This is a genomic window from Nocardioides panzhihuensis (assembly GCF_013408335.1).
Taxonomy (GTDB): Bacteria; Actinomycetota; Actinomycetes; order Propionibacteriales; family Nocardioidaceae; genus Nocardioides; species Nocardioides panzhihuensis.
Genome location: NZ_JACBZR010000001.1, coordinates 4,407,483 through 4,520,824, shown reverse-complemented (window position 1 = coordinate 4,520,824; position 113,342 = coordinate 4,407,483). Strand labels below are relative to the sequence as shown.

The window sequence follows — 113,342 nt, the reverse complement described above, 5'->3', positions numbered from 1 at the left end:
AGCTGGTGAAGCTGACCGGCACGCCGCCGCAGTGGGTGACCCGACGGGCGGAGGAGCCGCGGCCGAGGTCCACATAGTTGGAGTCGATCTCGATGGTGACGCCGCCGTGGGTCTCCTTGTGCGGGCCGCGGTACTGCTTGACCCGGCGGTGCGGATTCCAGGGGCTGTTGGGGATGTACTTGGTGGAGGTGTTGGCACGGCCGTCCCAGTCGGCGATCCACAGGTCCGCGGGGTAGACGAAGCCGCGGGGCTGGGCCTTCCAGACGGCGTACATCGCCTTGACCCCGGACGCCGCGCTCGAGTACATCGCGGGGCGGTAGCCGAGCTTCTTGATCCGGTGGCTCCAGGCCGAGACGAACCACATCGCCGACTCGCGGCAGCGCTTGTTGCCGGTGTCGAAGCCCTCGAGGTCGTAGAACATCGTGCTTCCGGCGGCGATGCCGTAGCGCTTGGCGGCGTCCACGGTCGCGTTGGCCTGGCTGATGCCCTGGCGCTTGGCCGCGGCGTACTGCTTGGTCGAGCTGGCGCTGATCCGCGGGTCGTCGCGGTAGCGCGGGAACTGCGGGTTGCAGGACGCCTGCGGCCCGAGCGTGATCGGCAGCAACCGCCAGCCGCGCGCCTGCTGCTTGCGCACCCAGGTCGCGCTGAGGTTCGTCTGCTTGCGACAGCCGCGCGAGTTGCCGGCGATGTAGATGCCGACCGCGCCGAAGTTGGAGTGCTTCCACCAGCGGTCCATCGCCATCTGCGACGGCGCCTCGCACTGGTCGAAGCCGAAGCCGGTGAAGCTGCCCGGTGTGACCGGGTTGGCCGCGGCCGCCGGGCTGGGCACGGCGAGCCCGGCGACCCCGATGACGCCGGCGATCAAGCTGGCGCCGAGTGCCCGTCTGACGTACCTGATCCTGATGAAATCCCCCATAGTTTCGTCACGTTAGTCACAACAGCCACATCGACACCGGAGGACTCGCGCAGACGACGCTGTTTGGTTGACCTGACATCAGATCGCCGGGCGTACATCAGGGGTACGCCAGCAGGGTGTCGTCGATCTTCTCCCAGGCCGCACGGAGCTTCGCCAGATCCTCGGGGCGCCTCCGGGCCAGGTCAGCCTGCTCGCGTACGTCCTGCCAGGCGGCCGGGGTAGCGCCCGGTGTAGAGGCCGAAGCGGGTGGGAGAGCAGACCGCGGAGGCGGAGTACGCATCGGTGAACCGCACGCCCGAGGCTGCCAGCCGGTCCAGGTTGGGCGTCTCGATGTCGGGGGCGCCGTAGGCGGACAGATCGGCCCAGCCGAGGTCGTCGCCCAGGATGACCAGGAGGTTGGGCCTGCGCCTCGGGCGATCGACCTTGCGGGCCTTGAACGGTTCTTCGGTGGCGGCGTTGGCGGGGGTGGCGAGACCGGTCGCGGCGACCGTACCGGCCCCAGTGGCCAGGAGGTGGCGCCGGCTGAGCTTGGTGGGAGAGGACACTATATAGCCTTTCTTTAGCGAATAACTATAGATAGAAGACTAGATGCCTGCCTGCTGGGTGGTCAGGGATCTCGGCTGGCGGACGTGGAGGGACCTTGGTCCCTGGTTTATTGGCCCTAACCAAAGCCGCGCTGCGGCGTTACCTTGGTAAAGGACGAACTGCTAGGGGGTGGGGCCTGTGCAGAAGCGACGTGACCGGGTCACGCCCGTCCTCTTCGCGATCACCGTCCTGCTCGCGCTCGCGGTCGCCGGGATCATCCATGTCGCCCACGGCGGCGAGGTGGTCGGTCCGTTCGCGGTCGCCGACCAGGTCAGCTCGACCACCGAACGGACCAACACGCCCTACGTCTGCTGGGACGGGAACGGGTCCGGTTCGCTGACCCGCTGTCCGGACCCACGCGGTGTGGAAGGGTTGAGGTGGGTCTTTCCCGGCCACGACGACGCTGTCCGGCGCGGTGAGTGCTCCCGCCGTGAGGCCGGCGCGCGTGATCTCTTCGTCGAGTGCTCGATGTCCTGGCGCGGCGAGCAGGTCCACCTCCACTACGCCCACTGGGGCGAGTGGCAGACCGGTCGGAAGAAGCACGACGCCACCGGCTCGACCCCGAGGGTCGAGCAGCGCACCGACGGGGCGATGTCGCTCTCCTGGCGTCCGCGCCGGCTGCCGACCCCGCACGGCGAAGCCACCTGGATCACCGCCGAGATGGTCGAGGGCCACGGCTGGAGCGTCTCGGCGTACGCCGGGGACGCCGAGGTCGCCCGGGCAGCCCTCGAGGAGTTCGGCGAGATCCGCGACCTGCGGGAGTGGCGCGGACGGCCCAGATGATCGGATCCGGGGTGACGACTCGGGGGATCAGGCACTTCTGACGTAGATTTCTGCCCGTGACCGAGACTTCGTCCGCTGCCGTTGCGTCCGATCTTCCGCTCCTGGACACCGTGCACCACGCTGCCGGTGACCCAGACCGAGAGCAGCCCTGGGCCGAGCTCGGTCTGAAGGAGGACGAGTACGCCGAGATCAAGCGCATCCTCGGCCGCCGGCCGACCGGTGCGGAGCTGGCGATGTACTCGGTGATGTGGTCCGAGCACTGCTCCTACAAGTCCTCCAAGGTCCACCTGAAGCAGTTCGGCGAGATCCCGCAGGAGACCCCGGCCGGCAAGATGCTCGCCGGCATCGGCGAGAACGCGGGCGTGCTCGACGTCGGCCAGGGCTACGCGGTGACCTTCAAGGTCGAGTCGCACAACCACCCTTCCTACGTCGAGCCGCACCAGGGCGCCGCGACCGGCATCGGTGGGATCGTCCGCGACATCCTCGCGATGGGTGCCCGTCCGGTCGCCGTCATGGACCCGCTCCGGTTCGGCCCGCTGGCCGAGGAGGACACCCACCGTGTCCTGCCCGGGATCGTGTCCGGCATCGGCCACTACGGCAACTGCCTGGGCCTGCCCAACATCGGTGGTGAAGCCGTCTTCGACGCCTCCTACCTCGGAAACCCGCTGGTCAACGCCCTCTGCGTCGGCGTGCTGCGCCACGAGGACCTGCACCTCGCCAAGGCGAGCGGTGCCGGCAACCTGGTGATCATGTACGGCGCGCGCACCGGCGGCGACGGCATCGGCGGCGCCTCGATCCTCGCGAGCGTCGAGTTCGACGAGGACGGCCCCGCGAAGCGGCCGAGCGTGCAGGTCGGCGACCCGTTCATGGAGAAGCTGCTGATCGAGTGCACCCTCGAGCTCTTCTCCGCCGGCATCGTGCGCGGCATCCAGGACTTCGGTGCGGCCGGCATCTCGTGCGCCACCTCCGAGCTCGCCGCTGCCGGTGACGGCGGCATGCACGTCCACCTCGAGCGGGTGCCGCTGCGCGACTCGACGCTCGCTCCGGAGGAGATCCTGATGAGCGAGTCCCAGGAGCGGATGATGGCTGTCATCGCGCCCGAGGACGAGGCGACCTTCATGGACATCTGCACCAAGTGGGACGTCGAGGCGGCCGTGATCGGCACCGTGACCGGCGAGGGCCGGCTGCGCGTCGACTGGCACGGCGAGACCATCGTCGACGTCGACCCGACCACCGTGGCCCACGACGGCCCGGTCTACGAGCGCCCCTACGCCCGCCCGTCGTGGCAGGACGCGCTGCAGGCCGACGTCGCCGAGAAGCTCCCGCGCGCGGCCTCGGCCGACGAGCTCCGCTCGACGATCCTCGAGCTGGTCGCCTCGGAGAACCTTTGCGACAAGTCCTGGATCACCGAGCAGTACGACCGCTACGTCCGCGGCAACACCGTTCTCTCCCAGCCGGCCGACGGCGGCATGATCCGCGTCGACGAGTCGACCAACCTCGGTGTCGCGCTGGCGACCGACGCCAACGGGCGCTTCGCCAAGCTGGACCCGTACGCCGGCGCCCAGCTGGCGCTGTCCGAGTCCTACCGCAACGTGGCCTCCGTCGGCGCCAAGCCGCTGGCCATCTCCGACTGCCTCAACTTCGGGTCCCCGGAGGATCCCGACGTGATGTGGCAGTTCGCCGAGGCGACCCGCGGCCTGAAGGACGCCTGCCTCGAGCTCGGCATCCCGGTCACCGGCGGCAACGTCTCCCTCTACAACCAGACCGGCGAGACCGCGATCCACCCCACGCCGGTGGTCGCGACGCTCGGTGTGATCGAGGACGTCACCACGCGTACGCCTTCGGACTTCCAGGCCGCCGACGAGGTCGTCGTCCTGCTCGGTGAGACCCACGAGGAGCTCTCCGGCTCGGAGTGGGCCCACGTCGTGCACCGCCACCTCGGTGGCCTGCCGCCCAAGGTGAACCTGGCTGCCGAGAAGGCACTCGCCGAGCTGCTGCTGGAGGCGAGGTTCGTCACCTCCGCCCACGACCTCTCCGACGGTGGCCTGATGCAGGCGCTCGCCGAGCCGGCGATGTCCTCGGGGATCGGTGTCTCGGTCACGCTCGCCGGCGACCCGTTCGTCGCGCTCTTCTCGGAGTCGGTGGCCCGCGCGGTCGTCACCGTGAAGACCGCCGACGTCGAGCGGCTGACCTCGCTGGCCGAGCGCCACGGGGTCGCTGCGACGCAGCTCGGTGTGACGGGCGGTGCGGCGTACTCGATCTCCTACGACGGCGGCACCGTCGAGATCCCGCTCGAGGAGCTCACCGGCGTCTGGCGCTCGACCCTGCGGGACGCGCTGGCCTGATCGAGAAGGCCCACATCGCGCGCAGCGGGCCCGAGTAAAGGTCGATACCCTGGCGGGGATGTTCCCCCACATGCATCGCCTCGTGTCCTGTGTCCTCGCCCTGCTGCTCGCGACAGCTGCGCTGCTGCTCAGCGCTGGCCCGGCGTCCGCGGGGGAGGGCGGCACGATCAAGCGGCTGGCGAACGCCGCGCGTGCCGACGCCGGTCGAGAACCGCTCGCGCGCGACTCCGCCCTCGACGCGCTGGCGAGGAAGTGGGCTCGCAAGATCGCCGCCGACGGTTCGCTCTCGCACAATCCTGATCTCGCCGAGCAGGTGCCGGAAGGGTGGCAGGGGGTCGGGGAGAACGTCGCCCAGGGCTACCGGACCGGTGCCGCGATGCACCGGGGCTGGATGAGCTCCGATGGGCACCGGGCCAACATCCTGGGCGACTACACCCACATCGGGATCGCCTTCGTCGTGGTCGACGGCACCAGTTGGGGCGTGCAGGTCTTCGCCAAGTACCCACCGGGCGTGCGGCCGACCGCGCAGCCCAAGCCCTCCCCGCGGGCGCCGGCATCGACCAAGGCGCCGACCAAGTCACCTACTCCTCGTCAGACCCCGCGGACCGAGCGGTCGGCGACCGCGGCGCCGGCTCCGTCGCGTACGCCCTCTGCTTCCGCCTCCGCCTCCGCGTCGCAGTCGTCATCGGCGTCGCCCTCCGGGTCGCCTTCGGCGTCGCCGTCCGAGTCGGCCGACGCCCTGGCGTACGGCGACTCCGAGACGGCGGGCCCGGTGACGTTCACCGACGTCTCGAAGGGCCCGGCGCCGGCCGCGAGCGGGCTGTTCGGGATCGGCTATGTCGAGATGGCCGTCGGAGTGCTCGCGCTCTCCGGGCTGGGGCTGCTCGCGGCCCTGTTCCTGGCTCGGCGCCGACGCCGGCGCCGGCGCGAGCAGGATGCCCTCCCCGCCCGACCTGTCCGGCGGGCCGGGCCCTACCCCGGCGGCCCGGCCCAACGAGGCCAGGCCTATCCCGCCGCCCGCCCCGTCCCCGGCAGACCCGACCCCCGCAGGCCCAACCCCGGCCGTCCCCTTCAGGGTCGTCCCGTCCAGCGTCGGCCAGGTCGCCCGGACTTCGGCCAGCCGTATCCGGGCAACCGCTACTAATCGGCGACCGCCGCAGCCACGGGCTGACGGCTGTCGACAGGCATGGAGCCGGCGGACGGCGAACGACGGAAGACGACGAACGCGATCACGGCCGAGACCGCCATCATCGTGACCGGGAGCCAGAACGCGACCTGCAGGGCCTCGGCGGCCAGCGGCGCGACGGCCTCGAGCTCGCCAGGCGACACGGAGCTGAGCGCACCGATGCCGTCGCTGCCCAGTCCGGGCAGGCGCGCGGAGAGCGCGGCTGCCAGGAGCACCGAGACGCCGGCTGTGCACAGTGCGGTGGCGACCTGGTTCAACACGTTGATCATCGTCGAGCCGGCGGGGATGGCACTGTCCTCGAGGTAGCGGGTGGCGATGGTCATGGTCGGCAGCATCACGAACCCGGCGCCCGCGGTCGCGATGGCGTGGGTCGTGGCGAGTGCCAGCATGGGCGCATCCGCGCTCAGCTGGAGCGCCAGGGCCGCGAAGCCGAGGGTGGAGACCACGATGCCCGAGCCGATCACCGGCAGCGGCGGGAAGCGGTCGATGAGACGGCCGGCGACCTGGATCATGATCCCGGCCGCGATGCCGGCGGGAGCCATCAGCAGACCGGCGGTGGTGGCGGACTCGCCTCGGACGACCTGCCAGTAGAGCGGCACCAGGATCATCGAGCCGAAGTAGCCACCGGCGAAGCAGAACAGCAGCACGGCGCTGCCGCCGGTCAGGCGACGCTTGAGGAGTCTGATGTCCAGGAGCGGTGCGGTGGTGCGGAGGGCGTGCCGGACGAAGAGCGCCACGAGGATGATCCCGGCTCCGATCGGGACCAGCACCTCTGCGGAGAGAAGCGTCCCTTCGGCGAACGAGGTGCCCAGCACGAGGAGCGCCATCGCGGGAGGAAGCAGGAGCAGGCCGCGCACGTCCAGGCGGGCGCTCGGTCCGCTGTCCAGGCGCGGGAGGTTGCGCAGCCCGAGGATGATGCCGAGCAGCCCGAGCGGCAGGTTGATGAGGAACATCCAGCGCCACGACATCGTGTCGAGCAGCCAGCCGCCCAGCACCGGCCCGAAGACCGGGCCGATCAGCACCGGCAGGCCCATCAGGGCCATCAGCCGACCCCGCTCCGCCGGGGGCGCCGAGCGTAGCGTCAGGGTCATCGCCGCCGGCATCACGAAGCCGCCGCCGAGCCCCTGCAGGACCCGGAACGCGATCAGCGACTCCACGTTCCAGGACGTCGCGACGAGGCCGGAGCCGATCGTGAAGACGACGATCGCGGTCAAGAACACCCGGCGGGCGCCGAACCGGCTGATCGCCCAGGCCGCGGCCGGGATGACCGTCGCCAGCGCGAGCGTGTAGCCGGTGGCCACCCATTGGATCACCGGCAGCGAAGCGCCCGTCTCCTGGGAGAGACGGGCGATCGCGACCGCGACGATCGTGATGTCGATCGGGATCATCACCGTGCCGGCGATGACGGTGAGCACGATCGTTGTCGGGCTCGGAGCCGTGCGGGGTCTGGGAGTCATGCGCCCAGTCTGGAAGCTAAAGTGAACTTGAGGTCAAGTGTCTCGACCGGTTCAGCTCGACCGCTCCATGGTCCGTACGCCGACGAGCACGCCGACCACGGCGACGGCCGTCGCCGCGACGAAGCCGCTGATGACGACATCGGCCGGGAACTGGCCGGCGAAGAGCGCTCGGGCTGCCTCCACGACGTACGTCATCGGATTGATGTCGCTGAGGAACCGCAGCCAGCCGGGGGCGCCGTCGAGGGGGAGGAGCACGCCGGAGAGGAGCAGCAGCGGGAAGATCAGCATCTGCTGGACCGTCCAGAAGACCCAGTCCTGCTCCTTCGCCGCGGTGGCGAGGGCGAAGCTGAGCGCGCCGAGGCCGATGGCGAAGAGCGAGACGATGACCGATCCGACCAGAGCCCCACCGAGGTGGAGGTCGAAGCTGAACGGGGTCACCACGACGAGGATGACCGCCGTCTGGACCAGCACCGGGACGACCTCCTTCAAGGCCCGCCCGACCAGCAGCGACGGCCTGGAGAGAGGTGAGACCAGCAGTCGTTCGTGCGAGCCGGATCGGATCTCCGCGCTCAGGTCGGCGCCGGTCATCGAGGCGCCCATCAGTGCGGTCATGACGACGATGCCCGGTACGAACCACTGCAGCGCGCTGCCGTTCTCGACATCGGGCAGGAGCGGTGCGAAGAGAGCGAGGAAGACCAGCGGCTGCATCATCGCGAAGAGCATCGAGGCCGGCTGACGCAGCTTCGGTGTGAGCTCGCGGACGAGCACGGTCCAGGTGTCGGTGAGGAACCCGGTCGGCCTGCTGAGCGATCGGGTGGTGCGCTGGACCTGGGCGGTCTGGACGGTGAGGGTGGTCATGCTGCTGCTCCTTCGGTCTGGGTGTTGCTGGCGGACTCGGCCGACTCGCGCAGGCTGCGCCCGGTCAGGTCGAGGAAGACGTCGTCGAGGGTGGGGGTGCGGACTTCCATCCGGATCGCGGGTGTGCCGTGGGCCGCCAGGTCGATGGCCAGCGCCGGGGCGGTGTCGGCGCCGCGCGGGCTCCGGATCGAGACCTGCGTGCCCGTGCGCTCGACGACGGTCGGGCCGGTCAGCCCCGACTCCGCGCGAGCGGCTGCGGCTGTCGCATCCCCCTCGGTGCCGAAGGTGAGGAGCAGCAGGTCGCCGAGCCTCTCCTTGAGCCTGGAGGCGGTGTCGTCTGCGATCACCAGGCCGTGGTCGATGACGATCACCCGGCCGGCGAGCGCGTCCGCCTCCTCGAGATAGTGCGTGGTGAGCACGATCGTGGTGCCGTCGTCGTGGAGCCGTTGGATCTGGTCCTGCAGGTTGGCGCGGTTCTGCGGGTCGAGGCCGGTCGACGGCTCGTCGAGGAACAGCACCTCGGGATGGTTGAGCAGGCCGATCGCGATGTCGAGACGCCGCCGCTGGCCTCCGCTCAGCGTCTGGACCGTGCGGTCCGCGTACTCCTGCAGATCGAAGGCCGAGAGCAGCTCGTCGATGCGGGCCTTCGCGGCAGCGCGCGGGATGCCGTGGGCGCGAGCCTGGGACATCAGCTCGTCGCGTCCGCGCTGGATGTACGCGGCGGCGTTGCCCTGGCCGACGTAGCCGATCGAGCGCCGGACGGCCCCCTGGGCGCGGACGACGTCGTGGCCGGCGACCTCTGCGGTGCCGGAGGTGGGCGGGATGAGAGTGGTCAGCATCCGCAGCGTGGTCGACTTGCCGGCTCCGTTGGGACCGAGGAAGGCGACGAGCTCGCCCCGGTGGATCTCGAGGTCGAGGCCGCGCACCGCTTCGACGGTCTTCTTGCCTCTAGAGAAGTGCTTCGTCAGCCCTCGAGCGCTGATCACCGGCTGCTGGTTGGTGTGGTTCGTCATGGCTCAAGCATCTGAAAGAATCCGGTCAGTTTCTGACCGCTTTCGAAAGTTTCTTCTGCTAACCGGTTTAGAAGCCCGACGAGTGGGTAAGAGACAAAGCGCGGCGGCGGGCGGCTCGAGGAGGGGGCGAGCCGGCCGTCGTGCAGGCTCACCGTCGGGGTCCTGGGCAATCAGGTCATGAATTGACCGCAATGACGCCTAGGGTCGTTCTCATGAGCACGAGCGCCCGGATGCTGCAGCTTCTCTCGCTGCTGCAGACCCACCGTTTCTGGCCCGGCACGGACCTGTCCGTACGCCTCGAGGTCAGCGAACGCACGCTGCGCCGCGACATCGAGCGGCTGCGAGACCTCGGCTATGACGTGGACGCCACCCGCGGGGTTGCTGGGGGCTACCAGCTCCGTGCCGGCAACGCGCTTCCGCCGCTGCTGCTCGACGACGAGGAGGCGGTCGCGATCGCGGTGGGGCTGCGCACGGCCGCCGCCGGCCCGGTGGCCGGGATGGGGGAGACCTCGGCCCAGGCGCTGGGAAAGGTCGTCGCGCTGATGCCGCCGCGGCTACGGCGGCGGATGGACGCGGTCACCTCGCAGACGGACTCGATCCCGTGGGGCGGCCGGGTGTCGCTGGACGCCGGAGTTCTCGGTGTCCTGGCGCAGGCCTGCCGCGACGACGAGGCGCTGACCTTCACCTACCAGGCGCCCGAGGCCGAGCCGACCCGGCGTCGCGTCGAGCCGCACCGGTTGGTGACGCTCGGCAACCGCTGGTATCTCCTCGCCTATGACCGGGTCCGTCTGGACTGGCGCTCGTTCCGGGTCGATCGGGTCAGCGACCCGACGACCACCGGCCAGATCTTCCGCCCGCGGGAGATCCCCGGCGGGGACGCGGCGGCATACGTTCAGGCCGGGATCCGCTCCCGGTCTGCCGCCCACGACATCTGCGTCCACGTCCAGGCCGAGGCCGACGTGGTCGCACGGCACGTGGGGCGCTGGGGCCAGGTCGAGGCCGCCGAAGGCGGCTGCCGGATGCGGATGCAGGCCGACGACCTGGGCTGGCCGATGATGATCCTCGCCGGCGTCGATGCCGAGTTCACGGTCGAGCAGCCCGCCGAGCTGGCCGAGATGGTCAAGCGGGCGGGGGAGCGATTCGTCCGCTCAGGCGCCGTCACGTCCTGAGCGGGCCAGCCACTCCTCGCGCAGCAGCCCGTAGACCACCAGGTCGCGGCGACCACCCGGGTAGGCCTGGGCACCGCGCATGGTGCCCTCGTGGGTGAACCCGAGGCGCTCGGCGACCGCCCGGCTGCGCTTGTTCATGACCGAGGTGTCGATGATCGCCCGGGCGATCTCGTACTCGTCGAAGAGCATGTCCAGCAGCGCCGTGACGGCCCGGGTGATCAGGCCGCGGCCCTCGTATGCCTCGCCCAGCCAGTAGCCGATCGTGGCCGACTTCTCGTAGAGGTTGATCCGCGCGGTGGTGGCGCCGGCGACCTGGCCGTCCTGGCGGATGACGCACGGGATCGCCTCGCCCTTGACCCACTGGTCGAGCAGGTAGGTGCCGAACCCGGCGACGCTGAGCATGGTCTGCTGGCCGTGCGCCCACGGCTCCCACTCGCGTAGGTGGTCGAGGTTCGCGTTGATGAGCTTGTGGACGGCGAAGTCGGTCGATCGGTCACGCAGGACGATCTCCGCGCCGTTCCCGAGGTCGATGCTGAACAACTGGTCTCCTACCCTGCCGGACCGGGAGTTGGATCGTACGCTCTCAGCCGTCACGCAGTGCGTCGAGGATGAGCGTGCCGTGCGCCCGCATCCGGGTCAGCACCGGGACGACCTCGCCGTCGAAGCGACAGATGACCGCGTACGCCGCCTGCCGGCCACCGACGTCCAGCAGCCCGACCTCGGCGCGGACGCCGTCGTCGGTGCCGGTCTTGCTCCACACCTGGGGCTGGCCGGCCGGATCGGTGGGGGAGGGCTGGGAGTGAGCCAGCGGGTCCAGGCCGAAGGCGGAGGAGACCATCGACAGGTCCGCGGACGGCGCCAGCCAGGACAGGACGGTCGGGTGCGGCGTACGGAAGTAGGCCGCCCAGTCGGCGGCACAGCCGACGGAGAGCACCGGCGGGTCATCCGGCATCCGCACGTCCCGGACCGAGTCGTTCAGCATCGACCGGCCCGGGGCCAACCGTCTCGCGACGGCCTGGACCGGGTCGAGACCGACGTGGTGGAGGAGCACGTTGGTGGCCAGGTTGTCCGAGACCGCACCGACCAGGCGGGCACAGTCGGCCAGGCTCAGCGCGGAGGCGTCGAGGTGTTGCCACAGCCCGCTGTCGGCCACGGGAGCGACACCGTCCTTGCGCAGCATCAGCCGTCCCAGCGACGGGTCGTCGTCGAGCAGCTCGGCGAGGTGGTGGAGCAGGAAGAGCTTCCCGACGCTGGCCGTCGGCAGCAGCAGGTCCGGGGAGGACTCGACGATCACCTCACCGGAGCCGGTGTCGACGGCGAGGATCGACCATTCGATGCGGGAGACCATGCGGTGACCTACGCGGAAGCGGAGGGCTGGTCCTCGCGCAGCTCCCCGACGACCTGGATCTTCTGCCAGATCTTGCTGGAGAGGTCGACGGTGAGGCCCTCGACCGTGCTGACCGTGTTGAGCACGACGTTGTCCTGAGAGTCCTCGGCGCACAGTGCTGCGGTCTTGCCGACGAGGCTGAGCAGCTCGGAGCAGTAGTCCAGGTAGTGGGTCAGCTCGTCGGCATCGAGGGTGAACCGGACGCTGGCCGACGTCGGTGTGAATCCGGTGCGCAGCCTCTCGGGGTCCTTGGTGAGCTGGTGCATGTCGATGATGTGGGCCAGTGAACGCAGCCGGTGCAGGAGCTTCAGCGCCCGCGACCGGAGCAGCCGCTCTGGGATCGTATAGAGGAAGAAGATCGCGACCGCGGCGAAGATGAGGTCGTTGACGGTGCTCTCGATCAGGGGCAGCCACTGGACGCCGGTGAGCGTCTTGTCGCCGAGCGCCGTCGCGAGCGCCCAGACGATCGCGCCGAGCGCGAGCGCCAGAACGAGCAGGATCAGCAGGCGGGAGACCGCGCGCGTCCAGAGCAACCGCCGCCGGAGTCGCTCTCCAGCGCCGGCGGAATCCCTGATCAGACCGCCCAGCTCCTCGGCGACCTTCACCAGGCCACGGTCGGGGAAGCGTGCTGCGATTCGTCCGTGCAGGGTCTCCACGGTCGTCAGCACCATCGCCGACTCGAGCCTCTCCAGTCCCACGTCACGGAGCGTAGTGGTCGCGCGCCCGCGCGGTGGGCAACTGCCGCAGATAAGGTGGCGACGTGCCAGCTCGACTCAAGCCCGCCGCCGCCGCTGACGTGGCCGACGCTCTGGATCGCGTACGCACCGAGGAGCCTTCCAAGGCCGATCTGCGACTCCTCACCAAGCACTTTCTCGCCGTGCTCGAGCAGCGCGCCCCGGGCAGGAGCGTCGAGGTCCGGGTCCCGCCGTACGCCGCGGTGCAGTGCATCGAAGGCGTCAGGCACACCCGGGGCACCCCGCCGGCGGTGATCGAGACCGACGCGGACACCTGGATCGCCCTAGTTACCGGCGCGCTGACCTGGCCCGAGGCCGTCGACCAGGCCCGCGTCCGCGCCTCAGGAGAACGCACCGACCTGTCGGCGTACCTGCCGCTGTTGGCGGGGTAGTCCGGTAGCGAACTGCCCATATACCCGTCAGTAATAGGCAGGTCGCTACCGGACTACCCCGCCTTCTATGCGATGGGTTATCCACAGGCTTGTGGGTAAGCGGGTGTCATCGACAGGCGTGTCGCACATGCTTGGGCCATGATGAAGCGTGCGCGGCACTTCGAGCCGCGGAGATGGTCGGATGAACGGCCTCATGTGGTGATGCCTGTGGGCCTTGATCCCGCTGGGAGGACAGGGCCGACGACCCGGCAAAGTCGTGGCCGCAACTGGAGGCGGGTCTGGCGCGGGCTGTATGTCCCGGCGAGTGCTGACCCGGGCGATGCGCAGCAGAGAGTGCTGGAAGCTGCCGTCCTGTTGCCAAATCTCGGCGCGGTCACCGGGTGGGCGGCATATGCGTGGGTCGGTGCGAAGTGGTTCGCGGGGATGGGGGAGGGCCGACCGGTGACGTTGGCGACGTACGGTCACAAGATCCTCGCCCGGTCAGGCCTGGCCATCTCGGCCGAGCGGATGCCGCCTCGAGAACGCTGCTGGGTCGACGGACTTCCGATCACGAACCCCGCCAGGTCGATCGCCTTCGAGATGCGGTACGCCGCGGACGTACGCGAGGCGGTGCGGTGGCTCGATCTGGCGCTGGCAAGCGATCAGGTCAGTACGGTCGAGGCTGCGGCATACGTAGCGACCCTGAACGGCTGGACCGGTGTCGGGTTGGCTCGCGAGGCGATCGAGCTGGCGGACGAGAACGTCTGGTCGCCGACAGAGGTCGACCTGCGGCTCCTCTGGCGGATCGATCTCGGGCTCACCGCTCTGGTGTGCAATCGGCCGGTCTTCGATCTCGAAGGTCGCCATATCGGAACTCCGGATGTGCTCGATCTCGAGGCCGGCCTCGTCGGGGAGTACGACGGCAAGCTGCACCTGGAAGGCAAGCGACGTGCCATCGACATCCAACGCGAAGGCCTGTTCCGTGCAGCGGGCCTCGAGTACGTCACCATGGTCTCCCGCGATCTCCTTGACCCGAGCGGCTTCCTCCGCCGAACCGTTGAGGCACGCTCCCGGGCGCGCCGCACCCCGGTGGCCGATCGCCGCTGGACGATCAACCCACCTAGATGGTGGACCCCCACCCACACCGTCGAACAGCGGCGAGCCCTGAGCGCCGTAGAACGAGACCGGTTTCTGAGGAATCGGGTGATGTAATGGGTGTGCGTCGGGGTAGTCCGGTAGCGAACTGCCCATATACCCGTTGGTAATAGGCAGTTCGCTACCGGACTACGCCGCCGGTCCCCTCCCAGATAACCTCGCCTCATGACCCACTCCACCGAAGACATCAAGGCCCGGGTAGACGACCTGTTCCCCGGCATCCGCAAGGACCTCGAGGATCTGGTGCGGATCGAGTCCGTGAGCGCGGACCCGGCGCGCCTGAGCGAGGTCGAGAAGAGCGCGGAGAAGACCCGCGACCTCTTCGCTGCCGAGGGGTTCAAGGTGGAGATCGTGCGCGCCTTCGACGGTGCTCCGCCGGCCGTCGTCGGTGAGAAGAAGGGCCCCGAAGGAGCCCCGACGGTGCTGCTCTACGCCCACCACGACGTCCAGCCGGAGAACGACCACGCCGACTGGAACACCCCGCCCTACGAGCCCACCGAGGTCGGTGACCGCCTCTACGGCCGCGGTGCGGCCGACGACAAGGCCGGCATCGCCGCTCACATCGGTGCGGTCCGGGCTCTGGCCAGCCTCGACGAGAACGGTGACCTGCCGGTCACCGTTCGTCTCTTCATCGAGGGTGAGGAGGAGGTCGCCTCCGCGACCCTGCCCGAGCTGCTCGGGAAGTACCAGGACAAGCTGAGGGCCGACGTCATCGTCATCGCCGACTCCGGCAACTGGGACATCGGCGTCCCGGCGCTGACCACGTCGCTGCGCGGCCTCATCCGGGTCGACGTCGAGCTCCGCACCCTGGGCCACGCGGTCCACTCCGGCATGTGGGGCGGTCTGGCCCCCGACGCGATCATGGCGCTCGTCCGCCTCCTCAACACCCTCTGGGACGAGGACGGCGCGCCGGCGGTCGAGGGGCTCGTCTCCGGCAAGGCGGCGGACGTCGACTACCCCGAGGAGCGGCTCCGTGCCGAGTCCGGCGCCATCGCCGGCCTGCAGTGGGTCGGCAAGGGCAGCGCCGTCGAGCGGATGTGGACGCAGCCGGCGATCACCATCACCGGTCTGGACGCGCCCAAGGTCGACGGCGCCTCGAACACGCTGGCCCCCAGCGCCCGCGCCAAGGTCACCATCCGGATCGCGCCCGGCGACTCCGGCGAGAACGCCGTCGCTGCCCTGCAGAAGCACCTCGAGAAGCACATCCCGTGGGGCGCCGAGCTGACCACCAAGGTCGTCGACACCGGTGAGCCGATCGCCCTGGACGCGACCGGGCCGGCCTACGACGCGGCTCGTTCCGCCTTCACCGAGGCTTGGGACGGCACCGCTCCGATCGACATGGGCGTGGGCGGCTCGATCCCGTTCATCGCGGAGTTCCTCGAGGCGTTCCCGCACGCCAGCGTGCTGGTGACGGGCGTCGAGGACCCCGACACCCGTGCCCACGGCGCCAACGAGGGTCTCCACCTCGCCGAGTTCCGACGCGTCGTCGTCGCCGAGGCGCTGCTGCTCCAGAAGCTGGGAAGCTGATCGTTCACCGAGTCACCTCGGTGGAGTGACGCTGCCTTCGCGGAGTTCCGCGAAGGCAGCGTGTGCTCACCGAGGTGACTCGGTGAACATCCGTACGCGCTGCTAGTGGTGTGTCCTGGAAGTTCCTGGATGCTTGGCGTCGTCAGGGTGCGTGCATCGCAAGGCGGCGTCGCGAAGTCATACCGGGCGTCTTCCGAGCGGCGCCAACGCCGCGAGGCGCGTGCCATGGCGGCGCGAAGCGCCTAGGAACTTCCGGGACGCGCCACTAGACGCCAGGCAGCGTCAGCGCCACCCGGGTGCCCTCACCGGGCCGGGAGTCGAGCTCGACCAGCCCGTGGTGACGCCTGGTGATCAGCTCGACCAACGTCAGCCCGAGCCCAGCTCCGCGCGAACCGCCCAGCGCAGAGTTGGTGCCTCGGTAGAACGGCTCGAAGACCTTCGCCTGCTCCTCGTCGGAGATGCCGACACCGGCATCGGCGACGATGATCGTGACCTCGTTGCCGGCGCTGTAGAGCATCACCTGCACCCGCGAGCCCCGATGGCTGTAGGTCAGCGCGTTCTTCACCAGATGCATGAAGGCCGCGCGCAGCTCCCGCGGGTCACCGACGACGTACGCAGGTCCGGTCGGTGTGGTCAGCACGCACTCGATGTCCTTCTGCGCGCTGTCGGGATCGAGCTCGTCGAGCACGTCGTCGAGCATCTCGGAGATCTCGATCGTGGTCTCGCCGGGGGCGTTGGCTGGGTCACGTATTCGGGAGAGGAGCAGCAGGTCGCTGACGATGCCCTCGATCTGGGCGCTGCGTACGGTGAGCGTCTCCACCTGGACGATCCAGGGCAAGGTGTTCACCTTCTCGGCGCACAGCGCGTTCAGCGAAGTGCCGAGGGCGTTCACCGGGATCCTGAGCTCGCGAGCGACGGCCTCGATCAGCAGGTTGCGTTCGCGGTCGGCCTCGGCGAGCCGCCGGGCGAGGTCGCGCTCCTGAGTGTAGGCGTCGGCGGTGAGCACGATACGTCCGAAGTCGCGGCCCAGCTCCAGCGCCAGCCGGCCCTCGGCATCGCTCCAGACGGGTCGCCCGGGCGAGCGGAGCAGGACGATGTGGCCCAGCCACTCGTGGTCGGCCCCGACCGGCACCACCAGGGCGCTGTCCGCTCCCAGGGTCCTGAAGAACCTGTCGACGACAGCGGCCTTCTCGTACCAGTCCGAGGGACCGTTGATCTGCTGGCGGGACAGGATCGAGTAGGTGCCCTCCGCCCAGTATCGGGACGTGTTCCTCGCGGTGAGCGCAGCCAGGTCCGGCTCCGGCTCCCAGTCGAGGCCGGGGGTCGCATGCACGACCATCTGGTGACCTGGACCCTTGGTCGCCATCCAGATCCCGTCGGCCCCCAGGCCGCGGACCAGCGCGTCATGGCTGGCGTCGAGCACGTCGGCGAGGCTGAGCTTGGAGCTGGCGTCGCGCAGGAACTCCTTGGCGGTCTCGAGGTTCGCGGCGCGCTCGTAGAGTCGTTCGCGTTCGAGGTAGCCGAGCACGACCCGCTGGGCTCGCTTCGCAAACCGGTTGAGCACCCGGCGCTGGGTGAAGTCCGGCCGTCGTCCGCTGACCGGCATGTCCACCGAGAGACAGCCCTGGATGGAGCCGTCGTCGCCGATGATCGGCGCGATCAGCATGTCGTGGGGGTGCCACGCGTCGGGGGCGTCGATCATGTTGTTGGTGGAGATCCAGCTGCCCTCATGAAGGTTCACCCGCTCCTGGGGAACGAACCGCCACGCGCCCCAGTTCTCACCGCGGGACAGGTTGCCGCGCAGATCGGCGAGGGCCCATCGGGTGCCGAGGATCTCCTCGGCCGACTCCCGTTGGCCGTGCGCGTTCAGGCCGCTGGTGAAACCGTGGACCGCGACCACCTCGAGCTCGTCACCTCGGGTCACGTTGATCGCCGCGATGCCGAAGCCGAGCAGCTCGCAGATGCCCTCCGCGATCATCTGCAGAGCAGGGTCGACGGCGGAGAGCGACACAGACGACGACTGCCTGCTCGACGTACGCTGGGGCACGTCGAGGGCTTCGACTGACTGTGGTGGGGGCATCCTTGCTCTCGGGTAGGTCGGTCAGGGCAGGTGTTGCAACTGCGTGGCAGTCCTGAGGACCTTGGCACCACGGAGTGTTGCATGAATCGCCCATCCTGTGCAGGGGTAGAGCGACGTCTCGACCAGATTGTGACGTTCGGTTAACAATAGATGGCGCAGGTATGGCTGCGCGCCGCGCGATCTCTAGATCGAGGCGTCGGTGGCCAACGGAATGACCAGCGAGACGCGGGTGCCGGTGCCGGGCTCCGAGCGCAGCGTGACGCGGCCGTCGTGGCGGCGTGCGACCCGGTCGACGATGCTGAGCCCGAGGCCGACACCCTTCCGGCCGCCGATCGCCTGGCTCGTGCCGCGGTAGAACTCGGTGAAGACCTGGAGCTGCTCGGCGGCCGGGATGCCGACGCCGTTGTCGGTCACCGAGATCGCCGCCTCGCTCGCACTCTCCACGATGTAGAGCCGCACGTGCCCGCCGCGATGGGTGTAGACGAGCGCGTTGTCGACCAGCCGGAGGACCGCCGCCTTGATCTCGCTGCGATCGCCCAGCACCTGGATGCTGTGAGCGGGCACGTCGATGCTCACCTCGATGCCGCGCTTCTCGGACTCGTACGTCCTCTGCTCGAAGATCTCTTGCAGGAGAGACACCAGATCGACGTAGGTCCGGGTCGGCCGGGACGAGGGGTCGGAGAAGCGGGAGAACAGGAGCAGATCGTCGACCATGGCGACCAGCTGGTCGGACCGGCTGATCAGGTTGCCGACCTGCTGGAACCAGGTCGACGATCCGCGGTCCTCGTGACGCAGGGCGTCGATGCCGGTGGTGAGGGCGGTGAGCGGGCTGTGCAGCTCCAGCGCGACGGACTCGATGAGCCGGCTGTGGACTCTGTCGGCGGTTGCGAGTCGCTGGGCGAGGTCGCGCTCCTGGGTGTAGGCGTTGGAGGTGAGCACGATGCGCCCGAAATCGCGACCGAACTCCATCGCGAGCCGTCCCTCGGTGTCGGTCCACTGGGGGCGTCCCGCCCCGCGCAGCAGGACGAGGTGACCGAGCGCCGTCGTCTCCACCCCGATCGGTACGACGAGGAGCGAGTCGGCCCCGACCGAGTCCAGGAACTCGAGACCGATCTTGGCGTACTTCCGCCGCTCCGGCTCGCCGCCGCGGATCAGCTGCTGGAGCAGGTTGCGGTCGACGATGGCGTGCTCGCCCTTGTCCCACAGCCGGGTGCTCTGGTAAGACTGCGCGCCGGCGAGCGCGTGCTCCTTGCGGTTCCATCGGACGCCGGGGGAGGCGTACGCGACGGTGCCGCCATCGCCGTCCTTGGCCTGCACGTAGAGACCGTCGGCGTCGAGACCTCGGCTCATCGCCTCCTGGGTGGCCTCGAGCACCTCGGTGAGACCGAGCTGGGAGTTGGCCTCGCGCAGGAAGCTCTGCGCCTCGATCAGGTTGTTGGCCCGCTCCTCGAGGTATTCGCGCTGCAGGGTCAGCAGCACCGCTCGCCTGGCCTGGCGGGCGAACCGGTTGAGGATCCGCTGCTGCCTGCGACCGGGGCGGCGACCGTTGGTCGGGCGATCGATCGAGAGTACGCCGACGAGCTCGCCGTTCTCGTCGTAGAAAGGTGCCAGGAGCTCGTCGAGACGGTGCCAGTCCTGAGGGTTCTTCAGGACGTTCTCGTCGGTGTCGGGGATCCAGTAGCCCTCCGCCTGCCCGATGGTGTTCTGCTCGTGCGGGATGAACTTGATGTCGCCCCAGTCGACGGACATGTCCAGCAGGTCCGTGACCACCGAGACCGGGAACCGGGTGCCCAGCATCTCGGCCACGGTCATCTCGCCGTCTACGGTGTGGCCGGTCTCGTCCCCGTACGCCGCGACGATCTCGAACTCGTCACCTCGACGGATGTTGATGACGGCGGCGCCGAAGCCGACCAGCTCCGTGACGCCCTCCGCGATCAGCTGCAGACCCGGGTCCGGGGTCGGGTACGCCTCGGAGGCGCCGTCTGGCACGTCCGAACCCTCTGAGGGCGTACTGGTCATGAGTTCTCCGCCGAGATGGAATCCGCATCCCGTCACCTGTTCGTAAGGTTAAACAATGGGCAGCGTCACACGGAATGTGCTTCCTGCGCCAGGGGTCGAGTCGACCGAGATGAGTCCGCCGCGGCGGCTGACGATCCGCGACACGATGGTCAGCCCGAGTCCGGTGCCCGGCTGTTTGAGGGCGGTGGGGTTGGTCGAACGGAAGAACTCGGTGAAGAGCCGATCCTGGTCCTCCGGCGAGATCCCGAGGCCGTGGTCGGTCACCCGGAGCTCGAACCAGCCAGGGCTGGTCCGCGTGCTCACGATCACCTGACCACCCTCGGGGCTGTACTTGATCGCGTTGGTGACCAGGTTGATCACCACTCGGTCCAGATCGCCCGGAGCCAAGGTCACGTAGACGTCGTCGGACGGCACCTCGAAGACGAGCTCGTGGACGTCGCTGGTGGGCATCTCGGCGCTGAGCTGGCTGTGGACCTCCTCGAGCACCTGGGCGACCTGGATCGGCACCGTGGGTGGCAGGTGGTCGGGGTCGGAGACCTTCGACAGCATCGCCAGGTCCGCCACGATCTTCTCGGTGCGGTCACGGTTGCGCGTGAGCGCGGTCAGCACCTCGGCGTACTCCTCCTCGGACTCCGCGTAGGGCAGCGACTCGATGTTCCACCGGAACGCGGAGAGCGGGTTCTTCAGCTCGTGGGCGACCGTCGCGATCAGCCGGCTCTTGTGGGCCTCGAGCTCACGCAGGGAGTCGACCGCGGCCCGCTGGCGCAGGTAGGCCCTGGAGTTGTGGACCACGCGGCCGAAGTCGCGGCCGAGGTCGGCGGCGGTGATCAGCTCGAGCTCGCTCCAGTGGGGCTTGTCGGGACCGCGGGCGAGGAGCATCGCGCCGTACCAGGTCTGGCCGGAGCCGATCGGGACCCCGACGATCGAGCCGACCTTGTAGTGGCGGATCCACTCGGTGATCAGCTGCTGCATCTCCGGGTCGGGGTGGGGCAGCCGCTCGGCGCCCTCGGGGGTCTGGACGGTGACGCTGCGCTGGTCCCAGAGGTATTGCCCGTACTCGACCATGAACGGGCTGGTCAGGTCCTCGATCGGGAGCTTGAAGTCCTCCCGGTAGACCTTGGTGCGGATGCCGCGGCCACCCGGCTTGGACATGTGGAGCCAGAAGTCGGTCAGGTCGAGCACGTCGACAAGCCCGGTGCTCAGCGAGTTGAGGATCTCGTCGGGGTCCAGCTCGCGTCCGGCTCGGCGGATGACGTCGCGGGCGGCCTCCGCGAGGCGTACCTGCTCGGAGAGCTCCTCACGTTCCAGGGCGAGCAGGATCGCGCGCTGCGCCTGCACCGCGTGCCGGTTGAGCACGGCGCGCTTCTCCGGGCTGGGGCGGAGGCCGTCGGTCGGGATGTCGACGATCAGGGTGCCGCGGAGCTTGCCGTCGTCGTCGCGCAGCGGCGCGACCAGCAGGTCCAGCGGGTTCCAGGCGCCGGCGGCGTCGATCGTCGTCATCGTCGGGATCCAGCCGTACACATCGGCGGAGGGATCCAGCCGCTCGGCCGGCACGAACTTGAAGATGCCCCAGTCGTCGGCGCGGGCGAGCTCGGCCTCGAGGCGCTCGATCGGTGTGACGATGCCGAGCAGGTCGGCGCGAGCGGACTCCTGGCCCGAGACCACCACCATGTGGAGGTGGTCGTCAGGTCGCGCGACGCTGATCGTGGCCATCTCGAAGCCGGCCAGCGCGGTCAGGCTGTCGGCGATCAGCTGGAGGTCGGAGAGATCCTCACCAGGGGTGAGCAGACCGCCGATCTCGGCCAGATCGGTGGTGATCGTCGTCATCGTCGTGGTGAGGTCGCTTCTGGCGCGGTTCCCGCCCAACGGGGGTGGCGCGAATCCCGGCGGCACCGTCAGACGGTGACCGCCGGCGGGCTTGGGCGCTGGAGAAGTCATCGGATCGATTATCCGGGAAGTCGGTCCCGGGCGGTAGGGCAGACGTGGATGGTTCTTTGCATTCATGAATCCGAGGCGTTCATGTGACCACCCTTACAGGACTGTCAAGGGTTCGCTGATCCTCGGAGTACGGCCTTACACTCGATGGCGTGGTCAACCTCACCAGCTCAGGTAGGCACGTGTCCCGACGCAAGGGTGGCGACGGCCGGCTCACCGCCGCCCTCGACCCCCACGACCAGGGTCCTCAGGACCACTGCGGAGTCTTCGGTGTGTGGGCGCCAGGGGAGGACGTCGCCAAGCTGACGTACTTCGGCCTGTACGCCCTGCAGCACCGTGGCCAGGAGTCGGCGGGTATCGCGGTCAGCAACGGTCGTCAGATCCTGGTCTACAAGGACATGGGTCTGGTCAGCCAGGTCTTCGACGAGCCGACCCTCGAGTCCCTCAAGGGACACATCGCCATCGGCCACGCCCGCTACTCCACCACCGGAGCCTCGGTGTGGGAGAACGCGCAGCCGATCTTCAAGCCGACCCCGGACGGCTCGGTCGCCCTGGGTCACAACGGCAACCTGATCAACGTCGCCGAGATTCGTTCGTCCGTCGAGGCGCTGCCCGAGCACTCCGAGGGCCGGCACGCGCCGGTGTCGACCAACGACACCTCGCTGCTCACCGAGCTGCTCGCCTACCACCCCGACTCCTCGCTGGAGGCGCGCGCGCTGGAGGTGCTGCCGACGATCCGCGGCGCCTTCTCGCTGGTGTGGATGAACGAGGACACCCTGTTCGCGGCGCGTGACCCGCAGGGGATCCGCCCGCTGGTCCTCGGTCGCCTCGACCGCGGCTGGGTGATCGCGTCGGAGGACTCGGCGCTGGCCACCGTCGGCGCGAGCGTGGTCCGGGAGGTCGAGCCGGGCGAGATGCTCATCATCGACGAGTCCGGTCTCCGCTCGGTGCGGTTCGCCGAGGTCGACCGCAAGGGCTGTGTCTTCGAATACGTCTACCTGGCCCGCCCCGACGCCACCATCGCCGGGCGCAACGTCCACGAGTCGCGTGTGGAGATGGGCCGCGAGCTGGCCCGTGAGTTCCCGGTCGACGCCGACCTGGTCATCCCGGTGCCCGAGTCCGGCATCCCCGCCGCCACCGGCTACGCGCTGGAGAGCGGCCTGCCCTTCGGTCAGGCGTTCGTGAAGAACTCCTACGTCGGCCGCACCTTCATCCAGCCCTCCCAGACGCTGCGCCAGCTCGGCATCCGGCTCAAGCTCAACGTGCTCGAGCACATGGTGCGCGGCAAGAAGGTCGTCGTCGTCGACGACTCGATCGTGCGCGGCAACACCCAGCGCGCCCAGGTGCGGATGCTGCGCGAGGCAGGTGCGCTGGAGGTCCACGTCCGGATCTCGAGCCCGCCGGTGAAGTGGCCGTGCTTCTACGGCATCGACTTCGCGACCCGCGCCGAGCTGATCGCCAACGGGCTCGACGTCGACGAGATCGCCTCCTCGGTCGGCGCCGACTCGCTGGGTTACATCTCGCTCGACGGGATGGTCTCGGCAACCGACCAGGACGCCTCCACGCTGTGCACCGCCTGCTTCACCGGCGAATACCCCGTGGAGCTGCCCGACGAGAGCATGCTCGGCAAGCACCTCCTCGAGGTCTCGCTGCAGTCCCCGACCGCGGGCAAGGCCCTGCCGGTCCTGAACAACCCGTGATCGGAGATCCACCAGTGAGCCAGACCCCGACCAACGCCTACGCCGCAGCCGGCGTCGACATCTACGCCGGCGACCGCGCCGTGGACCTGATGAAGGTCTGGATCGAGAAGTCCCGGCGTCCCGAGGTCCTCGGCGGGGTCGGTGGCTTCGCCGGGCTCTTCGACGCGAGCGCCCTGAAGGCGTACGAGCGGCCGCTGCTGGCCACCTCCACCGACGGTGTCGGCACCAAGGTCGCTATCGCGCAGGCGCTCGACAAGCACGACACGATCGGCTTCGACCTGGTCGGCATGGTCGTCGACGACCTGGTCGTCTGCGGCGCCGAGCCGCTGTTCATGACCGACTACATCGCCACCGGCAAGGTCGTCCCGGAGCGGGTCGCGGCGATCGTCAAGGGCATCGCGGAGGCTTGTGTCGAGGCCGGCTGCGCGCTGGTCGGCGGCGAGACCGCTGAGCACCCGGGCCTGCTGGCCGCCGACGAGTACGACGTGGCCGGCGCGGCCACCGGCGTCGTCGAGGCCGACAACCTCCTCGGTGCGAACCTGGTGAAGGCGGGCGACGTCGTCCTGGCCATGGAGGCCTCCGGCCTGCACTCCAACGGCTACTCCCTGGTCCGCCACGTGCTGCTCAACTCCGGCGCCTACACGCTCGACCAGCACGTCGACGAGCTCGGCAGCACGCTCGGCGAAGCGCTGCTCACCCCGACCCGCGTCTACGCCAAGGCCTGCCTCGACCTGGCTCGTGGGACGAAGACCCACGCCATGTCCCACGTCACCGGCGGCGGCCTCGCCGCGAACCTGGAGCGGGTCATGCCGCCGGAGCTCTCCGCGCGCATCGACCGCACCACCTGGACGCCCGCACCGGTCTTCGACCTCGTCCGCCGCACCGGCTCCGTCGCCCTGCAGGACCTGGAGATGACCCTCAACTGCGGCGTCGGGATGGTCGCCCTGATCGACCCCGAGGACGTCGACGAGGCTGTACGCATCCTCGCCGGCTACGACATCCGCGCCTGGGCTGCCGGCGAGGTCACCGCAACCCCGGGTGGCAAGGTCGAGCTCAGCGGGGCGTACGCGGGCTGGTGAACCGCCCCGCTGGTCGAGCCCGGCGAGCGCCAGCGAGCCGGTGTCGAGACCAACACAGTTCGTATGCGACCGTGTTGGTCTCGACACGCCTTCGCCTAGCGGCTCCGGCGGCTCGACCAGCGGGTATTGCTATTTCTTGAGCACCTGCACGACCGAAGGCCGCGGACCGGCGAACTCGCCCTTGCCGGGGGTGCCGTCGACGTAGTCGGGGAAGAGGGAGTTCTGGGACTCCCAGGTCCCGTCCTCGCCCGGGTGCTGGACGGCGACGAAGACCGAGCCGTCGCGGTCGTGGATGACCGGACCGCAGGTCTCGGCATCACGGGGTACGGCGAGGAACTGCTGGACGTGGCCGCGCTCGCGACCCTCCAGCGGAACCTTGAACAGCCCGTCGGCCTTCTGGATCGAGCTGGGCTGGCCGTCGGTGGAGATCCACAGGTTGCCCTCGGAGTCGAAGGCCAGGTTGTCCGGGCAGGAGATCGGCGAGACCTTGTCCTGCGGGTAGCCCGCGAAGTAGGTCGACTCGTTCACCGACGGGTCGCCGGCGACGATGACGATGTTCCACCGGAAGATGCGCGAGGTGTGGTCGCCGTCGTCCTCGGTGATCTCGATGACGTGGCCGTCGCGGTTGGTGCTGCGGGGGTTGGCCTCGTCCACCCCGGCCTTGCCCGTGGTGCCGCGCTGGGAGTTGTTGGTGCAGGCGACGTAGACCTTGCCGGTCTTCGGCGAAGGCTCGACATCCTCGCAGCGGTCCATCTTGGTGGCGCCGGCCTTGTCTGCGGCCAGACGCGTGAAGACGAGCACCTCCTCGACGCTCATCCCGGCGACCTTGCTGCGGCCGTCGACCACGAGCGGGACCCACTGGCCGTAGCCGTCGAACCTGCCGTCGCTGGGCAGGGTTCCGGTGCCGTCGATCTCGGTGGCCGGGGAGTCGCCGTGGAAGCGGGCGACGTAGAGGTTGCCCTCGGTCAGCAGGTCGAGGTTCTTCTTCCGGTTGTTGGGGTTGTACTTCCCCTTGGAGACGAACTTGTAGAGGTAGTCGAACCGCTCGTCGTCACCGGTGTAGGCCACGACCTTGCGGTTCTTGGCGATGACGACGTTCGCGCCCTCGTGCTTGAGGCGGCCGAGCATGGTGTGCTTGCGCGGGGTCGAGGTCGGGTCGGTCGGGTCGATCTCGACGATGTAGCCGAACCGGTTCGGCTCGTTGGCGTAGTCGGCCGAGCGCGCGTCGAAGCGCGGCTCGATGGCCTCCCAGCCGTACGTCGAGGCGGCGTCGGTCAGGCCGTAGCGCTTCTCCTCCGCCGAGGTGCCGTTGGCCCGGAAGTAGCCGTTGAAGTTCTCCTCGCCCGACAGGATCGTGCCCCAGGGAGTGGTGCCGCCGGCGCAGTTGCCGATCGTGCCCAGCGCCACGGTGCCGGTCGGGTCGGCGGCGGTCTTGACCAGGTCGCTGCCGGCAGCGGGGCCGGTGATCTCGAACGGGGTCGAAGCCGTGATGCGACGGTTCTTCGGAGCCGACGGGACGTAGCTCCACTTCTCACCCGGTGCGGAGCGCTCGAGCTCCACGATCCCGAAGCCGTGAGCGGCCATGGAGATCCTGAGCTGCTCGGTGGCGTCGAGGTCGGGCGGGAACATGATGTCGGGGTTGACGTACTCGTTGTTGCAGCAGAGCAGGGCCTTGGTGCCGGCCTTGTTGGTCACGATGACGTCGGTGTAGTCGTTGTTGTAGCCCCAGGCGAGCGCCTGCATCTCGGCAGACTGGTTGTTGACGTCGAAGGGGACGCCGCCGGGAAGGATCGGGTCGCCCCAACGGATGATCGGCTCCCAGGTGTAGCCCTGCGGCACCACGAAGCTGTCCTCGGTCGCCGCGACCGCGCTGATCGGCTTGAACGGCAGCTTCGTACGCCCGCCGTGGCCGTGGCCGTGGCCCGCGGCCAGGCCGGCCTCGAGGGGGCTGGCGGCGGCTGCCAGGCCGCTGCTGCCGACCGCGAGGGCGACGGCACCGGCGCCGGCGAGACCCAGCGCATGGCGGCGGCTGAGGGCCTTGCCGGCGATGTCGCGGAAGTAGCCGTTGTCGGAGGTGTTGGGGGCGGGTTTGGCGCACGCGCTGTCGCACTTGAGAGCGCAGGTCACGGCGCTGCGCTTGCCGCGCGTGTGGCCCGCCATGGGGAGCAAGGACAGCATGGTGCGGCGGCCGTCCGTGGCAGGGGCGCTCGAGTCGCTGCACGAGGGGCAGGCGGTGTCGGTCTGGATGTCGCTCAGTTCGGTCACTGCATTTCCGTTCAAGACGCGTTGTCAGTATCCCAAGAATCGGAAGGGAGGCTATGCGCGGTGAGACAACCGGCCGGCCCCTCAGTCTGTCGGCGAGGTGAACGGGGAATGACGAGTCGTCAGGCCGGTCATCAGGCGGGGAATCATGTGACCTCAGTAACATTCGCTCCTAGCGAACGCATTTTCGACACCCCGGCGTGCGGATTCTTGGCATTAACCGGTAGCGTTGCTCTTACGAGAAACCTGTGAACAGCCCGGGACTATCCCGGCCAAGTGCGACGAGGGGGCTGGACCCTATGGGGCGCGGCCGAGCGAAAGCCAAGCAGACGAAGGTCGCACGCGACCTGAAGTACCGGACCTATGAGACGGACTTCGGGGCCCTTGCGCGCGAACTTCATGGTGATGAAGACACCAGTCAGAAGGCCGATCCGATACCGGACGACTACGACGACTGGTCGGACTACGACGCGGGGCCCTCGCGCCCTTAGGCCGTGTCTCTCAGAGACGCGCTTAAGGGGCGGTCGGTCACAGCGGCAACGCTGCGGTCGGCATCCCCTCAGACCGATCGGCTGATCAGGACCTCCCCGTGAGTGCCGTAGCCGGGTAGCAGCCCGCCGTAAGGCGTGCCGTCGAAGGCGACGTGCAACCACTCGTCCCCGACCGGGATCAGAGTGGGCCACGGCAGGTTCGAGACGTACGCCGAACGGAGCTCTGCGACCTCGTTGAGGTCCAGGTCGAAGATCGGGTAGCGAGCACGGACGCGACGCGGGTTGTCGCGTCCGTCGCTGGCGCCGACCACGACTGTGCCGCCCAGCGGGACAAGCGTGGTGCCCTCGGTGGCTGTCCGGTCGGTTCGCGCTGCCCGCAGGCTGAGCGCGTCCAGGCTCGGCCCGCTCGCGAGGACCGGATGGAAGGCGAAGTACTTCTCGGCGCTGACGTAGCCGACCAGCCATTCGCCGTCGCGGCGCACCAGGTGCGGGTCCCAGACGCCGACCGACGTCAGGCCGTCCGTCGGCAGAGCGAGCGGGGTCGCGTCGAGGACGTGCTCGCCTCGAGTCACGTCCTCCCGTGAGCGGGCGATCGTGACTCCGACCGGACTCCACGGCTTGCCTGGGTCTTTCTCGTCGGGCGCCTTGAAACCGGCCCACGTGCTCGTCGTGACGACCCACTCGTCGCCGTCGCGCATGAGGTGGGTGGCGTGGTCGCCGTAGACCAACCCGTCCCGGCGGAAGTAGAGCGCGCCCCGATGGACGAGCTCGTACGTCGTCGGGTCCAGCGCCCACACCGAGGTGTGCGCGGTGGGGAAGAAGCCCGGTCCGGCGCTGGTGGCGGTGAGCAGCACGGTGCCGTCGTCGTCACGGAACGGTGAGCCGTCGGCGTACGTCACCGCCCGGATGTCGCGCAGGCCGAGCTGTCCGAAGGCGCCGACGCGCACGTCCCGCGCCGCGCCCTCGTGGTCCGCGGTCAGGTCGGCGAGCCAGGCCTCGTCACGCGGCTCGATCCCGAGCTCGGAGAGGTCGACCCGTGCTCGCGCGACCCATGCGCTGTCCGTCTCCTGGGTCAGCGCGGTCAGCATGGTCCCGGTCAACGTCAGCGCGAATCGGCTGACGCCGCGGCGGACCCTGGCGTGGCGCCGGCTCGCGTGAGTCGTACGCCGCGACCCCGTGGTCACCGCCAGCCACACCCGCCGCCCGTCGTACCTCCCGGTGAGCACGTCCCCGCCCGAGGTGAAGCTCAGCGAGACCGGGCCGTCACAAGCGACCTCGATCGCGGCGTTGGCCGCGGGCCGGGACGAGCTGGTGGACTCGACCGCGATCGTGACGGGGCGCTGGCGACGTACGACTTCGAACTCTGGGAACATCGGCTCCAGTCTTCCGTGCGTTCCGCTCCGGAGCTAACGCAGCCCCCGGACGTAGGCGGTGGCCCGTCGCAGGTCATGGAGGCGCGCCTCCCAGGTGATGCCAAGGAAGAGCAGCAGGAGGCCGGCCGCGCCGAGCGCCCACCACTGCTGCAGCATCGCCGCCGACGGCATCTGCGCGAGAGCCAGGACCGAGGCGACTAGGGCGCCACCGACCAGCGGCGCGGCCCAGCGCAGCCAGGCGCCGCCGATGATGAAGGCGAGACAGGCGATGCCGAGCACGACGCTCCGCATCGAGATCGGGTCCTGGAGCGCTGCGGGGATGGACGGGACGAGGGCGAGGAAGACGCCGGGGCCGAGCATCGGCAGCGAGGCAACCTCCCTGTCGAGGCGGAGCTTGATCACGCCGTAGGCGACCAGCGCGATCGCCGGCGGCAGGGTGTAGTGCTCCCAGGTCGTGACCGAGGTGTCGCCCAACCGGATCCACAGGGCGATGGTCATCAGCGTGGCGCCGGCCCAACCCAGCCGGCGACGCTCGTGGTGAGCGATCGCGTGCGTGGAGACGGCGGCGCCGGCCAGCGTCAGCAGGATGCTCAGCCAGGGAAGGTCGACCCCGCTCGATCCGACCGCGGTCGGGCCGTCCGGAGTCAGGACGATCGTGGGACCGAGGCTGACCGTGCCGAAGAAGATCGTGACCGCGGCAGCCACCGCGGCGGTGATCTCGGCGGAGGGCAGCAGCCGGAAGACGGTGACGACGGTCAGGACGACGATGATCCCGGCCGCGGCGTGCGGCGCCGCGATGTCGCTGACGTTGGCGAACATCCAGCAGAACGCCGTCAGCGTGATGATCCAGTAGGGAGCAGTGACGGCCTTGGTCTGCTGCTCCCGGGTGAGCCGGTCGACGGCGATCGCGGCGGCGGTGAGCACCCCAGCCACCACCAGCGCCAGCAGGTCGTTGCCGAACGCGGCGCCCAGAGATCCCAGGCCGAGCAGGCCGGCGATCACGAGCCGCGCTCCGGACTGCTCCGGCTCGTGGCGCAGGATCGTCGCGATGCACATGACGCCGGCGATGAGCAGCAGGATCGCCAGCCAGTCGGTGTCCAGCGACCCGCCTTCGGCGAAGGCGCCCAGGACGATCGACACGGCCGCGCCGGTGGCGGCCGCCGCCTCGGTGGAGGGACTGCGGCGCACCAGCACGATGGCGCCCATCGTGACGACGACCACCACCGCGGTGTAGGGACGGTCGACGTCGGCCATCCGGGCCGCCTGCCAGACGGCGGCGGTCAGGGCGAGGATCCAGTAGGCGGTTGCGACCTCCTTGGTCTGGCCGGACTGGACGCGGTCGACGGTGACGGCGAGCGCGGTGAGGATGATGGTCACGGCCAGGGCGAGCACGTCGCTCGAGAGGACCGCGGCCGTGGCCGCGCCGATCCCGACGGTGCCCGCCACCGCCAGCGCGGGAGGCTGGCGATGGTGCAGGCCGATGGCCGCAGCGAGGATGGTGGCGATGGTCAGCAGGACCGCCGCCCAGGTGACGTCGACCGAGCCGATCCCGATCGAGATCGCGGCGCTGGCCGCGGCTGCCCACCAGCCGGAGGCTCGGAAACGGAAGAGCGTGATCAGCCCGAGGACGGTGACGATCGCACACGCGGCCCACTGCCGCTCCACGTCGACCAGCGGCGCGAGCGACCACAGGCCGAGGCTGAGCGTCACCACCGAGTAGCTGGCGGTGACCTCGCGGTCGGCTCCGGCCAGACCCCGAACGGCGTACGCAGCCACCCCCGCGAGCGCGAGCGCGACGACCACGGTGAGCAGGTCGCTGGGCAGCGCTGCGGCGAGGGCGACCAGGCCGAAGATGCCGGCGGCGATGAGCCGCGGGCGCCGCTGCGCCCACCAGGCCAGCGCGACGGCGACGCCGAGCAGCAGCAGCGCCGGGACCAGCAGCGGGGCGGCGTAGCAGGCGGCCGTGACGGCGAACCCGGAGAGACCGCCGGAGAAGATGATCCAGCGGACCGTGGGTCGGTAGGTGCGGAAAGCCGGCCGGTTGGACTGGTAGAACCAGGCGGTGCCGAGGGCGAGGATCGCGAGCAGCGCCGGCAGTGTCAGCCAGCCCGGCAGCAACGGATCCGGGCCGGTGACCGCGGAGAACGCCGACTCGGTCCACGGCACGGCCGCGAGCCGGATGGCGGCCGAGACGGTCAGGACGAGGACCGTGATGCCAAGGGCGACGGCGTACGGCGTCAACGCGGTAGCGGCCCACCGCCAGGGTCGGGGGAGTGCCAACAGCGCGCCGGCGGCGACCAAGGTGACCACCACGGCCACGACGGTCAAGGTGACCGGACCGTCATCGAGAGCCGGCTGGGTGAAGGTGTAGGCCGCGATCAGCAGCGAGACCCCGACCATGGCGACCTTGGCGTCCTTGGGCAGCGGGAACAGCAGCGCCACGATTGCCAGCACCGCGGCCGCGCCGAGCAGCAGGGGCAGGGTGCCGCCGGTCAGGAGCTCGGAGCCGGTCAGCGCGGGGTCGGCCAGGCCGCGGACGAGCAGCATCAGCCAGAAGCCCGCGAGCACGACCATCGAGCCGAGGGTCAGTGCCTGCAGCTCGGCCTTGCTCGCCGCGATCACCACGACGAGAGCGATCACCGCGGCGATCAGCGGGAACCAGATGAGGTCGGAGATGAGCTCGAGACCGATCAGCGCGGTGAGTACGCCGGCGGCGGCCGCCACCTGTGGCCCGATCACTGCGGTGAGCTTCTCGCTGCGCTCGCCGATCAGGGACATCGCGGTGCCGGCTATGAAGACGGCGACGCCGACGATCACCAGGAAGCCACGGTCCCAGTCGGCTCCACTGAGCCAACCGGCGTACTTCATCCCGGCTATGTCCAGGGCGAGCAGTCCCAGCGCGAGAGTCCAGACGCCTTCGGTGCCGGCACGCAGCTCGAGATGCATCAGCACCGCGCCACCGATCGTGAAGAGGGCGGTGAAGACGAGCAGCATCGTCGTGCGGCCACCGACACCCATCGCGGCCCAGGCGACCGCGAGGAAGATGACCCCCGCGACCAGCAGGAAGAGAACGCCGACGCCGACCAGGATCAGCGGCACGGTGATCGGAGCGCGCCGGGCGGCCGCGACCGGGGAGCCGGGGAAGGGCGCCGGTCCGGCGACGGCTGTCGCTGCTGCCGGTGTGGCCGCCGTCGCGGCGACAGGCTCGGCGACCGGTTCGGGCTGGATCAGCGGGGGCGCCGCGGGCGGAGCGGCAGGTGGCGCGGCAGCCGGCGGCGGGGTCGGCCGCGCGGCTCGGCTGGCCTCGTCCCGGATCGAGCGCAACCGGGTCATGAGTACGTCGGCTCGCAGCAGGGTCCCGTAGAGCTCTTGGGCTACTGCGTTCTCCAAGGGCAGCCCACAGTTCAGGCAGGGGCTGGTGCCGGGCTCGAGAGCCTCCCGGCAGTCGGGGCAGCGACCAGGATCGGCGTACTTCACAGCCCACCATCCTTGCGTAGTTCCGCCGATGCGTGTGCGGGAAACGCAGAGGGTCCGAGCCGAGTCCCGAAATGACAACCGGCTCCGACCCATCGCTGTGGGTCGAAGCCGGTCGTTGCTTGTGGGCAGGGGCGGGGTCGAACCGCCGACCTATCACTTTTCAGGCGATCGCTCGTACCAACTGAGCTACCTGCCCAAGCGAGGTGAAACATTACCGGAAATGCCCGCGGCGTTCCGAATCGGGGTCCGTGCACACACGTACGCCCTCGCTTTGGCGGCCCAGGACGCAGACCTCTAGGATGTCCCGGCAGGCCCCCTTCGTCTAGCGGCCCAGGACCCCGCCCTTTCACGGCGGTAGCGCCGGTTCGAATCCGGTAGGGGGTACAACAGCTTGCCTGTGGCATCAGCTCGCCTCGATCCATGACCCGATTCTGGATCTCGCGCGGCACCGCCGGCATCCGCACGGATACTCATATCCAAGACGTACGCCGCATCGTGTAGTGCGACACTTCCGACTGTGAGTGCGTGGACGTCGCCGGCGGCGATCGAGGTCGAGAACCGGCTCTTCCGGGCTCTCGCGGTGCTGCGCGTGGTCGTTCTCGTCAATGCCATCGGCCTGACCGCCTACCGTGCAGGCAACTTCGATCCGCCGTCGGCGGCGCTGGTCTGCGCGCTCGTCATGGTGAGCTGGACGGCCTTCGCCGTCTGGGCGTACGCGGCACCCACCCGGCGCACCGCGGCGCTCGTCGGCGCCGACCTGGTGATCTCGCTCGGGCTCCTGCTCGTGACGCCGCTGGTGAAGGGCTCGGGGTTCCAGGCGAGCGTGCCGGGCTTCTGGGTGAGCGGCGCGCTGCTCGCGTGTGCGATCCACTATCGCTGGATCGGCGGTCTGCTGGCCGGTGTGGCGCTGGCCGCGGTCGACCTCGGACTGCGTCAGGAGATCGACCAGTCGATCTACGGCAACGCGTTCCTGCTGGTCATCGGCGGCCCGGTGGTCGGCTACATGTGCGAGTCGGTGCAGCGGATGGCGCTCGAGCGGGACGAGGCCGAACGTGCGGCGGCACGGGCCGAGGAGCGAGCGCGGCTCGCCCGGGCGGTCCACGACGGCGTGCTCCAGGTGCTTGCTCTCGTCCAGCGCCGCGGCGGCGACCTCGGTGGCGACGGTGCCGAGCTGGGCAGGCTGGCGGGGGAGCAGGAGCGTGAGCTGAGAGCGTTGATCCGTGGCGAGCAGCCCGGCCGTGGCCCGGCCGCCGGGATGGTCGACCTGGCTGCGGCGCTGGCCCAGGTGGAGACCGGCACCGTGACCGTCTCCGGACCCGCGACCGCCGTCGAGATGCCCGCACACCCCGCCGAGGAGATCGTCGCGGCGACCCGCGCAGCGCTGGACAACGTACGCCGCCATGTCGGTGAGGACGCTCGCGCCTGGGTGCTCCTGCAGGCGTTCCCCGACCATGTCGAGATCTCGGTGCGCGACGAGGGCCCGGGTATCCCCGATGGTCGCGTCGCCACGGCCGAGAAGGACGGCAGGCTGGGCATCGCCGGCTCGATCCGGGGCCGGATCCTCGATCTCGGGGGCACGGCCGAACTCATCACAGGAAGGACTGGGACGGAATGGGAAATGGTCGTTCCTCGCATGGGTCTCGACAGGCTCGACCACCGGTGACCGCGGTCAGGTTGATGGTCGTCGACGACCATCCGATGTGGCGCGACGCGGTCGAGCGCGACCTCGCTGCCGCGGGCTTCGAAGTCGTCGCCACCGCCAGCACCGGCCGGGAAGCGATCACCAGGTTCGCCGCGACGCGGCCCGAGGTCGTGGTGCTCGACCTGCACATCCCCGAGCCCGACGGTGTCCAGGTCACCACCGAGATCATCTCTCTGCACCCGACGACCAAGGTCCTCATCCTCTCCGCCTCCGGCGAGCAGAACGACGTCCTCGCAGCAGTCAAGGCCGGAGCCACCGGCTACCTGATCAAGTCGGCCTCCCGCGACGAGCTCCTGGAAGCCGTACGCCGCGTCGCCGCCGGCGACCCGGTCTTCACCCCCGGCCTGGCCGGCCTGGTCCTGGGCGAGTTCCAGCACAGCGCCGCCACCGAGGTACGCGGAGACAAGCCCACGCTCACCGACCGCGAGACCGAGATCCTCAAGCTAGTCGCCAAGGGCCTGAGCTACCGCCAGATCGCCGACCGCCTGGTTCTGTCCCACCGCACGGTCCAGAACCACGTACAGAACATCCTGCGCAAGCTCCAGATGCACAATCGCGTCGAGCTCACGCGCTACGCAATCGAGCAGGGGCTGGACGGCGACTAGGTTCGGCGCTCGGGGCTGGTCGTCTTCGTTGGGTTGGGGCCGCCGACCCGTATTGGATGGTGTTCTCGCCGTATCCCGGAGTCAAGGCGATGTATCGAGCTTGTCGAGATGACGGCCTTCGGCCGCCGGCTTCGCCGGCCGCTATCGCGGTCCTTGACACCGTGATCCGGCGAGAAATTTGGCTGGCTATCGGGTCGGCGGCGGGGTGTGGCGCAGCGGATTTCGGGTTGGGTACGGGATTGGGGACCAGGGGTAGCCGGTTCTGCCAGGGGAGGTTTGCGGGGCGCTGTACTAGACGATGACACCTCGTGAATCGTTCACAAGGTCGAGCTCGGCGGGCCGGAACAGGCCGGGACAGCCGCCGGGGACAGGGCAGCCAGGGATACGTGATCAGACGCGGCGGGCGAACCGGATCCGACCATCCGGGAGTCGCTCATAGTCGTAGTTCGGGTCGTGGATCCGGCGATGATCGCTGGAACACAACAAGACCATGTTGGCCAGATTCGTAAGCCCGCCTTGGGACCAAGGTTTCAGATGATGGGCCTCGGTCCAGGCCGCGGGGGCGTCACAGTCTTCGGCTTGGCAACACTTGTCTCGTAACCGGAGTGCTCGGTGTTGGACCGGGGGCGCGAGGCGGGTGGTGCGACCGAAGTCGAGGATGTCGGAACCTGTGCCGAGCACGACGGGGATGAGGTCGGCGTTGCAGGCCATCCGGCGGGCCTCGGCGGCGGTGATCTTGTCACCGTCGAACCCCAACGCGGCGGTGCCGAGGTCGTTGCGGAGGTCCTCGACGTCCATGGTGATGAACACCGTGGTCGCGTGGCCACCATGTCGGGGGAGCTGGTCGACGTCGTAGGTCTCAACGATCCGAGCGAAGGCCTGGCCCAGCAGCCGGTCATACGGTGCTTTGCGGCCGCGGTCCTCAGCCGACAACTTCCGGGGCTGGGCCAGGGAGTCCAGGAGGGTGCGCAGCCTCATGCCGACCGCGTAGGAGACCCGGGCGTGGATGTCTACGGTCCCGTCGCCGTTGGCGCGGGAGGTGAAGAACGTGCGCCGTTGGGCGTGTTCTTCCTCCCGCTGCAACGCTTTGGCCTCGGCGGCCTCGAACCGTTCGGGGTCGACCTCGACCAGGATCCGTTTCCCGATGTTCTTGAGGTCGTCGGCGGTCAGCCGGGTGGCGTAGTCGACCAACAGTTTCTCCGCGTAGGCCAGGTCTTCGCGACTGGCGGTCGGGTCTGCTTCGACCGCCTCGAGGGCCTTGGTGATCACCCGGGCCTTCTCCTGGGACACGACACCCTCAGCGAGGCCGGCGGCGACGAGGTCGTATCTGCTCACCGCGGCAGCGAACTTCACCTCGGCGCGGCCGATCTTCTTGTCGACCAAGAGCTCGGTCAGCATCCACCCCGAGGCATCTTTGGCGCCGGTTTCTTCGGCGATGTCACCGGCAGTAGCGAGGATCCGGAGCTTCAGTGCGGCCTGTTTGGCCTGGATGATCTCCAGGTGCTTCAGCCGGTTCTTCTTTTCCGCGGTGCGCCAGTAGGCCGGGTCCCTCGCGAGCAGGTTGTCGAGGGAGGACTCAAGGGCAGCGAGCCCTGCATCGATCGCATCAACGGGGTTCGTGCCCCAGTGGTTGATCTCGGGTTCGAGACTCATCGCGGCCGCCCTCCTCTCCGGCGTGTAGAGGCGTGTCGTGATGGGTCTGATTCTACTCGTTTCGACCGCTCAATTCTACTTATATTCGCAGGTCAAGCCTTGTTTTCGCGGTGAGCGAACGGCCTTGGCCCTGTCATGTCGCGGGACATCGGTGACAGTTCTGCATCAGGACATCGGTGACACTTCGAATCACCTTGGTGGTGACACTTCTGGCTGGGTTTGGGTGGTGCCTGCCAATGAGCCTGTTGATCCTCGTGTCCGTCTCGCGATCGTGGAGTGGCCACGTGATGCGCCGCGGGGAGCGGTGACGACCTTCTGTGCCGAGCACGAGATTTCTCGCAAGACCTTCTACTCGATCCGTGCCAGGGTTCGCGCCGAGGGCGCGGCCCCAGCGCTTGAGCCCCGCAGCCGGCGGCCCCAGGCGAGCCCTTCTCGGATCACCGAGGTGGTCAAGCAGCAAGCCCTTGAGGTGCGTGCGGCACTGGAGTCCTCGGGCCTGGACCACGGCCCGATCAGCGTGCACGACAAGATGCACGCGATGGGGCTCGACCCGGTCCCCTCGGTCGCATCGTTGGCACGGATCTTCCGTGCCGCTGGTGTGGCTCGTCTTGAGCCGAGGAAGAAGCCCCGCTCGGCGTGGCGTCGGTTCGTGTACCCCGCACCGAACGCGTGCTGGCAGCTGGATGCCACCGAGTACGTCTTGACCAGGGGCCGTAGGTGCGTGATCTTCCAGCTCATCGATGACCACTCCCGCTACGCGGTCGCTTCCCATGTGGCGTGGGCAGAGACCTCCGATGCGGCGGTCGCCGTCTTCGACAAGGCCCTCACGGCCCACGGCGTGCCCCAACGTCTGCTGTCCGACAACGGCCTGGCGCTGAATCCGACCCGGCGCGGGATATTGGGCCGTCTCGTGGTGCGAGCGATGGAGCTGGGAGTCGAGCCCATCACCGGCAAGCCCTACAAGCCGACCACCCAGGGCAAGAACGAACGCTTCCACCAGACCCTGTTTCGCTACCTCGACAAACAACCACTCGCCGCCAGCCTGGCCGAGCTGCAGGCCCAAGTCGACACATTCGACCAGATCTACAACACCCAGCGCCCCCATCAAGGGCTACCTGGCCGCGTCACGCCGCAGACGGCGTGGGAGGCCACCGAAAAGACCGAGGCACCGCGACCCACGCCGACACCCTTCACCCCTGCCCACCGACCGCGACCAGCGGTGATCCCGACCGACCTGCCGCCCGACACCCAAGCTCGGAAATTGACCTGCGTCGGCACACTCTTCCTGGACAAGGTCCAGTACAAGGTCGCCAGAGGACGTCGTCACGAACACGTCCTGGTCATCACCAGCGGTGAGAACATCACCATCGCCGATCTGGACGGCGAGATCCTCATCGAGCACACCCGACCCGCACCAGGCGTCACCTACGTCGGCAACGGGCGACCCCTCAACCCCGGCCCCGGGAACCTCAAAACGTCACCGATGTCCTGACACATCAAACGTCACCGATGTCCTGATGCAGAACTGTCACCGATGTCCTGAGACACGACAGAACGGCCTTGGCCCTGTGGATGGTAAGTGGCCCGAAGGGCCACCCTCCCACCCCACGAACAGCACCGTTCCGAAGCGAGACTTCGCTGCGCCACACCCGGGCCGCCGCCCCGTTAGCCAGCCAAATCTGTGAGTGTTGATGACGGCTGGCCTGGGGCTGGCTGGCAGGGTCGGGGCCGGTCCTGTCGGGATGTGACTCCCAGCCAAATTGGCCCGCGATCATGTTCGTGGTGTCTTCGAAAAGACGTGTCCGTCTCGATGGGGTCCGGCGCCGACCCTGGCCCACCTCGATGGCTTGATCAGAAGCATGTCCGACCCGGTAGCAGCCGTGGTCGTGGCTCATCACAGTGATGCCTCGTGGTGACTTCACTCCCGGGCCGACGCCGGTGACGACGTCCATCCCGAAGCAGAGGAGTCCATCGCCGATGACCATCGTGGCAGACCTGTTCAGATTCGTCGTGGGAGTCGATACCCACGCGGCCACCCACACCTACACCATCCTGGAGTCCTCCGGTCGAGTGATCGACCAGCAGCAGTTTCCCGCCAGCCCCGCCGGCCTGACCCGAGCAATCGACTGGATCGGGCGCCGCACCGAAGGCGACCTCGACGCCACCCTGGTCGCAGCAGAGGACACCGGCACCTACGGCGCGATCCTGGCCGGCCGTCTGGCCGTATCTGGCTACCGGGTCGTGGAAGCCCCCACCCCGCGTCGTGACCCGGCCGCGGGCAAGAACGACGCCATAGACTCCCTCGCCGCGGCGCGCTCCACGCTGACGACGCCGACCCGCCGACTCCGCGATCGTCGCGGCGGTGGGGACCAGCACGCCGCCAGCGTGCGCTCAGCGCTGCAAGTCCTGCTCACCGCCCGTGAACAGGCCACCGGGGAACGCACCCGCGCAGTCAATGCGCTCACCGCATTGCTGCGGACCAACGACCTCGACATCGACGCCCGCCGTGCCCTGACCAACACCCAGATCAAGACCATCTCCCGGTGGCGACGCCGCGAAGAACCCATCGACCTCGCCACCACCAGGGCCCATGCCGTGCGCCTCGCGCTCCGAATTACCGAGCTCGATTCCCAGATCACCGACAACGCCAACCAGATCAAGACACTCGTCCACGACCAAGCGCCCATCCTGCTCGACCAGCCCGGCATCGGCCCCGTCACCGCGGCGATCATCCTCACCGCCTGGTCCCACCCCGGCCGCGTACGCAGCGAGACCGCCTTCGCCAAGATCGCCGGCACCGCCCCACTCCCCGCCTCTTCCGGCAACACCCAACGCCACCGCCTCAACCGCGGCGGGGACCGCCGTCTCAACCGCGCCCTGCACACCATCGTCCTGACCCGCATGCGCTGCGACCCCACCACCCGCGCCTACACCGAACGACGCCGAGCCGAGGGCAAGACCACCCGAGAGATCCGCCGCATCCTCAAGCGCTACACCACCCGACAGATCTACCGCACCCTCAACACCGCTTGACAAACATAGAAGCGTCTTTTCTCGACATGGTCCGGTGTCCAGGACCGCGAAGCGGCCGGCGTAGCCGGCGGCCGAAGGCCGTCCTTGACTCCGGGGTTCGTCGAGAAGACCCTCGAAAGTCGGGTCGGCGGCCCTGTCCGGCCTTTGGGTGGGACGTTCCGGCAGGGAACTGTGTTGGTCTCGACACGCCTCCGCCTAGCGGCTCCGGCGGCTCGACCAGCGGAGGTCGGGGTCTCGACCAGCGGGGATGGGGTCTCGACCAGCGGAGGTCGGGGTCTCGACCAGCGGGGATGGGGTCTCGGCCAGCGGAGGTCGGGGTCTCGGCCAGCGGGGGTCGGGGTCTCGGCCAGCGGGGATGGGGTCTAGACAAGCCCGCCCCAGAAACAGTCGGCCCCGCGTAACCCCGTGTTTCTCATGACATAAGAGAGAATCGGAAGGTGGTCTCGCTCCTCTACCTTCACGGCGTCGGCAACGGTGATCCGCGCGACGCCTGGCGCCGCGCGCTGGACAAGGCGCTCCAGGATGTCGGCTACCCGGGGCTCGAGGGGGTCGAGGTCATCGCGCCGAAGTATCCGGACGTGCTCCGGACCGATATCGCTGACAAGACCCTGAGGATCCCGCCGGTCACGACGCCGAGACCGAGTGCCGAGGAGCAGCGGGGCGTACGTCGCCGGGTCGAGCGTGCGACCGCTGAGCTCGAGAAGATCCTCGGTGAACCTGTCCCGGCGTCTCCGGTCGGGGTGACCGACTCGCTGGCGCCGATCGTGCTGCGGGTGCTCCGTCAGGCGCACAACTACGTGACCAAGCCCGGGATCCGGGCGCGTACGCTGCGCATGGTCCTGGACGAGCTCCCCGAGGAGGGTGAGATCGTCATCGTCGGCCACAGCCTCGGCTCGATCATCGCGATCGATCTGCTGCGCCGGCTCCCGCCGAAGCTGACGGTCGTCGGGCTGGTCACCATCGGCAGCCCGGCCGCCCACCCGAACCTCCACGAGGACTCCGACCGTCTGGAGATGAAGTCGCCCGTCGACCACGTCGGCTGGTGGGTCAACGTATGGAGCAACGGCGACGCGGTGACCGGGCTGCGGGGCATCTGGCGCCACTTCCCGTGGGCGCTCGATCTCCAGGTCGGGCTCGGCCTCGATCACCGCACCACCACCTACCTCCGCTCGAAGCCGGTCGCCACTGCGATCGGACGAGGCCTGTTCGGCTCTCTGGCCAAGGAGGTCGCGCTCGTCGAGGGCACCCCCGACGTCGCCCTCAACTCGCTCGAGGTGCGCCTGGAGCTGTGGCTCGCCTACGCCCAGTTCCTCCGCGACCACCTCAAGGGCGCCACTCAGGAGCGCTTCGGCGCCGCCCTGCGCGTCGTCCAGCACGAGGTCCTGGAACGGCTGATCGAGAATTACCAGCACGACGGCGTACGCATCCCCCAACAGCTCCTGGACCTGCGCGTCTCGCCCGACCTTCCCGGTGACCGGGACCTGCCTCGGCCCAAGCCGCTGACCCAGCTCTCCAAGGAAGAGGCCGTCCTCGCCCTGGTGGCGCTGGCCACCGCCAACCCGGTGCGGCCCTACGAGATCGACGTCCCCGACGACGTACGCCGCCAGGCATTCCACGATCTGACGGTCTGGATGGGGCTCGGTGGCGGGCTCGGCGAGAACCTGCACATCGCGATGCAGTCTGCGTCGAAGGCCGTCTACCCGGTCGACCAGTGGAAGCTGTGGGTCGGCATCGGGATCGGAGCCGCGGTGCTGGTCGCCGGGCCGATCGGCCTCGCGCTGGCCGCCCCCGCCGGGCTGGCCGGGGGAGCCGCGATCATCGGGGCGCTCTCCGCCTTCGGGCCAGGTGGGATGGTCGGCGGCCTCGTCACCGCCGGTGCGATCACCACCACCGGCGCCGGCACGATCGCGGCGACCCTCGTCTCCAGCTCGTCCACCGCCGAGGACGTCGAGGTCACCGTCATCCAGCTCCTCACCGCAGCGATCCTGCGCTCCCGCGAAGGTCTCGAGCAGGACCTCGGGGTGTGGCTCGCGATGTCCGAGATCCAGCGTCAGACCGGGCGCGAGGTCGCTCGGCTCGCGGCGTACAGCGACGAGAAGGCCCCTGGTGTCGAGGCCCTGCGACGCAAGGCCCGGGCAGCCGACCGAGCGATGGCGTACATGGTCAAGAACCGCCTCGTGGAGGGTCTCACCGACGAGGAGCCGAAGGGCGAGGAGCCCTTCGAGGAGTAGGACGCTCCCCCGATTGTGAATCGTCCGCACCCATGGGCTATGTTTTTCCCGTTGCCGCAGAACAGCGGAAACAAAACTAGGCCCTGTAGCGCAGTTGGTTAGCGCGCCGCCCTGTCACGGCGGAGGTCGCGAGTTCAAGTCTCGTCAGGGTCGCTCGAAAACGAAGACGACGTGTGACCGCAAAGCGGTCCACGTCGTTTCTCGATTTATACGGCGGCCTCCGGCCGCGGCGGGGGATATCCCCCGCACCCTCTTGGTTCCTCGGGGTGTTCGTTCGGGCGGTGGCTGCTGTGGGTTACCCGGTCAACCGGGTAACCCTGGGGCTGGTGTTACTGGTGCGATCTGTGTTGTGCCCAGAGGGCGGGACACGCCGGGCGGTGGCGAGCGCGGGGGAGGGCGTGCGTGGGAGGGTAGTCCTCCTGCTTCGGCAGGAGTCTCGGGCCAGAGGTCCCCGACCTCACCCCGGCTCGGGCCGTTCGACCCTGTGGGATATAAGCCGAATAGGCGGTAACGTGCGGGCTGCTGTCCTCCCGTGAGAGGATTCTGCCGCTTGTGTCGACGTCGCAAATTCGGCAGGGCACGGGGGAACGACTAAGACGTTCGGTAATCAGGAGGCAACACCACCATGTCGTCGTACTACCCGCATCGGCCGCCCCATGCGGCGAGTGCGGACGAGCTTGCGTCGCGGATGCAGACGAACGGTGCCTACCGCACCCCGTCGGCCCCCGCCCAGCAGCAGCCCCCCGCCCTTGGTTGGGACCAGCGTCCGCAGCAGTCACAGGCCCAGCCCCAGTACCAGGAGCCGGCGATCCAGCAGCCGGCGGTGATGGCGCAGACGACCGGAACGCACTGGCCGCAGTTCGTCAACAACCACCGTCTCATCGGCGCCCTTGTCGCCGGTTTCGGCGCCACCCAGCTCGCCACGATGTTCGGCTACTGGATCTACGGCCTCGGCATCATGGACGGTCCGCTGGACTTCGCGTTCTTCAACGGCGTCATCCTGACCCCGAACGCCACCGCCAACGAGGCCGGCTTCGCCGTCTCGCAGTGGTTCGCCGGCATGGGCTTCCACTACTTCAACGGCATGGTCTTCGCGCTCGCCTACGCCCTGGTGATCTTCCCGTGGCTCGGCAAGACCCACACCACCTCGAGCAACCTCGCGCGTTCGCTCGGCATGGGCATGTTCCTCGCCACCGCCTCCTGCGGTTGGTGGATCCCGGCCCTGCACCCGGAGGATGTCATCGGCATCGACCCGGGCTTCTTCTCGATCAACCTCGGGTGGGGCACCGTCCTGGGTGTCTACCTGTGGCACCTCGTCTGGGCCGTCGCCCTCGGTCTGTTCTTCAACCCGCAGGACTGACCCACAGCAGAAACGAGAGCCCCAGCCGGTCGGCTGGGGCTCTCGTCGTATCTAGAAGCTAGTGCTCCGGCCAGGCGTCGAAGACCTGGCCGCCGTTGGTGGTCAGGTGGTTGTGCAGCTGCTCACCGGCAGCGGCATCGCGCAACGTACGAAGTACGAGACGGCGCTGGTCGGTCGGGCTCGCCGACGGTGGGGCCGGGGTCAGCGACATGGTCTCGGTGACCCGCTCGACCAGCAGACGCAGGTGGCTGCGCTCGCCACCGGCGTAGATGACGTGGGTCTGCTCGAGCGGGGAGGCCCACAAGATGTTGCCCTCGACGACGAGCAGACGTGACTCGGTGGCCATCACCTTCATCTCGACGTCGGTCATGTTCTGGAGCATGTCGGCCCCAGCGAGGATCGACTCGCCTTCGTGCAGGAACGCCTGCAGCGCGTGGGCGAGGTTGGCCTCGACCAGCGCGGCCTCCTCGCGGGCGCGCTGCTGCGCTCCCTGCTGTCCGGCGTAGCCGCCGACGGCGCGTTGGGCGCCCGTGCTCGGCGACTGACCGTAGAAGGAACCGGTGTTGGTGCCGTACGCGCCCTGGTTGGGGTAGTAGGAGCCGGTGTTCGGGTATGACCCCTGGGCCGGGTAGGACCCGGGGGCCGGAGCGACGCCGTAGCTGCTGGGCGCAGGCTGGCCCTGGGCAGAGCCGTACTCGCCACCCCAGCTGGCGTCGACGTTCAGCTGGGCGCCGGCGGCGCGGGCCGCATAGTCGAGGGTCGGGAAGAAGTCGTGGAAGGCGTCCTTGTCCCGGATCTTCATCGTCGTCGAGTACGACGAACCGGGCACGAGGGCCTCGATGATGAAGTCACCCAGGCTGGGCGGGGGAGGGACACCGATGAAGGTGACCACGGCCAGGTTGACCGAGAAGACGCGCTCGTGGAACTCGAACATAACCCGACGGTCGGTCAGGAACGCGTGGCCCGAGGCATTTCCCTCGTGGGGGAACTTCACCGCGACCCGGGCCCACTGGACCTCACCTGGCTGGAGCAGGGACTTCACCAGAAGCCAGTCCCGGGTCTCCGAGGCGATGGCTCGGCTGTTGGGATCATGCGCCATCCGTCTGTGGAAATCCTCCACGGGTCGGTGGCCCACGGTGATGGACGCCGAGGCCTTTCTCATTGAGCGCATGGTCGCAAACCCTAGCCCTTCCTCCCTCTAGTGTGGACAGTTTGTACCAGCAGGGTCGCGATGTTGTGGAATCCCCTGTTGTAGATGACAGCTCAACTCTGCGTGACCGCTCCAAGCACCTGCCTATTGACAGAAAACTGACAGGCAGTCCGACCACCCTCTTCAGTGGGGATCCCTGACGACGGGGATCAGCGAGGGGATGGGACTGTGATGACTAGTTCGTCTGTGACGACGGCGAGAGAGACCACCGGCGTGCACTGGAGCGAGCTGCCGTGCGCGATCGAGGACGGAGACCTGTGGTTCGCGGCGACCAGCGTCGACGCGGACCGGGCCAAGGCGTTGTGTCATACGTGCCCGCTGCAGCGCTCCTGCCTGCAGGGCGCGATCGCCCGGCAGGAGCCGCACGGCGTGTGGGGCGGCGAGGTTTTCTACGAGGGAATCGTGGTCGCTCGCAAGCGCACCCGCGGCCGCCCGCGCAACGGAGAGCTCCACCAGCGGGACCTGGAGCGCCAGGCTCGCGCAAACCTGCGAAAAAATACTCCGGAAGCGGTTGCGTAGGAGTATCTGTCACCCGGCAGAATGGCGGGTGTGGGGATTGAGATAAGCCCAGAGCGCTTCGACGCACTCGTGGACCAGGCGCTCGACGCGATCCCGGACGAGCTGGCCGCCCAGGTGCACAACCTCGTCGTGCTCGTCGAGGAGTGGCCGCCCGAGGGCGAGCCCCAGGAGACCCTCGGCCTCTACGACGGGGTGGCGCTGACCGACCGTAACGACCTCTACGGCGGCACTCTCCCGGATCGGATCTTCATCTTCCGTCAACCGCTGCAGCAGATGTGTGTCGACGAGGATGACCTGGCCGCCGAGATCCGCATCACCGTCATCCACGAGATCGCCCACCACTTCGGCATCGACGACGACAAGCTCCACCAGCTGGGCTGGGCCTGATCGCGGCTCCCTCGGCCTAGATCGCCGACCCGGCCACCCAGCCGAGGCTGACCGCGATCGCACCGATCGCGAGCGAGCCGACCACGTTCAGCGCCGCTGACCGCCACCGGCCGTCCTCGGCAAGGCGGACGGTCTCGTAGGAGAAGGTCGAGAACGTGGTCAATGCCCCGCAGAAGCCGGTGCCGGCCAGGGTGAGCACCCACGCAGGAAGTACGCCGCCCGCGGCCGCCCCGGCGAGCAGCCCGAGAACGAGGGAGCCGACGGCATTGACCGCCATCGTTCCCCAGGGGAAGTCCGCGCCGGTCCGCTCCCGGAGGTAGACGTCGGTCAGGTAGCGCGCCGGCGCGCCGACCGCGCCGCCGAGCAGGACCAGGAGCACGGTCATCGGTGCCCTCTTTCGACCGGGCGACCGCTATCGCGCACGACGACCCGGCCGAGGATCAGCCCGAGCCAGACGGCGGCCACCCCGGCGACCACCGAGAGGAGCAGGTAGAACATCGCGAGCGCCGTCGCATGCCCGCTGAGTGCGTACGTCTCGAGCGCGTAGGTCGAGAAGGTGGTGTAGCCGCCGAGCACGCCGACCCCGAGGAAGGGGCGCAGATAGCGGCCCCAGAACGGGACCGTCGACCACGGGCCCAGGATGAAAGCCATCAGCAGGCCGAGCAGCAGGCAGCCGGAGACGTTGGTGAGGAGCGTCGCCCACGGCAGTGTCGATTCCTGGGGGCTCTGGGGGAGCGCCTCCGCGATCCCCCAGCGGGCCAGCGACCCGAGCGCGCCGCCCGCGGCGATGGGAGCGAGCAGGTCGCGATGCTCACGCAGCACGCCGACAGCGTACGGCCTCTAGTGGAGCGGGCCGATCATCTGGGTCCCGCCCCAGCGGGTAGGGCGCCCGCCGGCGGCCTGGGTGAGGTATTCGCCGAGGAACCAGCGCTGGAAGGCGACCTGCTCGGGGGAGCGGGCCAGGACGAGCAGCCGCTCCTGGCGGCAGAACTCGTCGATGAGGTCGAGCATGTCGAGGAAACGGCGCATCGTCTCGGCCGCGGACCGCGGCATGCGTACGTGCAGGTCTGCCGTCTCCCGGTGCCGGCCGGAGCCGATCACCCCGGAGAGGTGACCGTGGCCGAGGCCGTCGAGGAGCTGGCGTTCCAGCGAGCCGAACAGGGCCGAGAGGCTGGCGGCGAGCGGGTAGTCGTTGGCGTGTGCGAGGGAGAGGAGACGCACCTCGCGCCTCAGCTCGCGGAAGTGATGCTGAAAGCCCTTGTAGAGCGCAACAGGTACGCCGAGGATGCTGACGTCGACGGTCTCGGAGCCGAGGCGCTCGGGCCTCGGTGGTGCGCCGGGCGGGCCGGTGATCACGCCCTCGACCCCGTCGCCCTCGTCGATCTCCGCGGCCGGGGTGAACCAGACGGTCTTGCCGGACGCGTCGATGTCGGCGCCCCACGCGTCGGAGACGCTGGCCACGATCGAGAGGCCGCGGCCGACGGTCAGCAGGACCTCCTCCTCGTCGTCGAGAGCGAGCGGGACCGGTAGCAGCGGTGGCTCGGTCGACGCATCGCGGATCTCCACGCGGGGGTGGCTGACGGTGCCGCGCATCCGGATCGTGACCGGAGCGGCGCCGTGGAAGAGGGCGTTGGAGACCAGTTCGGAGACGCCGAACTCGGCGCACTCGGCGAGATCGGCGCGGTCGATCTCGTCACAGGCCGCCCGGACCCAGGAGCGGGCGTCCTGGACGGCGCGGGAACCGGTGCGGAGCAGGAGAGCTGGCCGGCTCAACGGCATGGACTCCTCCTCCGCGCTCGGGGGTTCGCATACACACGATCGCGTTGTGTGTTGTTCGTTGCAAGGATTTTCCGCACTTGAAGGTGTCTGATCCTGGCCATGGACCACTAGGGCACAAGGTCCCGGTCACCCTCATAGATTAAAGTGAGCGGGTATCGACCCGACAACTGACACGCGGCAGAAACGCATGCTCAGCGGCGGACTGGCAACTGTGACCAAGTAGTCCCACCCGGGAATGAACAGATCCGCCGGAATGGTTCAGAATATGAGTGGAACGTTCAAACGGTCTCTTGTTTGAGGTAGCGGAGGGTATTGGCAATGTCAGCGGACCAGGAAAAGCACCGGGTCGTCATCATCGGTTCCGGCTTCGGGGGGCTCTTCTCCGCGAAGGCGTTCAAGGGCCGCGACGACGTCGAGGTGACCTTGATCGCGAAGACGACCCATCACCTGTTCCAGCCGCTGCTCTACCAGGTGGCGACCGGCATCCTCTCGCAGGGCGAGATCGCTCCGCCGACCCGTGACATCCTGCACCGGCAGAAGAACGCCAGCGTGCTGCTCGGTGAGGTCAACGAGATCGACACCGAGGCCAAGACGGTCAAGGCGACCATGCTCAACCAGCAGATCGACGTTCCCTACGACTCCCTGATCGTGGCCGCCGGTGCCGGCCAGTCCTACTTCGGCAACGACCACTTCGCCGAGTTCGCTCCCGGCATGAAGTCCATCGACGACGCGCTCGAGCTGCGCGGTCGCATCTTCGGAGCCTTCGAGATCGCCGAGCTGACCGCCTCGCGCGGCGAGCCGATCGGTGACCTGCTCACCTTCGTCGTGGTGGGCGCCGGTCCGACCGGTGTGGAGATGGCCGGCCAGATCGCCGAGCTGTCCCACCGGGTGCTGAAGAACGACTTCACCCACATCTCCTCGGAGAAGGCGCGAGTCGTGCTCGTCGACGCCGCGCCGCAGGTGCTGCCGCCGTTCGGTGAGAAGCTCGGCGCCAAGGCGCAGAAGGCGCTGGAGAAGGCCGGTGTGGAGGTCGTCCTCGGTGCGATGGTCACGCACGTCGACGAGTTCGGCATCGAGATGAAGTTCAAGGACGGCCAGACCCAGCGGATCGGCTCGATCGCGAAGATCTGGGCCGCGGGCGTCTCGGCCTCCGAGCTGGGCAAGACGCTCTCGGAGCAGACCGGTGCCGAGCTCGACCGTGCCGGCCGAATCGCGGTCAACCCCGACCTCACCCTGCCGGGCCACCCCGAGATCTTCGTGGTCGGCGACATGATCAGCCTCGACCACCTGCCAGGCGTGGCCCAGGTCGCGATCCAGGGCGGCAAGCACGCAGCCAAGACCATCAAGGCCCGCCAGAAGGACAAGCCGGAGCCCGGCGACTTCAAGTACTTCGACAAGGGCTCGATGGCCACCATCAGCCGCTTCAACGCCGTCCTCAGCATGGGCAGCTTCAAGCTCTCCGGCGTCCTCGCCTGGTTCGGCTGGTTGGTGGTCCACCTGGCCTACATGACCGGGTTCCGCAACCGGCTCACCGCGACGTTGCACTGGATGATGTCCTTCATCGGCAGGGACCGCTCCGAGCGCACCACCACCATGCAGCAGATCTTCGCCCGTGAGGCGCTCGAACGCGTCCCGGGTGGCATGGCAGCTCTCATCGACGACCCGGACGAGGTCGCCGCCCAGGTGGAGGCCCGACGCAAGGAGCTCGAGGAGCACGCCGCGGAGGAGTCGCGCCTGGCTGACTCCCGCAGCGTCTCGTAGCCTCGGCTCTCGAACCGGCCCGCCGCAGACCTGTCTGCGGCGGGCCGGTGGTTTTCGGCGGTGATCTCTGCGCCCGGGTGAGTCCTGCCTCGAAGAAGTGCTTGCTATTGTTTGCGGGGAGGGTGTCTCATTAACTGTTGGATGAGATGCCTGCGACGTAGGAGGACGCATGACCGAGCAGACCAAACGGCTGGTCGAGACCACCGACGGGCTGAGGCTCGCGGTCTACGAGCGCGGGCCGGCCGACGCGGAGACCGTGGTGCTCGTCCACGGCTACCCCGACAACCACTCCGTCTGGGACGGAGTCGCGGAGGTGCTGGCCGAGCGATTCCACGTCGTCGCCTATGACGTACGCGGCACGGGGGAGTCGGGGGTTCCCGGCTCGACCGGCGGCTACCGCCTGGCGCAGCTCTCCGCGGACTTCAAGGCGGTCATCGACGCCGTCTCGCCCGATGCGCCGGTGCACGTCGCGGCGCACGACTGGGGCTCGATCCAGACCTGGGAGTCGGTGACCGACCCGGCCCTGAGCAGCCGGATCGCGACGTACGTCTCCATCTCGGGGCCGGACCTGGGGATGGCGACCGCATGGCTGCGTGAGCGGACGCACCTGCGGAGCTCGCTGCGGCAGCTGGCTCACTCCTGGTACGTCTTCGTCTTCCAGGCGCCGCTGCTGCCGGAGGCGATGGTGCGTTCGGGTCTGCTCGCCCGGTTCGTCGGTGGCGGGTCGCGACCGACGAAGGACCAGGTCAACGGGGTCGAGCTCTACCGTGCGAACTTCCTCGGCAAGCTGCTCCGTCCGGAGCCGCGGCCGACCGACGTGCCGGTGCTGGTGATCGCCCCACGCGACGACGCCTACGTGACGGTGCCGCTGCAGACCGAGGCTCCCCGGGCGTACGCGCCGTCGCTGACCACGCAGGTCATCGACGGCGAACACTGGGTGGTGACCGCGGAGCCGGAGCTGATCGCCGGCGAGATCGCGGCCTTCGTCGAGAAGGCTGGTGTGCGATGAACAAGGGGAGCAAGGGGAGCAAGGAGAGCAAGCGCGGGCACGAGCCGGCCAAGGTGGCCCTGCACCCGCGGAACGTGAAGTTCGACTGGAGCCGGCTGCCGCTGGTGTGGATCCCGGGCGAGGCCTTCGCCTCCCACTACGTCAACGTGCTGCACCTGCTGCTGCCCGAGGGCGAGCGGTGGTTCGTCAAGGTGTTCTCCGAGATCCTGCCGCTGATCGAGGACGACCAGCTCCGTGAGGACGTGATCGGCTTCATCGGACAGGAGGGCGTGCACGCCGCCGCCCACCAGGAGGTCCAGGACTACTTCACCGCCAACGGCCTCGACGTACGTCCCTTCGCGGCCGAGATCGAGGCGCTGTTCCGCAAGATCCTGGGCGACCGCGACCTGACCGGACGGGCCAAGGAGGAGTGGCTGATCGAGCGCGCCGCGATCATCGCCGGCCTCGAGCACCTCACCGCGGTGCTCGGCAACTGGGTGCTCAACTCGCCCGCGCTCGACGAGGCCGGCGCCGACGAGACGATGCTCGACCTGCTGCGCTGGCACGGCGCCGAGGAGGTCGAGCACCGCAACGTGGCCTACGACGTCTTCCAGCATGTCGACGGGCGCTACCTGCGTCGCGTCCGCTCCTATCTGCTCGGCGGCACCGCGCTGCTCGTGCTGTGGTGGCGTGGTGCGCAGTACCTGATGGACCACGACCCGACCCCGCTCGATCCGGCGCAGCCGGGTCAGGCCAAGCGGTCCAAGGCCAGTCTGCTCAAGCTGATCGACGCCGAGCGCCGCGGACTGGTGCCCGGGGCCGTACGCATCGGGTGGGCGACCTGGAAGTTCTTCCTGCCCGCCTACGACCCGGCCAAGGAGGGGTCGACCGCCCAGGCGGTGAGCTACCTGGCCAAGTCGCCGGCGGCGTTGCGGGCCGACGCCCTCGCGGAGGGCCAGTGAAGCCGGCTCACTACGCCGTCCCGGAGATCCCCGACTCGCGGCTCTACAAGGGCTTCGAAGCGGTCGTCGGGGGTTACTGGACCAAGGCCGCCTACCGGTCCTGGCGCCGCCGCAGGCCGCTCGGCCGGATCGACCGTGACCTCCACGTGCGCGTCAGCCGCATCGACCAGGAGGGCGCCGACGTCAAGGCGATCTGGTTCGAACGCGAGGGCGGTGCCGACCTCCCGGTCTGGGACCCGGGCGCCCACGTCGACGTGGTGCTGCCCAGCGGGAGGCTGCGGCAGTACTCGCTCAACTCCGACCCCGACGACCTCTCCGCCTACCGGATCAGCGTGCGGTTGATCGAGCCGACCGCCGGGGGAGGCGGCGGGTCGGTCGAGGCGCACCATCTCGGCGTCGGTGACCGGCTGGTGCTGAAGGGACCGCGTAACGCCTTCCCGTTCGTCGACTCGCCCGCCGGCTACCTCTTCGTCGCCGGCGGCATCGGGATCACCCCGATCCTGCCGATGCTGCGCGACGTGGTTCGCCGAGGCGTGCCGTACGAGTTCGTCTACACCGGCCGCTCTCGCGACACCATGCCCTTCCTCGAGGAGATCCGGACGATCGTCGGCGACCACGAGATCCAGCTGTGGCCCGACGACGAGTTCGCCCCAGGAACAAGGCGGAGACCGGACGCGGCCAAGATCATCTCGATGGCGCCCGAGGGGGCCGCGCTCTACTGCTGCGGTCCGATGCCGATGATCGACGCGATCCGGGCACAGATCCCCGACCCGCAGATCGACCGTCTGCACTACGAGCGGTTCTCGCCGCCGCCTGTGCTCGGCGGCCGCCCGTTCCGGGTGCGCCTCGACGACTCCGGGACCGAGGTGGAGGTGGGCGCCGAGGAGTCGGCGTTGACGGCGGTCCGCCGGGTGCGGCCGGCCCAGGCGTACTCCTGTCAGCAGGGTTTCTGCGGCACCTGCCGGGTGCGGGTCCTGGAGGGCGAGGTCGAGCACCGCGACCACGCCCTGGCCGACTACGAGCGCGAGGGGCACATGATCCTGTGCGTCTCGCGAGCCCGGGGCACCGTGGTGATCGACGGCTGATGCCGTCCTGGACGGCCTGTCCGGCCCCGGTTCTGCGTTATCGGTTTGTTCGAGGGGCCGTTGGCTGGTCTGCTTGCGGTATGACTGCACTCGTTCTTCCCACGCTCGACCTCTACGACTCCTGGGCGGCCACCGTCCGAGAGTTCGAGGGAGGGCACGTCGACGGCGCCTCCATCCCTGATGAGGAGGCCGCCGACACGACTCGGGAGGCGTGCGAGCGGCTGGTCGGGAAGACCGCGCGGGACCGGGACGTCTCGATGCCGCCGCCGCCCGGACGGGTGCACGCCTCGACCTTCTGGATCACCGACGACGGTGAGGTCGTCGGGTTCATCCAGCTGCGGCACGAGCTCAACGAGTTCTTGGAGAACGTGGGCGGGCACATCGGCTACTCCGTGCGGCCTTCGTCTCGTCGCCAGGGGCACGCCCGGCGAGCGCTGGGGATGGTGCTCGCCGAGGCTCGGGCGTTGGGTCTGGAGCGCGTCCTGATCACCTGCGACGAGGACAACGGAGCCTCGGCTCGCACCATCGAGTCCCAGGGTGGCGAGCTCCAAGACGTCATCGACGCGTCTGCGTACGGGCATGGCCCCACCCGGCGTTACTGGATCAAACTTTGAGGGACAGCGTCGCGACCGAGGGGGAGGTGGCGTGGGCGCTGGCCGGTGATGCCGCCGCCCCTGCTGACGCGGTGGAGGACGTGCTGACGGTCCTGCGAACCACCGGACGTACGCCAGAGGCAGGTGTCGAGGTGCTGCGGGCCGCCGCCTTCCGGCTCGTCGCCGAAGACAGGCTCGACGACGTCGGGCGGGGTTGGCTTGAGCTTCTCGACGCCGTCCGGGCCCATCCCGACGCCAGGTTGGCCGACCTGCCGCCGACCCGCACCGACTGAGCTCCTCAGCTGGAGAGTGAGCGGCGGCGGCTCGCCAGGCTGGACAGACCCTGGGCGGCCGCCCGGACCTGCGTCACGTAGGCCTCGGGGCGGAACCGCCCCACGGGGCCGGTGATGCTGATCGCGGCCAGAGCCCGGTCGCCGTCGGTGAGGATCGGGGCGGCGATGCACTGGAGCCCGGGCGCCGACTCCTCGCGCTCGAAGGCGACGCCGTTCTCGACCGCGGCGCCGAGCTGGCGCTCCAGCAGGCCGGGCGCGACGATCGTGTGGGGCGTACGCCGCTGGAGGGGGCTGCTGAGGACCTCCTGCTGCACCTCGGGGTCGGAGAAGGCGAGCAGGACCTTGCCGATCGCGGTGCAGTGGACGGGCATCCGTCCGCCCGGCCGCGAGGGCGACTTGGCCTGTCGGTGGCCACCGATCTTGGCGACGTAGACGACGTCGTGCCCTTCGCGGACCCCCAGGTGGACGGTCTCGTGGGTGCGCTCGTAGAGGTCTTGGAGGAACGGCATCGCCAGCTCTAGCAGAGAGCGCTCGACCGAGGCGCGCATGCCCAGCTCGAAGAGGCCGCCCGAGAGCCGATAGCCGAGCGGGGTGCGGTCCAGGAGGCGGTTGGTGACCAGGTCGCCGGCGACGCGGTGGACGGTCGCCTTCGGGAGGCCGGTGCGGCGAACGAGCTCGGCCAGGGGGAGCACCTGGTCATCGACCGTGAAGGCCCGCAGGATGGTCACCGCCTTGCCGAGCACGGTGTCGAGATCGGCAGGTTGGTGCGGCATGGGATCACCGTACCGGTCAGCGGGACGTGAGCCCTGCTGCCTGGGCCTACTGCTGAGACGGTGGGCACATGAGCGAAGTGACCTCCCCGCCCGACATCGCCGGCGACGCTGCCGTCGCGGCCGCCGCCGACCGGCTGCTGACCGCGGCCGCCACCGGCACCCCCGTGCCACCGATGCGGGACCTGCTGGAGGCGACCGATCTGGCGACGGCGTACGCGATCCAGAAGCGGCTCACCGCCGCCCGGGTCGCTGCTGGCGCCACGATCGTGGGCCGCAAGATCGGGCTCACGTCCAAGGCCGTGCAGGAGCAGATCGGCGTGGACACCCCCGACTTCGGCGTGCTCTTCGACGACATGGCGTACGCAGCCGGTGACACGATCCCCGCCGACACCATCCTCCAGCCACGGGCCGAGGCCGAGATCGCCTTCGTCCTCGCGGCCGACCTCGCCGACTGTGACCTCGGCTACGACCAGGTCAGGGAGGCCATCGACTACGCCGTCGCGGCGATCGAGATCTGCGGCAGCCGGATCGCGGACTGGAAGATCGCCTTCGGTGACACGGTCGCGGACAACGCCTCCGCGGGGGCCTATGTCCTCGGGACCGAACGTCGGCGGCTGGACGAGTTCGAGCCCAAGGACGTCTCGATGTCGATGTCGATCGACGACGAGGAGGTCTCGACCGGCACCGGGGCCGCGTGCCTGGGCGATCCGGTCAACGCGGTCCAGTGGCTGGCTCGCTACGCCCGCGACTTCGGGGAGCCGCTGCGTGCCGGCCAGCTCATCCTCTCCGGCGCGCTCGGGCCGATGCGGCCGATCGCCCCGGGCAACACCGTCCGTTCCACCGTGTCGGGCCTCGGCTCGGTGGTCTTCAGCGTAGGGAAGTGACTTCATGCCAGTGGACAGCTCAGCGGCAAGCACAGCCAAGACGAAAGTGGCGATCATCGGGTCGGGCAACATCGGCACCGACCTGATGATCAAGGTGATGCGTACATCGCAGCACCTCGAGATGGGCGCGATGGTCGGGATCGACCCCGCCTCCGACGGATTGGCGCGGGCGCGGAAGCTCGGCTTCGCGGCCACGTCCGACGGTGTGGAGGGCCTGATCGCGCTGCCCGAGTTCGATGACATCGATATCGTCTTCGACGCGACCTCGGCCAAGGCGCACGTCGCCAACGCGGAGCGTCTCGCGCCCTACGGCAAGCGGCTCATCGACCTCACCCCGGCGGCGATCGGGCCGTACGTCGTCCCGGCCGTCAACATCGACGAGCACATCGACGCTCCCAACGTGAACATGGTGACCTGCGGTGGCCAGGCCACGATCCCGATCGTGGCCGCGGTCGCGCGGGTCGTACCGGTGGCCTACGGCGAGATCGTCGCCTCGATCTCGTCCAAGTCCGCGGGTCCCGGCACCCGGGCCAACATCGACGAGTTCACCGAGACGACCTCGGGCGCGATCGTGCAGGTCGGCGGCGCCAAGCGTGGCAAGGCGATCATCATCCTCAACCCGGCCGAGCCGCCGCTGATCATGCGCGACACGGTCTATGCGCTGGTCGAGGGTGGGTCGCGTTCGCTGGCGGAGCTGAGCGCCGAGATCACCGAGTCGGTGGAGAAGATGGTCGGCGACGTCGCCGCGTACGTCCCCGGCTACCGGCTCAAGCAGAAGGTGCAGGTGCAGGAGATCCCCGCGGACCAGCCGGTGGAGACGCTGCTGGCCGAGGGCGAGACGACCCGGCCCACGCACCAGGTGTCGGTGTTCCTCGAGGTCGAGGGCGCCGCACACTATCTCCCGGCGTACGCGGGGAACCTCGACATCATGACCTCGGCCGCGCTGCAGATGGCTGAGCTCGTTGCGGTAGCGACAAAAGCGCAGAGCGCTGCTTCGAAGGAGGCCGACAAGTGAGCATCCCGATCTATGTCCAGGAGGTCTCGCTGCGCGACGGCATGCACGCCGTACGCCACCGGATCACCCCCGAGGACGTCAAGCGCATCGTCATCGCCGCCGACGAGGCCGGCGTCGACGCCATCGAGGTCGCCCACGGCGACGGCCTGACCGGCGGTTCGGTCAACTACGGTCCCGGCTCCAACTCCGACTGGGAGTGGATCGAGGCGGCGGCCTCGGTCATCAAGAATGCGCGCCTTACGACCCTGCTGCTGCCCGGCGTCGGCACCATCCACGACCTGAAGCGTGCCTACGAGCTCGGGGTCAGGTCGGTGCGGGTCGCGACGCACTGCACCGAGGCGGACGTCTCGGCGCAGCACATCGCCGCGGCTCGCGACATGGGGATGGACGTCTCCGGGTTCCTGATGCTCAACCACATGGCACCGACCGAGGTGGTCGCCCAGCAGGCGAAGCTGATGGAGTCCTACGGCGCCCACTGCGTCTACATCACCGACTCCGGCGGCCGGCTCACCATGAACGATGTCCGCGACCGCGCCCGTGCCTACCGCGACGTGCTGAACGACGAGACCGAGATCGGCATCCATGCCCACGAGAACCTCTCGCTGTCGGTGGCCAACTCGGTCGTCGCGGTCGAGAACGGTGTCTACCGCGTCGACGCCTCGCTCGCCGGCCACGGAGCCGGCGCCGGCAACTGCCCGATCGAGGCCTTCATCGCGGTCGCCAACCTGTCGGACTTCAAGCACAACTGCGACCTGTTCAAGCTCCAGGACGCCGCCGACGACATCGTCCGCCCGCTCCAGGACCGCCCCGTCCGAGTCGACCGCGAGACCCTGACGATGGGCTACGCCGGCGTCTACTCCTCCTTCCTCCGCCACGCCGAGAACGCCAGCGCCCGCTACGGCGTCGACACCCGCGACATCCTGATGGAGTGCGGCCGGAGGGGTTTGGTGGGCGGCCAGGAGGACATGATCGTAGACATCTGCCTGACAAAGCTGGCAGAGCGCGAAACAGCCGCGACCTGAGTCGCCCATGGATCTGGGGAGTGTGAGGCGTACCTGGTGCGCCTCGCGCTCCCCGGGTTAGCGTGCCTCATGGGCGAGAGCGAGGAGCAGCGTCTGGCCCGGGAGAAGGCGGAGGACGCCGCCCGGATGCTTCGGGCTCAGCTGCTCATGCAGGCGGGAGTGGCCAGTCACGCGCAACTCGCTGCCGGCGGGGTGACCAAGGTCGACATGGAGCGGAGGCTCCGGCGAAAGGAGCTCCGCCGGGTCCATCCCAGGGTCTATGTCGACCATGCCGGCCCGATGACCTGGCCACAGCGTGCCTGGGCAGCCGTCCTCTACGCGGGACCGGCCTACCTCTGCTGGACCAGTATCGAGGAGCCGAGAGGACGCGACGACGGTGCTCCTATCCATGTCGCCATCGACCACTCGCGCAGGATCAGGCCCCAGGACGGGATCGTCATCCACCGGATGAAGAACATGGAACAGCGAGCGTACGGAGGCGTCCCACCCCGCCTCGCGGTTGAGGACAACGCGCTGGCGATGGCCCATGAGGCCAAGCGGGAGATCGACGCCATCGCCCGGCTTGCCGAGGTGGCGAGCAGACGGTACGTCACGGCCGCCACGCTCCGCGCCGCGCTCGACCGTTATCCGTCGGTCCGACGTCGATCCCTCATCGCAGGGCTGATCGACGACCTCGAGGCAGGCACCCACTCGGTGCTCGAGCACGGCTATCTCGCCAAGGTCGAGCGTGCTCACGGCCTGCCGATCGGTGCGCGTCAGGCTCCGCGGCCTGGCCCAGACGGAAGTCAGTTCCGAGATGTCGAGTACCAGGCATACAAGTTGGTCGTCGAGCTCGACGGCGCGCTGGGTCACGAGTCCTGGCGCGACCAGGCGCGCGACGCCGACCGCGCGCTAGACGACCTCGCCTCGGCTGGGATGCTCACCGCCCGGCTCCGCTTCCACCAGGTCTTCGAGACCCCCTGCCAGACCGCCACGAGAATCGCCAGAATCCTGAGGCGCAACGGCTGGGACGGCACGATGAGAGCCTGTGGTGAGACGTGCCGGATGAAGGAAGCATGACTGAACCTGGGGAGTGTGAGGCGTACGTGGTGCGCCTCACACTCCCCGGCTCCGGCGGCAGCCGCGACCCTCGGCAGCCTGTAGAGCGGTGAGGTGCCTGAACTCGGTGAATGGATCCTTGGCTTGGTGAAGACCGTTGACGTTACGAGCCACGTTGGGCCAGCGTGGCAGAGTCGTCCCGTGAGCACTGAATCTTCTTCGCGGCTCGATCTGCCGCTGGCCGGGCTGGCCGCTCTGTTCCTCGGGTCCGGGACCCTGCATCTGGTGAGGCCGCAGGTCTTCGAGCCGATCGTGCCGCCGGCGCTGCCGGAGGCGCGCAAGGTGGTCGAGGTCTCCGGGATCGCGGAGATCGTCTGCGGACTGGGGCTGCTGCACCCGAAGACCCGCAGGATCGCGGGGCTGGCGAGCGCTGCGCTGCTGGTGGGGGTGCTTCCGGCCAACGTGCAGATGAGCGTCGACGCGGGGAAGCGGGCGAACCGGAAGCGCACCGCCAAGTCGGGCGCCTACTTCGCGGGCACGCTCGCGCGGCTGCCGCTGCAGTGGCCGATGATCAAGGTGGCGCTGCGCGCCGGAAAGGGAACCGGCGCATGACGTACGTTCCGTCAGCATCCCGCTACGACGCGATGGAGTATCGGCGGACCGGCCACAGCGGCCTGGACTTGCCGGCGGTCAGCCTCGGGCTGTGGCACAACTTCGGTGACGACCTGCCGTTCGAGCGGCAGCGCGCGATCCTGCGTACGGCCTTCGACGCCGGCATCACCCACTTCGATCTGGCCAACAACTATGGCCCTCCCTACGGTTCGGCCGAGGAGAACTTCGGCCGCCACCTGCGCGAGGACTTCGCGGGGCTGCGGGACGAGCTGGTGATCTCGACGAAGGCCGGCTGGGACATGTGGCCGGGGCCGTACGGCAAGATCGGCGGCTCGCGGAAGTACCTGATCTCCAGCCTCGACCAGTCGCTGAAGCGGATGGGGCTCGACTACGTCGACATCTACTACCACCACCGCCCCGACCCCAGCACGCCGCTGGAGGAGACCATGGGTGCGCTCGACCAGATCGTGCGATCCGGGAAGGCGCTCTACGTCGGGCTGAGCTCCTACTCCTCGGCGCTGACCCGGGAGGCGGCGGCGATCCTGAGCGATCTCGGCACACCGCTGCTGATCCACCAGCCCTCCTACTCCATCCTCAACCGCTGGCTCGAGACCGACGGGCTGCTGGGCACGCTCGACGAGGTCGGTGCCGGCGCGATCTCGTTCTCGCCGCTGGCGCAGGGTCTGCTGACGAACAAGTATCTCGGCGGCACCGTCCCCGAGGACTCCCGTGCGGCCAAGGCACGGTTCCTGTCCCCGGACGCGCTCACGCCCGAGACGCTGGCCGGCATCGAGTCGCTCAACGCCCTCGCCGCAGACCGTGGCCAGACTCTCGCTCAGATGGCGCTCGCCTGGGCGCTGCGTGATCCGCGGATGACCTCGGTCGTCATCGGCGCCTCCCGCCCCGAGCAGGTCACCGACTGCATCGGCGCGCTCTCCGGTCCCGAGCTCACCACCGAGGAGCTGGCCAGGATCGACGAGTACGCCACCGCCACCGGGATCGACATGTGGAAGCGCGACCGGGTCGAGGGAGATCATCGCCAGATCTTCAACTGACCTACGGACCAGCTGAATCGCGCTGGTCCGGGATGCGGATTTGCTACCGTCGCGGGGCCTTCGTTGTTGCAGGCGACCCCACGCTCCGACTCGGTAGGAGAGCTGTATGTCCGCGACCGCTGAACCGAACGCATCGACACGAGGCGACCGGGTGCTCGCCTGGGTCGAGAGGACCGGCAACAAGCTCCCGGACCCGTTCATCCTGTTCCTGATTCTGTTCCTGGTCGTCGGGGTGGTCTCGACGCTCCTGGCCGCCATGGATGCCCAGGTGACGCTTCCCGGTGCCGACGAGCCGCTCGTGATCAACGGGCTCTTCACGGCCGAGGGGCTGACCTGGCTCACGGTCAACATCGGTGCGAACTTCATCGGGTTCCCGCCGCTGCTGACCGTGGTGACGATCCTGCTCGCCGTGACGGTCGCAGAGCGGACGGGATTGCTGGCGGCGGCCATCCGCCTCACCCTGGCCTCCGCGCCGCGGTGGCTGCTGCCCTACGCCCTCGGGGTCGTCGGCGTCACCGCGAGCGTGATGGCGGACGCGTCGATGATCGTCATCCCGCCGCTGGCCGCGGCCGTGTTCAAGGCGGCCGGCAGGCACCCGATGGCGGGGCTCGTCGGCGGGTTCGCCGCCGCCGGCGCCGGTTACTCGACCAGCCTCGTGGTGACCAGCCTGGACGCCCTCTTCTCCGGGATCACCAACTCCGTGACTTCGACGCTCCCCGATCCGGGCGCCGCGGTGACCCCGGTGTCCAACTACTACTTCAACGTCGCCTCGGCGATCGTGCTCGCGCTGGTCGCAGGCTTCATCATCGACCGGGTCCTCGAGCCGAGGATGGTCCGCCAGAACGTACCGACCGACGAGGTCGAAGGCGACGCGGCCGACCGCTTCCAGAGCAACGACGAGGAGGTCGCGGCGGCCCTGAGGAGCCACCGCCGGCCGCTGGAGGCCCAGCTCACGTCTCAGGAGCGCAAGGCGTTCTGGGCGGCGATCGCGACCGGAACGGTCCTGGCGCTCGCGATGGTCTTGGCCGTGGTCCCGCAGGGTTCGCCATGGCGCAACGACGACGGCAACTTCCTGCCGGAGTCCGCCCTGATGGACTCGATCGTCTTCATCACCTTCGTGCTCTTCCTCGCCCCGGGCATCGTCTACGGATTCGTCGCGGGCACCCTGAAGACCGCCGCCGACGTACCGAAGGTGATGGGTGAGGGCATCAGGGAGATGGCGCCGTTCCTGGTGCTGGCGTTCATGCTCGGCCAGTTCATCGCGCTGTTCAACTGGTCCAACGTCGGTCCCGCGCTCGCGAAGGTCGGCGCCGACGGCCTGCAGGGCACCGGTCTGACCGGCTTTCCGGTGATCGTCGGCTTCATCATCCTGTGCTCGATCCTGAACCTGTTCATCATCAGCGGATCATCGATGTACACGATCATGGGCGCGGTCTTCGTGCCGATGTTCGCGCTGATCGGCTTCGAGCCCGGCTTCACCCAGGCCGCCTTCCGCATCGGTGACAGCGCGACCCAGGTGATCACTCCGATGAACCCCTACATGTTCGTCGTGCTGATGATGATCAGGAAGTACGAACCGGCAGCAGGCCTCGGCACCCTGATCTCCCGCACCCTCCCGTTCGTGATCCCGTTCTGGGTCGCCTGGTTGCTGGTGCTGGTGGTCTTCTACTTCGGCGGGCTCGACGTCGGGCCAGGAGTCAGCCCACGGATGGACTGAAATGCCCTAGCCTGCGCCCATGCGGGTCGATGAGTATCTGAGGTACGACGCCACCGGGCTGGCGGAGCTGGTCGCCTCCAAGGAGGTGACCGCGGCCGAGGTCCTGGCCGCGGCGCGGGAACGGGCGGACGCGGTGAATCCGCGGATCAACGCGATCGTCGCGGACATCCCGGAGGCCGACGCCCAAGTTTCCGGCGACGGCCCGACCGGGCCGTTCGCCGGGGTGCCGTTCCTGGTGAAGGACCTGGCTCAGGAGTATCGGGGCCACCCGACGACCTACGGCTCCCGGGCACTCGTCGACGATGTCGCCGAAGAGCATTCCTACTTCACCCAGAGCGCTCTCGACGCCGGTCTGGTGATCTTCGGGAAGACCAACACCCCGGAGTTCGGATCGAAGGGGATCACCGAGCCGGAGCTGTTCGGTGCCGCGCGCAACCCGTGGAACACCGGCCACACGCCCGGTGGCTCCTCGGGCGGGTCGGGGGCCGCGGTGGCCGCTGGGATCGTTCCGGCCGCCGGCGCCAACGACGGCGGCGGATCGATCCGGATCCCTGCCGCCTGCAACGGCCTGGTCGGGCTGAAGACCACCCGCGGGCTGCTCCCCCTGGGGCCCCAGAGCCTGGACGCCTCCAACGGCTTCGTCGTCCAGGGGGTGGTGACGCGCTCCGTACGCGACGCGGCCGGGCTCTACGACGCGCTCGTCGGTGACCAGGCGATGGCGATGATCCACGCGCCTCGTCCCGGCGCGGCGTTCTCCGAGGCCATCGCGACCCCACCGCGCAAGCTCCGCATCGGCTTCACCTCGGTGTCCTCGATCTCCGCGCCCGACCCGGAGGCGATCGCGGCCGTCGAAGACGCGGCCAAGATGCTCGAGGCGCTCGGCCACCAGGTCGAGGCGGTCGAGGCGCCCTACGACGCTGCCGAGCTCGGCCGCGACTTCCTCACCATCTGGTTCGCCTCGGCGGCAGCCGAGGTCGCCGAGACCAAGCTCCGGGTCGGCGCCAAGGATGCCGACTTCGAGGCCGACACCCTGGCGGTGGCCGAGCTCGGCCGAGCCGGGGGAGTGGTCGCCGTCGAGCTGGCCCACATCAACCGCCGCAACCACGTCCGCCGCCTGAGCGACTTCCACGCGACGTACGACCTGCTGCTCACCCCGACGCTGGCCAAGCCGCCGCTGAAGGTGGGGCAGGTGGTCACGCCCAAGGCTCTGCAGACCGCGGCGCGGCTGCTCTACAAGGTGCGCGGCGGTCGGGCGATGCGGGCGACCGGCCTGATCGACCAGCTGGTCGCCGAGAACCTCGGTTGGGTGCCCTACACCCAGCTCGCCAACCTCACCGGACGACCGGCGATCTCGGTGCCGACCCACCGGACCGCGTCCGGGCTGCCGCTGGGCGTGCAGCTGTCCGGGCAGCTCGGCGACGACGGCCTGCTGCTGCAGGTCGCTGCTCAGCTGGAGCAGTCGGCACCGTGGGCGGAGCATCGGCCGAATCTCTGAAGGCGGGGAATCTGAGGACAGATTCTCTGGTCCCGTCTCCGTCTCGCTGAAAGAAATTTTTCTTTCCGACGCGAAGGCGCCTCCGGAGCGGCATCATCGAGACATGACGCCCCCACGGTCAGACTTGGTCATGTCCTCACGGCGCAGCCTCCTCGGCGGCGCTCTCGGTGGAATCACGATGGCGATGGTCGGCGGCACCGCGGTCGCCTCGACGCCCGAGACGCCGACGAAGGTGGGCGCCAAGACGCTCGCCTCGCTGGCCGGTCGGCCGCCCACGATCACGCCCGAGGACCTCACCTTCACCCCGCGCACGGTCCTGCGCCCCGGCCACCCCCGCCAGGTCGGCCTGGACCCGACGCGGATCGCGAAGATCCGCTCGGAGCTGGCCCGGTTCCTCGAGCCGACCACGGAGAACCCCGCCCACCCCCTGTACGCAGGGGCCACCGCGATCGCGGTCAAGGACGGTGTCATCGTGGCCCACGAGAGCGTCGGCAAGGCGCTCAGGTACGGCCTCGACGGCACGACCGTCGTCGAGCTGCCCGCGGACCAGCAGGTCGACGCCGGGCTGGACACGCTGTGGGACGTCGCCTCGATGTCGAAGCTCTTCACCGCGACCGCGATCCTCCAGCTGGTTGAGCGGGGCAGCCTCGATCTCGAGGCTCCGGTGGTCACCTATCTGCCCGAGTTCGCGCCGAACGGCAAGAGCGTGATCCTCGTGCGCCAGCTCCTCACCCACGTCTCCGGCCTGCTCGCCGGCCCGTCGCCGTCGCTGTGGGCGGGCTACGACACCTACGACGAGCGGGTCGCGGCGATCATGAACACGAAGCCCACCCACGCTCCCGAGCAGGTCTACCGCTACTCCGACATCAACCTGATCACCCTCGGGCTGCTCATCGAGCGGCTCTCGGGCAAGAAGCTCGACGCCTACGTACGCGACCACATCACCGCACCCCTGGGCATGCGCGACACCATGTACAACCCGCCCGCCGACGTCCTCCACCGTGTCGCCGCCACCGAGTACCAGCCGTGGGCCGGCCGCCCGATGATCCGCGGCGAGGTGCACGACGAGAACGCCTGGGCTCTCGGCGGCGTCGCCGGCCACGCGGGCATGTTCTCGACCGCCGCGGACATGGCCAGGTTCGGCCAGATGTTCCTCAACGGCGGCGTCTACAACGGCACCAGGATCCTGAAGGAGGAGACGGTCAGGCTCTCGCTGCGCGACTACACCGGTGGCCAGTTCACCAGCTCGCGCGGTCTCGGCTGGGAGCTCGCCACGACCTGGTACCACGGACCGATCTGGTCGCCGGTCTCCTTCGGTCACACCGGTTACACCGGCACCAGCATCGTGATGGACCCGATCGGCCACCAGCTCGTCGTGCTCATGACCAACCGCGTCCACCCCAGCCGTGACTGGGGCAGCAACAACCCCTCCCGGCGGGTCGTCTCCGACGCGCTCGGCATGGCCTCGGCGGTCAAGCCCGCGAAGGGACGTACGTCGTGGTTCTCGGGTCTGGCCAACGCGAAGAAGGCGACGCTCGACGTGCCGCTCGCGGCCACGGACGGCGCGAAGCTCGACTTCGACTACTACTTCGACACCGAGCCGCGCTTCGACTTCGGCCGGCTGCAGTACTCCACCGACGGCACCACCTTCAGCGCTCTGCCGTGGAAGCTCGAGGGTGGCGACTGGAGCTGGGAGACCAGCGAGGCGGTCAACGGCTACGGCGGGCGCCGGTGGCTACGCGGACATGCGGCGCTGCCCGCCGGCACGACCGCGGTCAGGTGGACCTACGAGACCGACTCGTCCTCTCAGGGCCGCGGGATCTACGTCGACGACATCGTGGTCAGCAAGGGACGGCGTACGGTGTTCGACTCGGCGCGTCCCGCCGACGCGGCCCGCATCGTCGCGGACGGATGGGCTCTGAGCGATCGGTGACGGCTAGGCCCTCAGCGGCTGTCGGTGGCACTCCACCGATAGCCTCTGGCCACATGAGCGAGCGCCAGCGAGTGACCATAGGCCTCAGGCCGCCGTTTCGGTATTCTTTGCCCTTCTCTACCGAGGCGGCGGCATGAGCCAGCCGCAGCAACCGAACCCGTTCCTGGTCAACCAGCTCCGCGACGAGGCGGACGCCAAGGCGCTCATCACCAAGGCGGTCGAATCCCCCTCGGCGGGTGCGCCGCGGGGGATCCTCGACGCGATCCGCGACAAGCTCGTGGACCTCGGCCCTGAGCTGGTCGCGGTCTCCCACGATCTTGCCGACCACCCGGAGACCGGGTTCGAGGAGCACCGGAGCGCGGCCGGTCTCGCCGAGTTCGTCGAGGCCCACGGCATCGAGGTGGCCCGCGGTGCCTATGGCCTCCCGACCGCCCTCTACGCCTCGGCCGGAGACACCCTGGACGGTCCGACGGTCGCGGTGCTCTCCGAGTACGACGCGCTCCCCGGCATCGGTCACGGCTGTGGCCACAACCTGATCGCCACGGTCGGCGTGGGCGCCTTCTTGGCCATCGCGAGCGTGATCGACCGCATCGGGGGCCGGGTCATCTGGCTCGGCACCCCGGCCGAGGAGGGCGGTGGCGGCAAGGAGCTGATGGCGCAGAAGGGCGCCTTCGACGGCGTCGACGCCGCGATCATGGTCCACCCCTTCACCTACGACAACTCCGAGCCGGTCTTCCTGGGCCGCAGGCAGCTGCGGGTGACGTACGTCGGGGTGCCGGCGCACGCCTCGATCCAGCCGTTCATGGGGCGCAACGCCCTGGACGCGGCCAACCTGCTCTACACCGGCGTCGCGCTCAACCGGCAGCAGATGCCGCCGACCGATCGCGTGCACGCGATCATCACCGAAGGCGGCCTGCGCCCCAACGTGATCCCGGAGAACGCCTCGCTCCAGTTCTACGTCCGCTCCGCCTACCCCGAGACGCTCAAGATCCTCTCCCAGCGGCTGGAGGAGATGGCGATGGGTGCGGCGCTGATGACCGGCTGCGGCGTCGAGTTCAGCTGGGACGAGTCACCGGTCTACCTGCCGATCCGCAACAACACCGGGCTCGCGGAGGCCTGGAACCGCCGCTACCAGGAGCGCAACCACACCGTCCTCGCGCCCGGTGTGGTTCCGGATCTCCTCGCCGGCTCCACCGACTTCGGCAACGTCTCCTTCCGAGTTCCCGGCCTGCACGCGATGGTCAAGATCGCCGAGCCCGACGTGTCCCTGCACAGCCGGGAGTTCGCCGCCGCCGCGGTCACGCCGTACGCCGACGAGGTGCTCGTCGACGCCGCCTACGGCCTCGCCGCGGTGGCTGCCGACTATCTCTCCGACGCGAAGCTGCGGGAGACGGTCCGAGACGAGTTCGAGGAGGCCGGGGGAGCGGTGGACGTTACCGAATTTTTCGGGTGATTAACGGTTGGTGACGATTAGGCAGCGGTAATCCTGTTACCTCTTCACAATGAGAACCCGAAGGGGCATTGTTCCCTTCGTCGATCACTGAGATGGGGAGCCCTGCAATGCCGCGTAACATCCGAAAGCTTCGTCCCGCTGTGGCCGTCGCCGCCGTCGCTCTCGCGGCCGCCGCGGTCGCCACTCCGGGCGCGACCTCTGCCTCTGCGCAGCCCGGTGCGGACAGATCCGGGAAGCACCTGGTCGACGTCCAGCTGCTCTCGTTCAACGACTTCCACGGCAATCTCGAGGCGCCGTCGGGTTCGAGCGGTCGGCTGGTCACCGGTCACCACATCGACCCGGCCACCGGCAAGCCTGTCGACGACACCGTCAACGTGGGTGGGGTGGAATATCTCGCCTCCCACCTGGACAAGGCCCGCAAGGGTCACGACCGCTCTCTGACCGTCGCCGCGGGTGACCTGATCGGTGCCTCGCCGCTGCTCTCGGCCGCCTTCCACGACGAGCCGTCCATCGAGGCGCTCAACAAGCTCGGCCTGGACGTGACCGCGGTCGGCAACCACGAGTTCGACGAGGGCTACAAGGAGCTGCAGCGCATCGCCGACGGTGGCTGCATCGACGACGGGGACGGCAAGGACAACCAGAACTCCTGCGCCGCCCACGACTACGAGGGTGCCGACTTCGACATCCTCGCCTCCAACGTGATCGAGGACGCGAGCGGAGAGACGATCCTGCCGTCGTACGCGATCAAGGAGGTCGACGGCGCCAAGATCGGCTTCATCGGGATGACCCTCGAGGCCACTCCCGACATCGTCACCGCCGAGGGCGTCAAGGGGCTCACCTTCAAGGACGAGGTCGAGACCGCCAACGCGCTAGTGCCCGTGCTGAAGAAGAAGGGCGTCAAGGCGATCGTCACCCTGATCCACGAGGGCGCCAACCTGCCGAAGGAGAAGTGGACCGACCCGGCCACCGGCAAGGTCTACGACGTCAACGCCAGCTACGACTACACCTGTTCGGGCGGCGGCGAGCTGGTCGCCGGTTCGCCGATCCTGCCGATCGCCCAGAACCTCCACCCCGAGATCGACATGGTGGTCACCGGTCACACCCACAACCCCTACGTCTGCGACGTGCCCGACCCCGAGGGCAAGTCGCGCATGATCACCTCGGCCTCGTCCTTCGGGCGGCTCTACACCGAGACCAACCTGAAGTACAACCTCAAGTCGCGCGACATCGTCCGCTCCTCGGTCAAGGGCTCGAACATGCTCGTCACCCGCGACGTCACCAGGGCTCCGGACCAGACCGAGCTGATCAACACCTACAAGGAGCTGGTCGAGCCGATCGCCTCCCGGGTGCTCGGCTCGATCACCGCCGACGTCAAGCGTGACCAGAGCCCCGCCGGTGAGTCCGCGCTCGGTGACCTGATCGCCGACGCCCAGCTGGCCGACCAGTCGACGGTCCACAACGGGCAGACGCCGGTGATCGCGTTCATGAACCCGGGTGGCATCCGCGCCGACCTGACCGCGGCCAACTCGCCCTACGGTGAGCCCGTCGGCGACGTCACCTACGACGAGGCGTTCACGGTCCAGCCGTTCAACAACTACCTGGTCTCGCTGACCATGACCGGCCAGGACATCTACGACCTGCTCACCCAGCAGGTCACCGGCGCCAACGCCGCGACCCACAAGATCCTGCAGGTCTCGGAGGGCTTCTCCTACGAGATCAGCCCCTCGGGTCCGGTCGAGGGGTCCGTCAAGCTTGACGGGCAGCCGATCGACAAGGCCGCCTCCTACCGGGTCGTGACCAACAACTTCCTGCAGGGCGGTGGCGACGCCTTCGAGGCCTTCACCAAGGGCACCGACCCGTACTACGGCGGTCTCGACGTCGACGCCTTCGCCAACTACCTGGAGACCAGCTCGCCCTACACCCCGGCCGCGCTCGACCGCATCACCGGAACCCACTGAACGAAAATTCGTTCGTACGCAGCGGTCCGGCCAGCTCAGTGCTGGTCGGCCCCGCTGTCGTATCGGCGCGCTGTCGTATCGGCGCGCTGTCGTATTGCTGCGCTGTCGTATTGCTGCGCTGTCGTATTGCTGCGCTGCCGAGTCAGCGCGATCCGGCGAGCACCGCTTCGTCCGCGTCGCCGTCGGCCGTCTCCCTCCGCGGCCTGGGGATGAGAAGAACGATCAGCGCGCCGACGCCGGCCGCGAGCGCACCGATCACGAAGCAGAGCTGGAAGGCACCCGAGGTCGGGATCTCGGGTACGCCGGGGGCGACAACGGTTGTCCGGCTGGTCAGCACGATGACCATGACCGCGCCGGCGACGGTGGTGCCCATCGAGCGCATCAGACTGTTCAGCCCGACGCTCGCGGCGGCTTCGGCAGCCGGAACGTTGTTGAGGATGAGCGTGGGCATCGCTGCGTACCCGATGCCCACGCCTGCCGAGGCGATGCAGGAGGCGAGCATGAGCTGCCACGGCGCGTCCATCAGGAAGACCGCGACGACGTAGCCGGCGGACAGGACGACCGCACCGATCGCCATCGTGCTCCGTCCACCGAGGCGGGTCAGCAGGCGCGAGGAGACCGGGGTGAAGAGCATCATCATCAGACCGGCCGGCGCCATCCACATGCCGGCCTGAAAGATCGTCTGGCCCAAGCCGTGGCCGGTGGCCTCGGGCATCTGGAGGAGCTGCGGGACCACGATCGACTGCGCCATCATGCCGAATCCGATGAGGACGGCCGCGATGTTGGTGAGCAGCACCGGCTTGCGCGCGCTGGTGCGCAGGTCGACCAGAGGGGCGTCTTGGCGCAGCTCGAACCAGCCCCAGAGCAGCAGGATCGCGACGCCACCCACGATCATGCCGAGGGTCTCCGGCGAGCCCCAGCCCCAGTCGTTGCCCTTGGAGACACCGACCAGCACACCGACGAGCCCGGCCGCGAGCCCGAAGGCGCCGACGATGTCGAGGCGGCCGGGATGGGCGTCGCGTACGTGCGGGACGACGGCCGCGGTCAGCACGGTGACGGCGACGGCCAGGCCGGCGGATACCCAGAAGAGGGTGTGCCAGTCGAAGTCCTGGGCGATCCAGGCCGCCAGCGGCAGGCCGAGTGCACCGCCGACCCCGAGGGTGGCGCTGACGCCCGCGACCGCGGTGTTGCGCAGGTGCTCCGGGGTGACCTCACGAACGAGGCTGATCGCGACCGGGATGTAACCCATCGCCATGCCCTGGAGCACGCGGCCGACCAGGACCGGCCCGACGGCGTCGGAGAGCGCCACGATGACGGAGCCAACCACGAGCACGATGCCCGAGATCACGAGCACCGGCTTCTTGCCGTAGAGGTCGGCGAGGCGGCCGCTGACGGGCATCGTCACACCGGCGCCGAGCAGCGTGGCGGTCAGCACCCAGGAGGCGGTGCTGGCAGTGGTGGAGAGCAGCTCGGGAAGCTCGCTCTGGATCGGGATGACCAGTGACTGCATCAGTGCGGCGCAGAGGCTGCCGAAGCAGAGCACCATGACGACTGCCACGGCGCCACCCGCCGGAGGCGCTGCCGGCTCGGGACTGGGGGACGGGGACGAACTCAAGGCACACCTCAGTTATGTAATCTACATATCGATGTATGTATGCTACACATTATGAGGTTCGTGCGACAGTTCTTGGAGATGTGATGCCGTCAAAGCCGTCGTCGGAGGACCCGATCTTCAGGCCGATCAGCCCCGACCTGTCCGCGGATCGCCGCTTGGCCTCCCTGCTTGGACGACTCGAGGTTCACCGCCGTCTCGCCGAGGACCTGAGTGCGCTCAACTTCGCTGATGGTCGTCTGCTCTGGTTCCTCTCCGACGGTCGGCCGCGTACGCTCCGGGAGATCGCCGACGGCCTCAATCTCGAGCAGTCGACCGTGAACCGGCAGGTGAACGCCGCGCTCTCGGCCGGTCATCTGCGGCGGTTCGCTGAGCCGGGGCGCTCGGCGCGGCTGATCGAGCCGACCGAGGAGGGGCTCGCGGTCTATGAGGCGGCCTCGGCGCGCGCGCTGGGCGCCTACGCGGACGGGCTGGCCGCTCTCGGGGGCGAGTCCGGGAAGTTTCTCGAGCTGCTCGAGCGCTTCGTGGGTGCTTATGGGGAGGCCGTGCGGAGGTGACGACGAGGGGCATCGCGAGTCCTAGTCACCGGAGCCGCTCATCGTCAGGTCGCTCGCGAGGGCCGTCGCCGGCGAGGCTGCCCGGGCGATGTGACTGTCGGGGATCCCGCAGGCGCGAAGGCAGGTCGAGGCGATGACGGCGGCGGTCGCGTCGTCGATCGGCACACCGCTGCCTCGAAGGCTGGTGGTGACTTCGACCAGATGCAGGAGCATCTCGCCGAGGTGGCTCGGTTCGGCCGCTGTGGCGACGTCGGGTCCTGCGGCCTGGCTGGCGATCCGACCGTAGGCGCTGGCGAGCTCGGCGCGAATGCTTCGAAAGGCGTCGAACGCCTCGCTGCTGGTCACATCGGGATGGGTGGCGAGCATGCCGATGTTGTCCGGCGCCTCGGCGAGTGTCCGGATGTCGACGAGGGCCAGCAGGTAGAGGACGGTCTCGGGGGTCTCCGACACGGTCAGCTTCTCGATCTGCTCGACCCTGTCGACGGTGGGACGAACGGATCGCTCCAGGAGCTCGGCGAGGATCTCGTCCTTGCCGGTGAAGTGGTAGTAGAGCGACGCCTGCCTGATCCCGACCTTCTCGGCGATCTCCCGGGTGGAGGTGGCCGAGAAGCCTTTGGTGACGAACAGCTGCGCAGCGGCATGGAGGACCTGCTCGCGTGGTGGGGCTGTCGTGCTCGCTGGGACGAGGCGTGGTCGTCCGGGTTGGGTTCGTCTGGTGCTCATCCGAGGCCCTGCCTTCCTGTCGACGCCGACCCCGTCCTCAGTAAAGCATTATATGATGCCCGTGCCAATCATGATGTGCATCTGGACGCGCAGTATGCACATCGGGCACGATGGTTCCGTCCAGCTGTCGCTCTTGCCCGAAGCGGCCACATCCGTCGAAGGAGACCCCTGCCGTGTCCCGTCCCAACCGTCGAGCCCGCGAAGCGCTCACCGAGGCGCTCCGAGATGCCCGTCGCGCCGCCGGGCTGACCGGAATCGATCTCGCGGATGCTCTGGGGTCGGGCTGGTCCCAGCCGAAAGTGTCGAAGATCGAGTCGGGCCGCCAGTCGATCTCCGAGTCCGAGGTCCGCGCTTGGGCGGCTGCGGTGGGCGCAGACAGGGAGATGCTGCTCGCGCTGCGTGCCCGTGCCGACCTCGAGCAGGCTGCGTTCCGAGACGCCCCTCCGACCGGCGGCGGCGCCGAGCAGCGCCAGGATGCGTACGCGGCGACCGAGGTCGCCACGAAGGTCCTGACCAGCTTCGCGCCGCACAGCGTCCCCGAGCTGCTGCAGACCCCCGACTACGCGCGTGCCCTGTTGGGTCTGGCGGGTGGTTCGCCTGAGCGGGACGCCGATCCCGAGGAGGCCTCCGGCGTGATCGCGGCGCGGCTGCGCCGCTCGGCGATCCTCTACGAGGCAGGAAGATCGATCACCATCCTGGTCGGCGAGGCGGCCCTTCATCACCTGGTCGGCTCGCCCGACATCATGCGCGCCCAGATCGATCACATCGCCAGGCTGGCGACGACCACGAAGGCGACCATCGGGATCGTCCCCTTCGAGAGCTTCCCGGTCCTGGTCCAGCACGGCTGGGACCAGCGCGACCGGATCGTCACCCTGGAGACCAGTGCCGGCGATCTCGAGATCGCCGACCCGGTCGAGGTCGCCCGCTACGACCGCTGGGCCCAGCTGCTGCTCGAGCATGCGCTGACCGGCGCGGCCGCCGCCGAGCGGTGCTCCCGGATCGTCCGTGAGCGGATGAGCCCGTCGCCGTGCGTCCACGAATAGGAGAAGACCGTTGCTCCGGTAGACTCCCGGCGGGCCGTTAGCTCAGTTGGTAGAGCAGTGGACTTTTAATCCATGGGTCGTCGGTTCGAGCCCGACACGGCCTACCGCTCGCGCAGACCCATGCCTCCTCCCGAGGGAACTTCGGGATGGAGGCATGGGTCTCGCGCGTGAGGTCATGGGCGTCACCTTCGTGCGGAGGGGTGAACGGCGAGCGCTGACCGCTGCGAGCCGCGCACACTATGCGCGAGAGCGAATCCAGGGATCGACCGGGACGTGGCCCACTGACCGCCCTTGGTCGTCGAGCAGCCGACCGTGGATCTTGAACATCCGGGTCAGCACCCGTCGGTCGACTATCTCCCCGTCCGGGTGATCGACAGCGAGGCGCGCCAGGAGACGCTCGGCATCGGCGAGGTCGTGCAGACCGACGACCAGGATCACGTTGGCTTCCGCGACCACAGAGGCGCAGAACCTGGTCTCCCGCTGCAGGCCGAGCGCGCGGGCAGTGTTCTCGGACTCGAGCGGAGGGGTCTTCATCAAGACGAGTGCACCCAGTTGGAGGTCGAAGGCCGGGCGTGAGACGTCGCAGCGGAACGTCACCTGGTTCGCCGCCTCGAGCTCGGCGAGACGGCGACTCACCGCGTCGGGATGTCGGGCGAGGCCACGGGCTACGGAAGAGATCGGGGCGCGGGCGTCCGCGCTCAGGGCAAGGAACAGGTCTCGATCGTGCGTTGCGAGCAGCCTATGAGCGTCTCCGTGGGATCGGCGCCGTTCGTCCTGTATCTGTCGTTCCTCCGCCGCGGAGAGAATGCCTTGGCGCCAGTCGACCCCTCCGGTCATCTGGTGGAAGAGATTGGTGCGGACCTCGGTGGCCCCAATGAGTTCGGGCAGCCCGCCATGCACCGCGTCGAGAACGCCCTCGAGGGTCGTGGCGATGATGATCGCGAACAGGTTGTAGCTGCCGGTCGTCTGGCCCAGGGTGCTCACGTCTGGGTGTTGGGCGAGACCGTTGGCGAGGTTGTCGATCTCACGAGGGGCGCATCGCACCTCGAGGACGGCGCCGTAGGAGACCCCTGGGTGAAGTGCGATGCCGGTCCACGCCAGACCGCGTGTCTCAAGGCTGCGCCATCGCCTGGCGACCGTGATCTCCGAGACGCCCAGGGCCCGTCCGACGGAGGCCCAGCTCGCGCGCGGCGAGATCTGTAGCGCATCGACGATCTCTTGATCGAGAACACTGACCTCGAGCGAATCCATCATCTGCTCCGATGCTGAAAAGGAAGTCCAACAATAACGCCGGGCTGAAGCGATTTCCCTTCGCTTTCGCGGGTTGTTGCAGGGGCATCCCTACGCTGCAGCAAGTCGGAAGGAGAAGAACTTGACCTCGCTAAACTCGACTTCGGAGAGGGTCACCGAGCAGTCGGTGTACCGCAAGCTCAATCGGCGGCTTCTGCCGTTCCTGCTCCTGTGTTACACCTTCGCCTACCTGGATCGCGTCAACGTGGGCTTCGCGAAGCTGCAGATGCAGGAGGACATACCAGGGTTCACGGAGGCTGCCTTCGGCCTTGGCGCGGGCTTGTTCTTCCTCGCCTACGCCTGTCTGGAAGTTCCGAGCAATCTGCTGATGCACCGCATCGGGGCGCGCAAGACGATCACCCGGATCATGGTGCTGTGGGGCCTGACCTCCGCATCGACGCTCTTCGTCACGAACGTGGAGACGTTTTTCGTGCTTCGGGTCCTGCTCGGCGTCTTCGAGGCAGGGTTCGCACCCGGGATCATCCTCTACCTGACGTACTGGTATCCGGCTCGGCGCATGGGTGCCGTGATGGGCATCTACATGCTCGCCGGGCCCATCGGCTCGATCGTGGGGGCGGGTGCCTCGGCAGCGATCATCAACGGATTTCACGGCATCGGGGGGCTGGAAGGCTGGCAGTGGATGTTTCTGCTGCAGGGTCTTCCTGCGGTCGTGCTGGGCTTCGTGTTCTGGAAGGTCATGGCCGATCGTCCTGAAGACGTCTCCTGGTTGAGCCGTCAAGAGAAGTCCGTCGTCAGCGATGTCGTGGGGGAGAGCCAAACGCCCCACCACGCATCGCGCTTCGCCGACATCCTCAGGGAGCCGGCGGTGTACCTCATGTCTGTGGCGTACTTCGGCCTCATGTGCGGGATCTATGCGGTGAGCTTCTGGCTGCCGACGATCCTCGCCGACAACGGCGTCACCTCCACCACCCAGCTCGGGATCTACGCCTCGATACCTTATGTGCTGACCATCCCGGTCATGATCCTGCTCAGCCGTCGGTCCGACCGACTCCGAGAGCGTAAGTGGCACATCGTCATTCCGACTGCTTTCGCGGCTGTCGGTCTGACGGTGGCCGCCTACACGGCCAGCAGCTTCGCCATCGCCTTCGTGGCCCTGTGCGTCGCCATCTGCTCGGCGTGGGGCGCCTACACGGTCTTCTGGGCGATTCCGAGCCACCACTTCAGCGGCACTGCCGCTGCCGGCGGGATCGCGTTCATCAACACCATCGGCATCCTTGGAGGTTTCTTCGCCCCCACGTTGATGGGTTGGGTCAAGGAGCTGACGGGAAGCACCCAGGGCGGCCTGATGACGATGGTCGTGCTCCTGCTCGGATCCATCGCAGCAATGCTGCTGCTGCCCATCGCACTGCGCAATCGAACAGAGGTCACGGCATGACACGAGTCCTTGTAGCGGGGTTCCTGCACGAGACGAACACCTTCGCTCCCACAGTCGCACGATGGGAGAACTTCGTGAACGGCGAGGGCTTCCCCAGCATGCACCTCGGCGACGAGGTCTGGGACCTGGCGTCGGTCAACGTCTCCATGGGCGGGTTCCTGTCAGCGGCCCCCGAGGATTGGACCCTGCTACCGGTCATCTGGTGTGGTGCGTCGCCGTCAGGCCCGGTGGAATCCGAGACCTTCGAACGCATCACCGGCCTGATCACCGACGCCTGCGCCGAGGCATCGCCGGACGCGGTCTACCTGGACCTGCACGGGGCGATGGTCGCGCAACAGCACGCTGACGCGGATGGCGAGATCCTGCGCCGGATCCGTCAGCTGGTCGGGCCGGATGTTCCGATCGTGGTGAGCCTCGACCTCCACGCCAATGTCAGCGACACGATGCTGCAGACCGCCGACGCGATGGTCGCCTACCGTACCTATCCACACATCGACATGGCTGACACCGGCCGCCGAGCTGCGGACATGCTGGACCGTCTCCTGGCCGGCGAGCAGCTCAGCTACTACGCGGAGCGGATCGACTTCCTCGTTCCCACGATCTCCGGCAGCACCATGGCCGGGCCGGCACAGGCCGTCTACGCGAGTCTGCCGGAAGCCGGCGACGCCATGGTCTCGATTGCGATGGCGTTTCCGGCCAGCGACGTCGAGGAGTGTCAACCGTGTGTGTTCGGCTACGGGAGCGACGAGGATGCACTCCGGGCCACCATCGCAAAGATCGCCGGTGACATCACCAGCCGCGAGCCCGAGTTTCAGCTCGACGCCTACCCAGTTGACCAGGCGTTCGACGAGGTGGAGCGAGCGATAGCGGACGGTCTCGTCCCGGTGGTGGTCGCCGATACCCAAGACAACCCCGGTGCTGGAGGTGACGCCACCACCACCGGGCTCCTCATCGAGCTGCTGCGCCGAGATCTTCCTGGCAGTGCGCTGGCCGCCATGTGGGCTCCCGACGTGGTCGAGGCCGCGGTGGACGTCGGTGTCGGCGCCAGCGTCACGGCCACCTTCGAGGGATCGAGCACACCGGGCGATCGCGCCTTCTCCGAGACCTTCGAGGTAGTCGCTGTCACCGACGGCAAGATCCGGTTCGACGGGCCGATGATGAACGGCAACCAGCTGTCGGTCGGGCCTTCCGTCCTGCTGCGGCGCGGGAACGTCCGGTTGGTCGTGAACAGCCACAAGGCACAGATCATGGACCGCAACCAGTTCCGAGGCGCCGGGCTCGCTCCGGAGGAGCAGCAGGTGCTGGTGGTCAAGAGCTCGGTCCACTTCCGTGGCGACTACCAGGAGGTGGCCGGCAAGATTCTCGTGGCCCTGGCTCCGGGCCCATTCCCTGCGGATCCTGCCGAGTTGCCGTGGCAGAACTTGAGACCCGGCGTACGGATGGGGCCACTCGGTCCGACCCTCGACGCCGCGCCGGAACCGACGTGACCTTCGGACTGCGGGCGATGTCCGGGATGGGGGCAGAACAGGAATGGCGGGGCTCTTTCACGTGCTGGTTGCCGAGCCCTCACGGAGGCCTCGTACAAAAACCATTGGCTAAGGGGGTTCGCGCAGGCTCACGAGTTGCTAATGTCACTCCCGCAACAGGAGCAAGTTCCAGAAGGTCTGACGCCTGCGGAGTTTGTGAGCCAACGGCGTTTCTGCTCTGTGCCCGCCCGGGCCCCGGTTCGGGAAACACAGGTCGGAGCGACGTGTCACCCGCCCCTGATGCGGGGCTACCGAACCTGGTGGCCTCTCGCCCCGACTAAGGAGTAACGAGCAGATGGCTCAGGGCACCGTTAAGTGGTTCAACGCCGAGAAGGGTTTCGGCTTCATCGCGCAGGAGGACGGCGGCGACGACGTCTTCGTGCACTACTCTGCGATCCAGACCAACGGCTACAAGTCGCTGGACGAGAACCAGAAGGTCGAGTTCGACGTCACGCAGGGCCCGAAGGGTCCGCAGGCGGAGAACGTTCGTCCTCTCTGATTCGCTCGCTGAACATCAAGACGATCTCGGGTTCGGCGTAAGCCGACACTGATCATCTGCACCGAGGCCCCAGCCGTCTGGCTGGGGCCTCGTGGTCTGAGTCCAGATTGGAGCGCTCTCAGGCTTCTGTGTCACGCTTGATATGACAACTTTTGATGGTTCTTGGCGGATCGGCACGCAGATCCACCGAGACTGGGCGATGATATGAAGACGAGGTCTTAGGGTGAGGAGGCGGGCGTGGCTGACCAGTTCGATGTGACGCTGGAAGATCCCGAGCTGCTCCTCGAGGTCGAGCTCACCACCAACCTCATCGTCGCCGCCAGCGAGTCCGATGATCACCTCTCCCAGGAGGAGATCGACCGCATCCTCGGGATCATTCCCTAGAGGTTTCAGCAGGTCGCGAAGAGCAGCGGCCCGTTCGCCAGGTCGGAGAGCACGGCAGTGCCGTCCTTCGGCTGCAGCTGCATGGTGACGACCGCATCCTCGGCCGCGACCTTGCCGAGCTCGAACCGCTCGTCGAAGGTGCCACCCTGGCCCGGTGCCGGGCCGACCGCGAGCTTGGCCCGGGTGTCGGCGTTGGTGCGCGCCTGGTCGTCGTTCTCGAACGTCATCGCGACGCGTACGTCCCCGCTCGGCTCGGCCGCCATGGCGAAGCCCGCGATCGGGTTGATGTCGCCGGCCGCGTCGACCAGGCCGTCGGCCTGGTCCTGGTCGGCGGCGGACGCGCCGCCGAGCCCGATCTCGCTGCAGGTGAAGTCGCCGTCGTAGACGAACGCCGAGAGCGGATCGCCGAGCTGGTCGGCGGCCTGCGTCATCGGCTCGTGCAGGTCGCCCTCGCCCAGGTTCTCGATCTGGTCACCGAGGTAGCGCCGACCGTCCGAGGCCACGATGAGGTCCCGTTCGGGCAGGAAGGCGATGTAGGTGAGCTGCGGGGAGATCGTCGAGTCGATCCCGGAGTCGGTGAAGCTGGAGAACGGGACCAGGGTGCCGTCCCAGACGCCACCGTCGGCGGGATCGTCCTTCGGGGCGGTGAACCCCATCGAGGTGAGCTGGTCGACGAGCTGGTCGGCGTCCATGTCCTCGAGGTGCGCGAGCATGAGCGCGCCCTCGGTCGACTGGGTGTAGAGCTCCCAGTCGAGGGTCGCCGGTGACCAGCCGAAGTGCTTCTGCAGCAGTCCCGAGGCATCGGGCAGCACCGAGGTCGAGGTGAGGTCCTTCGTATAGGCCTCGTCGATCATCTCGTGAACCTCTGCCGGCGTGGAGCTCGCGTCGAGGTCGGCGCCGACGCTCTCGCGGATGCCGGCCCAGTCGGTGAACGAGACCCGCGTCGCCTCGCTGGGGGCCAGCCGCAGCGCCTCGTCGAGGTCGCCGCCGCGGGTCACCCACGCCCGCGCCAGGAAGATGACGAGCGCCACGACGACGACGCCCACCGCGATGGTCACCAGGGGGTGGGCGCGCAGGACTCGGGATGATCGACCGGCCCACGTCCGGGGGCGGTCGAGAAGCTGGGGGGTGGGGAGCATCGCGACGAACCTTAGCCCCGATCCGGCGATCTCCGCCTGCTACGCGCCGCCATCCGGGCGCGGCGGCGACGCTTGCGATCCACCCAGCCGACATACCCTGTGCCCATGCCCGAGATCCCGGCCGCCGGCGTAGTGGTGTTTCGCGAGCACGACGACCTGTCAGAGGTGGCGTTGGTCCACAGACCCAAGTACGACGACTGGTCCTTCCCCAAGGGCAAGCTCGACCCCGGTGAGACGGTGCCGGTGGCCGCGATCCGGGAGGTGCACGAGGAGACCGGCCTGAGGGTCGCGCTCGGTCGCCCGCTCCGGCCGCAGCGCTATCCCGTCGAGGCGGGACGGAAGGTGGTCCACTACTGGGTCGGCCGCGTCGCCGCCGGCACCGACGACGACGTCGACGGCTACCAGATCAACGACGAGATCGACGAGGTCGAGTGGCTCTCGGTGGAGAGGGCGCGCGAGCGGCTCACCTATCCGCACGACCGGGCCACGCTGCAGGAGGCGGCGGACGTACGCCACCCCACCACGCCCCTCGTCGTCCTCCGGCACGGGTCGGCAGTCGGCCGTTCGGCCTGGTCCCGCGTGGACCGGGAGCGGCCGCTCGACGACACCGGCCGGACCCAGGCGGTCACCCTGGCCGGGCTGCTGATGGCCTACGACGTCGGCCGGGTGATCACCTCGCCGAGCGTCCGCTGCGTGCAGTCCGTCGCGCCGTACGCCGGGATGGCCGGCATCTCGTCCGAGCAGGTGAGACTGCTGAGCGAGGAGGGTGCGGAGGAAGGTAGCGTGTCGGCCCTGGCCGCGGAGACCCTGCGCGACCTGGCCGTCCCGACGGTGATCTGCACGCACCGACCGGTGCTGCCGTGGCTCTTCGACGGCCTGGGCGCGCGCGACCCGAAGCTGGCGAAGGGCGAGCTGATGGTGCTGCACGTGCGGGCGGGCGAAGTGTGTGCTGCGGAGGTTTTTCAGGCCTGAAAACGGCTTGAGGCCTGCCTGTTCATCTTCTGTGCCCGCAACTGACGTCGATTTGCCATCGACTCTGTATCCCACGTTCAGCCTGTGTTCACCTACGCCGAGTTTCCCGTCCACCTCGGCTGCTTACGGTCGTCACGACAACTCCGAATCGACTGCATCATCATCAGGAGACTTGCGTGAACACCACCTCGCTGCGCCGGGCACTCGTCCCGGGCATCACGGCTGCGGCCCTTGCTCTTGCGATCAGCGCCTGCGGCGCTGCCAACGAGCAGCCCACCGACGGCGACGGAGAAGGCACCCTCTCGGGCACCATCAAGGGTGGCGGAGCCTCCTCTCAGGAGAAGGGCCAGGCGTCTTGGGTCGCCGGCATCCAGGACGAGAACCCCGACCTCAGCGTCGTCTACGAGCCCGTGGGCTCCGGCTCGGGTCGTGAGGGCTTCATCACCGGCGGTTACCTCTTCGCCGGCACCGACTCGGCTCTGAACGACGACGAGGGCGAGCTGGCCAAGGCCAAGGAGCAGTGCGGCGCTGACCCGATCCAGGTCCCGGCGTACGTCTCGCCGATCGCCGTCGTCTTCAACGTCGAGGGCGTCGACGAGCTCGACCTCGACCCCAAGACCCTCGCCGGCATCTTCTCGGGCAAGATCACCAAGTGGAACGACCCGGCGATCGCCGCGACCAACCCGGACGCCAAGCTTCCGGACAGCGCGATCACCCCGGTCCACCGCTCCGACGACTCCGGCACCCAGGAGAACTTCACCGAGTACCTCGCGGCCGCTGGTGGCTGGGCCGAGGAGCCCTCCGGTGAGTGGCCCGCCTCCATCAAGGGCGGCGAGGGCGGCGACGGCACCTCCGGTGTCGTGACCGCCATGCAGGGTGCCGGCTACATCGGCTTCATGGACGAGTCCGCGGCGCGCGAGAACGACCTCGCCACGGTCAAGGTCAAGGTCGGCGAGGAGTTCGTCGCGCCGAGCGCCGAGGCCGCCTCGAAGATCCTGGCCGCCTCCAAGTCGGTCGGCACCAGCGACAACGACATGGCCGTCGAGGTCGCTCGCACCACCACCGAGGCCGGCGTCTACCCGGTCGTGCTGGTGTCCTACCTGCTGGCGTGCCCGACCTATGAGAACGCCGAGGACGCGGCCAACGTGAAGGGCTACCTGGAGTACGTCCTCTCCGAGGATGGCCAGGAGGCCGCCTCCGAGGAGGCCGGCTCCGCGCCGCTGGACCGCGGGATCGCGGACAAGGCGCTGGAGCTCGTCGGCGCGATCAAGTAGTGCCGACAAGTCTGACGTGATCGCCGTTCGGGCGGTGGCTGCGGCCGCCGCCCGTACGGCTGTCTTGAGAACCGAAACAAGAAAGTCGAGGAATGCCTTGTGACTGTCGCCGCTGACCCCGGCGCCGACCCTGGCGTTGACACGAAGTCGGAGCTGTCCGGCCGTGGCTCGGTGGGTGATGTCGTCTTCCGAGGCATCGCCGTCACTGCCGCCACTCTCATCCTGGTGGCGCTGGCAGCCGTCTTCATCTTCCTGGGCATCGAGGGCGTCCCGGGCTTCAATGTGGACGCTACGCACTACGCCGGCCAGGGCTCGTTCCTGGGCCTGGTCGTGCCGCTGCTGTACGCCACCATGTACGCCGCTGTGCTGGCGTTGATCGTCGCGGTCCCCTTCAGCGTGGCGATCGCGCTCTTCATCAGCCACTACGCCCCGCGGCGGATCGCCACCCCTGTGGCGTACGTGATCGACCTGCTCGCCGCGGTCCCCTCGGTCGTCTTCGGCCTGTGGGGTGCGGTGGTGCTCGGTCCGTACCTGGTGCCGACCCACGCCTGGCTCTCCGAGAACCTGGCCTGGCTGCCGTTCTTCGACGGCCAGCCCTCCGGCAACGGCCGTACGCTGTTCACTGCATCGATCGTGCTGGCCGTGATGATCCTGCCGATCATCACCTCGATCTGCCGCGAGGTCTTCGCGCAGACGCCGAGACTGCACGAGGAGGCGGCGCTGGCGCTCGGCGCGACGCGCTGGGAGATGATCCGTTACGCGGTCTTCCCCTACGCCCGCTCCGGCATGGTCTCCGCGGTCATGCTCGGCCTCGGCCGGGCTCTCGGTGAGACCATGGCGATCGCGATGATCGTCTCGCCGAAGGTCCTCATCTCGCTGTTCATCATCGGCACCAACAACCCCGAGACCATCGCGGCGCACATCGCCCAGGGCTACAAGGAGAGCACGCCCGACCGACTCTCCGTGCTGATCGCGACCGGCCTCGTGCTGTTCGCGTTCACCTTCCTGGTCAACGCACTCGCCCGCTGGATCGTCGCCCGAGGGAGGGCCAAGTGAGCAACCCTTCGACAGGCTCAGGACATCGCATCGACCCCTCTGTCAACGACGTCATGCAGGACGAGGACAAGCTGGCGCACGCCACGCTCCCGCGCGGTGCCCAGTGGCTGGTCGGCGTAGCGGCCGTCGCCCTTGGTGGCCTCGCCCTGGTGCTCGGCGTGGGCATCGTCGGAGCCGCTGTCATCGGCGTGCTCGCGTTCCTCATCGGCTACCCCCTGTGGGCGCTGCTGGTGGAGAACAAGCGCTCGGCGATCGACAAGTTCGTCACCGGGCTGGTGTGGACGGCCTTCGCGGTCGCGGTCATCCCGCTGATCTGGCTCGTCTACACGGTCGTCTCCCGCGGCGCCGCGACCATCAGCCCGGAGTTCCTCACCTTCTCGATGCGCTCGGTCACCGGCGACGACCAGGGCGGTCTCTACCACGCACTGATGGGCACCCTGATCGTCACCGGCATCGCCGCGGTGATCTCGATCCCGATCGGCATCATGACCGCGATCTACCTGATCGAGTACGGCAAGGGCAACCGCCTCGCCAAGACGATCACCTTCCTGGTCGACGTCATGACCGGCATCCCGTCCATCGTCGCGGGCCTGTTCGCGTTCGCGCTCTTCACCCTGATCATGGGGCCGGGCACGCGGTTCGGCTTCGGCGGAGGCGTCGCGCTCTCGCTGCTGATGATCCCGACGGTGGTCCGCTCGACCGAGGAGATGCTCAAGCTGGTCCCCGACGACCTGCGCGAGGCTGCGTACGCCCTCGGGGTGCCGAAGTGGCGCACCATCACCAAGATGGTGCTCCCGACCGCCATCGGCGGCATCGTCACCGGTGTCGTGCTCTCGATCTCGCGAGTGATCGGCGAGACGGCGCCGCTGCTGGTCGCCTCGGGCTTCAACCCGAACCTGAACACCAACGCCTTCGAGGACAGCCCGATGATGACCGTGCCGGTCTTCATCTACACCCAGCTGTCCGAGGCCACTGCGAAGGGCGTCGAGTACGCCTGGGGTGGAGCACTGGTGCTCTTCATCCTCGTCATGGTCCTCAACCTCATCGCCCGTATCGTCGGCACGATCTTCGCCCCCAAGACCGGGCGCTAGGAGTAACACATGTCCATTCAAGTCAAGGACACCAGCATCTTCTACGGCGACTTCAAGGCCGTCGAGGACGTCACCATGTCAGTCAAGCCGAAGTCGGTGACCGCCTTCATCGGGCCGTCCGGCTGCGGCAAGTCGACCTTCCTGCGCACCCTGAACCGGATGCACGAGGTCATCCCCGGCGCCTACGTCGAGGGGAAGATCACGATCGCCGGCCAGGACATCTACGGGCCGAACGTCGACCCGGTGGCCGTACGCCGCAAGGTCGGCATGGTCTTCCAGCGGCCGAACCCGTTCCCGACGATGTCGATCTACGACAACGTGCTCGCTGGCAACAAGCTCAACTCCAAGCGGATCAAGAAGTCCGAAGCGGACACGATCGTGGAGAGCGCGCTGCGTGGCGCCAACCTGTGGAACGAGGTCAAGGACCGCCTCGGCAAGCCCGGCATGGGGCTTTCCGGTGGTCAGCAGCAGCGGCTCTGCATCGCCCGTGCGATCGCGGTCCAGCCCGAGGTGCTGCTCATGGACGAGCCGTGCTCCGCGCTCGACCCGATCTCCACCGCCGCGATCGAGGACCTCATCCACGAGCTGAAGTCCGACTACACGATCGTGATCGTCACCCACAACATGCAGCAGGCCGCCCGGGTCTCCGACGACACCGGCTTCTTCAACCTGAAGGCCGCCGGCCAGCCGGGTCACCTGGTGGAGTTCAACCCCACCAAGCAGATGTTCACCAACCCGGACAACCCCGACACCGAGGCGTACATCTCGGGTCGGTTCGGCTAGACAGAACGAAATGCCGAGTCGGCGCATCCGACCCCTCTCGCTCGCTTCGCTTCGCGAGACACGGGGTCAGATGCGCCGACTCGGCGCGGTTTTACGGGAGCTGGAAGACGAAGTGGCAGAGCAGGTAGGTCAGGGCCGCGACGCCGCCGGCGGCGGGGAAGGTGAAGACCCAGGCCATGACGATGGACTTCGCGACGCCCCAGCGGACCGCGGAGAACCGCTTGGTCGCGCCGACACCCATGATCGACGAGGTGATCGTGTGGGTGGTCGAGATCGGGGCCTCCCAGACGTACGCCGTGGTGTAGAGCACCGAGGCGGCGACCGACTCGGCGGCGAAGCCGCGCGACGGGTCCAGGTGGATGATGCGACGGCCGAGGGTGCGCATGATGCGCCAGCCGCCGGACATGGTGCCGAGGGAGATCGCGGTGGCGGCGGCGGCGATGACCCAGAACGGAAGGTCGTCGCCCTCGGAGAGGAAACCACCGGTGACCAGGGCGAGGAAGATGACACCCATGGTCTTCTGCGCGTCCTGGAGACCGTGACCGAGCGCCATCGCGGCCGCCGAGATCGTCTGGGCGATCCGGAAGCCCTTCTGCGCCTTGTGCGGGTTGGCGCGCCGGAAGATCCACATGATCGCGAGCATCACGCCGAAGCCGAGGCCGAAGGCCACCAACGGCGAGATGAACATCGGGATGACGACCTTCTCCAGCACCGTCATCCAGTTGACGAACGCGCCGGCGGCGATCGCCGAGCCGGCCAGCCCGCCGATCAGGGCGTGCGACGAGGACGAGGGAAGACCGAAGTACCAGGTGATCATGTTCCACGCGATGGCGCCGAGCAGGCCGGCCATCACGACGGTCAGACCGTGCGCTCCCGATGGTGGGGTGATCGTGTCGGAGACGGTGTGGGCGACCTTCTGGCCCAGGAAGGCGCCGACGAAGTTCATCACCGCCGCAAGCAGGAGAGCGATGCGCGGCGTGAGCGCGCGGGTGGACACGGAGGTCGCGATGGCGTTGGCGGCGTCGTGAAAGCCGTTGGTGTAGTCGAAGACGAGCGCGACGACGACCACCGCGATGACGATGGCAAGTTCCACGGTGTCAGGATTCCTTGACGGCGATCTGCTCGACGGTGTTCGCGACCTTCTCGAACGCGTCGATCGCATCCTCGAGGGACTCGACGATGTCCTTCAGCTTGAGGACCTCCATCGCGTCGTACTCACCGGAGAAGAGCTTGGCGAGGATGCGACGGTGGTTCTTGTCGCCCTGGTTCTCGAGACGGTTGATCTCGATCCAGTACTCCGAGAGCTCCTTCATCGAGCGAAGCTTGGGCATCGCGGAGGCGGTCAGCTCGGCGCAGCGCTGGAGCACGGTGACCTGGTCGGAGAGCTCCGGGGGCAGGATGTTGACGCCGTAGACGAAGATCTGGTCGACAACCTCGTCCATCGAGTCCATCACGTCGTCGAGACCGGAGCCGAGGGCGTAGATGTCCTCGCGGTCGAAGGGCGTGACGAAGGTCGAGTTGACCTTCTTGACGATCTCGTGGGTGGTCTCGTCAGCGGCATGCTCCGCGTCGCGCATGCGTCGCGCGACGTCCTCGCGATCGGCTGTGTCGCTGAGCATCTCGGCGAGCAGCGAGACACCGCCGACGAGGTGGTTGGCGGACTCGGTAAACAGATCGTAGAACGACGTGTCGACCGGGCGGATTCGGAAACGCACGGGGGGCTCCTGGCTGGATGAGGCAGACCTGCGCGCTCATGTTAGGCGAGTCCGCTTGACACGACGAAAGTCAGGGCGTGTTCAGCCTGTCGAGGCTCGCCTGCGCTGACGCTGACGTGTGATCAACATCGCCTGGAGATGGTTGGGAGCGTGGTTGCGGGACCAGGTCCCGTCGGGCCCGAGGACCCAGGCGTCCGTGGTCGGTTCGAAGGCCATGTCGAACAGCGAGCCGACCTCGGCCACGAGCTCCGGGGTGGGGAGGCGTACGAGGGCCTCGACCCGTCGGTCGAGGTTGCGGTGCATCATGTCGGCCGAGCCGATCCAGGCGCTCGGTCCGTCGCCGTCGTCGGGAGTGCCGTTCTCGAACCAGAAGATCCGCGAGTGCTCGAGGAACCGGCCCAGGATCGAGCGCACCTCGATGGTCTCGCTGAGCCCTTCCACACCCGGACGGAGCGCGCAGATGCCACGGACCAGCAGCTGCACCGGAACGCCCGCCTGGGAAGCCAGGTAGAGCGCGTCGATGATGGCCTCGTCGACCACGGAGTTGGCCTTCAGCCGGATCCGGGCCGGCCGCCCCGCCAGATGGTGGGCGATCTCGGCGTGGATCTGCTCGATCAGGCCGAGACGTACGTTGCCGGGGGCGACCAGGAGCTGGCCGTACGTCGCCTCGCGGCTCCAGCCGGAGAGGTTGTTGAACAGGTGGGCGACGTCCTCGCCGATGGCCTCGTCGGTGGTGATCAGCCCCATGTCCTCGTAGAGCCGGGAGGTCTTGGGGTTGTAGTTGCCCGTGCCGATGTGGGTGTAGCGGCGGATGGTGCCGTCGGGCTCCTCGCGGACCACCATCGCCAGCTTGCAGTGGGTCTTCAGGCCGACCAGGCCGTAGACCACATGGCAGCCGGCCTGCTCGAGCTTGCGGGCCCAGCGGATGTTGGCCACCTCGTCGAAGCGCGCCTTGATCTCGACCAGCACCAGCACCTGTTTGCCAGCCTCGGCGGCGTCGATCAGGGCGTCGATGATGGGGGAGTCGCCCGAGGTGCGGTAGAGGGTCTGCTTGATCGCGAGCACGCGCGGGTCCGCCGCCGCCTGTTCGATGAAGCGCTGCACGCTGGTTGCGAACGAGTCGTAGGGATGCTGGAGGAGTACGTCGCCGCGGCGCGCTGCCTTGAAGACGTCGACCGGCGCGGCGCTCTCGACCGGTGCCAGGGCCGGGTGGGTGCTCGGCAGGAAGGCCGGATACTTCAGCTGACCGCGGTCGATGTCGGCGATTCCGTGCAGCCCGCGCAGGTCGAGCGGGCCGGGCAGCCGGAAGACCTCCTTGTCGGAGATGCCGAGCTCGGAGACCAGCAGGTCGAGCGTCGAGTCGGTCATCGACTCCTGCACCTCGAGGCGTACGGGCGGGCCGAAGCGTCGCCGCAACAGCTCCTTCTCCAGCGCGGTCAGGAGGTTCTCGGTGTCGTCCTCCTCGACCTCGAGGTCCTCGTTGCGGGTGACCCGGAACGTGTGCACCTCGATGATCTCCATGCCCGGGAAGAGCTTCTGCAGCCGCTCGGCCATGACCTCCTCCAGCGGCACGAAGCGGTCGTTGCCGAGCGGCACGAACCGGGCGAAGATCGGCGGCACCTTCACCCGGGCGAAGTGCTTCTTCTTCGTCTTCGGGTCACGCAGGCGGACGGCGAGGTTGAGCGAGAGGCCGGAGATATAGGGGAACGGGTGGGCCGGGTCCACCGCGAGCGGCGTCAGCACCGGGTAGACTCGCTCCTTGAACAGCTTCTTGCAGGCCTTGACCTCCTCGGGGGTCAGGTCCTCCCAGTGCAGCAGCTGGATGCCCTCGGCGAGAAGCGCCGGCTTCACCTGCCCGCGGAACACCTCGGAATGGCGCTCGGAGAGCTCCCGGGTCTTCTTCCAGATCAGCTCGAGGACCTCGCGCGGCATCAGCCCGGAGGCGGCTCTCACCGCCACCCCTGCCGCGATCCTTCTCTTGAGCCCCGCCACGCGGACCATGAAGAACTCGTCCAGGTTGGAGGTGAAGATCGCCAGGAAGCGTACGCGCTCCAGCAGCGGCAGCGTCTCGTCCTCGGCCAGCTCCAGCACCCGCTCGTTGAACCGCAGCCACGACAGCTCTCGGTCGAGGAACCGGTCCTCGTACTTCTCGACCTCGGCCAGCGCCTCGTGATCAGGGATGTATTCGGGCTCGACGTCGAACGGCTGGTCGGGAACCGCGGTCAGGCTCACGGTGTCCTCGGCCGACCGGGTGGGGGCCTGCGGGTCGAGACTCATGGGGCCAGTCTTTCATCCGAGCGTCATGTGGAACCGTCGATTCCACCGTACGTCCCACTCCTGCGCACCAGGTTGCTGGATCGGCCCGGCCGAGCTCGAAGGGGTATCGCGGTGGGCCGCCTGGTGAACTACCTGTTACACGACGTCCCGGTAACAGGGTACTTTGGGCGCATGTCGATTCTCGCGCGTGCGTCGTCCCTGATCGATCCGTTGCTGGTGCCGGTGAAGAAGCCGGCGTTCGCGGCGGCGATGAACCTGCCGCCCGCGGTGCAGCGGCGGATCGTCGGCAAGCCGGTGACCTACGACGGGCAGACGCTCGCGGTGGACACGCAGATCATGCTCGCGCTGATGAAGGTGTCGGGGGAGCCGGACCCGTCGACGCTGCCGATCCCGAAGGGGCGGGTGGCGCTGCTGCGGCAGTCGCAGCTCGGTGGCGGCCGTCAGGAGATCGGGTCGGTGCGTGATCTCTGGGTCGCGGGATTCAAGGCGCGGCTCTACACCCCCGAGGGCACCTCGGGCAACGCTCCGCTGCTGGTCTTCCTGCACGGCGGCGGGTTCATCTTCGGTGACCTCGACTCCCACGACGCCCCCTGCCGGCTGCTGGCCAGCGAGTCTGGGGTCAAGGTGCTCTCGGTCGACTACCGGCTGGCGCCGGAGTCGCCGTTCCCGGCGGCGTACGACGACTCGGTCGCGGCGTTCCGATGGGCGGTCGAGCATGCGGCAGAGCTCGGCGCGGACCCGGCCCGGATCGGGGTCGGCGGCGACTCGGCCGGCGGGAACCTGGCGGCCGGGGTCGCGCTCGCGGTCGGCGAGGACTGCGCCTTCCAGCTGCTCATCTACCCGGTCACCCAGTCGGAGGCGAACACGCGCAGCCGCGAGGAGCTCAGCGAGGGCTTCTACCTGACCGCCGACTTCATCGCGGCGGCCACCAACAACTACCTGCCCGAGTGGATCGACCGCCGCGACCCGCGCCACGCTCCGCTGCACGCGGAGATCCCGACGAGCGGGGTCGCCCCTGCGTACGTCGCGACCGCGGGCTTCGACCCGCTGCGCGACGAGGGTGAGGCGTACGCGGCCAAGCTCGAGGAGGCCGGGGTGAAGGTCGTGCACAAGCGCTTCGCGGACCAGATCCACGGGTTCCTGAACGTGGTCGGCGCCGGGCGTACGTCACGCGCCGCTGTGCTCGAGATCGCTCAGGCCCTGCGCGACAACCTCTGACTTCTCAGGCAATTGCTGCACTTCTCAGGTGTTGCAACGCCTGAGAAGTGCAGTGATACCCGGTTAACCGGGTATCACTGCAAGCCGCTCAGCCGGCCATGTCCGGGCGCCAGCGGAGAACCTCGCGCTGGAACGCCTCGGGGTCGACCATCGACTTGTCGACCTGGACCGCACCGGCCTCGTCGGTGGCGAACTCGACGACCCACTCGTCGGTGGTCGGCTGACCCTTGATGGTGATGTCGGTGTGGGTGTCGTAGAGGTCGTAGGTGTGGGTCTGCTCGTCCTTGCGGACGTCGAGCACGCCCTCCTCGGTGACCGTGACGGTGCTCTCGGTCATGAGCGAGCCGTCCTCGGGCCTGAAGGTGCGGACGGTGAGCTTCTTGGTGCCGACCATCTCACCCAACGGGTCGGCGTCAGAGTCGTCGGCGGGCTTGGGCGCGGCACCGTCGGCGCCCGGGATCTTGGCGCCGGGGAACTTGCCGGACTCGGCGAGCTTGACCGCGGCCAGCCAGCCGCTGGAGCGCTGGGGGAGGGCGTCGCTCGGGGTGTCCGGCAGGTCGGCCGGATCCGCGAACGGGTCCTTGGCGGATGCCTGGTTCTTGTCACCCTGCGTCTTGCCCGGCTGCCGCTCCGGCAGGGTCACGGGCGCGGTCGGGGGACCGGTCTCGGGGGTGGCGGATGAGGAGACCGGCGCGGGAGCAGTCTCGGAGGTCTCGGCCGCCGGAGCGGACTCGGCCACTGGGGCAGGCTCGGCCGTCGGGGCTGGCTTGGCGGCCGGCAGGGGCTCGACCACGAGCGGCTCGTCCGGTGCGTCCGGGATGGGGAGCTTCGCCTCGGGCGGCGAGGGCGTGGCGGCGAGCGTGAGCTCGAGGGCCTGCATCGCACGCTTGTTGGTGCTGCCGCCCTTGACCGCGAGCATGACGGCCTCGCGCAGGTCGGCGAGCTGCTTGGCGAGCTGGGCGCTGCGGCGCTCGGCGATCTGCCGGTCCACGATGGCCTTCTCGACCAGCTGGGTGTTGTGCAGGATGGAGGCCTCGACGGCCTGACGGTCGATCGCCTTCTGGCCGGCCACCTCCTCGGCCTCGACCCGAAGGCGTACGGCCTCGGCGGCCTGCTCCTGGACGTCGGCGAGACGGTCCATCATCTCCGTCATCCGGCGCTCGGCCTCTTCCCGGTCACGGGCCTGGCCGGTGACGACCTCGGTCATCGCCTCGTGGGCGGCGCGCAGCGCGGTCTCGGCCGCACGGCGACCCTCGTTGGCCTCGGTCGCGGCACGCTCGGCGGCGCGGCGGCCCTCCATGGCCTGCACGGCGAGGTCGGCGTGCTCGGAGGCGCGCTGGTCGGCGGCCATCCTGGCCAGGTTGGCGGACTCGGCCGCCTGCTCGGCCTGCGAGGCGAGCTCGGTGAGCTGCCGGTAGCGCTCCTCGTTCTCGTTGGCCTCGTGAGCCGCGGCGGCAGCGAACTCGGCGTACTGCTTTGCGCTCTTCTCGGCCTCGAGACGAGCGTCGTTGGCGGCGTCGGCGGCCTTGAAGGCACGCAGCGCGGCCTCCTCCGCCTCGGTGCGGGCGGCGAGCGCCTCGGCGGCCACGGCGTACTGGTCGGCGGCTGCGGCCTCTGCCGCGGCCCGGGTCATCGCGTGGTCTTCGGCGTTGGCGTCGGCGGACTTGCGCTCCTCGAAGGCCTCCTTCGCCGCCTCCTCGGCCTTGGCGCGGGCGGTCGCGGCGACCTCGGCCGCGGCGTAGGCGGCCTCGGCCGCAGCCTCGGCCTCCTTGCGAGCCTGCTCGGCCTGCTCGGCCTGGGTCGCCATCGCGACCGCGGCCTCCTCGGCCACGATGCGCGCAGCCTCGGCCTTCTCGGCCTCCGTCGCGCGTTCGTTGGCGGCCTGCTCCGCGGCCTGGCGCGCGGTGAACGCCGCCAGCGCCTCGTCGGCCCGCCCGGCGGCGGCCGCGTCGGCCTCCTCGCGCATCCGCGCGAGCTCCTCGGAACGGGTGTCGGCCTCGGCGCGAGCGGTGTAGGCGGCCTCGGCCGCGGCCTCCGCCTCGCTGCGGGCCTCGTAGGCGGTTCGGGACTCGTCGGCGGCCTTGCGGGCGGCCCTCTCGGCCGCCGCGAGCGCGTCGCGAAGCTCGTCCATCTCCTCGAGGCGGTCCTCGGCGGCGGCTTCGGCGACGCTGCGCGCGGCGTAGGCGGCCTGGGCCAGCTCGGCGTGCTCGGCGGCCTTCGTGTTGGCCTCGGCGGCAGCGGCCGCCGCTGCGGTGGCCTCCTCGGCCTTGATCCGGGCGGCCTCCTCGGCCTCGGTGCGTGCGCGGGCCTGCTCCTCGGCGACACGGGACGCCTCGAGAAGGCGGCGTTCGGCCGCCTCCAGCTCCTCGCCCCTCGCCACCGCGGCCTCCTCGGCCTCGGCACGCTGCTTGGTGCGGGTGTCGGCGAGCTTCTCGGCCTCGACTCGGGCGAGGGCGTACTCCTCCGCGGCTCTCTCGGCGACCTCACGCGCCTGGTGGGCGTCGGCCGCCAGCTCGGCGTGGAGCTTGGCGGTCTCGTCGGCCTTGGCTCGGGCGGTGGCGTGCTTGGCAGCGGACTCCTCGGCCACCAACCGCTCCGCCGCCTGCTCGGCGGCCGCCTGCTCGGCGGAGATGCGGAGCGACTCGGCTGCGGCAGCGGCGCGGGCCAGCTCCGCAGCACGCGCCGTCAGGTCCTCGTCGTCACCCGGCTGGGCGGCCGAATCACGGCTCCACCACTTGCCATTGGGGGTCTGCGTGCTCACGAGGGTGAATGCTAACGGCGATCCAAGCGGTGTGTGGAGTCTCCGAGAGGATTAACATCCCCGCGACCTGGAACTACATTCGTGTAATTCTCGGTGGTGCCGATCTCAGTAGACGATCGCCTGTACGCCCTCGCGCAGGATCTCCTCGGCGAACACGAACGCACCCTTGATGAAGACGCCGTCGATCAGGTCCTCCTCGGACAGGTCCCGGCGGGAGGCGCACTGGCTGCACACGGTCACCTGACCGCTATCCAAGACCAGCCCGATCAGCTCCTGCAGAGGCGCGGCGTTCTCGAGCTTGAACTCCTCCGCACGCCCGGGAACGGCGAACCACGTCGCCTCACCGGTGAGCCAGAGCGACACCTTCGCGCCGGCGGTCGCGGCCGCCGAGGCGACCGTGAAGGCCTGGTTCGTACGCTCGGGCGCCTCCGCGCCCACGGTCACCTTCACCACGAGTTCTTGCATGCCGTGCACATTAGCGCTTGCGTTTCGGGTCGTAGCCGATCTACGGCCTAAACTCGGCGTGTGGCTTTCGAACTTCCGGAGAACCTTCACCCCGATGCCGGTCCCTGCGCGTGGATGCTCGGCACCTGGCAGGGCAACGGGCACGGTGACTATCCGACGATCGACAAGTTCGAGTTCGGGCAGGAGCTGATCTTCACCCACGACGGGCGGCCGTTCTTCCACTACTTCGCGCGCTCGTGGATCATCGACCCGGAGACCGGGGAGAAGGTGCGCGACGCGGCGCTGGAGACCGGCTTCGTCCGATTCCGCCCCCAGGGCGAGGTCGAGTGGGTGATGACGCACAACACCGGCATCATCGAGGTCTGGTACGGCAAGGCAGAGGGCGGCAAGCTCGAACTCACCACCGACGCGGTCGGCCGCACCGAGACCGCGAAGGAATACACCGCGGGCAAGCGCCTCTACGGCAACGTCGAGGGCGACCTGCTCTACGCCTTCGACATGGCTGCGATGGGTCAGGCCCTGCAGCCGCACCTGTGGGCGCGACTCAAGCGTGCCAACAAATAGGCTCAGGAAAGGCCTAGGAAGCAGTCACGATGACCGAAGCGGCTGAGGACTGGCGTGAGGCCCTTCGCGCGAAGGGCTATCGCCTCACGCCCCAGCGCGAGCTGGTCCTCGGTGCCGTCGAGCAGCTGCGCCACGCAACCCCCGAGGAGGTGCTCGCGGTCGTGCGCGAGTCGTCCTCGGCGATCAACCTCTCCACCGTCTACCGCAACCTCGAGGTCCTCGAGGAGCTCGGGCTGGTGAGGCACGCCCACCTGGGCGAACGGGCATCGACCTACCACTCGGTCTCCGGACGCCCGCATTTTCATGCGGTTTGCAGGAAGTGTCAGAAGGTCACCAGTGTTGACCCATCAGTGGCCGACGGTATCTGCGAGCGGCTGCGTGAGGAGTACGCCTTCGAGGTAGATGTCGCTCATCTGACCGTCTTCGGAGCGTGTGTCGACTGTTCTTCTGAGGAGCCATGATGACAACCCCCAGCCCGCTGCTGTCCCTGCCCGGTGCCGTCGCCGGCGATGGTGCCGACGCACCCGTCGCCGCCCACTACGGCTCCTTCAACGTGGAGCAGCGGACCTTGGCCTCCGGCGAGGGGTTCGTCGACCTCTCCCACCGTGACGTGGTCCGGATCGCCGGGCCCGACCGGCTGACCTGGCTGCACTCGCTGACCTCGCAGGCGTTCGAGGGGCTGGTTCCCGGGGTCTGGACCTCGGCCCTGGTCCTGTCGCCGCAGGGCCACGTCGAGCACTTCTTCTCCGGTGTCGACGACGGCACCTCGTTCTTGGCGTGGACCGAGCCGGGCTGTGGTGATGCTCTGGCGGCGTACCTGGAGCGGATGAAGTTCTGGTCCGACGTCACCGTGACGCTGGAGCCGTCGCAGGCGGTGGTCTGGCGGGGTGGTGACTACTCGTTCATCCCGCGTGAGTCCCTGGAGACGTACGCCGATGCCGCGGGTCCCGCCTGCGGGTTCTGGGCTTTCGAGGCTCTCCGGATCGAGCGCGGTGAGCCGCGGTTCGGGGTGGACACCGACACCCGCACGATCCCCAACGAGGTCGGCTGGGTGCCGGGTGCGGCGGAGATCGCCGGCTCGGAGTACGCCGTCCACCTCGACAAGGGCTGCTACCGCGGTCAGGAGACGGTCGCCCGTGTCCACACCCTGGGCCGTCCGCCTCGCCGCCTCGTCCTGCTCCACCTGGACGGCTCGGAGAACCGCCTCCCGACCGCTGGGTCGGAGCTGGTCTTCGGGGAGAAGACGGTCGGCTTCGTGGGTTCGTCGGCTCGTCACCACGAGCTCGGTCCGATCGCGTTGGGGCTGGTCAAGCGCAACGTGCCTGTCGACGCGCAGCTCGACGTGGACGGGATGCCGGTCGCGCAGGAGATCCTGGTCGACCCCGAGATCGGCCTCCACATCCGCCCGCTTCGCTGATCGGTTCCCCGGAGCAGGTTCAGCGCCGTCCGGCGGCAACGGTGTCGAGAGCGAGGGTGACCAGGACGTCGCCGGCGACGCCGGGGTAGCCGTGGCTGAGGGCGCGCCACTCGGGAGGGACCGCGGCGGCACCCCAGTGGGCGCCGAGGAGGCCGCCGGCGATGGCGGCCACGGTGTCGGTGTCGTTGCCGATCCGGATGGCGGTGTTCAGCGCTTCGACGTAGTGGCTGCCCGGGTCGGCCTCGGGCACCGGGGTCTGGGCGATCGAGGACCATGCGGCCTGCAGCGCGGTCACCACCCAGCCGTTGGGGTTGAAGGTCGCCGGCGCCTCGGTCTCGGCCTCGTCCAGCTTCTCGGCCCAGAAGTCGGCCTCGGCGGGGGAGAGGAGGGAGAGGCCGGAGCGTACGTCGAGCTCGCTGTGCATCACCGCGTGCTCGATCGCGAGCGACCAGAGGGCACAGCCGGACTTGGCGTGCTCGTCCCAGTGGGTCAGTGCGCTCACCGCCGCGGCGGCCTCCGCGACCGCCGGACGATCGCCGAGATAGCGCAGCGCGACCGGCGCGGTGCGCATCAGGGAGCCGTTCCCGCCCGTGTGACCGGTCATCTCGTGCAGCTTCTCCGAGACGTGCCGCAGCTGATCGGCGGTCGGCGCGGGGCCGGCGGTGTCGAGCACCCGGGCGGTCTGGTTGCCGATGTCCTTGGGCTCCGACTCCGACCACTTCCGGAAGTTGCGGCCGACCGCGGTCAGGCCCGCTTCGGTACGCAGGTCCAGACCGCTCGCGGCGGCGTCGAGGATGCACCACGACATGGTCGTGTCGTCGGTCCACTCGCCGGGCGCGAAGGGGCCGAGCCCGCCGCCGAGCATCTGCGCCTGCTCGTCCGCGCCGAGCGGAGGCAGGTCGAACTCGTAGTGAGCTCCGAGCGCGTCGGCCACCGCGGTCCCGATGATGGCCCCGACGGCCCGGTCGCTCTGAGTCTCGGTGAGATGGGATTCGGTCGGCTTCACGCGACCAGAGACTAGCGGCGGGTGTACTGCACGTGCGTGTCCGCCGCAGCGCGGGTGAAGCCGAGCCCTTCGTAGAGGCATACGGCCGGAGTGTTGTCGCCCTCGACATAGAGGTGGATGTTCGTGACACCGTCCCCTCCAGCACCGGTGGTCCCGCCGCCGGAGGCGGCCAAATGATGCAGCCCTAGGAGCGTGATCAGCTTGCCGAGGCCCCGGCCCTGGGCAGCGGGATCGACGCCGACGACATAGACCTCGCCGTCGGTCTCGCTGTGTCGCTTGGTCCAGTGGAACGCGAGCAACCTGGTGGTCGAGCTTGTCGAGACCCCCTCCCATGCGGTGACCAGCCCGGAGGCGTCGAACCACGGCTCGGCCATCCGCTCGGCGAGGTCGGCGGCGGTCATGTCGCCCTGCTCGGGGTGGTGTGCGAAGGCAGCAGCGTTGACGCGAAGCAGCTCGGCCTCGTCACCGGGCTCGAAGCCGCGTACGAAGACCCCCTCCGGCAAAGACGGAGCCGGCGGCAGACCGGCGACCGGGCGCCGCATCACCCACAGCTCGCGGGTGCGCTCCCAGCCCTGCTTCGCGGCCAGGGCGGCCGCAGCCGGGTTGTCCCCGTGGGACCACGCCGTCGTCCCGGTCGGGAGCGAAGGCGCACGGAGCAGCAGCTGCCGACCGAGGCCGACCCCGCGGTGCTGGGTCAGGACGACGAGGGAGAGCTCCGAGCCGACCAGCGCCCCGAACCCGCGTACGTCACCCCAGATCGTGACGTCCTGCGGACGGTTGCGCAGCGTCAGGAGCGTGGCCTCGTCGAGCGGTGCCACCCCGTCGTACGCCTCGGTCGCCTTAGCGATGGCCAGGACCTGCTCGACGGTGAGTGCCATAGGAGCAGCCTAGGCGTCAGCACCCACGCCGCGAGAGGGGGCCAGCCGAGCGCTGTCGGCGCTGGCCTCGTTCTTCTTCGACGGCAGCACGAAGCGGTAGCCCACGTTGCGGACGGTGCCGATGAGCGTCTCGTTCTCCGGGCCGAGCTTGGCGCGCAGGCGACGTACGTGGACGTCGACGGTGCGGGTGCCACCGAAGTAGTCGTAGCCCCACACCTCCTGCAGCAGCTGCTGGCGGGAGAAGACGCGGCCCGGGTGCTGGGCGAGGAACTTCAGGAGCTCGAACTCCTTGAAGGTCAGGTCGAGCGCTCGGCCGCCGATCTTGGCGGTGTAGGTGGCTTCGTCGACGACGACCTCGCCGGAGCGGATGACGTGGGCCTCGGGGTCGGAGGCGTCGCGAGCCGCCGAGCTGCGGCCGATCGCGAGCTTGATCCGCGCCTCGAGCTCGGCCGGGCCGCAGGTGTGCAGCACGACGTCGTCCATCCCCCAGTCGTGGGAGACGACCGCGAGGCCCCCCTCGGTGGCGACCAGCAGGACGGGGATGTCGGTGCCGGTCGTGCGGATCAGCCGACACAGGTCGCGGGCCTGGGCGAGCTCCTGTCGTCCGTCCACCAGCAGCAGGTCGGAGTCGGGAGCCTCGAGAAGCGCGCTACCTTCAGCAGGGAGGATCTTCACCTGATGGCCGAGGAGCGAGAGCCCGGGAAGGACATCTGTCGAAGGCTGGAGCGAACTGGTCAGCAACAGAAGCGAGCTCATCGGGGGTGCCTCTCAGTCAGAGAAAGAGCACCGAAACGCAACATTGAGCCTCGGTGAGGTGATCGTTAGACCATATTAACGAAACCTCTCGGTGACATAGGAAGGTTGTCCACGAGAAAGTGACGAACGTTATAGAGGTCCGCTATTGGGCGGCAGCCAAGTCGGCGGCCGGGACTCCGTCCGACCAGATCGAGGTCGACGGCCCGTTGTCGCTGGCAGAAGTCGTACGCCGCGCCGCGGCGCTGCACGCCGACACCCGCCTTCCCGAGGTGCTGAAGGCCTGCTCCGCACTCATCGGCGACAGGCCGGCAGGCACGGGTGACCCCGACGGGATCGAGGTCCCGCCGGGGTCCACGGTCGAGTTCCTCCCTCCGTTCGCGGGCGGGTGACCTCCGAGGCGAGGGAATGAGTTGAGCCGAATGCGGGTTCAATAGTCCTATGAGCACCGGAGCCTGGATCGCCGTCATCGCGATAGCCGTCGCCCTCGCGTTCGGTCTGTTCCGGATGCTCAGCGACGGCCGCTTCCGAGGTACGAAGGAGCTTCACGTGCCCCACGAGGTCCACAAGCCCGAGCCGCACGCATGGGATGCGGTCAGCGACGCGTTGGGTGAGACCGAGCTCGGTGCGCGCGCGACCCTGGTGCAGTTCTCCAGCGCCTTCTGCGCTCCCTGCCGGGCGACCCGGCGGATCCTGGGCGAGGTCGCCGAGATCGTGCCGGGCGTGGTGCATCTCGAGATCGACGCCGAGCACCACCTCGATCTGGTGCGCCGCCTGGACATCCTCAGGACGCCGACCACCCTGGTGATCGATGGCGGCGGTTACGAGATCGCGCGAGCCACGGGGGCTCCGCGCAAGGAGCAGGTGCTGAGCGCGATCCCGACCATCGATCTCGAATCCTGATACGGCTGTCCGAATGTCAAGACATTCGTTTCCTGCTGGTTCGGCAGCGCGTTACTGTCTTCCCATGTTCTCGACCATGCTGACCAAGCGCCGCGCAGTGGATCACTGCCGCGTGCGCTCGGCGCTGTGTCGTTCCTGCCGCTGAATCCCTGAGATTTGTCGACCGAGTCGACCCGGGGATCGCTCTCGCCTGTCAGGCTCGTTCTGACGACCCCCTTCTCTCTCGCAGGAGCACACCATGTCCGAGACCTCAAGCCAGACGGCGACGCAGACCGGAATCGACCCGCGCGGCCCGCAGTTCGCTGCGGCGCTGACCGTTGTCGTACTCCTCCTGGCTCTGCTGCTGCCGCAGCCCTGGGCGCTCGTGGTGACCGTCATCCAGACGGTGCTCTTCGCGATCGGGACGGGGCTCGGCGTTCAGCGGACCCCGCACGCTTGGTTGTTCAAGAAGTTCGTACGTCCCCGCCTCGGCGCCCCCGATGAGCTCGAGGACCCGGCACCGCCCCGGTTCGCCCAGGGCGTCGGCCTCGCCTTCCTGGTCGTCGCGCTCGCGGCGTACGTCCTCGGCGCCACGCTCGTGGCGCAGATCGCCCTCGGCCTCGCGCTCGTCGCAGCCGTGCTCAACGCCGTCTTCCGGTTCTGCCTCGGCTGCGAGATCTACCTGCTGATCAAGCGTTTCGCTTGACCCTGAACGCCCGTAACAAACGAAAGGTACCTAGATGACCCGCGAGAACTCCCTCGTCTCCGCCCAGTGGGTGGAGGAGCACCTCGACGACCCGAAGGTCGTGCTGATCGAGGTCGACGAAGACACGACCGCCTACGACAAGGGCCACATCAAGGGCGCGATCAAGCTCGACTGGACCACCGACCTGCAGGACCAGGTCCGCCGTGACTTCGTCAACAAGGACCAGTTCTCCGCTCTGCTCTCCGAGCGTGGCGTCGCCAACGACAACACTGTGGTGCTCTACGGCGGCAACAACAACTGGTTCGCCGCGTACGCCTTCTGGTACTTCAAGCTCTACGGCCACACCGACGTCAAGCTCCTCGACGGTGGCCGCAAGAAGTGGGAGCTCGACTCCCGCGAGCTGACCGACGAGGCCGTCACCCGCGAGGCGACCAGCTACACCGCCAAGGACCAGGACCTCTCGATCCGCGCCTTCCGCGACGAGACCGTCGAGGCCATCGGCGTCAAGAACCTGGTCGACGTCCGCAGCCCTGACGAGTACGCGGGCCGCCTGCTCGCCCCGGCGCACCTGCCGCAGGAGCAGGCTCAGCGCGCCGGCCACGTGCCGACCTCGATCAACGTGCCGTGGAGCAAGGCAGCCAACGACGACGGCACCTTCCGGTCTGACGACGAGCTGCGTGAGATCTACGGTGAGGCCGGCCTCGAGGACGGCAAGGACACCATCGCCCTGTGCCGGATCGGTGAGCGCTCCTCGCACACCTGGTTCGTGCTCAAGGAGCTGCTCGGCCACCAGAACGTGAAGAACTACGACGGTTCGTGGACCGAGTACGGCTCGCTCGTCGGCGTGCCCGTGGCCATCGGCGACGAGCCCGGCTCTGCTGACCTTGGGGGCAACTGAGATGTGCGGAGCAACTGAGGGCGGTCTCTCGCTCGCCGGCGTCGATGTCGCCAAGGAAGCAGTCATCCAGGGCCAGGTGACCCGTGCCGGTGAGCCGGTCCACGGTGCGTACGTCCGGCTGCTCGACCGCACCGGCGAGTTCACCGCCGAGGTGCCCACCTCGGCCACCGGCCACTTCCGGTTCTTCGCCGGCGACGGCGAGTGGACCCTGCGTACGCTCGCGCCGAAGGCGGAGCCGGTGGACAAGAAGGTCCACGCCGCGGTCGGCAACGTCGCCGAGGTGACGATCCCGATCGGCTGACGATCCCTGACGTGGGAGCCCCGGAGTCACTGGTTGACTCCGGGGCTCCCACGTCGTTTTTGCCATCTTCGGATGGAGATATTGCGGTGAAACGTTCGAGTGGCGCTAGATTGTCCGGGTGACTGGACTGCTTGTGACCGTGGCGCCGACCGGGGCGGAGACCGCGAAGGAAGACTGCCCGCAGCTGCCGACGACGCTGGAGGAGCTGGTGGCGACGGCCGTCGAGTGCGAGGAGGCCGGGGCGCGGATGATCCACGTCCACATCCGCGACGACGACCACGCGCCGACGCTCGACCTCGGGCGGCTCACCCACACGGTCGACGCGCTGCACGAGAAGACCGACCTGATCGTGCAGCTCTCGACCGGTGGCTCGGTCCACGACCCGCTGGACAAGCGCCTGAAGGTGCTCGACGCGGGGCCGGACTCCTGCTCGCTGACGATGGGCACCACCAACTTCGGCGACGACGTCTTCTCCAACCCGTGGCCGTTCATCACCGAGCTCTACCAGCTCACCCAGGAACGCGGTGTGGTGCCGGAGTTCGAGCTCTTCGACCTCGGGCACGTCGCCGCGCTGCAGCGGCTGCTGGGGAAGTACGGGCTGCCTGCCGGCGGCAAGGTCCACGTCGACTTCGTCATGGGAGTGCCCGGTGGCATGCCCGGCACCTCGGCGGCGCTGGTCGCCGCCGTCGCCGCGCTGCCGGCCGAGGTGACCTCGTGGTCGGCGACCGGCATCGGCCGCTCGACCCTCCCTGTCATGCTCACCTCGCTGGCCATGGGCGGCCACCTGCGCGTCGGGATGGAGGACGTCCTCACCCTCGCCAAGGGTGTCCCCGTCGACGCCAACCGCCAGCTCGTCGAGCGCGCCGTCGAGGCAGCCGTGGTCGCCCAGCGCGCCCCGATGAGCACCGACGAAGCCTGGGCCCTCCTCGGCCTCGAGCCGTAGCAGAGCGACAGATCCATCAGGCCCGCGAAGACCGCCGTCCCGGAGGGCCGTCGGCGGTGAACGGGAGGCTGTCCAGGGTCAGCGTCGTCGGTGAAGGCAGCGGTTCGCGGGTCGCGTCGGCACGGAACGACTGGAGCAGATAGGCCACCAGGCGCCGGGAGGCTGCGGCGTCGTCCGGTAGTGCGGCCACCAGGCCGCAGTGCGCCAACATGACGACGCCGAGGTCGGAAGGGTGGAAATCTTCCCGAAGGGCGCCGGTCGCTTGGGCCCTGCGGACCAGAGTCATGATGCCGTGCTCGGCGTCCTTCCTGGCCTGTGCGTGCTCGGCGGTGCTGTCCGGGAAGGCGGCCAGAAAGGCGGCTGGGAAGCCGCGTTCCTTCCGTTGGAGGTTGCACACGGTCTCGACCAGTTGCTGGAAGCCCTGCCACGGGTCGGAGGCTGCCAGGGCGTCGTCGAGAGCCTGCGAACAGGTGTCCATCTGTTCCTCGAACGCGCCCTGAACCAGAGCGTCCCGGGTAGGGAAGTGCCGGTAGAGCGTCGCGACGCCCACTCCGGCTCGCCGGGCGACGGTGGCCATCGGGGCGTCGATCCCGCGCTCGGCGAAGACCGCACGGGCGGCGGCGAGGACGCGGTCGCGGTTGCGGCGTGCGTCGGCTCGCACCCCCTTTGGGGCTGGGATCCGAGACGATTCCACCATCACTGTCTCTCGCTTCCGTCCTAAACGGATGATTGTATCCATTTAGGACCTTACCGTCTGTGAAGGATCCACCGACGACGACAGCCGAAAGAGGCAGAGTGATGAACGACCAGATGATGAAGGCAGTGCTCTTCGACCGCTACGGCGGGCCCGAGGAGCTCTACGTGGGCCGGGTGCCACGCCCCGAGCCGGCCCACGGCGAGGTGCTGGTCAAGGTGCACGCATTCAGCGTCAACGGCGGTGAACTCTCGGCTCGTGCCGGTCGTATCCGTCTGCTGACCGGCCGGAAGTTCCCCCAGCGCGTCGGACTGGACTTCACCGGCGAGGTCGCGGCACTCGGCGCAGGCGTCACCCGTCTCGCCGCCGGTGACCGCGTGTGGGGCGTCATGGGTCGCACCTCGGGTTTCGGAAGCGCCGCGGAGTACGTGTCCGTCCCGGCCGAGCGTGTCGGCCTGGTCCCGGACGGACTGGACCTGGTGGAGGCCGCATCGCTGCCGGTCGCCACCACCGCCGTCACCGCGCTGAGGGACAAGGCAGGGCTGCGTCCGGGCGAACGACTTCTCGTGCGCGGTGCGGCGGGCGGCGTCGGCAACGCCGCGGTGCAGCTAGGACGGGTGTACGGCGCGGAGGTGACCGGCCTCGCCCGAGCCGCCAACCTCGACTTCGTACGCGGGCTCGGGGCCCATGAGGCCGTCGACCATCGCAGCGTCCGGCCCGCGGACCTCGGTCGCTTCGACGTCATCCTGGACACCGTGGGGACCGACCTGCGGACCTTCAGGGGCCTGCTGAACCCTGGCGGGCGCATGGTCGCGATCGCTTTCGACCTCGAGAAGGTGGTGTCTTCCCTCGGCTACATCGCCGCCAGCGCGGTCCACGGCCGTAGCCGGGTGCGCTTCTTCAGCGGCAACCCGACCCAGGCCCTTCTCGACGACCTGGGCCGGCATGTCATCGACAAGGAGCTGAGCCCGGCGGTCGACACCGTCTTCTCTCTGGAGGAGACGGCAGCGGCGCACCGGGCGCTCGAGGCGGGCGGGGTGCAGGGGAAGTACGTGGTCAGCGTGGTCGACGTCGACGAAGGTGTGGGCGCGGCGTCCGGAGATCAGCCGAGGTCGAGGTAGCCCGCGAGGCGCAGGCCGTCGATGACGTCGTCGAGCGCGTCCTCGATCGAGCGGCCGGTGGTGTCGACGCGTACGTCGGCGTCGTCCGGCTCCTCGTAGGGCGAGGAGATCCCGGTGAACTCGGGGATCTCGCCGGCCCGGGCCTTGGCGTAGAGGCCCTTGCGGTCGCGCCGCTCGCACTCCTCCAGCGGGGTGGCCACATGCACCAGGAAGAAGGCGCCACCGGCGTCGTCGACGTAGCGGCGTACGTCCTGGCGGGTCGCGTCGAAGGGAGCGATGGGGGAGCAGACGGCGAGGCCGCCGTGGCGGGAGATCTCGGCGGCGACCCAGCCGATCCGGCGGATGTTGGTCTCCCGGTCCTCCTTGGAGAAGGTCAGCCCGGCCGACAGGTTGCGGCGGACGACGTCGCCGTCCAGCGAGGTGACCGTCCGGGTGCCCTGCTCGAGGATCCGGTCCATCAGCGCGCGGGCGAGCGTGGACTTGCCGGATCCGGAGAGGCCGGTGAAGAAGACGACCAGGCCCTGCTCCTCGGGGGCGGGCTGGTCGGAGTCGATGATGGCGGCGATGTCGGTGGGGTAGTCGTCCGACGCGGGGGAGGCCAGCGCGTGGATCGGGTCGCCGCCGGCGTACGCCTCCACGACGGCAACACCCAGGGCATGGTCGGCCTCGGGGTCGTCGTGAGCGGCCAGCGGGACCGCGACGACGGCCGCGTCGGGCAGTGCCTCCGCGGCGAGCAACGAGGCGCGCAGCAGCGCGACGGGAGAGAGCGACGGGGTGCCGTGCCCGACGAGCGCGAGCAGGAGGACCGGTCCCAGAGAACCCAGCTCGGTGATCTCGGTGGTGGTGAGCGCGTCCGTGACCGGGACGACCGTCCGCCCGGCGTACGCCTCCCGGGTCTGCTCCGGGGTGAGGTAGAGCCGTCGGAAGGGACCGTAGGCGGGGGAGGAGAGGCCGGTGACCTCGCCCGCGGGCCAGGTGACCCGTGCCAGCGGCAGTCCCTCGGGGTCCACGACCTCCACCGCGCCGTCCGCCGCTGCCGCCTCGGACACGGAGTCGGGGAGGGCCAGCGTCAACGGGGACCCGGGGGCGTTGAGTGGACCCTGGAGGGCGCCGGAGACGATCAGCTCGATGTCGTCGAGCTCGCGCGGCGTGGGAGAGAACTGCTGAGGCACAAGATCACCTGATGGGTCGGTAGATGGCCGGCAGCGTTTGCCACCGCCGAGTCGGCGCAATCCGGTCCTCGCTGCGCTCCGGTCCGTTTGCGCCGACTCGGCGGTGGCTGAACGTGCTCAGTCGTTGATCATGCCCGCGCCGACGGTGACGCCGGTCGCCTCGTCGATGAGGATGAAGGAGCCGGTGGTGCGGTTCTTCGAGTAGGGGTCGCACAGCAGCGGCTTGGTGGTGCGCAGCTGGACGCGGCCGATCTCGTTGAGGCCGAGCTCCTTGGTCTCCAGGTCACGGTGGAGCGAGTTGACGTCCAGGCGGTACTGGATGTCCTTGATCAGCGCTCGCCCCGAGTTGGAGGTGTGCTTGATGGCCAGCTTCTGCCGCGGACGCAGCGGTGCGTTGGTCATCCAGCAGATCATCGCGTCGATGTCCTGGCTGGGCTCGGGAGCGTTCTTGACCCGCGAGATCATGTCGCCGCGGCTCACGTCGACGTCGTCCTCGAGCCGCACGGTCACCGACATCGGCGGGAACGCCTCGGAGATCTCCCTGTCGAACAGGTCGATCCCGGCGATCTTGCTGGTCATGCCGGACGGAAGCACCATGACCTCGTCACCCGGCTTGAGCACGCCGCCGGCGACCTGACCCGCGTAGCCGCGGTAGTCGTGGTGGTCGTCCGACTTCGGCCGGATGACGTACTGCACCGGAAGGCGCACGTCGACCAGGTCGCGGTCGGAGGCCACGTGGACGTGCTCGAGGTGGTGGATCAGCGTCGGGCCGGAGTACCAGTCCATGCTGGTGGACCGGGTCACCACGTTGTCCCCCTTGAGCGCCGAGATCGGGATGACCTCGAGGTCCGGGATGTTGAGCTTGGTCGCGAACGCGGTGAACTCGGCCGAGATCTTGTTGTAGACCTCCTGGGAGTAGTCCACGAGGTCCATCTTGTTGATGCACAGGACCAGGTGCGGCACGCGCAGCAGCGAGAGCAGGACGGCGTGACGACGCGACTGCTCGGTGAGGCCGTGCCGGGCGTCGACGAGCACCAGGCCGAGGTCGGCGGTGGAGGCACCGGTGACCATGTTGCGCGTGTACTGCACGTGGCCCGGGGTGTCGGCGATGATGAACTTGCGGTTGGGCGTCGCGAAGTAGCGGTAGGCCACGTCGATGGTGATGCCCTGCTCCCGCTCGGAGCGCAGCCCGTCGGTCAGCAGCGAGAGGTCCACGTAGCCGTGGCCCTTGTCCAGGGAGGTCTTCTCGACCGACTCGAGCTGGTCGGTGAAGATCGACTTCGAGTCGAACAGCAGCCGCCCGATGAGCGTGGACTTGCCGTCGTCGACGGAGCCGGCGGTCGCGAACCGCAGCAGATCCATGGCCATCAGAAGTAGCCTTCCTTCTTGCGGTCCTCCATGGCTGCCTCGGAGAACCTGTCGTCACCGCGGGTCGCGCCACGCTCGGTGACCCGGGCAGCGGCGACCTCCTCGATGATCTCGGGGATGGTGGAAGCCGTCGACTCGACGCAACCGGTCAGCGTCATGTCGCCGCAGGTGCGGTAACGGACGGTGCGCTCGGTGACGACCTCACCCTCGCGCAGCGGGTTGAGCGGAGTCTCCGTGAGCAGCATGCCGTCGCGCTCGAAGACGCGGCGCTGGTGGGCGAAGTAGACCTGCGGGATCTCGATGTTCTCGCGGCCGATGTAGTCCCAGATGTCCAGCTCGGTCCAGTTGGAGATCGGGAAGACTCGCATGTGCTCGCCCTCGTGGAGGCGGCCGTTGTAGAGAGACCAGAGCTCGGGGCGCTGCATCTTGGGATCCCACTGGCCGAACTCGTCGCGGTGGGAGTAGACGCGCTCCTTGGCGCGCGCCTTCTCCTCGTCACGGCGACCGCCACCGAAGGCGGCGGTGAAGCCGTTCTCCTCGATCGCGTTGAGCAGGGTCGGGGTCTGAAGGCGGTTGCGCGAGGTCTTGCCGTCGTCGACGACGATGCCGCGCTCGATGGCGTCATCGATGCTTGCGATCACCAGGCGTACGCCCAGGCGGCTGACCCAGCGGTCACGGGTCTCGGCGACCTCGGGGAAGTCGAGACCGTTGTCGATCTGGAGGACGGGGAACGGGATCTTGGCAGGGAAGAAAGCCTTCTCCGCAAGTCGCAGCATCACGATGCTGTCCTTGCCGCCCGAGAACATCAGGACAGGCTTCTCGAACTCTGCCGCGGCCTCGCGGAAGATGTGGATCGACTCGGCTTCCAGCTGGTCGAGCTGGCTGAGCCGGTAGTCGGCGTGTGTTGCAGTCATTACGGAACCAGAGGACCTCTCCGTCAGGTTGAGGCGCCCATGCTAGTGGCGGCTTCCACGGCACGGCGAAATGTCCCATCCCCGCGTGGGCGGGATTGCGAGTGTACGCAGGCCTCCGGTCTTCCATGGCAGCGCCATTCGCACGGTGAGATGTGACAGGTGAGACGCCCTAGCGGCGGGGTGCGACCACGACCCGTTCTCCGGCCAGCAGGAAGGCGATCCGGCCGACGTCGCCGGCCGGCGGAGGCGCCAGCTCCAGACGTAGGAACAGGTCGCGTACGCCGCCCGGGTCGACCTCCTCGGCAGGCCGACGACCGAGCGCCTGCCGGATCGTCTCGGCATGGATGCGCCGACCGCCGAGCCGGTCCCAGCGCTCCGAGACGAGGGCGGCCTGCGCGCCGAAGGTGATCAGCTCGGTGCGGGTGGCGGGGATCCCGGCTGAGCGGGACCGGCCCAGGTCCGCGATCACCGCGGCGGCGTCTGTGGGGGTCGTCGGTCGCAGGATGTGCGTCGACGGATGCTCGTACGTCGGCCAGAACCACTGCCCCGAAGCCCGCCGCAGCGCGAACTTGCCCTGATGGCCGCCGAGGGAGAACCGTGGCCGCGCCCGCTGGTCGAGCCACGAGGTGGGCTGGTTGCGCAGCGCCGCGAGCCGGGTCGCGATGTCGGCCAGCGGCGCTTCGACGGGCTGCGGTGCCCGGCGCCAGGGCAGATCGGGGTCGGCGGTGAGCGAGACCGCGCCGGGGAGATCGTCGCCGTAGGAGGCGAGCAGCGTCATCGGCTCGGTGTCCGGGAGCCCTCGTTCGCGCGCCCATCGGCGGCGTACGTCCTCCGGGGCCGGGAGCAGGTTGTCGAGCCACGCGCGTGCCGCTCCCGGGGTCAGGGCCGGGCCGGTGCGCGGGAGGGAGGCCGAGATCGGCGTCGGGCCGGCGGTCTCGGCGTAGGCGAAGTCGATCCGGTCGCCTGCCTGACGGAAGGTGCCCATCTGGCGGCGGCCGGCGAAGGCGTACAGCTCTCGCATCACGGAGCGGTGAGGCAGCGGGCCAGGACGCCGTCGAGATCGACGTCCTCCAGCGGCGGAGCGATCGAGGTGAGCTGAGCGGGCGCGAGGTAGACGTCCAGGACCGCCAGGAGCGCGAGGGCCTTGCCGAGCTCGGCGCGCGGGTGGCCGGACTCGACGTCGACCACGAACCGACGGCCGACGCCGGCGCGGTGCGCCAGGTCGCTCTGGGTGAGGCCGGCGCGGCGCCGGGCCGCGCGCACAGCCGACCCGAAGGCGGCCGGTGAGGTCAGGTACGGCGACGACACGATGAACACTCTAGCCGATGTTCCCGTACGGGAACATCCCGGACGATGGTGCTGTGACGCGCCCTGAACCGCTGCTTACAGTGCCGATATGAAGATCACCGTTGTCGGCGTGGGATACGTCGGGATGTCGCTCGCGGTCCTGCTCGCGCAGAAGCACGAGGTCGTCGTCCTCGACATCTCCCAGGAGCGGGTCGACCTGGTCAACGCGCGGAAGACGCCGATCGAGGACGCCGAGATCACCAGCTTCCTGGCCACCAAGGAGCTCGATCTGCGCGCGACCCTCGACAAGCAGGACGCCTACGCGGGCGCTGCGTACGTCCTCGTCGCCACTCCGACCAACTACGACGAGGCCTCGAACTACTTCGACACCTCCACCGTCGACGGCGTGATCGTCGACGCGGTGAGCTACGCGCAAGAGGCAGCGATCGTGGTGAAGTCGACGATCCCGGTCGGCTACATCGCGGCCAAGCGGGCCGAGCACCCCGAGGCGACACTCTTCTTCAGCCCCGAGTTCCTGCGCGAGGGCCAGGCGCTCCACGACAACCTGCACCCCTCCCGCATCGTCGTCGGCGACGACTCCGCGGCCGCGAAGGGGTTCGCGGAGCTGCTGCTCGAGGGCTCCCTGGAGTCGGACGTGCCGGTCCTGATGACCGGCGCGACGGAGGCCGAGGCGATCAAGCTGTTCGCCAACACCTACCTCGCGCTGCGGGTCGCCTACTTCAACGAGCTCGACACCTACGCCGCCACCCACGGTCTCAACACGCCCCAGATCATCGAGGGCGTCGGCTTGGACCCACGGATCGGGTCGCACTACAACAACCCGAGCTTCGGCTACGGCGGCTACTGCCTGCCGAAGGACACCAGGCAGCTCCAGGCCAACTACCAAGACGTCCCGCAGAACCTCATCTCGGCGATCGTGGAGGCCAACACCACGCGCAAGGACTTCGTCGCCAACGACGTCCTGCGTCGCGAGCCGAAGGTGGTCGGCGTCTACCGGCTGATCATGAAGTCGGGCTCTGACAACTTCCGTGAATCCTCGATCCAGGGAGTGATGAAGCGGATCAAGGCCAAGGGCGTCGAGGTGATCATCTACGAGCCCGAGCTCGACGAGCCGGAGTTCTTCCACTCGGAGATCATCAGGGATCTCGACGAGTTCAAGAGCCGGGCCGACGTGATCATCGCCAACCGGCGCACCGAGGTGCTCGCCGATGTCGCCGACAAGGTCTACACCCGCGACATCTACGGGCGCGACTGAGCTCTCTTCCAGCGAGATCCGGACCTCGTGGGCGACCTGCGTGTAACGGACCGGTGAACATCGGCACGCAATGAACCGTGCGCCGATGCGTACAGTTATGGTCGCGTCTTCTGCTCAGTGTCTAGGAATGAGGCAACATCATGGCTGGTGACTCCGAGACCCGCCCCTGGGGTTCGTGGCACGTCATCGACGTCGGTCCGGGGTACAAGGTCAAGCGGATCGAGGTGCTCCCCAACAGCCGCCTCTCCTACCAGACCCACACCCACCGCTCCGAGCACTGGGTGGTCATCTACGGCAAGGCGACCTGCATCATCGACGGTGTGACCACCATCGCCGGCCCGGGCGAGTCGGTCGACGTCGCCGTCGGCCAGGCCCACCGGATCTGCAACGAGACCGACGAGCCGCTCTCGATCATCGAGGTCCAGCGCGGTGGCTACACCGGCGAGGACGACATCGTCCGGCTCGAAGACGACTTCGGCCGCGCCGAGCAGACGGTCGCGGCCGAAGCCTGAGGCACGGCTAGGCGAGCAGCCCGAGTAGATACTTCCCGTAGCCGCTCTTCAGGAGCGGCTGAGCGAGCTCGGAGAGCTGCTCGTCCGAGAGCCAGCCCTGGCGCCAGGCGACCTCTTCGGGGGCGCCGATCTTGGTGCCCTGGCGGTGCTCGATGGCGCGGATGAAGTTGGCGGCCTCGTTGAGGTCCTCGAGGGTGCCGGTGTCGAGCCAGGCCGTGCCTCGGGGCAGCACCTCGACCTGGAGGGTGCCGGCTTCGAGGTAGATCCGGTTGAGGTCGGTGATCTCGAGCTCGCCGCGCGCGGACGGCTTCAGCCCGCGGGCGTGCTCGATGACCGAGCTGTCGTAGAAGTAGAGGCCGGGGACGGCGTACGGGCTCTTCGGGTCGGAAGGCTTCTCCTCCAGGGAGATCGCCTTGCGGTTCTCGTCGAACTCGACGACGCCGTACGCCCTCGGGTCGGCGACGCGGTAGCCGAAGACGGCGCCACCGGTGATCTTCTCGAACCGGGCCAGCTGGGTCCCGAGGCCGGGCCCGTAGAAGATGTTGTCGCCCAGGACCAGGCCGACACCGTCCTCGGACTCGTCGAGGAAGCCCACGTCGGCGCCGATCGTGAACGCCTGGGCGAGGCCGTCGGGGGAGGGCTGCTCGGCGTAGCTGATGTTGACGCCGAGATGGCTGCCGTCGCCGAGGAGCCGGTGGAACCCGGAGGCCTCGTGGGGCGTCGTGATCACCAGGATGTCGCGGATGCCGGCCAACATCAGGGTGGTCAGCGGGTAGTAGATCATCGGCTTGTCATAGATCGGCATCAGCTGCTTGCTGATCGCGAGCGTGATCGGGTGCAGACGTGAGCCGGTGCCGCCGGCCAGGATGATGCCCTTCATGGTTCGTTGATCCTACGGATGTTCACCCCACGTTCTAGGGAACCCGCCGGGGCGCGGCAACCACCAGGTGGTTAATTCTGCCTACGATGAACCGGTGAGACGGATTCTTGTGACTGGCGGTGCCGGGTTCATCGGCTCCAACTTCGTGCACCACCTCGTGGCCAACACCGATGCGTACGTGACGGTGCTCGACAAGCTGACCTATGCCTCCTCGGAGGCGTCGCTGGCGGGGCTGCCGGAAGACCGGGTGAAGCTCGTGGTCGGCGACATCGCGGACGCCGCGGTCGTCGAGCCGCTGGTCGCTGAGTCGGACGCAGTGGTGCACTACGCGGCCGAGTCGCACAACGACAACTCGCTCTCCGACCCGGCTCCGTTCGTACAGACCAACATCGTCGGCACCTTCGTGCTGCTCGAGGCGGTCCGCCGCCACGACGTGCGGTTCCACCACGTCTCCACCGACGAGGTCTACGGCGACCTGGACCTGGACGACCCGAAGCGGTTCACCGAGGACACCCCCTACCAGCCGTCCTCGCCCTACTCGGCCACCAAGGCCGGCTCCGACCACCTCGTCCGCGCCTGGGTGCGCTCCTTCGGCGTGCGCGCGACGATCTCCAACTGCTCCAACAACTACGGCCCGTGGCAGCACGTCGAGAAGTTCATCCCGCGCCAGATCACCGAGGTGATCGAGGGGCGCCGGCCGCGCGTCTACGGCGACGGGCTCAACGTGCGCGACTGGATCCACACCGAGGACCACTCCTCGGCGGTCTGGGCGATCCTCGAGAAGGGCCGGATCGGGGAGACCTACCTGATCGGTGCGGACGGCGAGAAGTCCAACGTCGACGTCGTCCGCGCGATCCTGCGTCACTTCGGCCGTCCCGAGGACGACATCGAGTGGGTCACCGACCGCGCCGGCCACGACCGTCGCTACGCCATCGAGTCCGGCAAGCTGCGCAGCGAGCTCGGCTGGGAGCCGAAGTACCAGGACTTCGACAAGGGCCTGGCCGCGACGATCGCCTGGTATCAGGAGAACGAGGCTTGGTGGTCGCCGCTGAAGCACGAGACCGAGACCAAGTACGCCGCGAAGGGGCAGTGACTGTGCCTGAGAACCGCGTGCCTGATCTGACCATCGAGAAGACCCCGATCCCGGGAATGCTGGTCGCTCGTCTGCCCGTGCACGGGGACTCCCGCGGCTGGTTCAAGGAGAACTGGCAGCGCGCGAAGATGGTGGAGCTGGGGCTCCCCGACTTCGGCCCGGTGCAGAACAACATGTCCTTCAACGCCTCCCGCGGCGCGACCCGAGGCATCCACACCGAGCCGTGGGACAAGTTCGTCTCCGTGGCGTGCGGGCGGGTCTTCGCGGCATGGGTCGACATGCGCGAAGGGGACTCCTTCGGCGCGACGTTCTCCATCGAGATCGGCCCGGACACCGCGGTCTTCGTGCCCCGCGGGGTCGGCAACTCCTACCAGGCGCTCGAGGACGGCACGGTCTACTCCTACCTGGTCAACGACCACTGGCGTCCCGGGTTCGCCTACCCGGCGCTCAACCTCGCCGACGAGACCGCCGCGATCGCCTGGCCGATCCCGCTGGACTCCGCCGAGATCTCCGACAAGGACCGGACCAACCCGCGCCTGGCCGAGATCGCCCCGATGAAGCCGAAGAAGACGCTGATCATCGGCGCCAACGGCCAGCTCGGCCGGGCCCTGGCCGCGGCCTTCCCCGAGGCAGACGCGGTCGACCTCGACGAGCTGGACATCTCGGACGAGAAGGCCGTCGCTGCCTGGCCGTGGCCCGACTACCAGCTCATTCTCAACGCCGCCGCCTACACCGCCGTCGACGTCGCCGAGACCGCCGACGGCCGGCGCACCGCCTGGGCCGCGAACGCGACGGCTCCGGCGCTGCTCGCCCGGGTCGCGACCGAGCACCGCCTGACGCTGGTGCACTACTCGACGGAGTACGTCTTCGACGGCACCGCCACCGAGCACGCCGAGGACGAGCCGGTCTCGCCCCTCGGCGTCTACGCCCAGTCCAAGGCTGCCGGTGACATCGCCGTCGCCGGCGCTCCCCGTCACTACATCCTGCGCACGTCCTGGGTCGTCGGCGACGGCAAGAACTTCGTACGCACCATGGCGGCTCTCGCCGAGAAGGGCGTCTCGCCCACCGTGGTGGACGACCAGATCGGTCGCCTGACCTTCACCGACACCCTCGCCGCGGCCACCGCTCACCTGCTGCGGTCCGAGGCTGCGTACGGGGTCTACAACTGCACCAACGCCGGGCAGCCGTGCTCTTGGAGGGACGTCGCCGCCGAGGTGTTCTCGCTGTCGGGGCGCGACGCGGGCGACGTGGGTGCGACCTCGACGGAGGCCTACTTCGCGGGCAAGGAGGGTGTCGCGCCGCGGCCGCTCAACTCGGTGATGTCCCTCGACAAGCTCACCGCCACCGGCTTCGAGCCCGAGGACCACCTCGACGCCCTGCGCCGCTACCTGAAGGCCTGAGGCTCGCTGGTCGAGCCGCCGGAGCCGCTAGGCGAAGGCGTGTCGAGACCAACACAGTTCGATCGAGCGCGACAGGGGACTGTGTTGGTCTCGACACGCTCGGCCGCAGGCGGCCTCGCGGCTCGACCAGCGGGGCGTGGACTACTTGTCCGAGCGGTCCGGCAGCCGCCAGGCAGCCGCATTGTTGTCGAAGGCGGCCAGCCCTCGTGACTGGCGGATGAAGCCCCACAGCAACGGACCCAGGAGCAGCATCCCGCCACCCAGGAACAGCAGGAACGTCGCGTCGGCCCCGAGCATCTTGGCGCCGGAGAGCGTCAGCATGATGACGATGCCGCGGCGGATGACCGACTGGGAGACCCAGCGCGCCATCCGGGAGCCGAGGAAGGTGCCGGGGGTGCCGCCGAGGATGAGCGGGATCAGCACCGCCCACTCGACTCCGTGGTTGATCACCTGGCCGATCGCGGCGGCCAGGACGAGCGGCACCGCCTGGACCAGGTCGGTGCCGACCAGCTTGACCGCGGAGAGCGTCGGGTAGACCAGCAGCAGCGCGATCATGATGACCGAGCCGGAGCCGACCGAGGTGATGCCGACCAAGAGGCCGCCGAGCGCGCCGATGACGATGGTGAGCAGCGGCTTCAGTCGGGGATCTTCCTCGGGGGCCTCGTTGCCGCCGGTGACCAGGCGAAGCTGGAGGTACATCCGGAACATGTAGGACGCGGCCGCGAACAGCAGGGCCCCGCCGAGAACGAGCTTGAGGAAGTGGTCGGTGTCACCGGGCGCCAGCTTGTGCACGAAGGTGCCTAGGAAGGCGAAGGGCACCGAGCCGATGACCAGATAGGTCGCCAGCCGGATGTTGGGGGAGCCGTGGCGCCAGTGCACCGTGGCACCGACCGACTTGTTGACCGAGGCGGCGACGAGGTCGTTGGCGACGGCGGTCGTCGGGGGCACTCCGAGGAAGATCAGCGCCGGCGTCATCAGGGCGCCACCGCCCATGCCGGTCAGCCCGACGACGATGCCGATGCCGAAGCTGACCACGAGAACGCTGAGTGCTTCTTGGGTGAGGAGGTCGGCGAGCACGGGGCAACTCTCACATAGTCTCGCCCCCATGCCAGCACCTGTGCCGTTCGCCGAGATCATCCGCTCCGACTTCGTCGAGGGACACCACTACGGGTCCGCCGTTGCCCTGGCCGCCGACGGCACCGTGGGGTGGTCGCTCGGCGACGTCGACTCGCCGATCCTGCCTCGCTCCTCGACCAAGCCGGTCCAGGCCCTCGCGATGCTGATCCTCGGCCTCGACCTGCCGCCCGATCTGCTCGCCCTCGCCTGCGCCTCCCACTCAGGAGAGGCGATCCACCAAGAAGGCGTACGCCGCATCCTCGCCACCGTCGGCCTGGACGAGTCCGCGCTCGGCAACATCGAGGACTACCCGTTCGGGGTGGAGGCCCGCGAGGAGGCGCTCCGTCGCGGTGAGCCGAAGACCCGGCTGGCGATGAACTGCTCCGGCAAGCACGCGGCGATGCTCGCCACCTGCGTCACGGCCGGCTGGTCTCTCGAGGGCTATCTGGATCCCGAGCACCCTCTCCAGGTTGGGATCCAGGAGGTGCTCGAGGCGTGCACCGGCGAGGCTGCGTACGTCACCGTCGACGGCTGCGGGGCGCCGGCTCTGTCCACGTCGCTGACCGGGCTGGCGCGGGCGTTCTCGACCATCGCCGCGGCGGTCGACGGCCCGGCCGCGCGGGTCGCCGCGGCGATACGTGCACACCCTGAGTACGTCTCGGGCACGACCCGCGACGAGGTGGCGCTGCACCGGGCCGTACCTGGCCTGATCGGCAAGCTGGGAGCCGAGGCGGTCTATGCGGTCGCGCTGCCCGACGGCCGTGCCTGGGCCCTGAAGGCCGACGACGGCGGTGACCGGGCGCGGCCGGTCGTGATGGCCGCCGCGTTGATCCGGGACGGGGTCGGCGACCTCGACGGGGTCGACGCCGACGCGGTGCGGGCGACCGGGGAGGCGCCGATCCTCGGGGGCGGACGCAGGGTGGGGCAGATCCGCGCGCTGCTGTGAATGCTAGCGGGTTGCTAGCGAGCCTGGAGGGCCGCGTTTCGGCGTGTTTCCGCTGGTTGATGAAGCAACTAGTAGGTGATGTGTGTCACTTTGGTTGCCGAGGACTTGTGTTTGCTAGCAATTGTTAGCACACTGGACGCATGGTCAAGAGCAAGGTCACGAGTGCGGTCGGCACGCTCGGCGAGTATCTGAAGGAACAGAGGATCTCGGCCGAGATGTCTCTGCGTCAGCTCGCCGACCAAGCAGGCGTGTCCAACCCCTACCTCAGCCAGATCGAACGCGGTCTGCGCAAGCCATCGGCTGAGGTCCTCCAGCAGATCGCCAAGGCGCTGCGGATCTCGGCGGAGCAGGTCTACGTCCGTGCCGGGATCCTCAGCCCTGACTCCAACGTCGGAGGGTCCGTGGAGCTCGCGGTG

The 113,342-nt window shown here is 68.7% G+C and carries 102 protein-coding genes, 4 tRNA genes and 1 pseudogene (2 of these 107 cut by a window edge); 66 read left to right on the top strand and 41 right to left on the bottom strand.

The window, feature by feature from the left end; translation table 11 throughout:
* Positions 1-916 carry the 5' portion of a glycoside hydrolase domain-containing protein gene (locus BJ988_RS21455; protein WP_179659927.1) on the bottom strand. It extends 437 nt beyond the left edge of the window, so the window shows 916 of its 1,353 coding nt (coding positions 1-916); it begins with the start codon at positions 914-916; the stop codon falls past the left edge of the window.
* 182 nt (positions 917-1,098) lie between these two features.
* Positions 1,099-1,461: a sulfatase family protein gene (locus tag BJ988_RS31440; protein WP_343051722.1), complete on the bottom strand. Its 363-nt coding sequence runs from the start codon at positions 1,459-1,461 to the stop codon at positions 1,099-1,101.
* 178 nt (positions 1,462-1,639) lie between these two features.
* Here BJ988_RS31440 and BJ988_RS21445 point away from each other — a divergent pair, with 178 nt between their 5' ends.
* From BJ988_RS21445 to BJ988_RS31085, 3 genes are all read left to right on the top strand, one after another.
* Complete coding sequence (locus BJ988_RS21445) at positions 1,640-2,284, top strand: hypothetical protein (RefSeq protein WP_179659926.1); 645 nt, start codon at positions 1,640-1,642, stop codon at positions 2,282-2,284.
* Between the two features lie 56 nt (positions 2,285-2,340).
* Positions 2,341-4,629: a phosphoribosylformylglycinamidine synthase subunit PurL gene (purL, locus tag BJ988_RS21440; protein WP_179659925.1), complete on the top strand. Its 2,289-nt coding sequence runs from the start codon at positions 2,341-2,343 to the stop codon at positions 4,627-4,629.
* Between the two features lie 70 nt (positions 4,630-4,699).
* Positions 4,700-5,773: a CAP domain-containing protein gene (locus tag BJ988_RS31085; RefSeq protein ID WP_179659924.1), complete on the top strand. Its 1,074-nt coding sequence runs from the start codon at positions 4,700-4,702 to the stop codon at positions 5,771-5,773.
* On the opposite strand, the gene BJ988_RS21430 is transcribed toward BJ988_RS31085, so the two are convergent.
* Genes BJ988_RS21430 through BJ988_RS21420 form a run of 3 tightly spaced genes read right to left on the bottom strand, consistent with a single transcriptional unit; the run spans position 5,770 to position 9,143 of the window.
* The gene (locus tag BJ988_RS21430) at positions 5,770-7,272 is read right to left on the bottom strand and encodes a DHA2 family efflux MFS transporter permease subunit (protein WP_179659923.1); all 1,503 of its coding nucleotides are present in this window, start codon (positions 7,270-7,272) and stop codon (positions 5,770-5,772) included. The two genes, BJ988_RS31085 and BJ988_RS21430, sit on opposite strands and share 4 nt — an antisense overlap.
* A 51-nt stretch (positions 7,273-7,323) precedes the next feature.
* Complete coding sequence (locus BJ988_RS21425; RefSeq protein ID WP_179659922.1) at positions 7,324-8,130, bottom strand: ABC transporter permease; 807 nt, start codon at positions 8,128-8,130, stop codon at positions 7,324-7,326.
* Positions 8,127-9,143, bottom strand: a complete 1,017-nt coding sequence (locus BJ988_RS21420) for an ATP-binding cassette domain-containing protein (protein WP_179659921.1) — start codon at positions 9,141-9,143, stop codon at positions 8,127-8,129. Before BJ988_RS21420 ends, BJ988_RS21425 begins: the two co-directional genes overlap by 4 nt.
* Positions 9,144-9,355: 212 nt before the next feature.
* Between BJ988_RS21420 and BJ988_RS21415 the strand changes: the two genes are divergently transcribed.
* On the top strand, positions 9,356-10,312 hold the full coding sequence (locus tag BJ988_RS21415; protein ID WP_179659920.1) for a helix-turn-helix transcriptional regulator: 957 nt from the start codon (positions 9,356-9,358) through the stop codon (positions 10,310-10,312).
* Here the strand turns inward: BJ988_RS21415 and BJ988_RS21410 are convergent.
* Genes BJ988_RS21410 through BJ988_RS21400 form a run of 3 tightly spaced genes read right to left on the bottom strand, consistent with a single transcriptional unit; the run spans position 10,292 to position 12,397 of the window.
* Positions 10,292-10,852: a GNAT family N-acetyltransferase gene (locus BJ988_RS21410; RefSeq protein WP_179659919.1), complete on the bottom strand. Its 561-nt coding sequence runs from the start codon at positions 10,850-10,852 to the stop codon at positions 10,292-10,294. The two genes, BJ988_RS21415 and BJ988_RS21410, sit on opposite strands and share 21 nt — an antisense overlap.
* Before the next feature lie 43 nt (positions 10,853-10,895).
* Positions 10,896-11,660, bottom strand: coding sequence for a serine hydrolase (locus BJ988_RS21405; protein ID WP_179659918.1), 765 nt, complete (start codon positions 11,658-11,660; stop codon positions 10,896-10,898).
* 8 nt (positions 11,661-11,668) lie between these two features.
* Positions 11,669-12,397 carry a hypothetical protein gene (locus BJ988_RS21400; protein WP_179659917.1) on the bottom strand — a complete coding sequence of 243 codons (729 nt, stop codon included), beginning with the start codon at positions 12,395-12,397 and terminating at the stop codon, positions 11,669-11,671.
* A gap of 62 nt (positions 12,398-12,459) precedes the next feature.
* On the opposite strand from BJ988_RS21400, the gene BJ988_RS21395 reads away from it, so the two are divergent.
* From BJ988_RS21395 to BJ988_RS21385, 3 genes are all read left to right on the top strand, one after another.
* Positions 12,460-12,825, top strand: coding sequence for a sterol carrier family protein (locus tag BJ988_RS21395; RefSeq protein WP_179659916.1), 366 nt, complete (start codon positions 12,460-12,462; stop codon positions 12,823-12,825).
* Positions 12,826-13,179: 354 nt separating this feature from the next.
* On the top strand, positions 13,180-14,016 hold the full coding sequence (locus BJ988_RS21390) for a hypothetical protein (protein ID WP_179659915.1): 837 nt from the start codon (positions 13,180-13,182) through the stop codon (positions 14,014-14,016).
* Between the two features lie 108 nt (positions 14,017-14,124).
* Positions 14,125-15,486 (top strand): dipeptidase, encoded by a 1,362-nt coding sequence (locus BJ988_RS21385; protein ID WP_179659914.1) that lies wholly within the window; start codon positions 14,125-14,127, stop codon positions 15,484-15,486.
* A gap of 265 nt (positions 15,487-15,751) precedes the next feature.
* Here BJ988_RS21385 and BJ988_RS21380 read toward each other — a convergent pair whose 3' ends face one another.
* The 3 genes from BJ988_RS21380 to BJ988_RS21370 form a co-directional block, all read right to left on the bottom strand.
* On the bottom strand, positions 15,752-17,566 hold the full coding sequence (locus BJ988_RS21380; protein WP_179659913.1) for a sensor histidine kinase: 1,815 nt from the start codon (positions 17,564-17,566) through the stop codon (positions 15,752-15,754).
* Positions 17,567-17,749: 183 nt separating this feature from the next.
* Complete coding sequence (locus BJ988_RS21375; protein ID WP_179659912.1) at positions 17,750-19,585, bottom strand: sensor histidine kinase; 1,836 nt, start codon at positions 19,583-19,585, stop codon at positions 17,750-17,752.
* A gap of 48 nt (positions 19,586-19,633) precedes the next feature.
* Entirely contained in the window at positions 19,634-21,523 is a 1,890-nt protein-coding gene (locus BJ988_RS21370) for a sensor histidine kinase (protein WP_179659911.1), read from the bottom strand.
* Positions 21,524-21,702: 179 nt separating this feature from the next.
* Here BJ988_RS21370 and purF point away from each other — a divergent pair, with 179 nt between their 5' ends.
* Both purF and purM read left to right on the top strand, forming a co-directional pair.
* Positions 21,703-23,220, top strand: coding sequence for an amidophosphoribosyltransferase (purF, locus tag BJ988_RS21365; RefSeq protein ID WP_179659910.1), 1,518 nt, complete (start codon positions 21,703-21,705; stop codon positions 23,218-23,220).
* A 14-nt stretch (positions 23,221-23,234) separates the two neighbouring features.
* Positions 23,235-24,299: a phosphoribosylformylglycinamidine cyclo-ligase gene (gene purM, locus BJ988_RS21360; RefSeq protein ID WP_179659909.1), complete on the top strand. Its 1,065-nt coding sequence runs from the start codon at positions 23,235-23,237 to the stop codon at positions 24,297-24,299.
* Between the two features lie 129 nt (positions 24,300-24,428).
* On the opposite strand, the gene BJ988_RS21355 is transcribed toward purM, so the two are convergent.
* Entirely contained in the window at positions 24,429-26,564 is a 2,136-nt protein-coding gene (locus BJ988_RS21355; RefSeq protein WP_343051721.1) for a PhoX family protein, read from the bottom strand.
* Positions 26,565-26,860: 296 nt separating this feature from the next.
* Between BJ988_RS21355 and BJ988_RS21350 the strand changes: the two genes are divergently transcribed.
* On the top strand, positions 26,861-27,052 hold the full coding sequence (locus BJ988_RS21350) for a DUF3073 domain-containing protein (protein ID WP_179659908.1): 192 nt from the start codon (positions 26,861-26,863) through the stop codon (positions 27,050-27,052).
* Positions 27,053-27,120: 68 nt separating this feature from the next.
* On the opposite strand, the gene BJ988_RS21345 is transcribed toward BJ988_RS21350, so the two are convergent.
* From BJ988_RS21345 to BJ988_RS21335, 3 genes are all read right to left on the bottom strand, one after another.
* Complete coding sequence (locus tag BJ988_RS21345) at positions 27,121-28,425, bottom strand: hypothetical protein (protein ID WP_179659907.1); 1,305 nt, start codon at positions 28,423-28,425, stop codon at positions 27,121-27,123.
* Between the two features lie 33 nt (positions 28,426-28,458).
* A complete protein-coding gene (locus BJ988_RS21340; RefSeq protein ID WP_179659906.1) occupies positions 28,459-31,902 on the bottom strand; it encodes an SCO7613 C-terminal domain-containing membrane protein in 3,444 nt (1,147 codons plus the stop codon).
* A gap of 122 nt (positions 31,903-32,024) precedes the next feature.
* Positions 32,025-32,098, bottom strand: a tRNA-Phe gene (locus tag BJ988_RS21335).
* Between the two features lie 115 nt (positions 32,099-32,213).
* On the opposite strand from BJ988_RS21335, the gene BJ988_RS21330 reads away from it, so the two are divergent.
* The 3 genes from BJ988_RS21330 (at position 32,214) to BJ988_RS21320 (ending at position 34,209) form a co-directional block, all read left to right on the top strand.
* Positions 32,214-32,286: transfer RNA gene (locus BJ988_RS21330), tRNA-Glu, on the top strand.
* Between the two features lie 133 nt (positions 32,287-32,419).
* A complete protein-coding gene (gene macS / locus BJ988_RS21325; RefSeq protein ID WP_343051720.1) occupies positions 32,420-33,565 on the top strand; it encodes a MacS family sensor histidine kinase in 1,146 nt (381 codons plus the stop codon).
* 14 nt (positions 33,566-33,579) lie between these two features.
* Entirely contained in the window at positions 33,580-34,209 is a 630-nt protein-coding gene (locus BJ988_RS21320; protein ID WP_179661622.1) for a response regulator, read from the top strand.
* Positions 34,210-34,599: 390 nt separating this feature from the next.
* On the opposite strand, the gene BJ988_RS21315 is transcribed toward BJ988_RS21320, so the two are convergent.
* The gene (locus BJ988_RS21315) at positions 34,600-35,862 is read right to left on the bottom strand and encodes an HNH endonuclease signature motif containing protein (RefSeq protein ID WP_179659905.1); all 1,263 of its coding nucleotides are present in this window, start codon (positions 35,860-35,862) and stop codon (positions 34,600-34,602) included.
* A gap of 226 nt (positions 35,863-36,088) precedes the next feature.
* On the opposite strand from BJ988_RS21315, the pseudogene BJ988_RS21310 reads away from it, so the two are divergent.
* From BJ988_RS21310 to BJ988_RS21290, 5 genes and pseudogenes are all read left to right on the top strand, one after another.
* Positions 36,089-37,027 (top strand): annotated as a pseudogene (locus BJ988_RS21310) (integrase core domain-containing protein); the annotation flags it as partial.
* Positions 37,028-37,839: 812 nt separating this feature from the next.
* Positions 37,840-38,895, top strand: a complete 1,056-nt coding sequence (locus BJ988_RS21305; protein WP_179656956.1) for an IS110 family RNA-guided transposase — start codon at positions 37,840-37,842, stop codon at positions 38,893-38,895.
* Positions 38,896-39,332: 437 nt separating this feature from the next.
* Positions 39,333-41,126, top strand: a complete 1,794-nt coding sequence (locus BJ988_RS21300) for an alpha/beta hydrolase family protein (protein WP_179659904.1) — start codon at positions 39,333-39,335, stop codon at positions 41,124-41,126.
* 79 nt (positions 41,127-41,205) lie between these two features.
* Positions 41,206-41,279 (top strand) — tRNA-Asp (locus BJ988_RS21295).
* A gap of 472 nt (positions 41,280-41,751) precedes the next feature.
* Positions 41,752-42,486: a hypothetical protein gene (locus BJ988_RS21290; protein WP_179659903.1), complete on the top strand. Its 735-nt coding sequence runs from the start codon at positions 41,752-41,754 to the stop codon at positions 42,484-42,486.
* A 58-nt stretch (positions 42,487-42,544) separates the two neighbouring features.
* Here BJ988_RS21290 and BJ988_RS21285 read toward each other — a convergent pair whose 3' ends face one another.
* Positions 42,545-43,585 (bottom strand): hypothetical protein, encoded by a 1,041-nt coding sequence (locus BJ988_RS21285; protein WP_179659902.1) that lies wholly within the window; start codon positions 43,583-43,585, stop codon positions 42,545-42,547.
* A gap of 297 nt (positions 43,586-43,882) precedes the next feature.
* On the opposite strand from BJ988_RS21285, the gene BJ988_RS21280 reads away from it, so the two are divergent.
* Entirely contained in the window at positions 43,883-44,215 is a 333-nt protein-coding gene (locus BJ988_RS21280; protein WP_343051719.1) for a WhiB family transcriptional regulator, read from the top strand.
* A 30-nt stretch (positions 44,216-44,245) separates the two neighbouring features.
* A complete protein-coding gene (locus tag BJ988_RS21275) occupies positions 44,246-44,602 on the top strand; it encodes a metallopeptidase family protein (RefSeq protein WP_343051718.1) in 357 nt (118 codons plus the stop codon).
* 16 nt (positions 44,603-44,618) lie between these two features.
* On the opposite strand, the gene crcB is transcribed toward BJ988_RS21275, so the two are convergent.
* The 3 genes from crcB to BJ988_RS21260 are packed head-to-tail and all read right to left on the bottom strand — an operon-like array spanning position 44,619 to position 46,381.
* Positions 44,619-44,987 carry a fluoride efflux transporter CrcB gene (crcB, locus tag BJ988_RS21270; protein ID WP_179659900.1) on the bottom strand — a complete coding sequence of 123 codons (369 nt, stop codon included), beginning with the start codon at positions 44,985-44,987 and terminating at the stop codon, positions 44,619-44,621.
* Positions 44,984-45,424 (bottom strand): CrcB family protein, encoded by a 441-nt coding sequence (locus BJ988_RS21265; RefSeq protein ID WP_179659899.1) that lies wholly within the window; start codon positions 45,422-45,424, stop codon positions 44,984-44,986. The genes crcB and BJ988_RS21265 overlap by 4 nt, the downstream gene beginning before the upstream one ends.
* Before the next feature lie 18 nt (positions 45,425-45,442).
* Positions 45,443-46,381: an ATP-binding protein gene (locus tag BJ988_RS21260; RefSeq protein ID WP_179659898.1), complete on the bottom strand. Its 939-nt coding sequence runs from the start codon at positions 46,379-46,381 to the stop codon at positions 45,443-45,445.
* Positions 46,382-46,699: 318 nt separating this feature from the next.
* Here BJ988_RS21260 and BJ988_RS21255 point away from each other — a divergent pair, with 318 nt between their 5' ends.
* The 6 genes from BJ988_RS21255 to BJ988_RS21230 all read left to right on the top strand — a co-directional run bounded on the left by BJ988_RS21255 (position 46,700) and on the right by BJ988_RS21230 (position 52,063).
* Positions 46,700-48,142: an NAD(P)/FAD-dependent oxidoreductase gene (locus BJ988_RS21255; protein ID WP_179659897.1), complete on the top strand. Its 1,443-nt coding sequence runs from the start codon at positions 46,700-46,702 to the stop codon at positions 48,140-48,142.
* 169 nt (positions 48,143-48,311) lie between these two features.
* Positions 48,312-49,151, top strand: a complete 840-nt coding sequence (locus BJ988_RS21250) for an alpha/beta fold hydrolase (protein ID WP_179659896.1) — start codon at positions 48,312-48,314, stop codon at positions 49,149-49,151.
* On the top strand, positions 49,148-50,092 hold the full coding sequence (locus tag BJ988_RS21245) for a metal-dependent hydrolase (RefSeq protein WP_179659895.1): 945 nt from the start codon (positions 49,148-49,150) through the stop codon (positions 50,090-50,092). The genes BJ988_RS21250 and BJ988_RS21245 overlap by 4 nt, the downstream gene beginning before the upstream one ends.
* The gene (locus BJ988_RS30630) at positions 50,089-51,177 is read left to right on the top strand and encodes a 2Fe-2S iron-sulfur cluster-binding protein (RefSeq protein ID WP_179659894.1); all 1,089 of its coding nucleotides are present in this window, start codon (positions 50,089-50,091) and stop codon (positions 51,175-51,177) included. The genes BJ988_RS21245 and BJ988_RS30630 overlap by 4 nt, the downstream gene beginning before the upstream one ends.
* An 80-nt stretch (positions 51,178-51,257) precedes the next feature.
* Positions 51,258-51,791, top strand: a complete 534-nt coding sequence (locus BJ988_RS21235) for a GNAT family N-acetyltransferase (protein WP_179659893.1) — start codon at positions 51,258-51,260, stop codon at positions 51,789-51,791.
* Positions 51,788-52,063 carry a hypothetical protein gene (locus BJ988_RS21230; protein ID WP_179659892.1) on the top strand — a complete coding sequence of 92 codons (276 nt, stop codon included), beginning with the start codon at positions 51,788-51,790 and terminating at the stop codon, positions 52,061-52,063. Before BJ988_RS21235 ends, BJ988_RS21230 begins: the two co-directional genes overlap by 4 nt.
* Before the next feature lie 5 nt (positions 52,064-52,068).
* On the opposite strand, the gene BJ988_RS21225 is transcribed toward BJ988_RS21230, so the two are convergent.
* Positions 52,069-52,836: an IclR family transcriptional regulator gene (locus BJ988_RS21225; RefSeq protein WP_179659891.1), complete on the bottom strand. Its 768-nt coding sequence runs from the start codon at positions 52,834-52,836 to the stop codon at positions 52,069-52,071.
* A 68-nt stretch (positions 52,837-52,904) separates the two neighbouring features.
* On the opposite strand from BJ988_RS21225, the gene BJ988_RS21220 reads away from it, so the two are divergent.
* The 11 genes from BJ988_RS21220 to BJ988_RS21170 all read left to right on the top strand — a co-directional run bounded on the left by BJ988_RS21220 (position 52,905) and on the right by BJ988_RS21170 (position 67,018).
* Positions 52,905-53,720, top strand: coding sequence for a 2-keto-4-pentenoate hydratase (locus tag BJ988_RS21220; protein WP_179659890.1), 816 nt, complete (start codon positions 52,905-52,907; stop codon positions 53,718-53,720).
* A gap of 4 nt (positions 53,721-53,724) precedes the next feature.
* A complete protein-coding gene (locus BJ988_RS21215; protein WP_179659889.1) occupies positions 53,725-54,735 on the top strand; it encodes an acetaldehyde dehydrogenase (acetylating) in 1,011 nt (336 codons plus the stop codon).
* Entirely contained in the window at positions 54,732-55,757 is a 1,026-nt protein-coding gene (dmpG, locus tag BJ988_RS21210) for a 4-hydroxy-2-oxovalerate aldolase (RefSeq protein ID WP_179659888.1), read from the top strand. The genes BJ988_RS21215 and dmpG overlap by 4 nt, the downstream gene beginning before the upstream one ends.
* 69 nt (positions 55,758-55,826) lie before the next feature.
* Positions 55,827-56,816, top strand: a complete 990-nt coding sequence (locus tag BJ988_RS21205; protein ID WP_179659887.1) for a hypothetical protein — start codon at positions 55,827-55,829, stop codon at positions 56,814-56,816.
* Positions 56,817-56,996: 180 nt separating this feature from the next.
* A complete protein-coding gene (locus BJ988_RS21200) occupies positions 56,997-57,407 on the top strand; it encodes a DoxX family protein (RefSeq protein WP_179659886.1) in 411 nt (136 codons plus the stop codon).
* Positions 57,404-58,462 (top strand): L-glyceraldehyde 3-phosphate reductase, encoded by a 1,059-nt coding sequence (gene mgrA, locus BJ988_RS21195; protein ID WP_179659885.1) that lies wholly within the window; start codon positions 57,404-57,406, stop codon positions 58,460-58,462. Before BJ988_RS21200 ends, mgrA begins: the two co-directional genes overlap by 4 nt.
* A 106-nt stretch (positions 58,463-58,568) precedes the next feature.
* Positions 58,569-60,179: an AbgT family transporter gene (locus tag BJ988_RS21190; RefSeq protein ID WP_179659884.1), complete on the top strand. Its 1,611-nt coding sequence runs from the start codon at positions 58,569-58,571 to the stop codon at positions 60,177-60,179.
* A 19-nt stretch (positions 60,180-60,198) separates the two neighbouring features.
* Positions 60,199-61,674 (top strand): amidase, encoded by a 1,476-nt coding sequence (locus BJ988_RS21185; protein WP_179659883.1) that lies wholly within the window; start codon positions 60,199-60,201, stop codon positions 61,672-61,674.
* A gap of 130 nt (positions 61,675-61,804) precedes the next feature.
* Positions 61,805-63,607 carry a serine hydrolase domain-containing protein gene (locus tag BJ988_RS21180; RefSeq protein ID WP_179659882.1) on the top strand — a complete coding sequence of 601 codons (1,803 nt, stop codon included), beginning with the start codon at positions 61,805-61,807 and terminating at the stop codon, positions 63,605-63,607.
* A gap of 133 nt (positions 63,608-63,740) precedes the next feature.
* Positions 63,741-65,060: a M20 family metallopeptidase gene (locus tag BJ988_RS21175; protein ID WP_179659881.1), complete on the top strand. Its 1,320-nt coding sequence runs from the start codon at positions 63,741-63,743 to the stop codon at positions 65,058-65,060.
* Between the two features lie 107 nt (positions 65,061-65,167).
* Positions 65,168-67,018, top strand: coding sequence for a bifunctional metallophosphatase/5'-nucleotidase (locus BJ988_RS21170; protein WP_218861023.1), 1,851 nt, complete (start codon positions 65,168-65,170; stop codon positions 67,016-67,018).
* A gap of 142 nt (positions 67,019-67,160) precedes the next feature.
* Here the strand turns inward: BJ988_RS21170 and BJ988_RS21165 are convergent, their stop codons facing one another.
* Positions 67,161-68,576: an MFS transporter gene (locus BJ988_RS21165; RefSeq protein WP_218861021.1), complete on the bottom strand. Its 1,416-nt coding sequence runs from the start codon at positions 68,574-68,576 to the stop codon at positions 67,161-67,163.
* A gap of 140 nt (positions 68,577-68,716) precedes the next feature.
* Here BJ988_RS21165 and BJ988_RS21160 point away from each other — a divergent pair, with 140 nt between their 5' ends.
* Positions 68,717-69,187: a MarR family winged helix-turn-helix transcriptional regulator gene (locus BJ988_RS21160; RefSeq protein ID WP_179659880.1), complete on the top strand. Its 471-nt coding sequence runs from the start codon at positions 68,717-68,719 to the stop codon at positions 69,185-69,187.
* Between the two features lie 21 nt (positions 69,188-69,208).
* Here BJ988_RS21160 and BJ988_RS21155 read toward each other — a convergent pair whose 3' ends face one another.
* On the bottom strand, positions 69,209-69,910 hold the full coding sequence (locus BJ988_RS21155) for a TetR/AcrR family transcriptional regulator (protein WP_179659879.1): 702 nt from the start codon (positions 69,908-69,910) through the stop codon (positions 69,209-69,211).
* Positions 69,911-70,083: 173 nt separating this feature from the next.
* On the opposite strand from BJ988_RS21155, the gene BJ988_RS21150 reads away from it, so the two are divergent.
* A complete protein-coding gene (locus BJ988_RS21150) occupies positions 70,084-70,953 on the top strand; it encodes a helix-turn-helix domain-containing protein (protein WP_179659878.1) in 870 nt (289 codons plus the stop codon).
* A gap of 31 nt (positions 70,954-70,984) precedes the next feature.
* Positions 70,985-71,057: transfer RNA gene (locus BJ988_RS21145), tRNA-Lys, on the top strand.
* 133 nt (positions 71,058-71,190) lie between these two features.
* On the opposite strand, the gene BJ988_RS21140 is transcribed toward BJ988_RS21145, so the two are convergent.
* Complete coding sequence (locus BJ988_RS21140) at positions 71,191-72,204, bottom strand: Lrp/AsnC family transcriptional regulator (RefSeq protein ID WP_179659877.1); 1,014 nt, start codon at positions 72,202-72,204, stop codon at positions 71,191-71,193.
* 121 nt (positions 72,205-72,325) lie between these two features.
* Between BJ988_RS21140 and BJ988_RS21135 the strand changes: the two genes are divergently transcribed.
* From BJ988_RS21135 to BJ988_RS21120, 4 genes are all read left to right on the top strand, one after another.
* Positions 72,326-73,639: an MFS transporter gene (locus tag BJ988_RS21135; protein ID WP_179659876.1), complete on the top strand. Its 1,314-nt coding sequence runs from the start codon at positions 72,326-72,328 to the stop codon at positions 73,637-73,639.
* A complete protein-coding gene (locus tag BJ988_RS21130) occupies positions 73,636-75,126 on the top strand; it encodes a M81 family metallopeptidase (protein ID WP_179659875.1) in 1,491 nt (496 codons plus the stop codon). The genes BJ988_RS21135 and BJ988_RS21130 overlap by 4 nt, the downstream gene beginning before the upstream one ends.
* A gap of 334 nt (positions 75,127-75,460) precedes the next feature.
* The gene (locus tag BJ988_RS21125; protein WP_045548871.1) at positions 75,461-75,664 is read left to right on the top strand and encodes a cold-shock protein; all 204 of its coding nucleotides are present in this window, start codon (positions 75,461-75,463) and stop codon (positions 75,662-75,664) included.
* Between the two features lie 237 nt (positions 75,665-75,901).
* Positions 75,902-76,048 carry a hypothetical protein gene (locus BJ988_RS21120; protein WP_179659874.1) on the top strand — a complete coding sequence of 49 codons (147 nt, stop codon included), beginning with the start codon at positions 75,902-75,904 and terminating at the stop codon, positions 76,046-76,048.
* A gap of 5 nt (positions 76,049-76,053) precedes the next feature.
* Here BJ988_RS21120 and BJ988_RS21115 read toward each other — a convergent pair whose 3' ends face one another.
* Positions 76,054-77,187, bottom strand: coding sequence for a cupin domain-containing protein (locus BJ988_RS21115; RefSeq protein ID WP_179659873.1), 1,134 nt, complete (start codon positions 77,185-77,187; stop codon positions 76,054-76,056).
* A gap of 105 nt (positions 77,188-77,292) precedes the next feature.
* On the opposite strand from BJ988_RS21115, the gene BJ988_RS21110 reads away from it, so the two are divergent.
* The 5 genes from BJ988_RS21110 (at position 77,293) to pstB (ending at position 82,363) form a co-directional block, all read left to right on the top strand.
* The gene (locus BJ988_RS21110; RefSeq protein WP_179659872.1) at positions 77,293-78,159 is read left to right on the top strand and encodes an NUDIX hydrolase; all 867 of its coding nucleotides are present in this window, start codon (positions 77,293-77,295) and stop codon (positions 78,157-78,159) included.
* Positions 78,160-78,335: 176 nt separating this feature from the next.
* Positions 78,336-79,433 (top strand): extracellular solute-binding protein, encoded by a 1,098-nt coding sequence (locus BJ988_RS21105; RefSeq protein ID WP_179659871.1) that lies wholly within the window; start codon positions 78,336-78,338, stop codon positions 79,431-79,433.
* 99 nt (positions 79,434-79,532) lie between these two features.
* Positions 79,533-80,489, top strand: a complete 957-nt coding sequence (gene pstC / locus BJ988_RS21100; protein ID WP_179659870.1) for a phosphate ABC transporter permease subunit PstC — start codon at positions 79,533-79,535, stop codon at positions 80,487-80,489.
* Positions 80,486-81,580: a phosphate ABC transporter permease PstA gene (gene pstA / locus BJ988_RS21095; protein WP_343051717.1), complete on the top strand. Its 1,095-nt coding sequence runs from the start codon at positions 80,486-80,488 to the stop codon at positions 81,578-81,580. The genes pstC and pstA overlap by 4 nt, the downstream gene beginning before the upstream one ends.
* A gap of 9 nt (positions 81,581-81,589) precedes the next feature.
* Positions 81,590-82,363, top strand: coding sequence for a phosphate ABC transporter ATP-binding protein PstB (pstB, locus tag BJ988_RS21090; RefSeq protein ID WP_179659869.1), 774 nt, complete (start codon positions 81,590-81,592; stop codon positions 82,361-82,363).
* Positions 82,364-82,454: 91 nt separating this feature from the next.
* On the opposite strand, the gene BJ988_RS21085 is transcribed toward pstB, so the two are convergent.
* From BJ988_RS21085 to BJ988_RS21075, 3 genes are all read right to left on the bottom strand, one after another.
* Positions 82,455-83,456: an inorganic phosphate transporter gene (locus BJ988_RS21085; protein WP_179659868.1), complete on the bottom strand. Its 1,002-nt coding sequence runs from the start codon at positions 83,454-83,456 to the stop codon at positions 82,455-82,457.
* A gap of 4 nt (positions 83,457-83,460) precedes the next feature.
* Positions 83,461-84,078: a DUF47 family protein gene (locus BJ988_RS21080; protein ID WP_179659867.1), complete on the bottom strand. Its 618-nt coding sequence runs from the start codon at positions 84,076-84,078 to the stop codon at positions 83,461-83,463.
* Positions 84,079-84,159: 81 nt separating this feature from the next.
* The gene (locus BJ988_RS21075) at positions 84,160-86,355 is read right to left on the bottom strand and encodes an RNA degradosome polyphosphate kinase (protein ID WP_179659866.1); all 2,196 of its coding nucleotides are present in this window, start codon (positions 86,353-86,355) and stop codon (positions 84,160-84,162) included.
* Between the two features lie 171 nt (positions 86,356-86,526).
* On the opposite strand from BJ988_RS21075, the gene BJ988_RS21070 reads away from it, so the two are divergent.
* Positions 86,527-87,573: an alpha/beta hydrolase gene (locus BJ988_RS21070; protein WP_246321542.1), complete on the top strand. Its 1,047-nt coding sequence runs from the start codon at positions 86,527-86,529 to the stop codon at positions 87,571-87,573.
* An 88-nt stretch (positions 87,574-87,661) separates the two neighbouring features.
* On the opposite strand, the gene BJ988_RS21065 is transcribed toward BJ988_RS21070, so the two are convergent.
* Both BJ988_RS21065 and BJ988_RS21060 read right to left on the bottom strand, forming a co-directional pair.
* A complete protein-coding gene (locus tag BJ988_RS21065; protein ID WP_179659865.1) occupies positions 87,662-90,334 on the bottom strand; it encodes a hypothetical protein in 2,673 nt (890 codons plus the stop codon).
* Positions 90,335-90,439: 105 nt separating this feature from the next.
* A complete protein-coding gene (locus BJ988_RS21060) occupies positions 90,440-90,799 on the bottom strand; it encodes a DsrE family protein (protein ID WP_179659864.1) in 360 nt (119 codons plus the stop codon).
* A gap of 60 nt (positions 90,800-90,859) precedes the next feature.
* Between BJ988_RS21060 and BJ988_RS21055 the strand changes: the two genes are divergently transcribed.
* From BJ988_RS21055 to ygfZ, 3 genes are read left to right on the top strand one after another with little or no spacing between them, the layout of a single operon-like run.
* On the top strand, positions 90,860-91,363 hold the full coding sequence (locus BJ988_RS21055; RefSeq protein WP_179659863.1) for a heme-binding beta-barrel domain-containing protein: 504 nt from the start codon (positions 90,860-90,862) through the stop codon (positions 91,361-91,363).
* A 29-nt stretch (positions 91,364-91,392) separates the two neighbouring features.
* Complete coding sequence (locus tag BJ988_RS21050) at positions 91,393-91,824, top strand: Fur family transcriptional regulator (protein ID WP_179659862.1); 432 nt, start codon at positions 91,393-91,395, stop codon at positions 91,822-91,824.
* Entirely contained in the window at positions 91,824-92,780 is a 957-nt protein-coding gene (ygfZ, locus tag BJ988_RS21045; protein WP_218861019.1) for a CAF17-like 4Fe-4S cluster assembly/insertion protein YgfZ, read from the top strand. The genes BJ988_RS21050 and ygfZ overlap by 1 nt, the downstream gene beginning before the upstream one ends.
* A 19-nt stretch (positions 92,781-92,799) precedes the next feature.
* Here ygfZ and BJ988_RS21040 read toward each other — a convergent pair whose 3' ends face one another.
* From BJ988_RS21040 to BJ988_RS21030, 3 genes are read right to left on the bottom strand one after another with little or no spacing between them, the layout of a single operon-like run.
* Positions 92,800-93,786, bottom strand: a complete 987-nt coding sequence (locus tag BJ988_RS21040) for an ADP-ribosylglycohydrolase family protein (protein ID WP_343051715.1) — start codon at positions 93,784-93,786, stop codon at positions 92,800-92,802.
* An 11-nt stretch (positions 93,787-93,797) separates the two neighbouring features.
* Positions 93,798-94,664: a mycothiol synthase gene (mshD, locus tag BJ988_RS21035; RefSeq protein ID WP_179659859.1), complete on the bottom strand. Its 867-nt coding sequence runs from the start codon at positions 94,662-94,664 to the stop codon at positions 93,798-93,800.
* A 9-nt stretch (positions 94,665-94,673) separates the two neighbouring features.
* Complete coding sequence (locus tag BJ988_RS21030) at positions 94,674-95,420, bottom strand: response regulator transcription factor (RefSeq protein ID WP_179659858.1); 747 nt, start codon at positions 95,418-95,420, stop codon at positions 94,674-94,676.
* 119 nt (positions 95,421-95,539) lie between these two features.
* Here BJ988_RS21030 and BJ988_RS21025 point away from each other — a divergent pair, with 119 nt between their 5' ends.
* From BJ988_RS21025 to BJ988_RS21000, 6 genes are all read left to right on the top strand, one after another.
* Positions 95,540-95,809, top strand: coding sequence for a MoaD/ThiS family protein (locus BJ988_RS21025; RefSeq protein WP_179659857.1), 270 nt, complete (start codon positions 95,540-95,542; stop codon positions 95,807-95,809).
* 49 nt (positions 95,810-95,858) lie between these two features.
* Entirely contained in the window at positions 95,859-96,320 is a 462-nt protein-coding gene (locus tag BJ988_RS21020) for a thioredoxin family protein (RefSeq protein ID WP_179659856.1), read from the top strand.
* Between the two features lie 238 nt (positions 96,321-96,558).
* Positions 96,559-97,005 (top strand): DUF4395 domain-containing protein, encoded by a 447-nt coding sequence (locus tag BJ988_RS21015; protein ID WP_179659855.1) that lies wholly within the window; start codon positions 96,559-96,561, stop codon positions 97,003-97,005.
* Between the two features lie 34 nt (positions 97,006-97,039).
* Positions 97,040-97,903: a sulfurtransferase gene (locus tag BJ988_RS21010; protein WP_179659854.1), complete on the top strand. Its 864-nt coding sequence runs from the start codon at positions 97,040-97,042 to the stop codon at positions 97,901-97,903.
* Position 97,904: 1 nt separating this feature from the next.
* The gene (locus tag BJ988_RS21005; RefSeq protein ID WP_179659853.1) at positions 97,905-98,204 is read left to right on the top strand and encodes a DUF1416 domain-containing protein; all 300 of its coding nucleotides are present in this window, start codon (positions 97,905-97,907) and stop codon (positions 98,202-98,204) included.
* Positions 98,205-98,322: 118 nt separating this feature from the next.
* A complete protein-coding gene (locus BJ988_RS21000; RefSeq protein WP_179659852.1) occupies positions 98,323-99,147 on the top strand; it encodes a 3-keto-5-aminohexanoate cleavage protein in 825 nt (274 codons plus the stop codon).
* Between the two features lie 16 nt (positions 99,148-99,163).
* Here BJ988_RS21000 and BJ988_RS20995 read toward each other — a convergent pair whose 3' ends face one another.
* Positions 99,164-99,808 (bottom strand): TetR family transcriptional regulator, encoded by a 645-nt coding sequence (locus BJ988_RS20995; protein WP_218861017.1) that lies wholly within the window; start codon positions 99,806-99,808, stop codon positions 99,164-99,166.
* A gap of 137 nt (positions 99,809-99,945) precedes the next feature.
* Here BJ988_RS20995 and BJ988_RS20990 point away from each other — a divergent pair, with 137 nt between their 5' ends.
* A complete protein-coding gene (locus BJ988_RS20990; protein WP_179659850.1) occupies positions 99,946-100,962 on the top strand; it encodes an NAD(P)-dependent alcohol dehydrogenase in 1,017 nt (338 codons plus the stop codon).
* Here BJ988_RS20990 and cysC read toward each other — a convergent pair.
* The 5 genes from cysC to BJ988_RS20965 all read right to left on the bottom strand — a co-directional run bounded on the left by cysC (position 100,944) and on the right by BJ988_RS20965 (position 105,724).
* Positions 100,944-102,134: an adenylyl-sulfate kinase gene (gene cysC / locus BJ988_RS31435; protein ID WP_179659849.1), complete on the bottom strand. Its 1,191-nt coding sequence runs from the start codon at positions 102,132-102,134 to the stop codon at positions 100,944-100,946. The two genes, BJ988_RS20990 and cysC, sit on opposite strands and share 19 nt — an antisense overlap.
* A gap of 117 nt (positions 102,135-102,251) precedes the next feature.
* Complete coding sequence (locus tag BJ988_RS20980; protein ID WP_218861014.1) at positions 102,252-103,502, bottom strand: sulfate adenylyltransferase subunit 1; 1,251 nt, start codon at positions 103,500-103,502, stop codon at positions 102,252-102,254.
* Complete coding sequence (gene cysD, locus BJ988_RS20975) at positions 103,502-104,416, bottom strand: sulfate adenylyltransferase subunit CysD (RefSeq protein WP_179659848.1); 915 nt, start codon at positions 104,414-104,416, stop codon at positions 103,502-103,504. Before cysD ends, BJ988_RS20980 begins: the two co-directional genes overlap by 1 nt.
* Before the next feature lie 169 nt (positions 104,417-104,585).
* The gene (locus BJ988_RS20970; RefSeq protein WP_179659847.1) at positions 104,586-105,437 is read right to left on the bottom strand and encodes a HipA N-terminal domain-containing protein; all 852 of its coding nucleotides are present in this window, start codon (positions 105,435-105,437) and stop codon (positions 104,586-104,588) included.
* The gene (locus BJ988_RS20965) at positions 105,437-105,724 is read right to left on the bottom strand and encodes a helix-turn-helix domain-containing protein (protein WP_218861012.1); all 288 of its coding nucleotides are present in this window, start codon (positions 105,722-105,724) and stop codon (positions 105,437-105,439) included. Before BJ988_RS20965 ends, BJ988_RS20970 begins: the two co-directional genes overlap by 1 nt.
* 88 nt (positions 105,725-105,812) lie before the next feature.
* Here BJ988_RS20965 and BJ988_RS20960 point away from each other — a divergent pair, with 88 nt between their 5' ends.
* The gene (locus tag BJ988_RS20960; RefSeq protein ID WP_179659845.1) at positions 105,813-106,979 is read left to right on the top strand and encodes a nucleotide sugar dehydrogenase; all 1,167 of its coding nucleotides are present in this window, start codon (positions 105,813-105,815) and stop codon (positions 106,977-106,979) included.
* Positions 106,980-107,119: 140 nt separating this feature from the next.
* Positions 107,120-107,491 carry a phosphomannose isomerase type II C-terminal cupin domain gene (locus BJ988_RS20955; RefSeq protein WP_179659844.1) on the top strand — a complete coding sequence of 124 codons (372 nt, stop codon included), beginning with the start codon at positions 107,120-107,122 and terminating at the stop codon, positions 107,489-107,491.
* Between the two features lie 7 nt (positions 107,492-107,498).
* Here BJ988_RS20955 and rfbA read toward each other — a convergent pair whose 3' ends face one another.
* The gene (gene rfbA / locus BJ988_RS20950; protein WP_179659843.1) at positions 107,499-108,371 is read right to left on the bottom strand and encodes a glucose-1-phosphate thymidylyltransferase RfbA; all 873 of its coding nucleotides are present in this window, start codon (positions 108,369-108,371) and stop codon (positions 107,499-107,501) included.
* Positions 108,372-108,465: 94 nt separating this feature from the next.
* On the opposite strand from rfbA, the gene rfbB reads away from it, so the two are divergent.
* On the top strand, positions 108,466-109,464 hold the full coding sequence (gene rfbB, locus BJ988_RS20945; protein ID WP_179659842.1) for a dTDP-glucose 4,6-dehydratase: 999 nt from the start codon (positions 108,466-108,468) through the stop codon (positions 109,462-109,464).
* Between the two features lie 17 nt (positions 109,465-109,481).
* On the top strand, positions 109,482-110,864 hold the full coding sequence (locus BJ988_RS20940; RefSeq protein WP_179661615.1) for a sugar nucleotide-binding protein: 1,383 nt from the start codon (positions 109,482-109,484) through the stop codon (positions 110,862-110,864).
* A gap of 141 nt (positions 110,865-111,005) precedes the next feature.
* Here the strand turns inward: BJ988_RS20940 and BJ988_RS20935 are convergent, their stop codons facing one another.
* Positions 111,006-111,941 carry a TSUP family transporter gene (locus BJ988_RS20935; RefSeq protein WP_179659841.1) on the bottom strand — a complete coding sequence of 312 codons (936 nt, stop codon included), beginning with the start codon at positions 111,939-111,941 and terminating at the stop codon, positions 111,006-111,008.
* Positions 111,942-111,969: 28 nt separating this feature from the next.
* On the opposite strand from BJ988_RS20935, the gene BJ988_RS20930 reads away from it, so the two are divergent.
* Both BJ988_RS20930 and BJ988_RS20925 read left to right on the top strand, forming a co-directional pair.
* The gene (locus BJ988_RS20930) at positions 111,970-112,926 is read left to right on the top strand and encodes an asparaginase (protein WP_179659840.1); all 957 of its coding nucleotides are present in this window, start codon (positions 111,970-111,972) and stop codon (positions 112,924-112,926) included.
* Positions 112,927-113,066: 140 nt separating this feature from the next.
* Positions 113,067-113,342, top strand: the 5' portion of a protein-coding gene (locus BJ988_RS20925) for a helix-turn-helix domain-containing protein (RefSeq protein WP_179659839.1). It continues 162 nt past the right edge of the window; only the first 276 of its 438 coding nucleotides appear in the window; the start codon lies at positions 113,067-113,069; the stop codon falls past the right edge of the window.

What these genes read in the sequence shown, in the direction of transcription:
- mgrA (WP_179659885.1), top strand. Translation starts at nt 57,404, where the DNA reads ATGACGTACGTTCCGTCAGCATCCCGCTACGACGCGATGGAGTATCGG.
- BJ988_RS21415 (WP_179659920.1), top strand. Translation starts at nt 9,356, where the DNA reads ATGAGCACGAGCGCCCGGATGCTGCAGCTTCTCTCGCTGCTGCAGACC.
- BJ988_RS21130 (WP_179659875.1), top strand. Translation starts at nt 73,636, where the DNA reads ATGACACGAGTCCTTGTAGCGGGGTTCCTGCACGAGACGAACACCTTC.
- BJ988_RS21345 (WP_179659907.1), bottom strand. Translation starts at nt 28,425, where the DNA reads ATGTTCCCAGAGTTCGAAGTCGTACGTCGCCAGCGCCCCGTCACGATC.
- BJ988_RS20970 (WP_179659847.1), bottom strand. Translation starts at nt 105,437, where the DNA reads ATGCGAGAGCTGTACGCCTTCGCCGGCCGCCGCCAGATGGGCACCTTC.
- BJ988_RS21385 (WP_179659914.1), top strand. Translation starts at nt 14,125, where the DNA reads ATGACCCACTCCACCGAAGACATCAAGGCCCGGGTAGACGACCTGTTC.
- BJ988_RS21075 (WP_179659866.1), bottom strand. Translation starts at nt 86,355, where the DNA reads ATGAGTCTCGACCCGCAGGCCCCCACCCGGTCGGCCGAGGACACCGTG.
- BJ988_RS21405 (WP_179659918.1), bottom strand. Translation starts at nt 11,660, where the DNA reads ATGGTCTCCCGCATCGAATGGTCGATCCTCGCCGTCGACACCGGCTCC.
- BJ988_RS21070 (WP_246321542.1), top strand. Translation starts at nt 86,527, where the DNA reads ATGTCGATTCTCGCGCGTGCGTCGTCCCTGATCGATCCGTTGCTGGTG.
- BJ988_RS21185 (WP_179659883.1), top strand. Translation starts at nt 60,199, where the DNA reads ATGCGGGTCGATGAGTATCTGAGGTACGACGCCACCGGGCTGGCGGAG.
- BJ988_RS21160 (WP_179659880.1), top strand. Translation starts at nt 68,717, where the DNA reads ATGCCGTCAAAGCCGTCGTCGGAGGACCCGATCTTCAGGCCGATCAGC.
- BJ988_RS21110 (WP_179659872.1), top strand. Translation starts at nt 77,293, where the DNA reads ATGCCCGAGATCCCGGCCGCCGGCGTAGTGGTGTTTCGCGAGCACGAC.
- BJ988_RS21180 (WP_179659882.1), top strand. Translation starts at nt 61,805, where the DNA reads ATGTCCTCACGGCGCAGCCTCCTCGGCGGCGCTCTCGGTGGAATCACG.
- BJ988_RS21430 (WP_179659923.1), bottom strand. Translation starts at nt 7,272, where the DNA reads ATGACTCCCAGACCCCGCACGGCTCCGAGCCCGACAACGATCGTGCTC.
- BJ988_RS21220 (WP_179659890.1), top strand. Translation starts at nt 52,905, where the DNA reads ATGAGCGAAGTGACCTCCCCGCCCGACATCGCCGGCGACGCTGCCGTC.
- cysD (WP_179659848.1), bottom strand. Translation starts at nt 104,416, where the DNA reads ATGACTGCAACACACGCCGACTACCGGCTCAGCCAGCTCGACCAGCTG.
- BJ988_RS21305 (WP_179656956.1), top strand. Translation starts at nt 37,840, where the DNA reads ATGACCATCGTGGCAGACCTGTTCAGATTCGTCGTGGGAGTCGATACC.
- crcB (WP_179659900.1), bottom strand. Translation starts at nt 44,987, where the DNA reads ATGACCGTGCTCCTGGTCCTGCTCGGCGGCGCGGTCGGCGCGCCGGCG.
- BJ988_RS21380 (WP_179659913.1), bottom strand. Translation starts at nt 17,566, where the DNA reads ATGCCCCCACCACAGTCAGTCGAAGCCCTCGACGTGCCCCAGCGTACG.
- BJ988_RS21190 (WP_179659884.1), top strand. Translation starts at nt 58,569, where the DNA reads ATGTCCGCGACCGCTGAACCGAACGCATCGACACGAGGCGACCGGGTG.
- BJ988_RS21290 (WP_179659903.1), top strand. Translation starts at nt 41,752, where the DNA reads ATGTCGTCGTACTACCCGCATCGGCCGCCCCATGCGGCGAGTGCGGAC.
- BJ988_RS21255 (WP_179659897.1), top strand. Translation starts at nt 46,700, where the DNA reads ATGTCAGCGGACCAGGAAAAGCACCGGGTCGTCATCATCGGTTCCGGC.
- BJ988_RS21140 (WP_179659877.1), bottom strand. Translation starts at nt 72,204, where the DNA reads ATGGATTCGCTCGAGGTCAGTGTTCTCGATCAAGAGATCGTCGATGCG.
- BJ988_RS21285 (WP_179659902.1), bottom strand. Translation starts at nt 43,585, where the DNA reads ATGGCGCATGATCCCAACAGCCGAGCCATCGCCTCGGAGACCCGGGAC.
- BJ988_RS21005 (WP_179659853.1), top strand. Translation starts at nt 97,905, where the DNA reads ATGTGCGGAGCAACTGAGGGCGGTCTCTCGCTCGCCGGCGTCGATGTC.
- mshD (WP_179659859.1), bottom strand. Translation starts at nt 94,664, where the DNA reads ATGGCACTCACCGTCGAGCAGGTCCTGGCCATCGCTAAGGCGACCGAG.
- BJ988_RS21425 (WP_179659922.1), bottom strand. Translation starts at nt 8,130, where the DNA reads ATGACCACCCTCACCGTCCAGACCGCCCAGGTCCAGCGCACCACCCGA.
- BJ988_RS21205 (WP_179659887.1), top strand. Translation starts at nt 55,827, where the DNA reads ATGGGCGAGAGCGAGGAGCAGCGTCTGGCCCGGGAGAAGGCGGAGGAC.
- BJ988_RS21050 (WP_179659862.1), top strand. Translation starts at nt 91,393, where the DNA reads ATGACCGAAGCGGCTGAGGACTGGCGTGAGGCCCTTCGCGCGAAGGGC.
- pstB (WP_179659869.1), top strand. Translation starts at nt 81,590, where the DNA reads ATGTCCATTCAAGTCAAGGACACCAGCATCTTCTACGGCGACTTCAAG.
- BJ988_RS21125 (WP_045548871.1), top strand. Translation starts at nt 75,461, where the DNA reads ATGGCTCAGGGCACCGTTAAGTGGTTCAACGCCGAGAAGGGTTTCGGC.
- BJ988_RS21235 (WP_179659893.1), top strand. Translation starts at nt 51,258, where the DNA reads ATGACTGCACTCGTTCTTCCCACGCTCGACCTCTACGACTCCTGGGCG.
- BJ988_RS21060 (WP_179659864.1), bottom strand. Translation starts at nt 90,799, where the DNA reads ATGCAAGAACTCGTGGTGAAGGTGACCGTGGGCGCGGAGGCGCCCGAG.
- BJ988_RS20955 (WP_179659844.1), top strand. Translation starts at nt 107,120, where the DNA reads ATGGCTGGTGACTCCGAGACCCGCCCCTGGGGTTCGTGGCACGTCATC.
- BJ988_RS20980 (WP_218861014.1), bottom strand. Translation starts at nt 103,502, where the DNA reads ATGGCCATGGATCTGCTGCGGTTCGCGACCGCCGGCTCCGTCGACGAC.
- rfbA (WP_179659843.1), bottom strand. Translation starts at nt 108,371, where the DNA reads ATGAAGGGCATCATCCTGGCCGGCGGCACCGGCTCACGTCTGCACCCG.
- BJ988_RS20930 (WP_179659840.1), top strand. Translation starts at nt 111,970, where the DNA reads ATGCCAGCACCTGTGCCGTTCGCCGAGATCATCCGCTCCGACTTCGTC.
- BJ988_RS21175 (WP_179659881.1), top strand. Translation starts at nt 63,741, where the DNA reads ATGAGCCAGCCGCAGCAACCGAACCCGTTCCTGGTCAACCAGCTCCGC.
- BJ988_RS21250 (WP_179659896.1), top strand. Translation starts at nt 48,312, where the DNA reads ATGACCGAGCAGACCAAACGGCTGGTCGAGACCACCGACGGGCTGAGG.
- BJ988_RS20960 (WP_179659845.1), top strand. Translation starts at nt 105,813, where the DNA reads ATGAAGATCACCGTTGTCGGCGTGGGATACGTCGGGATGTCGCTCGCG.
- BJ988_RS21115 (WP_179659873.1), bottom strand. Translation starts at nt 77,187, where the DNA reads ATGCTCCCCACCCCCCAGCTTCTCGACCGCCCCCGGACGTGGGCCGGT.
- BJ988_RS20990 (WP_179659850.1), top strand. Translation starts at nt 99,946, where the DNA reads ATGAACGACCAGATGATGAAGGCAGTGCTCTTCGACCGCTACGGCGGG.
- BJ988_RS21350 (WP_179659908.1), top strand. Translation starts at nt 26,861, where the DNA reads ATGGGGCGCGGCCGAGCGAAAGCCAAGCAGACGAAGGTCGCACGCGAC.
- BJ988_RS21245 (WP_179659895.1), top strand. Translation starts at nt 49,148, where the DNA reads ATGAACAAGGGGAGCAAGGGGAGCAAGGAGAGCAAGCGCGGGCACGAG.
- BJ988_RS21315 (WP_179659905.1), bottom strand. Translation starts at nt 35,862, where the DNA reads ATGAGTCTCGAACCCGAGATCAACCACTGGGGCACGAACCCCGTTGAT.
- ygfZ (WP_218861019.1), top strand. Translation starts at nt 91,824, where the DNA reads ATGACAACCCCCAGCCCGCTGCTGTCCCTGCCCGGTGCCGTCGCCGGC.
- BJ988_RS21010 (WP_179659854.1), top strand. Translation starts at nt 97,040, where the DNA reads ATGACCCGCGAGAACTCCCTCGTCTCCGCCCAGTGGGTGGAGGAGCAC.
- BJ988_RS21420 (WP_179659921.1), bottom strand. Translation starts at nt 9,143, where the DNA reads ATGACGAACCACACCAACCAGCAGCCGGTGATCAGCGCTCGAGGGCTG.
- BJ988_RS21020 (WP_179659856.1), top strand. Translation starts at nt 95,859, where the DNA reads ATGAGCACCGGAGCCTGGATCGCCGTCATCGCGATAGCCGTCGCCCTC.
- BJ988_RS21260 (WP_179659898.1), bottom strand. Translation starts at nt 46,381, where the DNA reads ATGCCGTTGAGCCGGCCAGCTCTCCTGCTCCGCACCGGTTCCCGCGCC.
- BJ988_RS21370 (WP_179659911.1), bottom strand. Translation starts at nt 21,523, where the DNA reads ATGACTTCTCCAGCGCCCAAGCCCGCCGGCGGTCACCGTCTGACGGTG.
- BJ988_RS31085 (WP_179659924.1), top strand. Translation starts at nt 4,700, where the DNA reads ATGCATCGCCTCGTGTCCTGTGTCCTCGCCCTGCTGCTCGCGACAGCT.
- BJ988_RS21170 (WP_218861023.1), top strand. Translation starts at nt 65,168, where the DNA reads ATGCCGCGTAACATCCGAAAGCTTCGTCCCGCTGTGGCCGTCGCCGCC.
- BJ988_RS21215 (WP_179659889.1), top strand. Translation starts at nt 53,725, where the DNA reads ATGCCAGTGGACAGCTCAGCGGCAAGCACAGCCAAGACGAAAGTGGCG.
- BJ988_RS21030 (WP_179659858.1), bottom strand. Translation starts at nt 95,420, where the DNA reads ATGAGCTCGCTTCTGTTGCTGACCAGTTCGCTCCAGCCTTCGACAGAT.
- BJ988_RS21320 (WP_179661622.1), top strand. Translation starts at nt 33,580, where the DNA reads ATGGTCGTCGACGACCATCCGATGTGGCGCGACGCGGTCGAGCGCGAC.
- BJ988_RS21155 (WP_179659879.1), bottom strand. Translation starts at nt 69,910, where the DNA reads ATGAGCACCAGACGAACCCAACCCGGACGACCACGCCTCGTCCCAGCG.
- BJ988_RS21015 (WP_179659855.1), top strand. Translation starts at nt 96,559, where the DNA reads ATGTCCGAGACCTCAAGCCAGACGGCGACGCAGACCGGAATCGACCCG.
- BJ988_RS21225 (WP_179659891.1), bottom strand. Translation starts at nt 52,836, where the DNA reads ATGCCGCACCAACCTGCCGATCTCGACACCGTGCTCGGCAAGGCGGTG.
- BJ988_RS21375 (WP_179659912.1), bottom strand. Translation starts at nt 19,585, where the DNA reads ATGACCAGTACGCCCTCAGAGGGTTCGGACGTGCCAGACGGCGCCTCC.